The sequence below is a fragment of the Gemmiger sp. An50 genome (assembly GCF_002161595.1).
Taxonomy (GTDB): Bacteria; Bacillota; Clostridia; order Oscillospirales; family Ruminococcaceae; genus Allofournierella.
Window position 1 is genome coordinate 57,672 of sequence record NZ_NFID01000003.1, and the last position, 111,865, is coordinate 169,536.

Genomic DNA, 111,865 nt, shown 5'->3' on the forward strand with positions numbered 1-111,865 from the left:
CGATGAAGGTGTGACCCTGAACAGCATGTTCAACGAGATCCTGGATCTTTCCCAGGTGAAGTCGGTCACCCTGAACGGCGAAGCGCTGAACATGGAATACGTCACAGAATAAGCAGTTCCCCGCCGGAAATTCTTCCGGCGGGGAATTTTTATGCCGCAGTTGAAACAAAAAGAAAAGCCCCCGGAAAATTCCGGGGGCTTTCTTATGTGTTGCGGGAAATGACAGGGAAGCTTAGTCCCGGCCGATGGAGAGGATCTCGTCCGCCAGGTCGGACTGGGGAGTCAGCTCGCTCTCAATGTAGCTTTCCAGGAAGGTGCGCATGCTGTTGCGGCTGTAGCGGTTGCCGTGGATGATCTGGCCCAGGCGGCGCACGGTCTTTTCCACGGTGTCGTTGATCAGGATGTAGTCATACTGACCGGCGCACAGAACCTCTTCCTGCGCGGTTTCCAGCTCGGAGCGAATCTTCTCCTCGGTCTTGGTGGAATCCGAGCGCAGGCGGCGCTCCAACTCCTCCCAGGAGGGAGGCATGATGAAAATCAGGGTGGCGTCCGGGCAGAGGGTGCGGATCTTGGTGGCGCCCACCACATCCACGTCCAGAATCACGTTGCGGCCCGCCCGGCGCAGCTTCTCCACCGCGTTCTTGGGGGTGCCGTAGCCGTTCTGGCCCCGGTAGACATACTCCAGCAGCTGCTGGGAACGGATCAGCTGTTCGAACTCCTGATGGGACACAAAGTAGTGGTCCTCACCGTCCTCTTCATCCGGCCGGGGAGGCCGGGTGGTCACGGAAACACATTTGCAGGCATTGGGATGCTCGGCAATGTAGTTGGTGATGACGGTGCTCTTGCCTACGCCGCTGGGACCGGAAATGATGACCAGCTGACCATACTCCGCGATTTTATCAAAATAAGTTTTCTCAACGCTCATAACTGAAAGCAACCACCTTTCCAAATAATGTGCGGGGGACCTGTTACCTTCATTATGGTACGTTTTGTGTTAAAAGTCAATAAAAAATGAGAGGATATACGGAAAAGTTTTCGATATCTTATACAACAACCTGTTTTGATTAAAAAATACTCACAGCGGCAGCGTCCGGCCGTTCAGCATCGCTCCGGCAAGCTGTTCTCCCTTGTAGGTGAGCTTGAGCAAAAAGAAGGGTTCCTCCCGGGCCAGCAGCTCCAGAAAGACCCGGTCGCCCTCCCAGAGCCGGAGTGCGGGCACGTCCGCTTTTTTTACCCAGGCCAGCTCGCCCTCGTTGCAGTCGGTGAGCTGCCCTTCGAAGCCGTCCGCCGTGAACAGATGCATGTACTCGGTGGGCCACTCGTCGGACACAAAGGTCACGATGCCCCGGCAGCGCCAGCGGGTGAGGGTCAGGCCGGTTTCCTCCCGCACCTCTCGCACCAGGCATTCGTCCGGGCTTTCGCTGGGTTCGAACTTGCCGCCCACGCCAATCCACTTGCCGGCGTTGGGGTCCTGGTGTTTTTTCACCCGATGGAGCATCAGGTAGCAGCCATCCTGTTCAATATAGCAAAGAGTGGTGTTTTTCATGGGTTCTCCTTATTTTTCCTGAGCCTTTCGGCGCGAATGATGTGGTGCGGCCTTATTTGTCGTACCAGTATTTCCGGTCCAGGCTGCGGTATTGCAGCGCCTCGGCCACATGAGCCGCCCCGATGGTTTTGCTGCCGGAAAGGTCCGCAATGGTGCGGCTTACCTTCAAAATGCGGTCGTGGGCCCGGGCGGAAAGCCCCAGCCGGTCAAAGGCGGCCCGCAGGGTGGCGGCGGCCGCGTCGTCCAGGCGGCAGACCTGCCGCAGGGCCCGGCTGGGCAGATGGGCATTGCAGGTTACGCCGGTGGTCTCGAATCGGGCCAGCTGCACCGCCCGGGCGGCCAGCACCCGTTCCAGAATGGCGGCGCTGCATTCGCCCGGCTCCTCGGCGCTCAGCTCGTCGTAGGCTACGGGGCTCACATCCACGTGCAGGTCGATCCGGTCCAGCAGCGGGCCGGAGATGCGCTGGCGATACCGCTCCACCGCACTGGGCGGGCAGGTGCAGGGCCGGGTGGGGTGGCCGAAATACCCGCACTTGCAAGGGTTCATGGCGGCAACTAACATGAAGCGGCTGGGGTAAGTGGCGCTGCCGGAGGCCCGGCTCACGGTGACCACGCCGTCCTCCAGGGGCTGGCGCAGCACCTCCAGGGCATCCCGATGAAATTCCGGCAGCTCGTCCAGAAACAGTACCCCGTTGTGGGCCAGGCTCACCTCGCCGGGGCGGATTTGAGCGCCGCCGCCTGCCAGAGCAGGGGCGCTCACGCTGTGGTGCGGGCTGCGGAAGGGCCGCTGAGTCAACAGGCCGCTGTTTCCGGGCAGCAGCCCGGCCACCGAATAGATCTTGGTGCACTCCACCGCCTCGGGGCGGGTGAGGGGAGGCAGGATGCCCGGCAGACGGCGGGCCAGCATGGATTTGCCGGTGCCCGGCGGGCCGATGAGCAGCACATTATGTCCGCCCGCGGCGGCGATCTCCAGCGCGCGCCGAGCCATCAGCTGGCCACGCACATCAGAAAAATCCAGCTCGCCGGTGCGGTTCTGGCCCGAGAAGGGCGGGCAGACCGCGGCGGTCAGTTTGGCTTCGCCCCGCAGATGGTCCGCCACCTGACGGGCGGTGTCGGCCCCGTAAACGGTCAGACCCTCGGCCGTGGCCGCCTCGGCGGCGTTTTCGATGGGCACGAACAGCTCGGTCACGCCGTATTCCGCCGCCGCCAGCGCCATGGGCAGAATGCCTTGTACCGGACGCAGTGCGCCGTCCAGCGACAGCTCGCCGATAAAGGCCTGGTGTGCCCCGGGCGCAGGCAGCTGCCCGGCGGCGCACAGAAGGGCCAGAAATACCGGCAGGTCATAAAGGGGACCGGTCTTGCGCACGTCCGCCGGGGCCAGGTTCACGGTGATTCGGCTGGAGGGCCAGGAAAAGCCCAGGTTTTTTACCGCGCTGCGCACCCGGTCCGCCGCCTCTTTGACCGCACTGTCCGGCAGGCCCACAATGGCCAGCTGGGGCAGTCCGCCGCTGATATCCGCTTCCGCTGTGACGGCAAAGCCTGCCAGGCCCCGCACGCCAAAGCTGTTCACTTTTGCAAACATGCCATCCGCTCCGTTGTTCCAAAATTTTCATTGCTTTTTTAGTATACTTCGGAACGGGGGATTGCACAAGGCACATCTTCTGTGTAGATTGCAGCATTTTAAAGTACTGAACTTGTTCGCTTGCACAAAAAGAACGGGTTCGATTGACTTTTCGAACAGACTCTATTAGAATAAAGACAATAGATACTTTGTACAAAAAGTATCGAAATAAACAAAAAGCAGGTGTGTGCAATGTATAAAAATGAGTACGAGCGCTGGCTGGCGTTCGATCTGGACGACCCGGATCTGAAACCCGAGCTGGAAAGCGTAAAGGATGACGACGAGGCCATCAAGGACCGGTTCGCCGTGTCGCTGAAGTTCGGTACCGCTGGTCTGCGCGGCGTGATCGGCGCTGGCACCAACCGGATGAACGTGTATGTGGTCCGTCAGGCCACTCAGGGCCTGGCCAACTGGGTCAAGACCCAGGGCGGCACCCAGACCGTAGCCATCAGCTACGACAGCCGCATCAAGAGCGATGTATTCGCGAAGGCTGCCGCCGAAGTGCTGGCCGCCAACGGCGTGAAGGTACGCATCTACAAGGCATTGATGCCTGTTCCCGCACTCAGCTTTGCCACCCGTTATTACAACTGCAACGCGGGCATCATGGTCACCGCCAGCCACAACCCCGCCAAATACAACGGCTACAAGGCCTACGGCCCGGACGGCTGCCAGATGACCGACGAGGCCGCCGACGTGGTCTACGCCGAGATTCAGAAGACCGACGTGCTCAGCGGCGCCAAGACCATGTCCTTTGAAGAAGGCATGGCTGCCGGTCTGATCGAGTATGTGGGCGAGGATTGCTACGAGGCCCTGTACCAGGCCATCGAGAGCCGCAGCGTGCGCCCCGGCCTGTGCAAGACTGCCGGTCTGAAGCTGGTCTACAGCCCGCTGAACGGCAGCGGCCTGGTTCCCGTGACCCGCGTTCTGGGCGACATGGGCATCACCGATATCACCATCGTGCCCGAGCAGAAGGACCCGGACGGCAACTTCCCCACCTGCCCCTATCCCAACCCGGAGATCTTCGAGGCTCTGCGTCTGGGCCTGGAGCTGGCCGAGAAGTCCGGCGCGGACCTGATGCTGGCCACCGACCCGGACGCCGACCGCGTGGGCATCGCCGTGCGCTGCAAGGACGGCAGCTATGAGCTGCTGAGCGGCAACGAGGTGGGCGTGCTGCTGCTGGATTACATCTGCAAGGCCCGCATCGAAAATGGCACCATGCCCAAGGACCCCGTCATGGTCAAGAGCATCGTGTCCACCCCGCTGGCGGACGTGGTTGCCGCCCACTACGGCGTGGAATGCCGCAACGTGCTCACCGGCTTCAAGTGGATCGGCGATCAGATCGCCCGTCTGGAGGCCGCCGGTCAGGTGGAGCGGTTCATCTTCGGCTTCGAGGAGAGCTACGGTTACCTGGCAGGCAGCTACGTGCGGGATAAGGACGCCGTCATCGGCAGCATGCTGATCTGCGAGATGGCCGCCTACTACCGCAGCATCGGCTCCTCCATCAAGGAAGAACTGGACCGCATCTATGCGGAATATGGCCGCTACCTGAACAAGGTGGACAGCTACGAGTTCCCGGGCCTGTCCGGCATGGACAAGATGGCCGGCATCATGCAGAAGCTGCGCCAGGAGCCTCCCACGGAGTTCGCAGGCTACAAGGTGGTCACCGTTTCCGACTACCAGGCCCGCACCCGCACCGAGCTGGCCACCGGCAAGACCGAAGCCATCGACCTGCCCGCCGCCAACGTGCTGATCTACGCCCTGGAAGGCGGCGCCACCGTGGTGGTCCGTCCCTCCGGCACCGAGCCCAAGATCAAGACCTACTTCACCACTCTGGGCAAGAATGTGGAAGAGGCCCAGGCTCAGAAGGATGCCCTGGCCGCCGCCCTCAAGCCCATCCTGGCCTGAGAACACCGGCAGCCCTGAACGGCAATAAAAGAACATAGAAAAATCCCCGGGGATCGCTCCCCGGGGATTTTTTTGCATGTGATTGAAAGGGAAAAATCAGCGCAGCACAAAGAACTGCTCGTACCACAGAATGAAGCTGTAGAAGCTCCAGATCTGGGTCATGCCGCCGTTCTTGCCGCTCTTGTGCTCGTCCAGCAGGCGCAGCAGCTCGGGCACATTGAAGAACTTTTCGGCAACCTCGCCCTCGAACTTCTCACGCACCATCTGGTAATACTTGTCCTGCCGCAGCCAGTCGTTCAGCGGCACAGGGAAGCCCAGCTTCTTGCGCTTGGCCACGCTCTCCGGCAGCTGCTTGAGGGCCGCACGGCGCAGCGCAATCTTGGTCTCGGTCTTGCTGGACCGGTATTGGGCGGGGATGGAGAGCGCCAGCTCCAGCATCTCCTTGTCCAGGAAGGGCACCCGCAGCTCCAGGCTGTTGGCCATACTCATCCGGTCCGCCTTCAGCAGAATGTCGTAGAGCATCCAGGTGTGGATGTCCACCCACTGCAGCTGGGTGGGCTCGTCCAGACCGGCCGAGGCATCAAAGTAGGGCTTGAAGAACTCCTCGGGGGTCTTCTTGTGGTACTGCTTTTTCAGGTATTTGTCCCGCTCGGCGGGGGTGGCGAACACGTAATTGGCCCGCATGCACCGCTGCCAGGGCTCCTTGGCGCCCCGCATCAGGAAGTTTTTGCCCTTGAAGTCCGGCAGAACACCGGCCACCGCGCCCGCGGCCTTGCGCACGAAGCGGGGGGTCTTGTGCTCGTACTCCTCAAAGTGATGGGCCGCGCAGTACAGCGGATAGCCGCCGAACAGCTCGTCCGCGCCCTCGCCGGACAGCACCACCTTCACATAGCGGGCGGCGTTTTTGGTCAGGAAGTACAGCGGCACTTCGCTGGGGTTGGGCATCGGCTCATCCAGATACCACTGGATGGTCTTGTTGGCCTCAAAGAACTCGTCGGCACTCACTTTGTTAGCGATGCTGGGCACGCCGATCTCCTTGCTGAAGGCCTGGGCGTAGGGCAGTTCGGAGTATTTTTCCTCCTCGTAGCCCACGCTGAAGCTCTTCACCTTGGGGGTGCCCTTGGACACCTCGTTCACCACGAAGCTGGAATCCACGCCGGAGGACAAAAAGCAGCCCACCTCCACGTCGGCGATCTGGTGCACCTTCACGCTCTCGGCGAAGGTTTCGGTGATGGCCTTTTCCCAGTCCTCCAGGCTCTTCGTTTCGTCCACATGGTAGCGGATATCGTAGTACCGCTCCACCTTCAGCTCGCCCTTTTTCCAGGTGAACATGTGCGCGCCGGGCAGCTTGTACACGCCCTTGAACATGGTTTCCTCGTTGGGAATGTATTCGATGGACAGGTACTCGGGCAGCCGCTCCTCGTTCAGCTCCTTTTTGAAGCCGGGGTGGGGCAGAAAGCCCTTGATCTCGCTGCCGAAGATGAAGTGGCCACCCTCATTGTAGTAGTAATAGGGCTTGATGCCGAAGATATCCCGCGCGCCGAACAGGGTCTCGTTTGCCTTGTCCCACAGGATGAAGGCGAACATGCCCCGCAGTTTGGCGGGCAGGCCGCTGCCCCATTCCTCGTAGCCGTGGATCAGCACCTCGGTGTCGGAATGGGTAGAAAAGGTGTGCCCGGCGGCCTCCAGCTGGGCGCGCAGCTCCATGAAGTTATAGATCTCGCCGTTGAACACGATGACGATGCTGCCGTCCTCGTTGAACATGGGCTGGCTGCCGCCCTCCAGGTCGATGATGGACAGCCGCCGGTGGCCCAGCGCCACCTGTTCGTCCACGTAAAAGCCCTCGCCATCCGGCCCGCGGTGGGCGATCAGGTCCGCCATCTGCTTGATGGTCTTTTTCGCCTCTTCGGCGTTATGCTTTGCACTGGCAAAGCCCACAAATCCGCACATAGTGCCTCCCTTTCCGCCCGGTCAGTCCCGCAGGCTCTTGTTGCCGAAATAGCGCTTGTATTTGCGGTAGTTGTTCAGCTGGTTCTTGACGTACCAGATGGCCCGCTTGAGGGTGAAGTCCTCCTTGCAGAACAGCTGGTGGCTCACCTTGCCCTCCTTCATCAGCTTGCGTACCTCGGCCAGCAGCTCCTGGTCCTTCAGGTACTTCTTGATGATGCCGGCGGGGGCGATCATCCACAGGTGACGGGTGTCGGCGATGGTCAGGCCCTGGGGCTTGTTCTCCACCACATCCTCCACCAGCCACTTGGCCAGATTGTAGCCGCTGGCGGTCACAAAGAAGCTGGACCGGCCCTGGCGGGGGTTCATCTCGAACAGCTTGTACTGGCCGTCGCGGGAATCGTACTTCATGTCGAAGTTGGAGAAGCCCTCCCAGCCCACGTCCTCCAGGAAGGCCTTCATCCGGCTCATCAGCTCCTCGTCCTTGATAGACATAATGGCCGCGTAGTTGCCGATGCCCTCGGGGGTCTGTTCCTCCAGCAGGGGACGGCCCAGCGCCATCAGGTGGACCTTATGATCCCGGCCGGAATAGCAGTTCAGCACCCGCATGCAGTTGTCGTCGCCGGGGATGTATTCCTGCAGCACCAGGTTGTCCTGGTAGCTGGAGGAGTAGATGGCGGCGCAGATGGCCTCGTACTCCTCCCGGTTGTAGGCCACGAACACCTTTTTCTTGTGGGGGAAACGGCAGTTCCAGTAGGCCACGCTGTTGCTGGCCTTGATGATGCAGGGGAACTCGAAGGGAATCTCCACGGTCTTCCAGTTCTGGTTGGTGCAGCCGAAGGTCTTGGGGTAGGCAAGACCGTGGGCCTCGCAGGCATGGTAGAAAAACTCCTTGGTGTCCAGCTGTTCCACCAGCTCGGGGGTAGGGCAGGCGAACTTGTAAAGCCCCTCCAGAGCGGCGCGGTTGCGGGCCATCAGACCGGTGTAGTTGTCGCCGCAGCTCACCAGCACCAGGGTGCGGCCGGTGTGGGCGGCGGCGAAGGCCTGCAGGGTCTTCACGAAGACCGCGTCGTCCTCCAGATTGGGCTCCACCACAGCCATCTGCACCAGCTTGGAGTTGGCGGTGGCGGCCAGCGCGCCCTTGCCGATGGCAAGACTGGTCACACCGCATTCCATATAAAAGCTGCGGGCCATGCCGTAAACGTTGGCATCGCTGCCCAGCAGCACGGGAAGGATCTGTTCCATAGGTTTTTGTTTCACCTGAACTTTCCAAAATTTTTTCAATGCTTACAAGCTTTTCTATTGTACTGCTTTTCGGAATGAGTTGTCAAACAAAGCGTGGAAAATAGGGGAGAATCGACAAAAAAACGGCGCCGGAAAACCGGCGCCGGGAAAAAAGCAGGTCAATCCTGTCCGCCGCGCTGTCTGCGCAGAACAAGGGCCAGAATCACCAGCACGGCGATGGCAACAACGCCGATGCCCAGGAAGGGCAGGATGCTGCCGCCGTCCGTCTGCTGGGCGCTGCTGTCGGGCTGGCTTTCGGCCGGCTCGGAGGCAGGTTCGCTGGCGGATTCCGGGGCGGGCGTTTCGGTGGGAGCCTCGGTGGGTTTGGCGGTCGCCTCGGGCGAAGCAGTGGGGGCGGGGGTCCGGTTGGGCCGGATCACCGCGGTGCTGGGCACGATGGGCGTGGCCGTGGGTGCAGGTGCGGGCGCCGGGGTGGCGGTGGCACTGCTGCCGGAGCCGCTGCCCGAATCACTGCCGGAATCGGGCGGTACCGCGTCCTTGGTGTAAGAGCCGGTGACGGTGATGTCCTTTTCCGGCATTGTTTTGGGCAGGTCCTTCCAGCCGCTGAAGGTGTAGCCGCTGTGGGCCGGAGCCTTGGGAGCCTTGATGGTCTTACCCATGGTGTAATGCTGGCTGACGATCACCGTGTCGGTAAAGTGGTCGCCGGTGATCTTGTAGGTAACGGTGTAGATCACGTCGGCCCGCTTCACCAGGTTTTTCAGCGCGGCTTGCAGGTCCGCCGCGTACCGGTCCACCATCGACTGCTGGGAGACGTCCAGCCCGCGAACGATGGCCTCGCGGGCCTTGTTCAGCGCTTCCACCGAGCTGGCGGTGTAGAGGGTCAGATCGGTGGGGATCTTCTCCAGCGCCGCATCCACCTTGGAATAATCCGCAACCAGATACCACTGGAAGAGGAACTCGGCGGTGTTCCCGCTGCCGTCGGTCACGGTCACCTTGTTCTGACCGGGCTGATAGGGCATGTCCTTGCCGGGGAGGGTCAGCGACGGGGCGCTCTGAATGGTGACGGCGGCGCCGTTCACCTCCACCGAGGCAATGCCCTGGGCGTCCTTCAGCTCCAGATCCAGCTGGTAGTAGCCGGTCCCGTTGCCCGCGGAATCCTTGCCCACGGTGATGACGGGCGGAAGGCTTAGCTGGTATTCCTTTTGTTCCTTGTCCCAGTAAAGGCGCAGCATGTCTTCGGTCCCTGCCAGGGCGAACGCCGGGGTTTTGGTACTGGGGGTGGAGGGAACAACCGCCAGAACGTGGCCGTCCACCGGGGTGCTGGTGGAAAGGTACAGCGGAGTGACGAAGTTGTTGTTCATTTTTTGGGTCAGAGTGAGGGTGCTGTCAGCCGGGAGGAGAATCTGGAAGGTGGTGTCCTTCTTCAGGCTGAATTTCTGCACGGTGGTGTCGCCGGTGATGACAAAGCCGCCGCCGGAATCCGTGGTGGAGGTGCGAATGATGCCCAGGGCAGTCATGTCGCCGGAAGCGGCCAGCCAGGTGTGGTCCAGGTCAACGGCCGCCAGGTTTTCCACCTTTCCGCGCAGGTCCAGCGGGGCTTCCTTGCTGCCCCGGCCGGTGAGGAAGAGATCGGTCAGGCGGGTGCCGATGCTGCTGGTGGTGCCGGTGATCTTCTGGAAGGAAAGGTCCGGATTCTCCAGCTTGATGTCCAGCCAGCGGGACTGGGAATCGTCCAGGATTTCGCCAATCGCGCCGGAGGCACTGGCCGCGAACAGCAGGGTCCGTTCCCCGCCTTTCAGCGGGGCGTAACGGATGGTGGTCCCCTCCAGGTCCAGAACAATGTTCTGGAAGGTGGTGCTGTTGGGGAAGGTGATGGTCTGCACCGCTTCTTCGGCGGCGAAGCGGTGGCCCGCGCCGTCGATGGTCAGCGGAGCGTCGGGCAGAGTGGTATCCTGCGCAAGGGTTACATCCGCGTTCAGGGTGACGGTGTAGCTGGAGGAGGCCAGCTGCTCATCCGCCGCGATGGCTTCAAGCGCCTCCTCAAAGCTGGCAAAGCCGGTCTCTGTGGTCATGGAGCCGCCGAGCACGGTGGCCACAGCAGGGGCGGGCGGCTGTAAGGGCTCGCCGTCCTTGTTGGTCAGCGAAACCTGCGCGCCCTCCGGCAGAGTCAGAAGGGCCGGGTCCAGGGTGGTGCCGGAGAACTCCGGCAGCTGGAAGCTGCCCGACGCCTCTTCGGTCACGGCCAGGGCGCCGCTGCCTTCAAAGGACAAAACGCCGTTGCCCTGCAGCGAGGGGATCTGAGCGGGCTGATGCAGCTGCAGTCCGCCCTCGTTCAGGATAACGGACTGGGTGCCGCTCAGCTGTCCGGTGTACTGGCCGTAGTGGTCAGCCTTCAAAAAGCTGCGGTCCAGCACCAGTCGGTCAAAGCCCTGCATGGGCGGCAGGGCGTAGTAGCTTGTACCGCTGCCGATCTGGGAATAGGTCACGGCGGGCGATTCGCCGGTGCCGGTCAGCTGGACCGGAGCGCCCATGGAATCGCTGCCGGGTACGCCGCCGGTGAAGGTCAGGTCGCTGCCGCGAATCTCACGGAAGCCGAAGGAGCCGCCGTTGATCATCTGGAAGGCATGACTGCCCGCATCCAGCGTGCACAGGCCGTTATCCGTGTTGAAATTGGTCACGGACCGGATGGTGAGCGGGGCCTGCAGGGGAAGGGTGTCCGGCAGGTCCACGCTGTTGCCGGAAAAATCAATGAGGGTGGGCTTGTTGGGGGCAAGGTCCTGGGGCCAGACCACCAGCTCGCTGGTGTTCAGCACGGTGATGGTGAAGGGGCCTTCGCTCTGGGATGCATTGATCGCCTGAATGGCGCTGGCCAGGTCCTTCTGGTTCTGGGGCGCGCCGCTGCCGTCCTGCAGCAAGGCGCCCACCTTTTCCAGACCATCGTCCTCGCCGATGCGCTTCACGGTAACGTTCGGATTGTTTTGGAAGGTCTGGGTGTAGGATTCCTTCAGCTCGTCGGTGGGCAGATAGAGCGTCACGTTCTTGGTGCTGCCGAAGGCGGAAGCGTTGATGGAAGAGCTATACACCCCGCCTGTACAGGTGAGGGTGAACCCGTCGGGCAGGCCGGTGAAGGAATTGGCCTGCGCATTGCCGTAAAATGCCAGGACGGTGAGCTCCTTCAGCCCGGAAAGGGTGAACGCATTGCCGCCGAAGCTGCCCATGGGAATCTCCATACTGGTGAGGCTGGTGCAGTTTTTAAAGATGCCGAAGCTTGTCAGGTTCGCCACCGAGTTTTCCGGGAAGAGGAAATACTGCAGCGCGGTGCAATCGCAGAAGGCGTTCATGCCATATTTGCTGATGCTGGAGGCGGTGGCGTCCACGCCGGTGAGGGCGGTATTGCCGTAAAAGGCTTTGGCGGCGATCTCGGTCACGTCATACCGGCCGCCCTGATACTCCAGCCCGTTGGCAATGGTCAGTTCGCCCGAAACCTTCGTGCCGTCCTGCACGGTCAGGGTGCCGTTTTGCCCGTCGGCAGGCAGGCTGGTTACTTTGTAGGAAAGGTCGCCGATCTGCACGGTGCCGCCCACAGCGGGCGGTTCGGCATCGCCGGCAGCCTCGGGGGCTTCGGGTTCGTCGGGTGTTTCCGGCGCAGCGGCAGGCGTTTCGCCGGCCTGCGTTTGGGCCGGTTGGGCCGGGGCTTCGGCCTCGGGTGTTTCAGCCGGTTCGTCCCCGTCCGAAGGTTCCGCCGGTGCGGCGGCAGTCTCCTCGCTGTCGGGAGCCGGAACCGGTTCGTCGGGTTCTTCGCCGTCGGGGCGTTCGGCTTCCTCGGCGGAAACCTCTTCCGTTGATTGGGAAATGCGGGCGCGGGCTGAGTCCGCGGTGCTCGGGGCATCCGCGAAGGCGATTACCGGGCAGGCCTGGAGAAGGATCATGCAGGACAACGCCGCGCAAAGGCAGCGCCGGTAGAATACGGGCCAATGTTGTTTCATATCGTTTCACTTCCTTACGGTTTGGATTTGGATGGTGTATCCGGTCAAAATTGGCGCCCGATTCCCTATTGTGTCTATATTATATCAAAGTGGAAGGAAAAAGAGGCATCAAACTGGAAAAAGCCGAGAAAAAAGCAGCGGGGAATTTTGTGCATTCTGATATGCTTTGGGGGATGCGCTTTTAAAGGAAGGGCGGATGTAGTATAATAACCAGAAAATGAAGCGCTCCTGCGCTGTGGAAAAGCCCGGGCGGCAATACCATTTTTAGGTGCTTCATGTTATAATGTAACCTGTATATTGAGGGGACGTTCCCTGTAAGCGAAAGGATCATCACATCATGTGTGGAATTGTTGGCTTTACCGGCATGCGCGCCGGGCGTGAAGCGATTTTGAAAGCAATGACCGACGCCATCGCCCACCGCGGGCCGGACGGCGAGGGCAGTTATTTCGGCAGCGGGGTGGCGCTGGGCCACCGGCGGCTGTCCATCATCGACCTGGCGGGCGGCGCCCAGCCCATGTTCAATGAGGATCAAAACCTGGCGGTTGTCTTCAACGGCGAGATCTACAACTTCATGGAGCTGCGCGCTCAGCTGGTGGAGGCGGGCCACACCTTCTCCACCGACCATTCGGACACCGAGGTCCTGCTCCACGGCTACGAGGAGTGGGGCGAGGGCATGCTGGCAAAGCTGCGGGGCATGTTCTCCTTTGCCATCTGGAATGAGGCCGAGCAGACCCTGTTCTGCGCCCGGGACCATTTCGGCATCAAGCCCTTCTACTACTACCTCACCGACGAGGGCGAGCTGCTCTTCGGCAGCGAGATCAAGAGCTTTCTGGCCCATCCCGGCTTCAAAAAGGAGCTGAACCAGAGCCAGCTGGAGCTGTACCTGAGCTATCAGTATTCCCCGGGGGAGGACACCTTCTTTAAAGGCGTGAAAAAGCTGCTGCCCGCTCACAGCCTGCTGTGGAAGGCGGGCGAGGTGAACGTAAAGCGCTACTGGGAGCCCCGCTTTGAGCCCGAAGAGGGCAAGAGCCTCTCCGACTGGGAGAGCCGGGTGGAGGAGATCATGCGCCAGAGCGTGGCTGCTCACAAGATCAGCGACGTGGAGGTTGGCTCCTTTTTGTCCTCCGGTGTGGATTCCAGCTACATGGCCTACCTTGCCCATGTGGACAAGACCTTCACCGTGGGCTTTGCCAACAAGCAGTATGACGAGACCGACTACGCCGCCGAGTTCAGCAAGTTCATGGGCGTGAAGAACTACGCCTACCGCATCGAGCCGGAGGAGTATTGGGAGAACCTGCCCCGCATCCAGTACCATATGGACGAGCCTCTGGCGGACGCCGCCAGTGTGGCCCTCTACTTCGTGAACCGGGAGGCGGCCAAGCAGGTGAAGGTCTGCCTGTCCGGCGAGGGCGCGGACGAGTTCTTCGGCGGCTATAACATTTATAAGGAGCCCTTCACCGTCTCCTGGTACGATCACATCCCCCTGCCCATCCGGCGGGCCATTGGCGCGGTGGCAGAAAAGCTGCCCCCGGTGCACGGCGTGAACTTCCTGGTGCGGCGTTCCCGCCCGCTGGAGGAGCGCTACATCGGCAACACCAACCTGATGGGCGAACGGCGCAAAAAACAGCTGCTGAAAAACTATACTGGCGGCAAAAAACCGACCGATCTTTCCAAACTGTATTTTAAAAAGACCGCCGGGCAGGACCCGGTGACCCGGATGCAGTACACCGACCTGCACCTGTGGATGGTGGGCGACATCCTTTTGAAGGCGGACAAGATGAGCATGGCCAACAGTCTGGAGCTGCGGGTGCCCTTCCTGGACAAGGAGGTCTTCGAGGTGGCGCGGCACATCCCGGTGGAGTGCCGGGCGGACGCGGACCACACCAAGATGGCCCTGCGGGGCGCGGCGGCCCGGAGCATTCCGGAAAAGACCGCCGACAAGAAAAAGCTGGGTTTCCCGGTGCCGGTGCGCGCCTGGCTGCGAGAGGAAAAATACGCGGCCATCGTGCGGGAAAAGTTTGAGAGCGAATCCGCCGAAAAATTCTTCAATACCCGCGAGCTGACCAAAATGCTGGACCAGCACATGAGCGAAAAGCGGGACAACTGGCGCCAGATCTGGTGTGTGTTCATGTTCCTGACCTGGTACGAGGAATACTTTGTGAAGCGTTGAGCTTCCCACCGCCCCGGCAAAAAGCGGCAAGGCCGCGCTGCCGGGCGCATACATAAAAGCAGGGGCCTGCCCGAGGTGGGCGCGCCCACTGCACATTGATCCCAAATCAAGCAGAGGGGGCATTTGACCATGAAATTACAAGAACTGCTCAATGGGCTGGACTACACGCTGGTGCAGGGCAACCTGGACACCGAAGTGGTGGACATCGCCTACGATTCCCGCAAGGTACAGCCCGGCTGGGCCTTCGTGTGCATCGTGGGCACCAACCGGGACAGCCACGACTACGCCATGGATGTGGCGGAGCAGGGCGCTTCGGTGCTGGTGATCGAGCACAAGCTGGACGAGGTGCCCCAGGGCGTGACGGTGGTGCAGGTGGAAAGCAGCCGCCGGGCGCTGGCGCTTTTGTCCTGCAACTACTTCGGCCGGCCTGCTGAAAAGCTGATCACCATCGGCGTGACCGGCACCAAGGGCAAGACCACCACCGCCCACATGATCCATTCCGTGATGAACGCGGGCGGCCACAAGTGCGGCATCATCGGCACCAACGGCGTGGCCTACCCGGGAGTAAACCGGGCGCTGATCAATACCACCCCGGAAAGCTACGAGCTGCAGAAAATGTTCTGCGAGATGCTGGCCGCAGGGTGCGACAGCGTGGTGATGGAGGTCTCCAGCCAGGGCCTGATGATGGACCGGGTCACCGGCATCCATTTCAAGGTGGGCGTATTCACCAACCTGTACCCGGACCACATCGGCGGCCCGGGCGAGCATGCCAGCTTTGAGGAATACCGGGCTTGGAAGGGCCAGCTGTTCCGCCGGTGCGATGTGGGCGTGGTGAATGTGGACGACAAGAACTGCAGCACCCTGCTGGCGGGCCACACCTGCAAGCTGGTCACCTACGGCATGCATCGCGAGGCGGACTTCCGGGCCAGCGAGCTGCACCTGCTGCGGCAGGAAAACTTCCTGGGCATCCGGTTCCATGTGTCCGGCCGGGAGGATATGGACGTGAAGGTGAACATGCCCGGCGAGTTCAGCGTGTACAACAGCCTGGCCGCCATCGCGGTGGGCCGTGTGCTGGGCGTTGCCCACGACGCCATCCACGACGGGCTGATGAACATCTCGGTCAAGGGCCGGGTGGAGCTGGTACCGGTGAGCAAGGACTTCACCGTGCTCATCGACTTTGCCCACAACGAGGCCGGTGCCGAGAGCCTGCTCTCCACCCTGCGGGCTTATGAGCCCAAGCGGCTGGTGGTGCTGTTCGGCTGTGGCGGTGACCGCAGCCGCCTGCGCCGCTACGGCATGGGCGAGGTGGCTAGCCGCAAGGCGGATTTCCTGATCCTCACCGAGGACAACAACCGCTTTGAGTCGGTGGAGCAGATCATCAAGGACATCAAGATCGGCATCGCCCAGGGTAACCCGGACGTGCCCTATGTGGAGATCCCGGATCGTCTGGACGCGCTGCATTACGCGCTGGACCATGCCCAGAAGGGCGATTTGATCGCGGTGATCGGCAAAGGCCACGAGACCTACCGGGACCGGATGGGCAAAAAGACCCCCTTCCTGGAGCGGGAGCTGATTCTGGAATACGCGGCCCAGATCGGGCTGAAATGACCCCTGCCGCCCGGACGGGCGGCCACGCCGGGGCGGCTTTGCCAACAAGCAGCCCCGGCCATTCTATCGAAAGAAGGCAGGAAAACGACCTATGGCCATTCTTGGCATCGACCTTGGAACCACCAACAGTCTGGCCGCCGTCTGGAAGGACGGCCGCAGCCAGCTGATCCCCAACGCCTACGGCGAGACTCTGACCCCCAGCGCGGTGAGCATCGATGAGGACGGCACCGTGCTGGTGGGCGCGCCCGCCCGGGAGCGGCTGGTCAGCCACCCGGAGCGCAGCGCCACCGCGTTCAAGCGCAGCATGGGCACCGACCGGGTGTTCACCCTGGCCGGGCGGGAATACAGCCCGGAGGAGCTGTCCGCCCTGGTGCTGCGCCAGCTCAAGCAGGACGCCGAGGCCTTTCTGGGCGAGCCGGTCACCGAAGCGGTGGTCAGCGTGCCCGCCTACTTCAACCATGCCCAGCGGGCTGCCACCAAGCGGGCGGGCCAGCTGGCCGGCCTGACTGTGGACCGGCTCATCAACGAGCCCAGCGCCGCCGCGCTGGCCTGCTACGACCCGGAAAAGGGCGACGCGGCCTTTCTGGTCTACGACTTCGGCGGCGGTACGCTGGATGTCTCGGTGGTGGACTGCTTTGAGAACGTGGTGAACATTCTGGCTGTCAGCGGCGACAACGCCCTGGGCGGCAACGACTTCGACGCGGCCATCGCCCACATGTACTGCCAGAAAAACGGCATCGACTATCAGGCGCTGCAGCCCCGCCAGCGGGCGATCCTGCTGCGGCAGGCCGAGCAGTGCAAGCAGACTCTGACCCAGTCTCCCATGGCGCTGATGGTACTGGAGCTGGATGGCCTGAAGGGCTCCATGGCCCTCACCGGTCAGATGCTCATTCAGCAGGCCCAGACCCTGTTCAGCCGCATGCGCACTCCGCTGCTGCGGGCCTTGAAGGACAGCGGCCTTTCCCCCAGCGAGCTGCAGGCGGTGGTGCCGGTGGGCGGCAGCTGCAAGATGCCGGTGGTGCGCCAGTACTTAAACCACCTGCTGGGCCAGAAGCTGGCCAACCCTGGCAGCCCGGACACGGTGGTGGCCCTGGGCGCGGGTATGTATGCCGCCATGAAGGAGCGCCGCACCGAGGTGAAGGAGCTGGTCCTCACCGACATCTGCCCCTTTACCCTGGGTGTGGGCGTGTACAACCCGGCGGATGAGGACAACCTGCTCATGAGCCCCATCATCGAGCGCAACAGCGCCCTGCCCACCAGCAAGGTGGAGCGGTACTATACCACCAGCGACGGCCAGACCCGGCTGCGCATCCAGGTGTTCCAGGGCGAGGAGATGTATTGCCGCGAGAACCAGAAGCTGGGCGAGCTGGATCTGCCGGTGCCCGCCGCCCCCGCCGGAAAAGAGGGCGCGGACGTGCGCTTTACCTATGATATCAACGGCATTCTGGAGGTGGAGGCCACCAGTCTGACCACCGGCCGCACCATCAGCACCGTTCTGGTGGGTCAGGGCAGCGGCCTGACCGAGGAGCAGGCCCGCCGCCGCCTGAAGGAGCTGGAGGGACTGAAGATCCACCCCCGGGACCAGCAGGAAAACCGCCTGCTGCTGGCCAAGGGCGAACGCCTGTGGCAGGAGGCCCTGGGCGAGGAGCGCCAGATCATCGGCCAGGCGGTGCAGCTGTTCGGCGAGGCGCTGGCCAGCCAGGAGAACGGACGTATCCTGCGGGCCCGGGCACGCATCAAGGACCTGCTGGACCGGCTGGAGGCCGGTCTCTCGCTGGAAGGGCTGGATTTTTCCGGCTTTGACGATCCGGACGATGAACCGGATGAGGATGAGGACGAAACGCTATGAGCATCTGGGAGGTTTTGGGCATTGCGCCCACCACCGATAAGGCGGCCATCCGGCACGCCTATGCGCAGAAAACACGCACCTGCCACCCGGAAGAGGACCCGGAGGGCTTTGACGCGCTGCATAAAGCCTTCACCGCCGCCATGCGGGCTGCCCGCCAGGGCGTGAGCATGGCAGTGATGGAGCAGGAGAGCCCCGCCGCCCCTGCGGCGCCCGCCGTTTCTCCCCAGCAAAACAGCGCCGAGGCCCGCCGCGCCGCCGCAAAGGCCGCCCGGGCCGCCCGCCGTGCCGCGGAGCAGCAGGCGGTGGAGCAGTATGCCAGCCGGGCCCAGCGCCGGGCGGGCAAGATCATCCAGTTGGGCCAGGGCGAGCAGGAGGAGGGCCAGCAGTTCGACTTCGCGGCGGTGGATGCCGCCCCGGCCCAGGCTGCGCCGGAGCAGAAGGCCGAGCCGGACCGCCCGCTCACCCACGAGGAGCAGGCCTGGCGCAACGGCCCGGCCCCCGCGCCCGCGCCCGAGCCGCAGGAACAGTCAAAGCAGCCGGAGCGGCAGCCCGTCTACCGGCAGCCATTGCCCGAATACCAGCCGGTGGAGACCGTTTCCAGGCTCCGGTCCGGCAAGGGCTGGCGCGTGGCCTCGCTGGTTCTGGCAGCAGGGGTCCTGCTCCAGCTGGTTCGTGGCGGTTTTGTCAGCGCCACTTTGCTGCTCATCGCCCTTTGCTGGTGCAGCATGCAGGGCGCACGGGTGGACTGGACCCAGCCCCGGCCCCGCAGGCGGATCATGGGTCTGTGGGGCGTGGGCGTGGTACTGCTTCCCGTGCTCTGGTTCTTCGTCATGACCGTCACCTGGGGCCTGCATGGCGCACAGGACGCCGCGCTGGACTATGCGGTGGGCTCTATCTTTTTAAGCACTCTGGCGGCCCCCTTCGGCCTTTGCTCCACCCTGGTGGCAAGGCAGCGGGCCAACCGCCTGTAAAAACACATCACAGCCCCCCTTCGGCTCATATAAATGAGCGAAGGGGGGCGATTTTTTTGCAAAAACAAACACCGCAGGCCGCCCAGGACCGGGGAATGAAGCTGCGCACCCGGCTGGCGGCCGGTTTTTTTGTAGCCGTGTGCTTTTCCACCCTGGTGGGGCGGCTTTGGTATTTACAGATCCATGAATACGACTTTTACGCCCAGCGGGCTGCGGGCCAGCAATTGCGGGACAGTGTGGTCCCCGCACCGAGAGGAGATATTCTGGACGCAAACGGCACCCCGCTGGCGGTGTCCGCCAGCTGCTGGACCATCCGGGCAGTGCCCCGGGAGATGGCGGACGAGGATGTGGCCGAAGCCGCCGCCGCGCTGGCGCAGCTTCTGGAGCTGGACGAAGCGGATGTGCTGGAAAAGCTAAGCCAGCGCAAAAGCAACGACGCGCTGCTCAAGCGCCGGGTGAATCAGGAAACCGCCGACGCGGTGCGCGCCGCCTGTCTGGAGAACGACTGGCAGGGCATCCTCATCTTGCAGGACACCAAGCGCTGGTACCCGGAGGGGGATTTTGCCGCCAGCCTGCTGGGCTTCACCAACGTGGACAATCAGGGCGTGGCCGGGCTGGAACTGGAATACAACAGCCTGCTCACCGGGCAGGACGGCCGGGTGCTCAGCGCCAAGAACGCCTGGGGCTACGACATGCCCACCGACTACGACACCTATGTGGAGCCGGTGCAGGGCAACAGTCTGAAGCTCACGGTGGACGCGAACATCCAGCATTATCTGGAAAACTATCTTTCCGCCGCGGTGAAGGAGTACAGCGTTTCCGCCCGCGGGGTGGGCATCGTGATGGAGGTGGACACCGGACGCATCCTGGCCATCTCCACAAAGCCCGACTACGACCCCAACGAGCCCCGGGTGATCCAGGACGAAGCCCTGCGCGCCCAGGTGGATTCCCTCACCGGCGAGGAGAGGGCCCAGGCCCTCACCCTGGCCCAGCAGACCCAGTGGCGGAACAAGGCGGTGAGCGATCTGTACGAGCCCGGCTCGGTGTTCAAGCTCATCACCGCTGCCGCCGCGCTGGACGCGGGCGTGGTCACCACCGGCGACAGCTTTTTCTGTGGAGAGTCCTACGGGGTGTCGGGGGTGCACTTCCACTGCGCCAACCGGAACCAGCACGGACCCCAGAACCTGGCCCAGGCACTGCAGAACAGCTGCAACCAGAGCTTCATCCAGATCGGCCAGCGGCTGGGGAAAGATGCCTTCTGCGATTACTTTGCGGCCTTTGGGCTGCGGGAGGCCACCGGCATCGACCTGCCCGCCGAACCCGCCAAAAGCGAGTTTTACACCGCCGACCGGATGGGTCCGGCGAATGGTTTGACCAAAACGCCGCATGCCCGTTTTTTTCAGCGCATAGAATGGCTGCAAAGGCAAAGGACGAAAGGGGGAGCGGCGGTTTGAAGCAGCATCTGGAGGTGGAGCTGGTGTTTGAGGAGAACAGCCCGGCGATGGAGGAGCTGGTCTGGCAGTTTCTTTGCCGGAGCGCGGCGCTCTGGCAGGAGGAGTGGGAACAGGAGGTGGAAAAGAGATGAGCGAGCCCATTGCCCTCTACCTGCGCCTGAGTGCGGCGGACGGCGAGGGCGGCGAGAGCGGGTCCATCGCCAATCAGCGCGCCTATCTGCACCGGTGGGCCACCGAAAATGGGTATCGGGTGGTGGCGGAATTTCAGGACGATGGTTATACCGGCACCGACTTCGACCGGCCGGGCTTCCAGCGGCTGATGGCCCAGCTGCAAAGCGGCCGCATCCGCTGCTTTGCCACCACCGATCTTTCCCGGCTGGGGCGCAACTGCGGCCAGGCGCTCACCCTGGTGGAGGAGACCTTCCAGCGGCTGGGGGTGCGCTACATCGCGGTGAATGACGGCTACGACACCCAGACCGCCAGCCGGGAAAGCCTGGACCCCAGCGTGTTCAAATTCCTGCTCAACGAGCTGTATGCCAAGGATTGCAGCGCCAAGGTACTGCGGGCCAAGCGCACCTTGCAGCGAGAGGGAAAATTTCTGGGCGGGCAGGCCCCCTTCGGCTACCGCATCGACCCGGCGGACAAATACCACCTGCTGCCGGAGGAGGATACCGCCCCGGTGGTGAAACAGATCTACCGGCTGTTCCTGGCCGGGTGGACCCTGAGCCAGATTGCCCGGCGGCTGGAAGAGGGCGGCATCCCCTCTCCGGCGGCCCGGCGGGCAGGACGGGAAGGGGGCCGGTGGAGCACCGCCACCCTGCGGCGCATTCTGACCCTGCCCACCTACCGGGGCGCGCTGACCCAGCACGTGACCGAGATGACCAGCTACAAGGTGCACACCCGGCGGGCGGTGCCGCCGGCCCAGTGGGTGGTGTGCGAAAACGCCCATCTGTCGCTGGTGAGCGAGGAGGAGTTCCGGCAGGTCCAGTGCCTTCTGGGCAACCGGCGGTACGCGGGGCAAAAGGCGGAGCATCCGCTCAGCGGGCTTGTGTTCTGCGCCGGGTGCGGGGGCCGGATGTATCCCCACCGGGTGGGGCGCTACTGTTATTTCATCTGCGGTACATACGCCAAAGACCCGGCCCGCTGCACCGCCCACCGCCTGCGGGAGGATAAGCTGGAGCAGCTGGTGGTCCGGCAGCTGCGGCCCCTGTTGCAGGCTGTGGCGGACCCGGCTCTTCTGGCGGTTCGCTTGCAGGCGCAGCTCCGTCCGGACCGGCCGGACCCGGCCCGCCTGCAGGCCAGGCTGGACCGGCTGGCAACCCAGCGCCGCCAGGCCTATGCTGACCGGCTGGAGGGCTTGATCGGCGCGGGAGAATATGCAGCGGCCGCCGCCCGGCTGCAGAGCAGGGAGGAGGAGCTGCGCCGCCAATGGCAGGCTGCGGCCGAAACAGAGCCGGGGCCGGGCCCGGCCTGGCTGGAACAGCGGGTGGCCCGGCTGCTGGCGCTGGAGCAGCCGGACCGGCCCCTTTTGGGCCAGCTGATCCGGGGGATTTATGTGCAGGAGGGCGGGCAGGTGGAGCTTCGCCTGGCCTTCGCCCGGCCCGAACCGGAAAAAGAAAGCGTCTCTGGGCTTTGAACGGAAGGCAGAGACGAAAATTTTTAAAAACTGGAAGAATATGGACAGGGCCCTGTCCATCGCTGCCGTTATACTGGTACAGTGATCAAAACAAGGGGGGAGAAAGCCCATGTGTGACGTTTGGACCGGGCAGCGGAACCGGCCGCTGCGGCTGTTGGCCGTGGCAGCGGGGGAACAGGGGGAATGGATGGCCCGGGAGATCGGCGGCAAAGAGGAAAAAGCCCCGTTTTGCCTGATGCAGAGCGGCGCGGACCAGGCTGCCGGGGCAGAGCTGCTCTATCTCACCGTCGGGGCAGAGGCGTACCGGGAGGTGGCTGAGCTGGCCCGGTGGGCGCGGCAGCGGGGGGCACTGGTGCTGTGGAATCCGGGCGGGCTGAAAAATGCCCGGATACTGCCCGCCCGGGGCTGTGTGACGTTGCAAAGTGCACTGAGCCCGGAAGAGGAGCTGAGTGCGCTGCATGAGCTGTTCTGTACGCCCAGCCTGGCCACCACGCTGGACCGAAGGATGCTGATGCAGCGGCTTTGGGCAGCTTCTCGGGCGTCGCTGGCGCTGGCGCAGGCCAGCGGCGGCGAAAAAAATCAGAGCATCGCCGCCAGTCTGGCCGCCCAGGACTGGCAAATGCCGAAGAAAGGGGCTTTGGTGGTGAGCATCGGGGCCAGTGTGGATTGCAGGCTGGAAGAGGTGGTGGAACTGTGGCATGGAACGGTAAAGCAGACCCGAGAGCTGGAGGTGCTGTGGGGAAGTGCGTTCGACCTGGAGCAGCCGGACAGCCTTCGCCTGGTGCTCATGGCGGTGGAGCCGTGAACGGCGCGCCGCTGCCCCGGGCCTTTGCCGTCTGGCTGGACGGTACCGGCATGACCGGAGCGGAGAAGGCCGAATGCCTTCGTCTGGCCCGGAAGGGATTCGCCCAGGGGGCAGACCTGCTTTTGCTGGGGGAGCCGGGCGGCGAAGAACGTCTGCTGCTGCGGGCACTGGGCGCACAGCGGACCCGAAGCGGGGAGCCGCAGCCGTTGGGAAACTGGCAGCTGTGGCGCTGTCCGGCGGGGCGCGGCCAGCGGGAGTGCCTGACCCGGTTTCTGCAAACCGGCGGCGGGCCCGAACGCAAAAAGCTGGTGATTCTGTTTGCGGCCCCCGGCCGGGGCGGCAGGCTTCGGGCACAGCGGGTCTGGCGCAGGGCCTGCGGGGGCAAGGCAACGCCCCTGGAACGGTTCCCGGCGCTGGCGATACAGGCGGGACGGCCAAGCCAGCCGAAGCTGTGCCGCTTTGGCCGCCAGGAAAACAGCGAGTGGCTTTTGCAGCAGGCGGCCGCCGGTTGCCTGGGGCGGCAGGTGCAGGTGCTGACGGTGTCTGCCGGGCGGCGGGCTGGCTGCGGCAGGGAGCAGCTGTGGTATCAGCTGGCCAAAAGCATTGTCTGACAAACCAAAAAGCGCGGATGCGTGCCAATGGGCAGCATCCGCGCTTTTTTGCTTGTGTTCCGTCGCAATTCGCTTTCCATGGACAAATGTATGTCCATAGAAAGGCGTAGCATATAGAAAACGACGCGGCTCAGGAGTCCAGCAGCTCCAGGGCGTCATCCACCAGGCGGGCCACCGCCTTGGCCTGGCGGGGGCTGAGCCGGCGCATCCGGTCGGTCACGTGCTGGATGGCGGCGGCGCTGCCGTTTTCCTTGTCCGGCGCGGCCAGGAACAGCTCGGCCAGGCTGACGCCCAGCCCGCCACAGACCCGGGCCAGGGTGTATATGGTGGGGCAGCGCAGGCCGCGCTCCACATGGCCCAGAAAGGCCGGGTTCATGCCGCATTCCAGGGCCAGCTTTTCCAGGCTCATGCCCCGCTCCGTGCGCAGCTGACGGATGCGCGCGCCCACCTGCTGTGCGATCGCTTTGCTTTCTGCCATCTCTCTCTCCCTTGCTTGTATGTTTTGATTGTGTTTTCTTTACTTTAGTGTATTTGAAACCTGTGTTCAAATTAGTATTGATATTATGGACTATATTGAAAAGTATTATGTCAACGGGTATACTGAAAGAATAAATAATAACAATTTTTGTTTTATCATAGGAGGGGAATGGCGTGAATGATACCGGCGTGGCCCGCAAGCAGCACCGGCTTCTGAGCCTTCAACAGGAGCTTCTGGCGGGGAGGGTGATCAACAAAAAAGAATATGCCGTCCGCTTTGGGGTGACCGAAAAGAGCATCCAGCGGGACCTGGACGATTTGAAGGCCTTTTTCGCCGAGGGCCGCGACGGCCGGGAGGTGGTGTACGAGCCTCAGGCAAAGGGCTACCGTCTCACCCGGCAGGAACCCACCAGCCTGACCAACAGCGAGGTGCTGGCCGTTTGCAAGATCCTTTTGGAGAGCCGCTCCATGGTCAAGGAGGAGATGTTCCCCATCCTGGACAAGCTCATTCAGGGCTGCACTCCCGCCGCGCAGCTGCAGCAGGTGGTGGCACTGATTCAGAATGAGCGGTTCCACTATGTGGAGCCCCATCACGGCCGCCGGTTCATCGAGTCGCTCTGGCAGTTGGGCACCGCCGTGAAGGAGCAGCGGGTGCTGCGCATCCGCTACAGCAAGATGGACGGCACCCTCTGCGAGCGGGTGGTGGAGCCGGTGGGCATCCTGTTCAGCGAATACTATTTTTATCTTGCTGCGTTCATCCGGGGCATCGACCGGCAGGAGCATTTCGACAACCCGCAGGACAAAAGCCCCACCATCTACCGCATCGACCGTATCGCTGATCTGCAGGTGACCGATGAGCATTTCCGGGTCCCTTATAAAGACCGCTTCCAGGAGGGCGAGATGCGCAAGCGCATCCAGTTCATGTACGGCGGCAAGCTGGAAAAGGTGCGCTTTGTCTACACCGGGCCCAATCTGGAGGCGGTGCTGGACCGGCTGCCCACCAGCCGGGTGGTGGGGCACGACGATCGGGGCTACCCCATCGCGGAGGCCGAGGTGTTCAGCGGCAACGGACTGGATATGTGGCTGAAAAGCCAGGGCGACTGGGTGGAGCTGGAAAAAAGCGGGGAGGAGAATGCCGCCCCCGCTTGCCCTGACCCGGCGCATGGTGTACAATAACCCCAAACGGTCGCCCCGGTATCTGCCGGGCCAGGGCCAAGCGAAAAGGAGTTAATACCATGGAACATCTGCTGGAGATCTGCGTGGATTCGCTGGAATCCGCTCTGGCCGCCCAGGCGGGCGGCGCCGACCGCCTGGAGCTGTGCGGCAATCTGATCATCGGGGGCACCAGCCCCTCCATCGCGCTGGTGCGCCAGGTCATGGACCAGGTGCACATTCCGGTGAACGTGCTGCTGCGTCCCCGCTTCGGGGATTTCTGCTTCACCCCCGCCGAGCAGGAGGCCACCCTGTGGGAGATCGAACAGTGCCGCGCCCTGGGCGTGAACGGCGTAGTGCTGGGGGCTTTGCTTCCCAACGGTGCGCTGGATAAGGAATTCCTGGCCCGCTGTTCGGCGGCCGCGGGCGGGCTGCATCGCACCCTGCACCGGGCCTTCGACGTCTGCCGTGATCCCTTCGAGGCGCTGGAGGACGCGGTGGAGCTGGGCTTTGATACCATCCTCACCTCCGGCCAGCAGGCAAAGGCCGAGCAGGGCATCCCTCTGCTGACCCAGCTGGTGCAGCGGGCCGATGGCCGGGTGAACATCCTGGCAGGCAGCGGCGTGAATCCCGGCAACATGGAAAAGCTGGCCGCCGCCGGCGTGCGCCAGTTCCATTTCTCCGCCAAAAAAGCAGTGGAAAGCCCCATGACCTTCCGCCGTCAGGGCGTGCCCATGGGCCTGCCTGTGGCGGACGAATATCTGCGGGAATACACCGACCCTGCCCTGGTGCGCCAGGCAAAGGACCTGCTGGCAAGCCTGTAAGGCCACAAATCCAACCAAATTTCAAGGCATGAATTGCACAAATTAGCGAAAAAATGTTTGTGCAAACAATAGAAAAGAATTCGATTCTCTGGAAAAATATTGACAGTCTGTGAACGGGTTGGTAAGATTTAGCTGACAAGAACAGTGGGTTGTTACTGTACGGCAGGCAAGACCATATTCAAACACGTCTCTTCCGCAAACGCGGAGGAGAGTTTTGAATATGGTTTTTTTTATTGCCTTGACCGGGGCGAGAGGAACGTGCGAATGAAGGTATTGAAATCCATCAACAATAACGTTGTGTCCTGCCTGGACGAAAACGGCCAGGAAGTGATCGCCATGGGCCGCGGGCTTGGGTTTGCCCTTCGCAGCGGCGATGAGCTGGATGAGACCAAGGTGGAAAAGCTGTTCCGTATGCAGACGCCGGACGAGGCGCGCCGCCTGACCGATTTGTTCTCCACGCTGCCGAGCCAGCAGATCGAGCTGTGCAGCCGCATCGTGGACCGGGCCACACAGGATCTGGGCCGCAGGCTCTGCCCCAGCGTCTATCTGACCCTCACCGACCACATCTGTTTTGCCATCGAGCGCCTGCGCCAGGGCACCGTGTTCCAGAACACCCTGCTGGCGGAGGTACGCACCTTCTACCCGCGGGAGTACGCGCTGGGCAAATACGGCCTGGAGCTGCTCTGGCAGGAGCTGGGCATCCGCTTCCCGGACGACGAGGCCGCCAACATCGCGCTGCATCTGGTAAACGCGGAGTATGAGAACTCCATTCAGGATACCCTGCGCATCACCCAGACCCTGCACGACGTGCTCACCAGCCTGGCGGGCTGGCCCCGGCTGAATCTGGACCAGGAAAGCGGCTTTTACGACGAATTCACCGTGCACCTGAAATTCCTGGTGTTCCGGGCTTTTTCCGGCCAGAAGCAGACCCAGAAGGACCCCCGCTTCGTGGAGGCGGTGCGGCAGTGCTATCCGGAGGAATTCCACTGCGCCCAGCAGATCGTGGAAGGGCTGGGCAGCCGCAGCGGCACCAGGCTGCCCCCTGAGGAGGAGGCCTATCTGGCCGCCAGCCTGCACCGCACCTGCAGGAAAGTTTGAGCACTGCGCCGCGTAACAATAATTAACAGACCCCGAAACCATTTCGATTTTGTATAACACAGGACGATCAAGGAAAGGAAGGAACCATTATCATGGGCATTTTCGACAAACTGTTTGGCAAGAAATCCAGCGGCATCACGCTGGGCGCGCCGGTGGCCGGCGAGGCCGTTCCCCTGAACCAGGTGAGCGATCCCACCTTCGGTGAGGAGATCCTGGGCAAGGGCGTTGCGGTGAAGCCCACCGGCAACCGTGTGGTCGCCCCCTGCGACGCCACCGTGGACCTGATGTTCGACACCGGTCACGCGGTAAGCCTGAAGGCGGACTGCGGCGCTGAGGTGCTGATCCACGTGGGCCTGGAGACCGTCTCACTGAAGGGCGAGCACTTCACCACCCACGCCAAGACCGGCGACCATGTGAAGGCAGGCCAGCTGCTGATCGAGTTCGACCGGGAGGCTGTGGCCGCCGCCGGCTTCGACACCATCACCCCCATGGTGATCTGCAACACCGCGGATTACAAGGAAGTGAACGCCCACACCGGCGCTGCCGTGAGCGAGGGCGACACCATTCTGACTCTGGTCAAGGAATAAAAAGAGAGGAGAACAGGCGTAATGCGTGAGGGTACCGGTAGACCCGTATTTTCCGGCGTGGCCATCGGCCGTGCCTATGTGTACCGCCATCAGCAGGCGGAGCTGCCCGGCTCCTGCGGCGACGCCGCCGCCGAGCAGAAGAAATTCGACGAGGCCCGCGAGACGGCCCGCGCTCAGCTGACCGAGCTGTTTGAAAAGACCAAGCGGGAGATCGGCGAAGAGCAGGCCATGATCCTGGACGTTCAGATGATGATGCTGGACGACCTGGATTACCTGGAGGGCGTGCAGGACATGATCGCCGGCGGCGCAAGCGCTGCCCAGGCGGCCCATGAGACCGGCGACGCGTTCAGCGCAGCCTTTGCCGCCATGGACGATGCCTACATGCAGGCCCGCTCGGTGGACGTAAAGGATATGGCCACCCGCCTGGTGAACATCCTGTGCGGCGGCAAGACCGGCTTCTCCATGGAGGAGCCCGGCATCCTGGTGGCCGAGGACCTGACCCCCAGCGAGACCGTGCAGCTGCCCAAGGATAAGATCCTGGCCTTTGTGACCCGCCAGGGCTCTTCCAACAGCCACACCGCCATCCTGGCCCGCATCATGAACATTCCTTCTCTGGTGCAGGCTCAGATTACTTTGGACGACGAGCTGGACGGCAAGCTGATGATCGTGGACGGCTTCGAGGGCCGCTACTACATCGAGCCGGACGAGGCCACCCAGGCTGCCATGGAGAAAAAGCGGGATGAGGCCCAGGCCTACCGCCAGCAGCTGGAGGCCTACCGTGGCAAGCCCACCGTTTCCAAGACCGGCCGCAAGCTGAAGCTGTTTGCCAACATCGGCAACCCGGACGACGTGAAGTACGTGCTGGAGGGCGACGCCGAGGGCGTGGGCCTGCTGCGCAGCGAGTTCCTCTACCTGGGCCGCGACACCTTCCCCACCGAGGAGGAGCTGTTTGAGGCTTACCGCAAGGTGGTGGAAGGCCTGCAGGGCCGCCCGGTGGTCATCCGTACCCTGGACATCGGCGCCGACAAGCAGGTGGACTACTTCGGTCTGGACCACGAGGAAAACCCCGCCCTGGGCTACCGGGGCATCCGCATCTGCCTGACCCGGGAGGACATCTTCCGGCCGCAGCTGCGGGCCATCTACCGGGCCAGCGCCTTCGGCCCCGTGTGCATCATGTTCCCCATGATCATCTCGGTGGACGAGGTTCGCCGCATCAAGGCCTTCTGTGAGACCATCAAGGCCGAGCTGACCGCCGAGGGCATTGCCTTCGGTGAGGTGGAGCTGGGCATCATGATCGAGACTCCCGCCGCCGCGGTGCTCAGCCGCGAGCTGGCCAAGGAGGTCCAGTTCTTCAGCGTTGGCACCAACGATCTGACCCAGTACACTCTGGCCATCGACCGGCAGAATGCCAAGCTGGATGAGTTCTACGATCCCCATCACCCGGCGGTGCTGGCGCTGCTGCGCATGATCGCCGAGAATGCCCATGCTGAGGGCATCTGGTGCGGCATCTGCGGCGAGCTGGGCGCGGATCTCTCCCTGACGGAAACCTTCCTGGATATGGGCTACGACGAGTTGTCGGTATCGCCCGGCCGGGTTTTGGAATTGAGAAAGAAAGTTTGCGAAAGCGAGGTATAATTCAATGAAAGAAATCAAACATGTAATCGCCGATCCCCTGGGCCTGCACGCCCGTCCCGCCGGCCTGCTGGTAAAAGAGGCCGCCAAGAACGCCTGCAACGTGACCGTTGCTGTGAACGGCACCTCCGTGGATGCCAAGCGCATCATGGGCGTGATGAAGCTGGCTGCCAAGCAGGGTATGGAACTGACCCTGACCTTTGACGGCGCTGACGAGGAGGCTGCGGCTGCCTCCATGGCCGAGTTCCTGAAGGCCAACCTGTAAGTTTGGGCAAAGAGGGGCGGCTGTGGGCCGGCCGCCCCTGTGCTGATAATTCGACGCTCCGGCATTGCGGCCGGGCGCCGGAATCTGTGTTAGGAGGATATTACTTATGATGCGATTTTTGCAACGCTTGGGCAAGTCTTTGATGCTGCCCGTGGCCTGCCTGCCGATCGGCGGTATCCTGATGGGTATTGGTTACTGGATCGACCCCACCGGCTGGGGCGCCAACAGCCTGCTGGCTCTGCTGCTCATTAAGGCCGGCGGCATTCTGATCGACAACATGGCCATTCTGTTCGCTCTGGGCGTAGCCATCGGCATGTCCAAGGATCAGGAAGGTACCTCTGCACTGGCTGCCATCATTTCCTGGCTGACCGTGCAGACCATGCTCGGCACCGGTGTGGTGCAGCTGATCCTGGGCGCTGACGCCACCGTTCCCGCGGCGTTCGCCAAGATCAACAACCAGTTCATCGGTATCCTGTGCGGCCTGATCGCTGCCGGGTGCTACAACAAGTTCTACAAGACCAACATGCCCGACTTCCTGGGCTTCTTTGCGGGCCGTCGTTTCGTGCCCATCATGACCGTGCTCACCACTCTGGTGGTCTGCATCCCCCTGTACTTCGTATGGCCCGTTGTGTACGGCTTCCTGGTATGGGTCGGTGAGAGCGTGCTGGGTCTGGGCGCTGTGGGCGCCGGTATCTACGGCTTCCTGAACCGTCTGCTCATCCCCATCGGCATGCACCACGCTCTGAACAGCGTGTTCTGGTTCGACGTTGCCGGCATCAACGATATCGGCAAGTTCTGGGGCACCATGGAAGGCGGCGTTCTGGGTCAGACCGGTATGTACCAGGCTGGCTTCTTCCCCGTCATGATGTTCGGTCTGCCCGGTGCTGCTCTGGCCATGTACCACACCGCCAAGGACAAGAAGAAGAAGGTTACCGCCGGCATCCTGCTGTCCGTTGCCCTGTGCTCCTTCCTGACCGGTGTTACTGAGCCCATGGAGTTCTCCTTCATGTTCCTGGCTCCCGCTCTGTACGTTGTTCACGCTCTGCTGACCGGCCTGTCCGTTGGCATCGTGGCTGCCCTGCCCATCCGTGCGGGCTTCAACTTCAGCGCTGGCTTCGTTGACTGGTTCCTGAGCTTCAAGGCTCCCTTCGCCATGAACTCCTGGCTGCTGATCCCCATCGGCCTGGTATTCTTCGTTCTGTACTACGTGATCTTCCGTGTGCTGATCACCAAGCTGGATCTGAAGACCCCCGGCCGTGAGGACGACGACACTGCCGCCGAGATGAACATCGAGCTGAGCAGCAGCAACTATGCTGCCATGGCCGCTGCCATCCTGGAAGGCGTTGGCGGCGCTGAGAACGTGACCAGCGTTGACAACTGCATCACCCGCCTGCGTCTGGAGGTCAAGGACCGCCTGCTGGTGGATGAGAAGAAGATCAAGGCTTCTGGTGCTGCTGGCGTAGTTCGCCCGGGCAAGACCAGCGTTCAGGTCATCATCGGACCCAAGGTCCAGTTCGTGGCTGACGAGTTCAAGAAGCTGGTTAAGTAAGCATCTGTTCCCCAACTTGGGGCGCTGAGTTGCGGCTGCCTGGGCCCACAAGGCAGGCCGCATCCGCCCGCCCCAACCTCATAAGCGGTCAAGGCCGCATCCCTGCCTGGCAGTGGATGCGGCCTTGGCCGTTTTTTTGCGCCGGTCTTGACAAGGCCGGTGAATTTTATTATATTAGTATTTACTTAAATACTTAAACGAAAAGCGCGGCCCGGTTTGGTCATCCGTATCCGGGGCGCGCGGCAAGGGGGAACATATGCCGTCAAAACGTTACGCCCGGGTGGACCGGGACTACTGTGTGGCCTGCGGCTGCTGTGTGAAGGTCTGCCCGATGGAGACCATCGCCGTGTGGCACGGAGTGGAGGCACGGGTGGACGAAGCCCGCTGTGTGGGCTGCGGCCGCTGTGCCAAGGAATGCCCGGCAGGGGCCATTGAACTGAAGGAAAGGGGGATGCAGCCGTGAAGAAGCAGCAAAAGCACTGGTACGATTACCTGTGGATCGTCACGCCCATCTATCTGGCGTTGGGCTTTTTCAATATCCTGTTCGCCTGGCTGGGCATGATCTTCTTCTGCCTGCCGCTGATCATTGCCATCTTCGGCGGCAGCAAGCTCTACTGCAACCGCTATTGTGACCGGGGGCAGTTTCTCTCGCTGCTGGGCGGCAAGCTGAAACTCAGCGCCAACCGCCCCACCCCGAACTGGATGCGCTCCAAGTGGTTCCGGTACGGATTTCTCGTCTTTTTCTTCGCCATGTTCTTTCAGATGCTCTGGGTCACTTACCTGGTGGGCTCGGGGGCACAGAATCTGAGCGAGACCGTCAAGCTGTTCTGGACCTTCCGCCTGCCCTGGGACTGGGCCTATAACGGAGAGGCGGCGCCCTGGGTGGCCCAGTTCGCATTCGGGTTCTACAGCCTGATGCTCACCTCCAACCTGATCGGCTGGATCGTGATGGCGCTGTTCAAACCCCGCAGCTGGTGCGTGTTCTGCCCCATGGGCACCATGACCCAGCTGATCTGCAAGCTGCGCGCGCCCCGGGAGGGCAAGGAGCAGACTGCCTGCTCCGCCAAAGGCTGCGCGGGCTGCACCGGATGCGGCAAAAAGGAGGCGTGAGCCATGCGGGAACAGGCACGGCAAATTGCGGAGCTGATGGGCCAGCTGGCCAATGAGAACCGGCTGCTGATCCTGTGCGCATTGCTGGAAAAGCCCATGACGGTGGGTGAGCTGGCGGGAACGGTGCCGGGCATCAGTGGACCGGCTCTGTCGCAGCATCTGCAAAAGCTGCGGGCGGGCCAGCTGGTCCAGGCCGAAAAGCAGGGCCAGTTCGTGCGTTACTCCATCAAGGACGAACGGCTGTATGCGCTGATGGCGTTGCTGAAAAAGGAGTATTGCAGCGAAGCTGGTTGATCAATATCTTATGAGTCATAAAATAGGCGGGAAGCAGGACCAGAACTGTTTCCCGCCTGTTTTGTTTTAGTCCAATTGGAACACCGGACGGGTCCGGTGGAGCTGGCAAGCTGCGCTTTCGGCCAGTCCAGCAAGATCACGCCCATCCAGGTGATCACGGCGGTAAGTGCCATCGTGAACGGCGGCAAGCTGATGCAGCCCTATGTGGTGGAGCAGGTGGTGAGTCCGCAGGGGGATGTGGTACAGCAGACCGAGCCCACCGTGAAGCGGCAGGTCATCAGCGAGGAGGCCAGCGCCACCATGCGCCAGCTGATGCAGAGCGTGGTGCAGGAGGGCGGCGGCAAAAACGCCTATGTGGCGGGCTATGCGGTGGGCGGAAAATCCGGTACCAGCCAAAAGCTGGACTCGGAGGACGAAAAAGCCCGGGTGGCCAGCTTCATCGGAGTGGCCCCCATTGAGGACCCGCGCATTGCGGTGCTTATCGTGCTGGATGAGCCCCACACCTACACCAGCAGCGGCGGCACGCTGGCTGGTCCGGTGGTGGCCCGGGTGATCGAGGATACCCTGGAATATTACGACACCCCCCGCCGCTACACCCCGGCGGAGAAGGAGCGGATGGAGGCTTCCATACCGGACACCGCCGGAAAAAACACGGAACATGCGGTGGCCCAACTGCAGGAAAACGGCTTTGCGGCCAAGGTGCTGGGCGGCGGCGATTCGGTGGTGGAGCAGTACCCGGCCGCCGGGCAGACCATGCCCCGGGGCAGCACGGTGCTGCTGTATACCGAGGAGGGCATGGAGCTGCTTGCCACCCAGGTGCCCGCCACGGACGGCCAGAGCCTGACCCAGGTGCAGGCCAATCTGCAGGGCGCGGGTTTGAATCTGGTGGCTGTGGGCGCGGTGCAAAGTGAGGATGCAGTGGCGGTGAGCCAGAACCTGAAACCGGGGGAGAGCGCAGCCATGGGCACGGCGGTCACGGTGGAGTTCCGGGACCCCACCGCCCCGCCGGACGGCGACGACGTGAAACCGGAATAGCAGGTGGCGCGCCGGGCCATACTGCCACAAAACGAGCCGAAAAAAGGAGGAATGCTCCATGGAGCAGATCCGGCAACACCGGGGCGGGCAGCAGGCCGCCTCCGGGCCGAACAAACGTTTTTTTCGGGAGCTGCTGGGCCACCGGCTCCCGCCCATGGACCTGCCCTTTCTGGTGCTGGTCCTCACCCTGGTGACCTTCGGACTGGTGATGCTGTACAGCGCCAGCTATGCGGTGGCTCTCTACCGCCGCAACGACGCCTTCGCCTACATCCGGCCGCAGCTGCTGTTCGCGGCGGTGGGCCTGATCGCTCTGTATCTGGCCAGCCGGGTGGATTACCACATCTACCACAAGCTGGCCTGGCCCATGCTGGCTCTTTCGCTGGTGCTGCTGGTGGTGGTGCTCTTCATGCCGGAATACAACGGCTGCAAGCGCTGGATCGTGCTGCCCGGCCTGGGCACCCTGCAGCCCAGCGAGATCGCAAAATTTTCCGTGATTCTCACTTTCAGCCATATCATCTCGCTGAACCATCAGCGGATGAAGCGGTTTTCGGTGGGAGTGCTGCCCTTCGCGGCTATTCTGGGGGTGCTGGCGGTGCTTATGCTGCTGGAACCCCACCTTTCCGGCACGCTGCTGCTGTTCGGCATCGGGGCGGTGCTCATGTTCGTGGGCGGCACCGGTATGCGCTGGTTTGCCCTGGCGGGCGGCCTGGGGGCGGCGGCCATCGCCGGTGCGGTGATCCTGCTGCCGGATCTGGTGCCCTATGCGGCGGACCGGCTGTCCAGCTGGATCGACCCCTTTTCCGACCCGCTGGGCGACGGCCACCAGACCATCCAGAGCCTGTATGCCATCGGCAGCGGGGGAGCCACCGGCCTGGGGCTGGGCAACAGCCGCCAGAAATACCTGTATGTGCCCGAACCCCAGAACGATTTTATCTTTTCCATCCTCTGCGAGGAGCTGGGCTTCGTGGGAGCCTGTCTGGTGATTTTGCTGTTTGTGCTGCTCCTGCTGCGGGGGGCGGTGATCGCCCTGCGCGCGCCGGATAAATTCGGGGCCCTGCTCACGGTGGGCTTTGTGGTCCAGGTGGTGATGCAGGCGGTACTGAACATGGCGGTGGTCACCAACACCATTCCCAACACCGGCATCAGCCTGCCCTTTTTCTCCTCCGGCGGCACCAGCCTGATGATGCTGCTGGGCGAGATGGGCATCGTGCTCTCGGTGAGCAGGCAGGGCTTGCAGGAAAAATATTAAACGGCCACTTTTTCTCGACAGAAAAACTTTCTCCGCTTTTTTCACATCAAAACGCCCGGTCACATACATTGGGCTAAACGATTGAAAATCCAGCAAAAAAGGGGCGATTGATGTGGGGGAGTATCTGAAGATCACGGGCGGGCGGCCTCTGTTCGGGCAGGCGATTGTGCCCGCCGCAAAAAACAGCATTCTGCCGCTGATCGCGGCCAGCATGCTTTGCCGGGGCGAGACACTGCTGCGGCAGGCGCCGGCGCTGGCCGATGTGGAACAAAGCGTTGCCATTTATACCGCCTTGGGCGGTCAGGTGCAGCGCCAGGGGCAGGCAGTGCGCCTGCGAGCGGACGGCGCACAGGGGCGGGGTATCCTGCCGGACGGCCCGGCCCGGTCCATGCGCAGCTCGGTGTTTTATCTGGCCCCGGCGCTGCACCGCTTCGGCCGGGTGCAGATGCCCATGCCCGGCGGCTGCAAGCTGGGGCCCCGGCCCATCGACATCCATCTGGAGGGCCTGAACCGGATGGGAGCGCAAACCCAATGGGAGGACGGCCAGCTGGTGCTCACCGCCCCCCGTGGTCTGCACGGGGTGGACTACGCCCTGCGCCTGCCCAGCGTGGGAGCCACCGAGACCCTGCTCATGGCGGCGGTGCTGGCGAAAGGGGAAACGGTGCTGCGGGGCGCGGCCCGGGAGCCGGAGATCGTGGACCTGGCTTTGTACCTGTGCGCCTGCGGAGCCTCCATTCAGGGAGCAGGCAGTCCGGTGATCCGGGTGCATGGGCGGCCTGAGCTGCATGGAGTGGACTATACCCCTATTCCGGACCGGATCTATGCCGCCACCATGGCGGCGGCGGTGGCCAGCGCGGGCGGGCAGGTGCGCATCCAGGGCTGCCCGGCGGAGTTTCTGGAGCCGGTGCTGTCGGTGCTGGAGCTGGCGGGCTGCGGGGTGCAGCGGCTGGACCGGGCGTTTCTGGTGGAGCGCAGCCGGACCTTAAAAGGGGTGGGCCGGGTGTACACCGGGGTGTATCCCGCCTTTTGTACCGATGCCGCCCCGGTGGTGGCCGCGGCCCTGCTGTGTGCCGCGGGCCGCAGCGCCGTGGAGGACACAGTGTTTGAGAACCGCTTTGCCTGCGCCGCGGGCTTTGCAGCCATGGGGGCCCAGGCCTGCCGGGCGGGCCGCGCGGTGGAGATCACAGGGGTGCGGCGGCTCACCGGTGCGAAGGTGCAGGGAAGCGACCTGCGGGGCACGGCTGCCCTGGTGGTGGCTGCTCTGGCAGCATCCGGCGAAAGCCAGGTATTTGGCCTGGAACATCTGCGCCGGGGATACCTGGGCCTGCCCGCCACCCTGCAAAGTCTGGGGGCAAAGGTGCAGCTGGCGATGCAGGAGGACGAGGAGTGACAGCATCCCCCCGAGTATGAGGAAAAAACTGTGAAATGGCCGCATTCTTGCACTTGAATTTGTTCGCATTATCTGGTACTCTATTAATAGCTGTATTGATATTATAGTGGCCTATGTATGCCCGATGCTTTTCGCACTGGGGCACGGCCAGATCAAATAGACGGAATAATACTTTAGGGGGAAGTTTCAATGGCATTCGTTCTCGATGAAGAGATGCAGAATATCACAAATATCAAGGTAATCGGCGTGGGCGGCGGCGGCGGCAACGCCGTGAACCGCATGGTGGAGGCCGGCCTTCAGGGCGTGGAGTTCATCGCCATGAACACCGACCAGCAGGCTCTGCTCAAGAGCCACGCCACCCAGAAGGTGCAGCTGGGCGCAAAGCTGACCAAGGGCCGCGGCGCGGGCGCTGATCCGGAGATCGGCCAGCGTGCTGCCGAGGAGAGCAAGGACGAGATCGCCAGCGCGCTGAAGGGCGCTCAGATGGCCTTCATCACCGCCGGTATGGGCGGCGGCACCGGCACCGGCGCTGCTCCCGTGGTGGCCGAGGTTGCCCATGAGCTGGGCATCCTGACCGTTGGCATCGTGACCAAGCCCTTTGCCTTTGAGGGCCGCCGCAAGATGAGCCTGGCCGAGCAGGGCATCACCGCGCTGCTCATGCATGTGGACAGCCTGATCGTGATTCCCAACGAGCGCCTGAAGCTGATCAGCCAGGAGAAAATCACCCTGATGAACGCCTTCGAAGCGGCCGACAACGTGCTGCGTCAGGGCGTGGAGAGCATCTCCAGCCTGATCAACATTCCCGCCTTCATCAACCTGGACTTCGCCGACGTGCGCAGCATCATGAAGGACGCCGGCTACGCCCACATGGGCGTGGGCAGCGCCAAGGGTGCGGGCAAGGCGGAGAACGCGGCCAAAGCAGCCATTTCCAGCCCGCTGCTGGAGACCAGCATCTCCGGCGCCCGGGGCGTTATCATCAACATCACCTCTTCTCCGGACATCGGCCTGGAGGAGGTGGAGCAGGCTTCCAGCCTGATCACCCAGTCCGCTCATCCGGATGCAAACATCATCTGGGGTACCGCGTTCGACGAAAGCATGTCCGACGAGATGCGCGTGACCGTGGTAGCCACCGGCTTCGAGAACGTGGGCAGCAACGTGCCCATGCCCGAGCGTCCGGCGGCATCCAGCTCCACCGGTATGCCTTCGGCGGTGTTCAGCAGTGATTCCAGCGCCTCCAGCGTGAGCGGTTCCACCGTTTCCGGCGGCATGGGCACTTCCACCAGCACCGAGGACGACGATGACCGGGATTATTTCGATCAGATCATGGGCCTTTTGAACAAGCGCAAATAAACATTGAAGTTTCAGGCCCCGCGGCATTTTTGTGCCGCGGGGCCAGTATTTCTTGCGGAAATAACAGCGAGGAGGGGCTGCCCTATGGCAGAGCAGCAAAAGCCGGGCGAATTCAAAACAGCGGTGGTGGGAGGCTTCAAAAAGGCCGATGTGCTGGCCTACATCGAGCAGCTCACCGCCCAGAACCAGGCGGAAAAACAGGCGCTGCAGCAGACAGCGGACAAACTGCGCCAGGAAGTGGAGCAGCTGAAAAAGGACAAGCAGCTCCTGGTGGACAAGACCCGGGAGGTGTGCGATAAGCTGGCCGCTCAGGAAAAGCTCACCGCCCAGGAAACCGAGCGGGCCAGCGGTCTGGCAAGCCAGCTGCTCAGTGCCCGGGAAAACGCCGATACTTACCAGAAGCGTCTCTGCGCCAAGGAGCAGGAGGCGGTGGTGCTGCGGGCTGACCTGCAGAACCTGCAGCAGCTGCTTGCCAGCCGCCAGCAGGAGGTGGAGCAGGCCCGCCAGGCGGTGGAAGAACAAAAGCAGGCCTGTGCCCGCCAGTTGGACCAGCAGCAGGCAAGCTTCCGGGAAAAGAGCGAACAGCAGGCCGCCGAGCTGCTGAAAAACGTGGAGGAGCGGGGCCGCAGCCTGGACCGGCGCTTCCGGGAACTGGAAGAGAAGAAGCTGGCTCAGCGCCAGCAGATGGCCGCCGAGCGTCAGCGCCAGCTGGACTACGCCCGCGCCGAGCAGGCCCGTCTGGCTGAGAGCAGCCGCCGCGTGGCTGACAGCATCCGGGAATTGCGCCAGCAGCTGGCTCAGGTGGATGTCCAGATCAATCAGGCGGCCCAGCAGCTGCAGCAGGCCACCGGCAGCATTTACGACGCACTGGGTGAGACCCGGCAGAGTCTGGACCGGCTGGAAAGCCAGACGGCCCGGTATCCCCAGCCCGCCCCGGCAGGCAAGCCCCGGCATGCAGCGGCAGCGCCCAAGGCACCCAAAAGCCCTGAGCAGCCGCCCAAGCCCCCGAAAGCACCCTCCCGCAGCCAGAACCTTCTGGACCTGTTGGACAAGCTGCTGCAAAAGTAAAGGATAGAAAGAAAAAGCATGGAGCGGATTTTCCGTTCCATGCTTTTTGTGTTTTGAAGAGAAGCGGCGGCCGGTCAGTGACGGCCGGTGCCCTTTTCCATCAGATAGGTGGCGGTCAGGTCCGCCATGTGCAGCTTCACCGCCAGCGGGTAGGCGTCGTAGGCCTGACTGATGGCCCAGCTGCCGCCCCGGGCAGCGTCGTCAAAACCGCCCATGTGCCAGCGGATGGCTACTGCCTCGGCGGGCTTGAGCCGCACGAAGCGCTCGATCAGAAACACGCTCTTCTCGCCGTGACCGTAGGGGAACTGGTCCTCCACGTTGAAGGTGGGGACCTTTTCCCACTGGCCGGTGGCCTCGTTCTTCACGTTGCGGGTGCCCGCCTTGTAATAGTTGGCCTTGCACAGATCGTGGAGCAGGGTGCACAGGGTCACGCTCTCCAGATTGTCCACGCCTTCCTCATAAAAGCGGTCCATATAGGCCTGGTACACATTCAGGCTGTGCATCACCAGGCCCTGCTCACAGGCCCCGTGGAACCGGGTGGAGGCAGGCGCGCGGAAGAAGTCGGTGCCGGCCAGCCATTCCAGCAGCTTGTCCACGCCGTGGCGCTGCACCTGGCTGGAAAGCAGGCTGCAAAAATCCTCCTGGTAGCCCATTACAGCTCCAGCTCTTCCAGGATGCCCTTCAGGATGGCCATCTCGTCGTGGCTCAGGCTGATGCCCTTGCCCATCTTGGTGCCGTCCGGGGACCAGTCGCGGATGTCGTATTTGGGCTCGCGGTCGTTCCAGCTCACCATGTTCAGCTGGCGCTCCCATCCGTTGGCGCTCTGGGACAGCACAGCGATGCGTTCGGTGATCTCATATTTGAATTCTGCCATGGGAAAATATCCTTCCTTCATCCATGATTTGAAGGGGCACAAAGCCCCCCTTGGGTGTTATCAGACCTTATTGTAATGGATGGAAGGGAAGAATGCAAGCCCCAACTGGTAAAATCAGGGCAGAGGAACCGCCGGGGGAATCTTCAGCCCTGGGGAAACTGCTCCTTGCTCTTCTGCTTGCTGCGCACCGTGGCGCCGCTTTCCACCCAGCCCTCGGGGCCGGGCGTGGCCTGCTGGCCGGTGTAGGCAAGATCCGGCTGCAACGTACCCTCGGCCCGGGCCTGCTGCGCGTTGCGGGAAGGCCCGATGCAGCCGGAGGGACCGGTCTGGCGTCCGCTGTGTTTGGGGGATTGGTCGGATTGCTTGCGTGGCATTGCTGTCACCTCCTTGCCCTTAGCCTGCCCCGGTGCGCACTTTGTTATGCCATTGGCAAGCCGGGTGGGGCGTGCTATAATAACACCAGGAAAAACGGCATGCCGGCAAGGCGCGCCGGGCAGGGGGCAAAGGCCCTTTGCGGAGGGAGGAAGAGAGAGGATGACCCAGGTTCGATTTGAATTGAACGGCAGCCCGGTCACCGCCCAGGACGAGGGCCAGAGCCTGCTGCAGTACCTGCGGGGCACGGCCTGCCTGAACGGGGCCAAGAACGGCTGCGGCACCGGCCAGTGCGGAGCCTGCACCGTTCTGCTGGACGGGCGGCCGGTGCGCTCCTGCGTGACGCCGCTGGCCCGCGTGAAGGGCAAAGCGGTGCTCACCATCGAGGGATTGAAAGGCCCGGACAGCGGCCTGCATCCTATCCAGAAGGCTTTTCTGGATGTGGGCGCGGTGCAGTGCGGCTTCTGTACCCCGGGCATGGTGCTGGCCACCAAGGCCCTGCTGGACCGGGTGCCGGACCCCACCGAGGAGCAGATCTGCCAGGCGCTGGCGGCCAACTACTGCCGCTGCACCGGCTATGTGAAGATCATCGAAGCGGTACGCCTGGCGGCTGCCCGTCTGCGGGGCGAGGAGCCCGGCGCGGATTGGGCACGCACCAAGGAGCATACCACTCTGATCGGGGCCGAAGGGGAGCAGCAGCCCGCCCCCGGCCGGGTGCTGGGGCACGCCCTGTGGGACGTGGACGGCCCGGCGAAGGCGGACGGCTCCCTGCAATACTGCAACGATATGACACGCCCGGATATGCTGTTCGGCGTCTTTGTGTGGGCGCCCGCTCCGGCGGGACGGCTGCGGGCGCTGGAGCTGGAACAGGCCCGAAGCATGCCCGGTGTGTTCGACATCCTCACCGGCGAACGGGTCCCCGGCGACAATCATCTGGGCACCTTTGAGCGGGAGCAGCCGGTCTTCTGCACCGAGCGGTTTGCTTTCCTGGGCGACATGCTGGCTCTGGTGCTGGCGGATACCGAGGACCACGCCCGCGCCGCCGCAAAAGCGGTCCGGGTGGATTGGGACGAGGAGCCAGGGGTATATACCATCCGGCAGGGCCTGGAGGAGGGGGCTATCCTGGCCCAGAACGGCCGGACGGTGGGGGACCTGGACCAGGCCCGAACCCGCAGCGCCGCCTCAGTGGGCGCGAACTACCGGCTGGAGCGGGTGGAGCACGGCTGTCTGGAGCCGGAGTGCGCCCTGGCCTGCTACGAGCAGGACCTGCTCACCGTGTATGCCACCACCCAGTCGCCCTTTGAGATCCGCCGGATGCTGGCGGCCATCCTGGCCCTGCCCGAGGAGCAGGTGCGGGTGGTGGGCACCCAGCTGGGCGGAGCCTTTGGCAGCAAGTGCGATGCCCACGTGGAGGCAGCTGCCGCCGTGGCCTGCGCGGTCACCGGACGCCCGGTGAAGGTGGCACTGGACCGGCGGGAATCCCTGCTGCTGTCCACCAAGCGGCATGCCTTCGAAACTAGCTACCGGGTGGACGTGGATGGCGAGGGCCACATTCTGGGCCTGGATGCCCAGCTGTGCAGCGACGCAGGCCCCTACGACAACCTGAGCACCGGCGTACTGATGCAGGCCTGTATCTTTGCGGGCGGACCTTACCAAATTCCCAACCTGCGGGTGGAAGGTAAGGCGGTGCGCACCAACAACGTGCTGGGCGGAGCCTTCCGGGGCTTCGGCATCAACCAGGGTGCCATCTGCATCGAGACCATGCTGGACGAGGCAGCCCGTAAGCTGGGCATGGACCCCTTTGAGATCCGCCGCCGCAATGCACTGCGGCCCGGCGCGTCCACCGTGGGCGGCGAGGTGCTGCGCCACAGCGTGGGCCTGCTGGAAACCATCGACGCCTGCGAGCGGCTCACCAAACAGGCGCTGGAAGAATACCGGCCCCGTTACCCCCAGGGTAGCAAGGTGCTGGGCGTGGGCGTGGCCAGCGGCTTCAAAAACGTGGGCGTGGGCAAGGGCGTGCCGGACGACGGCGGCTGCATCCTGACCATCTGCGAGGATGGACGGCTGCGCATGCAGGTCTCCGGCATCGACATGGGCCAGGGCTTCCGTACCGCCATGCTGCAGCTGTGCGCCGAGGCCACCGGCTTTGACCCGGAGCAGATCGACGTGTTCTGCGGCGATACCTCCGCCACTCTGCCCCACGGCCAGGCAGTGAGCGAGCGCCAGACCCTGAACTCCGGCCGGGCAGTGGTGGAAGCGGCCGCCCGTCTGAAGGAGATCTGCGAGAAAGACCCCTGGCAGCCGGGCCAGCGGCGCAGTGCTCAGTACCGGTTCGTGGCCCCGCCCACCTATAAGCTGGAGGACGAGCGGGCCCGCCGGGAGGAGGGCGAAAACTACCGCAATTATCCGGCCTATGCCTACACCACTCAGGCAGCCCTTGTGGAGGTGGACAAGGCCACCGGCCAGGTGCGGGTGCTGAAGGTGATCGCCGCCCACGACGTGGGCCGGGCTATCAACCCCCACATCATCGAGGGCCAGATCCAGGGCAGCTGCTCCATGGGCATCGGTTATGCGATCCAGGAGCAGTTCCCCAGCGAGAAGGGCGTGCCCCTGACGCTGCGGTATGACCAGCTGGGCCTGCCGCGGGCGGGCGAGACCCCGGATTACGAGATCGCTTTGGTGGAGGACCCGGAGCCGCTGGGACCCTTCGGGGCCAAGGGCATCTCCGAGGTGGCCACTGTACCCATGACCCCGGCGGTGCTCAACGCCATTTATGACGCGGTGGGCGTGCGCATCCGCACTCTGCCCGCCACGCCGCAGCGCATTCTGGAAGCATTGGCTGAACAAGAAGAAACCGAGGAGGCAGTTTGCGATGAACGCTTATTTTAACGGAGTGGAAAAAACGGTAAACGAGCAGCTGGCCGCGGAGTTCCTGGACCCCGCCCACACCGCCGTCATCACCATTGATATGCACGACGGCCACCTTTCCCAGGACCCAGACTGCCCCTGCCCGTCTCCCCGGGGGCGGCAGATCGTCCAGCCGCTGAACGAGTTTCTGTCTCGCTGCCGGGCGCTGGGCCTGCCGGTGATCCATGTGCGCAGTACCCTCCGGGCGGACGGTGCCGACGAGCGGCTGTACCCCTCGGCCTGGCGGATGGTCTTTCCCATCACGGTGGGTGAGATCCCGAACATTGCCCAGCACGCGCTGGAGGGCACCCGCTGGAACAAGATGAGCATCGAAACCGAGCCCACCGATTACCGGGTGAACGGCAAAAAGCGGCTTTCCGCTTTTTATGCCACCGATCTGGAGCTGCTGCTGCGGAACCTGGGCATCCGGCGGATCGTGCTCACCGGCTGCATGACCGATTGCTGCGTGCTCAACACCGCCTTTGACGGGGCCAACCGGGACTTCCGGGTGGTGGTGCCCGGCGATCTGACCCGCGGCACCGAGGAGCTGGAGCAGCCCGCACTGCAGATGATCTCGCTGCATCTGGGTCTGGTGGTGGATTCCGGCGCGCTTTTGCAGCATTGGGAAAGCGAGCAGGCCCATGGCTGAAAACCCTGGACGCAAGCTCTCCCCTCGGGAACAAGCCCGCTGTGAAGCATTACAGCGTTTAAGTGACCGGATGAAGGAACAGGGCTACCGGCGGGTGGACCTGGTGGTGGATGTGGTGCAGGCCAACGGGATGGCAGTGGTGATCATGCTGCCCTTTCTGGTTGCGGCGGCAGTGATTTTTTTCGCCTTGAACCCGGTAAAGGAACTGTATATCTCCTTTTCCGGGCTGCTGCTCTGGCTGCTGGTATTTTTGGTGCTGATGGTGCTGCACGAGGCCATTCATGGCCTGACCTGGGGACTGATGGCGCCCCATGGCTTCAAGGCCATCGCCTTCGGGGTGATCTGGCAGATGCTCACCCCCTACTGCACCTGCACCGATGGATTGAAGCGCTGGCAGTACCTGCTGGGCGGACTAATGCCAACCTTGGTCCTGGGCTTCGGATTGGCAGCACTTGCCACCTCCCAGGGCAGCCTGTGGCTGTTTTCGCTGGCGGAGCTGATGATTTTGGGCGGCGGCGGAGATTTTCTGATCGTGCTCAAGATGCTGCGCCATCCCAAAAAATCCGGCGCGGTGTACTACGACCATCCCTATGAATGTGGGCTGGTGGTTTTTGAACCGGCGGGCAGCGATGCACCCGCCGCCTGAGGAAAGGGGATACGAACGGCATGGATCTAGAGCGTTACTGGCGCGCCGCGCTGGCGCAAAATGCACAAGAGATGCGGCCCTTCTTCCGAAAGAACGCGGTGGTTCGCTGGCCCAACACCGACGAGCAGTTCACGGTGGAGGAGTTTCTCCGGGCCAATTGTGAATACCCCGGCAGCTGGGACGGCCAGATCGAACGGCTTGAGCAGACCGACAGCTTGCTCATCACGGTGGTGCATGTGTACTCCCGGGACAAAACGGTCTCCTGTCATGTGACCTCCTTTTTTCAAATTGAGAAGGACCGGATCGCCGCGCTGGAGGAATACTGGGGCGACGACGGCCCGCCGCCCCGCTGGCGGCAGGAAATGGGCATCGGAAGACCCATCCGGCAAAGCGGCGAACAATGAGAAGATGCAAAAAGCTCCCTGGCACGCGGCCAGGGAGCTTTTTTGCTAGGGAACAGAAGGGTCAGGGCTTGGGGAGCATGCAGACCACCACATTGCCGGCGCGTTCCACATCGGCGGCGGTGCGGATGGCGGTTTCCAGCTGTTCCAGCGGGAACTCGTGGGTGCTGATGGATTCCAGCTTCCAGCGTCCGCAGGTCATGATGTGTAACATGCTTCCTGGGTTCTGTGCCCACACCTGACTCAGAAAGGAGCGGGGGAACTGCTTTTGGGACTTGGTTTGCCTTCAGGGGATTAGATCGGGCCGGGCCACGCACTGCTGCATGATGGCGCTGATCTTCTGGATGGAATCCGCACAGTCATTCTGTAGCCACTGGTCCACAATGGCCATCAGGCCGTGGATGTAAAAGGCCATCAGATACGCACGGTTTTCCTCCGGAACCTGAAATTGCTCCAGAATGGGGGAAAACACATGGCGGAACATCCGCTGGTATACCCGGTCCAGCCGCAGGACGGTGGATTGCTCCATGGCGGTGCGGAACAGCCGCTTGTTCTGTGCGATGTAGCTCAGATAGGGTTCCAGGTATTCCGGCGTGATAAAATAGGCCTGCCCGGCGGAAAGTGATCTATCGCTGGCCGCAAAGGGCTCGGTGCGCTGGCGCATGTGGTCCAGAAAGCGTTCGGTCATATACTGCACGCTCTCGGCCAGCAGGTCGCCGATGGTCTCATAATGCAGATAAAAGGTGGACCGGTTCACCCCGGCCTGCTGGCAGATTTCCTTCACGGTGATGTAGGGCAGATCCTTCTTTTCCAGCAAAGCCAGGAAGGCCTCGTCCATTCGTGCCGCGGTGCTGAAATATTTGCTTTCCGTCTTGTTCAAGGAACTGCATCTCCTTTTGTCTGCGGGCAAGGCCCGGCCGGTTTTTGTTTATGCTTCGCTGATTTCTTTTGCCAGCTCCATAATTTCAAAGGCGTATTTCTGCTTGCCCTTAGCCAGCAGGTGTTTGTAAAGCGGGTAGTTCAGGCCCATTCCGGCCAGCCCGGCGATGCCGATCAGCACGCCCAGCACGAACATGGCGGTGCTGCCACTGCCGATGATCCGCATGGAAAGACACATGCCCACCCCGGTGATCAAAGCGGTGCAGATGCCAAAAGAATAGGTGAAAACGGTTGCGGGCAGCTTTGCACGGGCGTCCAGCTTGCGCAGCGCGATCACCTTGGAATGGTTTTTCGGCGCGTATTCGTTTGCCAGTTGTTCCGCGTAAATTTTGTCGGTATTCATAGCACATTGGCCTCCTTTGTTGTGATGGCCTTATTGTACCAGCTTCCCCAAAAAGGCGGAACAACACAAAGCGGCCGCCGTGTCGGGCACGGTTTGGCAGAAAGCGCAAATCCAATCAAGCAAAATCCGGCGCTGGCAGGTATAATGAGGGTAGAAACGCAGGAGGGATAAAACATGATCGAACAATGGCAGAAAAAGATCCAGCATGTCGTGGACCGGATCGACGACTGTATCCGGAATAAACACGATGAATCACTGACCCTGAAGCTGCTGGCGCAGGAGTTTGGGTATTCGGAATCCCATTTTTCCAGAAGATTCCGGCAGGTCTCGAGGATGCAGTTCCGAGACTACCTTCGATACCGAAAGCTGGCGTTTGCACTCAGGCAGCTGCGCGACACCGATAACAGCGTGCTGCAGATCGCCCTGGACCACGGCTTTTCCTCCCACGAGGCCTTCACTCGCGCATTCCGGGAGGCCTATGGGCTCACTCCCAGCGAGTACCGCAAGCATCCGGTACCGGTGGCGCTGCGCACGATCCTTCGCCCCTTTGACTGTTATCTGATGGAGAATGGGCAAACTGGTATGACCAGCACACAAGGTCGGGTGAAAACCTATTTCGTCACCATCCCCGCCCACAAGTTTCTCCACATCAAAAATTATGAGAGTATTGGCTATTGGGATTTCTGGCAAAAGCAGAGCCTTATCCCCGGGCAGGACTGTGAAACGATCTGCGGCCTGCTGGACAGCATTCCCGATAAACTGGACGATCTGGGCGGCGACGAAGCGAACAGCGGCAGCGGACAAATTATGGGCTTTATCAACGATCCCGCGGGAAGGATCTGCAGCTGGGGGATTCCGTTGGCCGAGTGCTATGGCGTGCGCCTGCCGCTGGATTACAATGGACCAGTGCCGCCGCAGATGCTTTTGATGGAGGTGCCCGAAGGGGATTACATCGTGTTTGAACATGGGCCTTTCGATTTTGAAACCGAGAACAGCGCGGTGGAGGAGGCCATGGAGCAAGCGATGCGGGAATTTGACTATTCTGCTTCGGGTTATCATCTGGACCTCACGCCGGGCAGGGTGTTCTATTTTTACCACGACTGCAAACGGTTCTGGAAATACATCCGCCCGGTGCGGAAAGAACAGAAATTGAGTGAACTCTGAGCATAGAAAGCAAAAAGACCACTGACAAAAGTCAGCGGTCTTTTTTGTGGTCGGAGTGACGGGACTTGAACCCACGGCTTCCTGGTCCCGAACCAGGCGCGCTACCAACTGCGCTACACCCCGATGTAAAAAATAGCAGCAGCGTGTGGGCTGCTGCTATTTCTGGTTGGAGAAGAAGGATTCGAACCCTCACAAACAGAGTCAGAGTCTGTCGTGCTACCCTTACACAATTCTCCAATATCTTTGCTCTCTGGGGTCGTGCCCTGAGTGCTTTATTATTATACCGTCGGGGTTTGCAAATGTCAACCCCTTTTTTCAAAAAAATGCCGAAAAATAAATGCGGGGGCCACATGGTGATCTGCGGCCCCCGCTGGGTGTTCTGAAAGAAGAAAATCAGGCAGGATTCTTGTCCAGATAATCCGCTGCGCTCAGTCCGGCGATCAGACCTTCGCCCACCGCTTTGGCCACCTGCAGAGGCGCGCCGGTCACGTCGCCCGCTGCGAATACGCCGGGCAGATTGGTAGCCATGGTCCGGTCCACCGGTACCGAGCCGTTCTCGATGGCCAGGCCGGGCAGCAGTGTATCCGGTGCAATGGCACTGCGCAGGATGAACACGCCGTCGAAGGCCTCCTGCTTGGGGCCAATCTGGGCCCACTGCACCACGTCTTCGCCGCCCACCGCTTTCAGGTTGCCGGGGATGAAGCGCACGCTCTCCCGCAGCTCCGGCGGCTGCTTGGCGGCCACAAAGCTTACCTGACAGCCGATGGAATCCAGGAAGTTAGCCTCATGGGCAGCCTCCGGAGAAAGACCCCAGACCAGCAGTTTTTTGCCCCGGTAGAGCATGCCGTCACAGGTGGCGCAGTAGGAAACGCCCCGGCCCAGGAATTCCGCTTCGCCGGGCACCGGCTTGGCCCGGGCGATGCCACAGGCCAGGATCACGGTGCGGCTTTCCAGGATCTCACCGTTGAAGTTGATCATGAAGCCGCCCCCCATGGGCAGGATGTTTGCCACCCGGCCGGGCAGCGCTTGAATACCCAGCGCCGCCGCATGGGCGGAGAACTGGCGCAGCATTTCCTCGCCGGTCACGCCGGGCATGCCCAGATAGTTGTCCACCTGCTCGGCCTTGGCCAGAAAGCCGGGCGCGGCGCCCAAAACCTGAACGGTCTTGCCGCGCTGATGGAGATTGATGGCCGCCGAAAGCCCGGCGGGGCCGCCGCCGATCACGGCGCAGTCGAATCGATCCATGAAGATCCTCCCTTGTGTGTGGAAACCGCTTCACCCGGTGGAGTCCAAAAGGACCATACAACAGGCCATGCGGTGGTTTTTTCTTTATTATACCCGATTTCACACAAGGGGAAAAGGAATCTGGTCACAGACGGCGCTTAGGGTGGATGAGCATATTTTTTGCGGGTGGCGGCTCCGCCCCGCAGATGGCGTTCCGCCTTGTTCCGTTCCAGCACCGTCTGCGCCCGGCGGAACAGCTCCGGGTCCAGATGGCGCAAACGGGTCGTCACGTCCTTATGGACGGTACTTTTTGAGATGCCGAAGCGGTCGGCCGCGGCGCGCACCGTGGCGCCGGTGCAGGCAATGTATTCGCCCAGCAGTGCGGCCCGCTCCTCCGGGTTGCCTTTCATAACTGCGCATCCCCCCACACATGAGTTTTATTTCATGTGTATGCGGGCGCGAAACGCGCTATGCGGGCAAACAAAATCCCCTGGAAGAGGTTGTCTTCCAGGGGATAAAGTGGAATTATTCTGGCTTGACCGGCCGCAGCATGCGGGTGGCGTTCAGCACAGCCAGCACCATCACGCCCACGTCCGCGAACACCGCCCACCACATGTTGGCGATGCCCACCGCGCCCAGAAGCAGGCACAGGAACTTAACCGCCAGAGCGAACACGATGTTCTGGTACACGATACGGCGGCACTTGCGGGCAATGCGCAAGGCCAGCGGCAGCTTAGCGGGGTCGTCATCCATCAGCACCACGTCCGCCGCCTCGATGGCCGCGTCGGAACCCAGGCTGCCCATGGCGATGCCCACGTCTGCCCGGCGCAGCACCGGCGCGTCGTTGATGCCGTCGCCCACAAAGGCCAGGGTGGTGTTCGGGGCTTTGGCGTTCAGCAGCTGTTCCAGCTTTTCCACCTTGTCGCCGGGCAGCAGCTGAGCGTGGTAATCGTCCAGGCCGAGGCGCTGGGCCACCTGATGGGCGGCAGCCTTGGCGTCACCGGTGAGCATTACGGTACGGATGCCCTGCCGTTTCAGGCTCTGAATGGCCTGGGCAGAGGTGGGCTTTTCCACGTCGCTGATCTGCAAAAAGCCTGCGTAGGCGCCGTTGATGGCCAGATACACCACGGTGGCTCCCTCGGCGGGCTTGCTGCTCTGGGGAATCTGCACGCCCTGCTGCTCCATCAGGCGGGCGTTGCCGGCGGCAACCGGCACGCCGTCCACCTGGGCGGTCAGGCCGTGACCGGCTTCCTCATGTACCTGCCGGGTGCGGCCGGAATCCAGCGGTTTGCCCCAGGCGGCACGAAGGCTCTGGGCAATGGGATGGCTGGACCAGCTCTCGGCCAGGGCGGCGGTCTCCAGCAGGGTGTCCTCGGTGAAGCCCTCGGCGGGGAACACGCCGGTCACCTGGAACACGCCCTGGGTCAGGGTGCCGGTCTTGTCGAACACGATGGTCTTCACCTGGGCCAGGGCCTCCAAGTAGTTGCCGCCCTTGATCAGGATGCCGCTGCGGGAAGCGCCGCCGATGCCGCCGAAGAAGGTGAGAGGAATGCTGATGACCAGCGCGCAGGGGCAGCTGATGACCAGGAAGGTGAGCGCGCGGCTCACCCAGACGCCCCACTCACCGGTGAACAGGCTGGGCAGGATGGCCAGCGCCGCCGCGCCGATGCAGACGGCGGGGGTGTAGTAACGGGCGAACTTGGTGATAAAGTTTTCCGCCTTGGCCTTTTTCAAGCTGGAATTTTCCACCAGCTCCAGAATGCGGGCCACGGTGGACTGGCCGAAGGGCTTGGATACCTTTACCCGCAGCACTTCGTCCTGGTTCACGCAGCCGGAGATCACATCGTCGCCGGGGCTTACCCGGCGGGGACGGCTCTCGCCGGTAAGGGCGCTGGTGTTGATGGTGCCGCTGCCCTCCAGTACAACGCCGTCCAGAGGAATCTTCTCGCCGGGACGAATCAGGATCACATCACCCACGGCCACGGTGTCCGGGTCCACCTGCTGCACGCCTTCGCTGGTTTCCAGGTTGGCATAGTCGGGGCGGATGTCCATGAGGGCGGCGATGTTTTTCCGGCTTTTGCCCACCGCGTAGCTCTGGAACAGCTCGCCGATCTGGTAGAACAGCATAACGGCGGCGGCTTCCCGATACTCCTGTAGGGCCAGTGCACCCACGGTGGCGATGGCCATGAGGAAGTTTTCGTCAAAGATCTCGCCTTGTACCACGCCCAGGAAGGCCTTGCGCAGCACGTCGTAGCCGATGATCAGATAGGGGACGAGATACAGCGCCAGCTGTGCGTACCAGGGCAGGGGCACAAAGGCGCAGAGCACCCAAACCGCCACCAGCGCCGCAATGGAAATCAGGATGCGGCGCAGCATGCGGGTCTGTTTTCTTGTCATAGGTAACACCTCAAGCAGGGCCGAAGGCCCATTTTATCGGAGACTTGGCCCCGGGTCAGAAGTCGATGGCGAAATCCGGGTCGATGCGGCGGCCTGCCTTGGCCACTTCTTTCAGGATGCGGGCGAAGTCCGCCTCCTCCGCGTCGATGACCAGTTTCTGGGCCATAAAGCTGACGGCGGCGCTCTTCACGCCGGGAATCTGGGCCACGGCGGCTTCCACCTTGGCGGCGCAGTTGGCACAATCCACTTCGATGCTGAATTTCTTTTGCATGATTCAAAACTCCTTTGCAGTGTGTTGTTTCATTTTAATAGGAAAGAGGGGTCATTCCTCCACATGTTCGGCGCCCATGGAAAGCATGGACCGCACGTGATCGTCGTCCAGAGAATAATAGACGGCCTTGCCCTCCCGGCGGAACTTGACCAGCTTGGACTGCTTCAGAATCCGCAGCTGATGGCTCACCGCCGACTGGGAAAGCCCCAGCACCTGGGCGATATCGCCCACGCACAGCTCGCTTTCAAACAGGGCGAACAGTACCTTGATGCGGGTGGAGTCGCCGAAGACCTTGAACAGCTCGGCCAGATCGTAGAGGAACTCATCGTCCGGCAGGTTGGCGCGCACATTTTCCACCGCGTCCGGGTGAAGGGGCGCGGATTCCACGGCCAGATTGGCCTTGTGCTCCGCCGGATGCTCGTGGGGAGTCATACAAAATCACCTCACATATGAATAAGTGTTCATGTGTTGACTTTATTATAACGCGCGGGCAGCGGACTGTCAATATGGTATGTCAGAAAATCTACAGCGAAAAAACAACAAAACAGGCCGCTCTGATTAGAGCGGCCTGTTTGAATACCGATGTTATTTCAGAAAAAAGGTGTATACCGTATCCATCGCCATCAGAGCGGCCAGGCTGCCGCTTACCGCGAAAAGCAGGCGGTCCGGCATTTTGGCGCTCAGGCGGCGGAACAGGGGCTGGAGCAGATACAAAAAGAGCATGCCGCCAAGCCCGAACCGGATGCTGGGATTCAGGGCAACACGGCCCTGGAAGTTGAAGGCGTAGCTGGTGTAATCCCACAGCCAGCCGCCGGTGATGGCCTGCATGATGTAGCTGGCGATCAGCTCCAGCACAGTGGTCAGCACCACCACGCCGATAAACACCAGAACCGGGGTCATGTTCACCCGGCCAAGACGCACCGGACGTCGCTGCAGCGGTCCCAGGCAGAAAATCAGCAGCAAAGCGCCGGTGCCGTACACCACGCACCAGGGTCCGAACAGAACGCCCCGGTTGGAAAAGCCCCACCGGTAGACCACGACTTCCAGAAAGACCTCGTACAGCCAGCCCAGCACAGAATACAGCACAAAATACAGGTAATATTCCGCCAGCCAGTGTTTTTTGTTTGCCATGGGACACACCCTCCTTGCAAAAATCATACAAAGGAACTGGAAAAATCATACCATACAAGGAAAGAAAAAGGAAGTTGCTCGGGCAAAATAAAACTGCCCGGCACAAACCGGGCAGTGAGCGATTAAAAAAGGCCGGGAACAGAGCGGTTCTGGATTCGGCTGCACAGGTCCAGTACCTTTTGCTCGATGGCTCGGATGGTGGCTTCAAAGACCTCGTCCGGCTGGCCGGTGGGGTCTTCCAGGCCCCAGTCCTCCCGATGGCGGCAGGGCAGGGTAGGGCAGCTTACGTTGCAGCCCATGGTCACCACAATGTCCACAGGGGGAAGCTCGGCCAGCAGTTTGCTGTGCTGCGTCGCTTCCATATCAATGCCGTGCAGCTGCTTCATCAGGCGCACGGCGTCCTGATTGATGCGAGGCTTGGTCTCGGTGCCCGCGGAATAGCTCTCGAAGGCGTCGGGGGTGAGCTTTTTGCCCAGAGTCTCGGCGATCTGGCTGCGGCAGGAGTTGTGCACGCAGACGAAGGCCACGCGAATCATCTGATCCATGGCTTATTCCATCCCTTTCTGGATCAGGTCCTTGACCTCATCCTTGCCGGGCACACGGCCGTAGCACACCACTTTGCCGTTGACCACCAGGGCGGGGGTGGTCATTACGCCGTAGGCGGCGATTTGAGAAAAATCGGTGATGTGGTCCACCTCGGGGGTGAGACCCAGCTCGGTCATGGCAGCCTTGGCGGCTTCCTCCAGCTGGTTGCATTTGGCGCAGCCGCCGCCCAGCACCTTGACCATGCGGCCGGTGTCACCGCTTTCCACCGGAGCAGCGCAGCCGGTGCCGCAGCCGCAGGAAGCCTGCGGTGCATCGTTTTTCTTTTTAAAGAACAATCCCATTGTCATATCCTCCTTTGATCAAACAAAAAGAAATTGAACCGCGTTGAAAAAGTAGCCCACCAGGATGATACCGGCGGTGCAGATGACCACGAACAGAGCCAGCAGGCGGGGCTTGATGGCCTTACGCAGCATAATCATGGAGGGCAGCGACAGGGTGGTGACTGCCATCATGAAGCTGAGGATGGTACCCAGCTGCGCGCCCTTGGAGAGCAGGGCTTCGGCCACCGGAATGGTGCCGAAGATGTCCGCGTACATGGGAACGCCCACCAGAACAGCCAGAATCACGCCGAAGGGGTTGCTGCTGCCCAGAACCGTCTCCACCCAGGCTTCGGGAATCCAGTTGTGGATGATGGCTCCAATGCCAACGCCTACCAGAATGTAGGGGAAAACCTTTTGGAAGGTGTCCACCATCTGCTCCTTGGCATAGGTCAGGCGGTCTCTGCGGGTCAGGGTAGGGGCCTGGATGTCTACGCTGCCCGCTTTGAGGATGAAGTCCTCCACATGGCGCTCCATGTGCAGGGCTTCGATCAGGCTGCCGCCCGCCACCGCAATGACCAGACCGACTACCACGTAGGTCACGGCCACCTTTGCGCCGAAGATGCTGGCAAGCAAAATCAGACTGCCCAGGTCCACCATGGGGGAGGAGATGAGGAAGGAGAAGGTGACGCCCAAAGGCAGGCCTGCACTGGTGAAGCCCATGAACAGAGGGATGGAGGAGCAGGAGCAGAAGGGGGTAACGGTGCCCAGGAGAGCGGCGATGCAGTTGGCCCCCAGGCCGTGGAACCGGCCGATGATCTTTTTGCTGCGCTCGGGCGGGAAGTAGCTTTGAATGTAAGAGATGAGGAAGATCAGAGTGCACAGCAGGATGGTGATCTTGATCACATCATACAAAAAGAATTGCAGGCTGCCGCCCAGACGGGAAGTGATGTCCAGACCGAGAGCGCCGAGCAAAGAGCCGATGGCGCTGTTCAGCCATTTCATGCCCAGGACCTGGTCCTGGAGAAAATTCCATATCATTGGCAGCACTCCTCCTTGCATTCACAGCACTGGCCCAGACCGGCCAGGAAGGCCTGCAGGGCCTCCAGGGTTTCCCGGTTGAGGGAGTAGTGGGACCACTTGCCCTCTTTGCGGGCATTGACCAGACCGCACTCGCACAGAATCTTCATGTGATGGGAAAGGGTGGGCTGGGTGAACTGGAACTGCTCCAGCAGCTTGCAGCCGCACTTTTCGCCATCGGAAAGCATCTGAACGATCTGCAGCCGGTTGGTATCGCCAAGAGCCTTGCAGAGCAGAGCAACGTCGGCAGCGACCATGTAAATCACCTCACATAGAACTTTGTCTATGTGAGAGTATACTGCATAGATAGATGAATGTCAATATGAGAAGCGCAAAAAGGGGAAAAAAGCCCGGCGGCAGGAGAAAGGCCTGCCGCCGGGGAGAGTTGAGTGAATAGTGAAGAAGTAAGGTGTGCCGCAAAGCAGCACGGATTTTAATGGACCGGGCGTACCGCACCCCGGCTGCCGGTCGAGTTCGCCAAAGGCAGCCGGTGGTGTTTGCTGAGGAAAATCCGGTACGCACCGGATTGCGTATTGCATCCCGGTCAACGGTCGAGTCCGCTAAAAAGGCAGCTGGAGGTTTTCGCTGAGGAAAGCCCGGTGCGTACCGAGTTGCGTATCGAACCCGGCCAATGGTCGAGTCCGATAAATCAATCTTCGTCGAGTTTGAGGACGGCGGTGAAGGCTTCGCTGGGCAGTTCTACGCTGCCGAGCTGACGCATCTTCTTTTTGCCTTCCTTCTGCTTTTCCAGCAGCTTTTTCTTACGGGTGATGTCGCCGCCGTAGCACTTGGCCAGCACGTCTTTGCGCATGGCCTTCACGGTCTCGCGGGCAATGACCTTGCCGCCGATGGCCGCCTGAATGGGAATTTCGAACATCTGACGGGGAATGTTCTCCTTCAGACGCTCGGCCAGACGGCGGCCCTTGGCGTAGGCCTTGTCCGCATGTACGATCATGGACAGGGCGTCCACCATGTCGCCGTTCAGCAGCATGTCCAGCTTCACAAGCTTGGATTCTTTAAAGCCCTTCATCTCATAATCGTAGCTGGCGTAACCGCGGCTGCGGCTCTTGATGGCGTCGAAGAAATCGTATACGATCTCGCCCAAAGGCAGCTCGTAGTGCAGGTCCACACGGGTCGCGTCCAGATACTTCATGTCGATCATGGTACCGCGCCGGTCCTGGCACAGATCCATCAGGCTGCCCACATACTCGCTGGGAGTGTAGATGTGGGCGTCCACAACGGGCTCCTCCTGCTTGGCGATCCGGCCCGGATCGGGATAGTCGGAGGGGTTTTCGATCACCTTCACCTCACCGTCGGTCATGGTGATGCGGTATTCTACGCTGGGGGCCGTGGTGATCAGGTCCAGATCAAACTCGCGCTCCAAACGCTGGGTGATGATGTCCAGATGCAGAAGACCCAGGAACCCGCACCGGAAGCCAAAGCCCAGCGCCACACTGGTCTCCGGCTCAAAGCTCAGGGACGCGTCGTTCAGCTGCAGCTTCTCCAGCGCGTCCTTCAGGTCCGGGTACTGGGAACCGTCTACGGGATAGATGCCGCAGAATACCATGGGGGTCACCTTGCGGTAGCCGGGCAGCGGTTCCGGGGTGGGATTGGATACCAGGGTCACGGTATCGCCCACGCGGGTGTCCTGTACGGTCTTGATGCTGGCGGTCAGATAACCTACCTCGCCCGCCTGCAGCTTGTCGCAGGGGGTCAGGCTGGTGGCGCCCATCCGGCCAACCTCAACCAGGGTGAACTCCGCGCCGGTGGCCATCATGCGCACGGTGTCGCCCGCCTTCACGGTGCCGTCAAATACGCGGATGTATACGATAACGCCCTTGTAGCTGTCGTAAACGCTGTCGAAGATCAGGGCCTTCAGCGGGGCATTCTCGTCGCCGGTGGGGGCGGGAATGTCCTGGATTACCTGCTCCAGAGTATCCTCGATGCCAATGCCCATCTTGGCCGATACCCGGGGCGCGTCCAGGCAGGGCAGACCGATCACGTCCTCCACTTCCTGGGCAACCCGGTCCGGCTCGGCGCTGGGCAGGTCGATCTTGTTCAGAATCGGCACCAGCTCCAGATCATGTTCGATGGCCATATAGGTGTTGGCCAGAGTCTGAGCCTCCACGCCCTGGCTGGAGTCCACCACCAGGATCGCACCCTCGCAGGCAGCCAGGCTGCGGCTTACCTCGTAGCCGAAGTCCACGTGGCCCGGGGTGTCGATCAGGTTGAATTCATAGTCTTTGCCGTCGCGGGATTTGTAATTCAGAGTCACCGCGCGGGCCTTGATGGTAATGCCGCGCTCCCGCTCCAGGTCCATGTTATCCAGCAGCTGGTCCTCCATCTGGCGCTCGTCCACACTGTGGGTCTTTTCCAGAATGCGGTCGGCCAGGGTGCTCTTGCCGTGGTCGATGTGGGCGATGATGCAGAAATTGCGGATGTTATCTCTTGCCAAAAACGTCTCCTCCTATATTTTTAACTTTATTTAAGATGTGCCTCGGTCTTCGCCGCGGGGTGCGGCCAGCAGGGCGGCCCCGAACAGCAGCAGGCAGCAGGAATAACAAAACGGATACCGGGCGTTGGCTTCCCACAGGGTAAGGAACGCCAGGTTCCCAAGCAGACAGATTGCGCAGAAGAACAGCCCGTGGTCTCCGGTGCGGCGGTTCAAAATCCCGCGTGCCGCAACTGCAAAGCCGGCGGCCCAGAGCAGCCAGTAGACTGCCTGGCCGAAATCCGCGGTCAGATCTGCGTGTGTGCCGTCCACACTGAACCATTCGTGCAGCCAGGTTCGATGCACCGGTGCAAGATTCACCATCTGGGGTGCGGTGTACAGACCGTCCGACCAGTCGGTCTCCGCCTTGGTGAAAAACAGCCAGGCAAGGCTCTGCGGGCTGGAAAACAAGTGCTCCAGATTGGTTCGGATGCGGGCCCGGATTGCAGCCTTCTTCTCCTCAATGGTGGGATAGCGGCCGGTATAGGTGAAGCTCTCGCTGTTGAATGCGCCGTCATTTTCCAGGCCCATCATGATCCAGTGGGTGGTGGGGGTATGCATGGAATCGTACAGGGAAAAATCCAGCAGCCCGCAGTTCCACTTGTAGGCGTTGAAGCTGAAGATCACCGCCGCACTGCCCAGATAAAACAGCAGCAGCGTAGCCACCGCACTGCGCCAGATGCGGCGCAGACCGGCCCAGAATCCCGGCCGAAGCGCAAGGTACACAGCAAAGGCAGGGTAGAGCAGCAGGGCGTTGCCCTTCATCAGAAACGCGGCCCCAACCAGAATGCCCAGACCGGCGCAGCCCAGCAGCCGGGCCTTTTGGGAAAGGCGGCTCCAGCGGGCTTCCAGCGCCAGAAAGGCCCACAGGCTGCCCGCCACCAGCGGTGCGGCCATGGTGTCGGTGTAAACAAAAGCGGTAAAGATGTAGTAGGGCAGGAACACAAGGCAAAGCACAAGCGCCGCCGCCTTGCCCCGGCGGCCCCACAAAAGGCCTGCCGCACCGCATACGCACACCGCCGCAAGGAACAGGCACAGAACGTTCAGCCCCATGGCCCAGGCAGGGCCGGTGGCTCCGGTGAGCAGATACACCGGCCGGTACATCCAGTACAGCACGAACATGCACAGCACATTGCTGTCCACACTGGAAAAATAGTCGTTGTAGGAAGCCGGAACAATGCCTTGCGCCAGCTCGGTGGCAGTACGCAGCACCGCTTCGGTGTCGAAGGGGGAGGTGGTCAGGTCCTGCAAAAGCAGAAAGCCGCTGCCCAGCTGCAGCGCCAGCAAAAGCACCAGACCGCCGCCGAACACCGCCCGCCAACGGCCGGGGCTGAGCCGGTTCACCAAAGGTAGAAAGCGGCGCAGCCCGAACGCGCCCGCCGCCAGCAGGGCACAGAAGGCCAGCCTGCGGACGCTCAGATTCAGATGCCCGCGCAGCCCGATCACCAGAAAAATGCAGGCAAAGGCGGCCAGAAACAGCAGCCAAACCGTCCGGCGCAGCCCGGCCTGAACATTCGGCCCGGTCAACGGCTGCCCTCCGCAATGTGGTAGCCCATGCCTTTCAAAAGGCGCAGGGCGTTTTCGTGGTCTGCGGGGTCGCCGGCGGCGCACAGGTCCGAGCGCACCGTGATGTCCGCATTCAAAAAGGCCGAGTGCAGCATAATGGCGTTGCTCACTACGCAGATGTTAGTGACCACGCCGCAGACCTCGATCTCTTCCGGCTCGCCGCCGCACAGCGCCCGCACCGCGGCGGGCAGGCCCTCGGCCCCGAAGGTGGGCTTGTCCAGAAAAGCCACACCCGGCAGCACGGCCTGCTCGTATTCCGCCAGCTGGCCGTACAGATGCCAGCCCTCGCTGCCCTTCAGGCAGTGGGGCAGGGGCAGAAAACGTCCCTCCCGACTGGTCAGATACTCCGCGCCGTGAGTGTCACGGGTGAACAGTACCTGCCACCCATCGGCCAGGGCCTGCTTTACCCGGTCTGCCAGGGGAGTTTCCAGGGCGCGGGCAGCTTCAAAGCCCAGCGCGCCGGAAACAAAATCCACCTGATAGTCCACAACACACAAAAGCTTGCTCATAGCGGGCACATCCTTTCGTTTTTACATCTGTTTCAGGTAATCCGCAACGGCCACGCAGCGACCCTCCCGCAGGTATACCCGGGGAACGCGCAGCGCCAGGCCGCACATGATCTCGTAGGGAATGCTGCCGACCTTATTTGCCACGTCGTTCAGGCTGTCGGCGCCGGGGCCGCCGAACACAACGGCCTCATCGCCCTCCTTCACATCGTCCAGACCGGTCACATCCACCATCATCTGGTCCATGCAGACCCGGCCCAGCACCGGCGCGGCGTGTCCGCCGATGGAACAGACGCCCTTGCCGGAAAGCAGACGGGGATAGCCGTCCGCATAGCCCACGCAAAGGGTCGCCACCTTGCGGGGCGCGTCGGCGGTGAATTGCAGTCCGTAGCTGAGCGCCTGACCGGGCAGCAGCTCCTTCACCTGGCTCACCACGGTTTTCAAGGTAAGCACCGGGCGCAGGCCGTCCAGATGAACCTCATCGCTGGGGTCGCAGCCGTAGAGCACGATGCCCGGCCGCACCAGATCCATGCCCCATTCCGGGTGCTCCACCAGAGCGGCGGAGTTGCAGCAGTGCACGGTGCGCAGCTTGTGACCCCGGGCTTCCAGGCCCTCTTTCACCTGCACGAACAGGTCGTGCTGACGGTTTGTGTATTCCACATCCGCTGCCGCATGGCTGTCCGCCACTGCAAAATGCTGGAACATGCCGGTGATCTCCAGTCCTTCCAGACCGAAACAGGCCTCCAGCCGGTCCAGACAGGCGGGAACGTTCTCCTCACAGCGGGCAATGAAGCCCAGCCGGCCCATACCGGTGTCCACCTTCAGATGACAGCGCACCCGGGCGCCAGCCTCCAGCGCCGCGCTGCTCAGGGCCTGGGCGTATTCCGGGCTGAATACTGCCTGGGTCAGCCGGTGGCAGGCCAGGGTGGCCGCACAGGCCGGGTCAGTGTGACCCAGAATTAAAATCTCGCCGGTCACGCCGCCGCTGCGCAGGTGCAATGCCTCGGCCAGGCAGCTCACCGCAAACCACTTGGCACCCGCGTCCGCCAGCGTGCGGCAGACGATGCCGTCGCCGTGGCCGTAAGCTCCGGCCTTGACCACCGCGCACACGGCAGCGGACCCGGCATGCTGCTGCAGCAGCCGGAAGTTATGGGCCAGTGCGTCCAGATCCACCTCGGCCCAGCAATGCTTTTCGAAATTCAAACCAAAACACCTCGATGTTATCGTGTTGAAAGGGGCTGAATGCCGTCAGCCCTTTGCCACAGGGGCCCAGCCGTCCAGGTCCGCGCCCTGCATGGCCCCCAGCATCTTCTGGCGGAAGGCCTTGTCCTTGCGGCACATGGCGGCCACGTATTCCTTCATCTCCTGGCGGCGGGTGGCGCCATCCGCCGGGCAGGCGCTTTTTACAATTGGAAGCTCCTCGTGCTTCACTGCACGGCGCACGTCGCTCTCGGTGGCAAGGATCATGGGCCGGATCATGGTCAGGTCCTTGCGGGAGAGATAGGTCACCGGAGAGAAGCAGCCCAGCCGTCCCTCGCCCCAAAGATTCATGTAAAAGGTCTCGATGGCGTCGTCCAGATGATGGCCCAGCGCCACCTTGTTGCAGCCCAGCTCCTTGGCGGTGTCGTGCAAAAGGCCACGGCGCATCTTGGCGCAGAGGGCACAGGGGTTGGGTTCCTTGCGCACATCAAACACGATGGCCCCGATGTTGGACCGCCGGATCTCGAAGGGCACCTCCAGCTTGGCGAAGAGCTCCTCCAGAGGAGCATAGTCGGTGGACTTGCCGCCGAACTGGGGGTCCAGGCTCACCGCCACCACCTCGAAGGGGATTCGCAGGTAGCGGCGCAGGTGGGCCAGGCCCACGGTGAGGGCCACACTGTCCTTGCCGCCGGAAACGCCCACGCAGATCCGATCGCCGGGCTCGATCATTTTGTATTCTTGAATGGCTTTGCGCATCAGGCCTTCCAGCCGCTGCATGGCAGTACCACCTTTCGCTTTGTATATTAAATATAGTATTATAAAAGAAAGGCTATGCCGCCGGCAAAAAGCCTAACCTATATTATAGCATGCCTTGCCGGGTTGCGAACAAAAAAATCCTTCTTTTTGTCGGGCAAAAAAGCGGAAATCCACGGGCGGACTCAGGCATTCTGCGACCGGCTGCGGCCATTATACCACGCGGCGGGCAGCTTGCACAAACTTTTGCAAAACTTTTTGAAAAAATCGAATTTGAGAAAACGGGAGAAAACAAGAGCAAGAAAGAGAATAAAAGAGTTTGACCAGATTAAATTAAAAATATCGAAAAAAGTGCTTGACGCGGCGGACAAAGTAGGATATAATCACTCTTGCGTCAAAGTGCGCTTTCAATGGAATGTTTCCCGCGCCCACCGGCGCGACTGTTCAAAACAAATTCAGGAGGAAAATCGACATGAGCACTACTCTCGCTAAACCCGCCCAGATCGAGCGCAAGTGGTATGTGATCGACGCCGCGGGCAAGCCCCTCGGCCGCGTTGCTGCCCAGGCTGCTGTTCTGCTGCGTGGCAAGAACAAGGTTACCTTTACCCCCAACGTGGACTGCGGCGATCACGTGATCGTGATCAACTGCGACCAGGCTGTTCTGACCGGCAAGAAGCTGGAGAAGAAGTACTACCGTACTCACTCCGGCTGGATCGGCGGCCTGAAGGAGATCCAGTACAAGACCCTGATGGCGGAGAATTCCGACAAGGCTATGTACGTTGCCATTAAGGGCATGATCCCCTCCAACACCCTGGGTGCCAAGGCCATGACCCGTCTGCGCTGCTACAAGGGCGCTCAGCACGAGCAGGCTGCCCAGAAGCCCGAAGTTTACGAGTTTTAATAGGAGGCAATAGAGTATGTACGAGACTAAACCTTACTTCTACGGCACCGGTCGTCGTAAGAATTCCGTTGCCCGTGTTCGCGTTTACAACGGTACCGGCAAGATCACCATCAACGGCCGCGATATCGATGATTACTTCGGCCTGGAGACCCTGAAGCTGATCGTTCGTCAGCCTTTGGCTGTGGCCGAGGTTGAGGGCAAGTTCGACCTGGTCGTTCGCGTTGGCGGCGGCGGTGTTTCCGGTCAGGCTGGCGCTATCCGTCACGGCCTGGCTCGCGCCCTGCTGCAGTACGACGAGAACCTGCGCCCCGCTCTGAAGAAGGCTGGCTTCCTGACCCGCGATCCTCGTATGAAGGAACGTAAGAAATACGGCCTCAAGGCTGCCCGTCGCGCTCCCCAGTTCAGCAAGCGCTAATCAGCACTTCAAACTGGTTCAAAGATGCTCAAAAACCCCGAAAAACTGCGGTTTTTCGGGGTTTTTCTGTTTCACATCTTCTGTTGCAGCTTGTCTGATTCTGGCAGGATTTGAACTGTTCTAACCCTGTTTTTCTTGATTAAAAATGGGGCAACCGGCCTTTTTTGACCCCATTATGATTAAAAAATGGGGCAACCGGGAGCCAAAATCGAGCCGTTTTTGAGGTGCTTTTACCCTGTCCCTTGCCCCTTCGTTTACGAGCTTTTCGTTATGGTTTTTCTTTTGAAAGGGCTGGCCTGATTTGTCAGTATTTGACCAAACCGAATCCGGTTTATCTTTTCTTCCCTCATGGTGTCCAATACCCTTAAGGCTGGCGAATACTCGCACATTTGCGCTGCACGTCTTTGAACAGCTACAATGAAGGCGAAAAGGAGGACTGCACTATGAGGAAACAGAAATTCAAGGTATACCTCACCCCTGCCGAAAACAGCATTGTAATCCAGAGCCTCAATCATCTGCGTAACACCCTGCTGCGGGAAAATCGAGACACCGGCTGCGTGGATGATCTTTTGCTCAAAGTCATGTGCGCCCCTGTCAAAAGAATTTGAAAACTACATATTGTGCCGACTAAATCAAGCCGTTTATTCTTTTCATAGAATAGGCGGCTTTTTTTCATGCCCATTTTGCAGCATACATAGCTGTCCGTCTTGCCAACGGGCAGCTAAATCTATTAAAAAGGAGGACATGAAAATGCCGGAACAGAGAAGCCGCCCGAAGGAAGGCCGTGTTATCGCATTGGCCAACCAGAAAGGCGGAACAGGCAAAACCACCACAACGGTGAATCTGGGCATTGGTCTGGCCCGCCTGGGACAAAAAGTTCTGCTCATTGATGCAGACCCCCAGGGCGACCTCACCACTTGCCTGGGCTGGCAGGATCAGGACAGCTTGCAGACTACTATCGCCACCATCATGGAGAAGGTGATCCGCGATGAGCCGTTTTCTGTGGATGAGGGCATCCTGCACCACAAAGAAGGTGTTGACCTCATGCCAGCCAACATTGAGCTGTCTGCTATGGAAATGAGCTTGGTAAACGCCATGAGCCGGGAGTTCACGCTGCGAACCTATGTCAACGAAGTCAAGAAGAACTATGACACGGTTCTGATTGACTGTATGCCGTCCCTTGGTATGATTACGATCAATGCGTTGGCGGCGGCTGACAGCGTGATTATCCCGGTACAGGCCCACTATCTCCCGGCCAAAGGCATGACCCAGCTCATGCGAACCATCGGCAAGGTTAGGCGGCAGATCAACCCGTCCCTCAAAGTGGACGGCGTACTGCTGACCCTTGTGGACGGGCGCACCAATCTGGCCAAGCAGACGGCAGAAACCTTGCGGCAGAGCTACGGGAGTGTTTTGAAAATCTATCGTTCCGAGATTCCCGTTGCAATCAAAGCCGCAGAAATCAGCGCCGCTGGCAAGAGCATCTACGCCTATGATAATGGAAGCAAGGTAGCTCAGGCTTATCCTGCACCACCCGGAAGGCGTTGACCTGATGCCTGCTGACATTCAGCTCTCCGGCATGGAGGTCTCCCTGGTGAACGCCATGAGCCGTGAGACCATCCTGCGGCAGTATCTGGACACGCTCAAGGGACAGTATTCCCATATCCTGATTGACTGTCAACCATCCCTGGGTATGCTCACGGTCAACGCCCTGGCCGCCGCCAACAGGGTCATAATCCCCGTTCAGGCGGAGTACCTGCCCGCCAAGGGCCTGGAACAGCTGCTCCAGACCGTAAACAAGGTGAAGCGGCAGATCAACCCCAAGCTCCAAATCGATGGTATCCTGCTGACGATGGTGGACAACCGCACCAACTTTGCCAAGGAGATCGCCGCCCTGCTGCGGGAGACCTACGGCAGCAAAATCAAGGTGTTCGGCACCGAGATTCCCCATTCCGTCCGGGCAAAGGAAATCAGCGCCGAGGGCAAAAGCATTTTTGCCCATGACCCTAATGGCAAGGTGGCCGAGGGCTACAAGAATCTGACCAAGGAGGTGATAAAACTTGAAAAGCAGCGCGAAAAAAGTAGAACTGGCTCCATACGATGACTTGTTTTCTACCGAAGAAAGCCGCCAGGATGCCAAGCTGGAAAAAGTACGGGAAATCCCGCTGTCTGAGCTGCATCCTTTCAAGAACCATCCCTTCAAAGTCAAGGATGACGAGGCCATGATGGAGACCGCCGACAGTGTGCGGCAGTACGGTATTCTGGTTCCGGCGATTGCCCGCCCGGACCCGGAGGGCGGCTATGAGCTGGTTGCCGGTCACAGACGGCACCGGGCCAGTGAGCTGGCCGAGAAAGAAACCATGCCGGTCATTGTCCGCGACCTGGACGATGATGCCGCCACCATCATCATGGTGGACAGCAACTTGCAACGGGAGAGCCTGCTCCCCAGCGAGAGGGCCTTTGCTTACAAGATGAAGCTGGAGGCCATGAAACGGCAGGCCGGTAGGCCCACCAAAGAAAATCGTTCCCAACTTGGGAGCGATTTTGGAAAGAGGTCCAGTGAACTGTTGGCTGAGCAGGTTGGCCAGAGTAAAAATCAGATTTTCCGCTATATCCGCCTGACGGAGCTGATTCCCGAACTGCTGGATATGGTCGATGAAAAGAAAATCGCCCTCAATCCGGCTTATGAGCTGTCCTTTCTCAAAAAAGAAGAACAGCGGGATTTGCTGGACGCGATGGACAGCGAACAGGCTACCCCCTCTCTCTCCCAGGCCCAGCGACTCAAGAAATACAGCCAGGAAGGACATCTGACCCTCGATATGATGCGCGTCATCATGGGCGAGGAAAAGAAACGCGATCTGGACCGGGTAACTTTCACTTCCGATACCCTTCGGAAGTATTTTCCCAAGAGCTACACGCCCCAGCGGATGCAGGAAACCATTATCAAACTGCTGGAGGCGTGGCAGAAGAAGCGCCAGAGAGACCAGGAACGATGAAAGGAGCCGCCTATGAGGGATATTTCAGCCCGTGAGCTGAAAGGACACAATATTTTAGCCGTAGAGCGTTTTCAGGATAACACCCGCTGGATGATCGAGTTTTCCGTTCAGCGTCCCTGTTCCTACGGCAGCCCCGGCGATGAAATGCGGCTGTTTCTCACGGAGGACGGGTATCAGGCCGCCCTCGTAAGCCAGAAGCGTCGGGAAATCAAAATCAAGCGGTATGCCCGTGTGATCGAGGGCCATGTGCTCGACTTCAAACCGGACAAGCGCCGCCGCCACCCGTAAACTCATCATCACTACGAAAGGAAAGGAATGGATATGTGGCCTATCGGCAGGCTGGTTACTCCAAGAAATTCCGTGAGGAACATGAGGAAGAAATCCTGCTCCATCAGGCAGCCAAAAATGCCTTTGATGATATGGGCGTCAAGAAGCTGCCCAAAGTCAAGGAGCTACAAACCGAGTACGCCCGACTCCTGGAGAAAAAAGAAAAAGACCTATGCCGAGTACCGGCACTCCCGTGAAGAAATGAGGGAGCTGCTGGCAGCAAAGGCTAATGTGGATCGACTTATGGATACAAACGTTGAGCCGTCAAACTCCAAAGAACATACTCTATTCGACAGAAGCTGATTTAATAAAAACACAGGCTGAAACCGATGCAGTTTCAGCCTGTGTTTTTTATATCCTATTATTGTCGCCCCACTCACACATTCCATCAAGAATCGGAATCAAAGACTTTCCTCTCTCGGTAAGGCTGTACTCTACTTTCGGCGGAATTTGAGGGTATTCCTCTCGATGAATTAACTGGTCCGCTTCTAACTCCTTCAAGGTTGAACTCAGAGTTTTATAGGAAATATCGCCTATATACTTTTTCATTTCATTAAACCGGACAACCCCAAACTCCATCAAAGTATAGAGAATTGTCATCTTGTATTTTCCGTTAATCAGCGAAAGCGTGTAGCTGAATCCGGTTGTTCCAAGACATTCATTTGCAATGCAGCGATCACTCATTTTATGCTCTCCTTTAGGTAAGTATTAAACCTTCATGTTAGTATCGCACTTGAATGTGCGTACTTGTTTTCTGATCCATTCTTGCTATGATTATAATATCGTTAGAAAACAAAGTCAATCCCACAAGCAAAAGGAGGAACGCCTATGCAGCGTTATCAATCATTGGGTATGCCATTCCAAATCGGAAACCTGACAATTAAAAACCGTTTCTGCATGGCCCCCATCGGCGGTGGACAGCACCATTTGCCGGGTGGCGGTCTGAAAGATGAAACTATCCAGTATTTGGTGGAGCGGGCCAAAGGCGGCTTTGGTCTGATTTTTACCGGTGCCTTAGCTGCCGACTGCACGGTTGACCCGTACACTGGGATTGGTCCTGCCATTCTGCAAAATCCAGATGCCTTCAAAATGACGGCAACTGAACTGAACGAGCGAACCAACGGCTACGGCACCAAAGTGTTCGCCCAGATTACTATGGGCCTGGGGCGCAACTACCCCGACTTGCCCGCTCCGTCCTCGGTTCATGTTTTCCGCCATCCGGGCACGTTCTCTCCAGAACTCACTCATGACCAGATCAAATCAAAAATTGAATCGGTCATCAAAGCGGCTAAAATTGCTCAGGATTCTGGTTTTGCAGGAGTAGAAGTCCACTCGATTCACTGGGGCTATCTGCTGGATCAGTTTGCACTGTCCATGATGAATCACCGGACAGATGAATACGGCGGTAGCCTGGAAAACCGGTTGCGAGCCGCCAAAGAAATTCTGGAGGGCATTAAGCAGGTTTGCGGCAGCAAGTATCCTGTGAGTATGCGGCTGGGCCTGAAAACCTATGTGAAAGATTTTGAGAAGGCAACGCTCACCGGGGAGGAAGAAGCCGGACGCACGCTGGAAGAAGGCATTCGGATTGCCCAGCTGCTGGAATCCTACGGTTATGACTGTCTGAGCGTGGACACCGGCACCTATGACTCCTTCTACTACGCCTGTCCGCCTATGTATATGCCCAAGGGCTTTGTGGTTGAACTTGCCGCCAAAGCGAAAGAGGCGGTCAAAATCCCGATCCTCGCCGGGGGGCGCATGAATGACCCGGATATTGCAGAGGCTGCAATCCGGGACGGGAAAATCGACGCTGTGGTCATGGGACGTGCAGCTCTGGCCGATCCGGAGTATCCCAACAAGGTTCTTACTGGACATACTGAGCGTATTCGTCCTTGTATTGCCTGCAACCAAGGGTGCATCACTCGGCTTCAGCAGGGCAAGCAACCATCCTGCGCCGTGAATCCGGCAGCTATGCGAGAAATGCGCTATGCCCTCAAACCCAGTGTTCAGCAGAAAAAGGTCGCTGTGATCGGCGGCGGTGTTGCCGGAATGGAGGCCGCGCGGGTGGCGGCGATTCGAGGCCACAAAGTTTCCTTGTATGAGAAGAATCAGGAACTGGGTGGTAATTTAATCCCTGGTGGTTCCCATCGCTTTAAGAAAGAAGTGCGGGAACTGAACGCTTGGTATCGAAATGAATTGAGCCTCCTTCCGGTGGAAGTTCATACCGGGGAGGCAGTTACGGCAGAGCAGGTCAAAAATATGGGTGCGGATGTGGTCATTCTGGCGACTGGCTCTACCCCCATTATGCCGAGGGTGCCGGGTATCAACGACCCAAAGGTGGTTGGTTGTATGGACGCCTTTGCTCACCCGGAAAAGGTGGGACAAAGAGTAGTTGTGATTGGTGGCGGCTTGGTTGGCTGCGAGATGGCGCTGGACTATGCGCAGGAAGGCAAAGAGGTAACTGTGGTAGAGGCCCTGCCCAAGATTCTCTCTTCCGGTATTCCTTCTCCTATCCCCAATGGCCAGATGATCCCCGATTTGTTTGAGTATCATCATGTGAATGTACTGGAAGGACACAAACTTTCTGCCGTAGTGGACGGAAAAGCCATTCTCGACTGTGATGGACAGAAAAAAGAACTGGAAGCTGACACCTTTGTAATTGCTGTTGGATTCCGTCCTGCTCCCTCCATGGCGCAGGAGCTCAGTGATTGCGGCGCTGCGGTCTATGAGATCGGTGATGAGCAGCAGGTCAGCACGATTCTTCATGCTGTATGGGATGGTTACGAAGTAGGTAACAACATTTGATATAAGGCGATACGCTTTATATAAACGCAAATTCTATTTTAAGGAGGCATTTCTTATGAGAGCACCATTGAAAGAATATCAGGCCGTAGAAGCAGCCGCCATGAAGTTTGTCAAGAGTGTGGCTGAGGGCAACAGCAAGTATGCCAAGGAACTCTTTATCGACGAGGCGGTGCTGTTCGGCTATCTGGACGGCAATCTGGAGCACGGCTCTATCGAGCAGTTCTATCACAATGTGGACACGGTACCTGGCGGTGACAACTTCCAGGCCCGCGTGGATGTCCTTCTGGTGGAGGAGTCCCTGGCGGTCGTCCGCGTCCTCGAAGAAGGCTGGGGAAACCGCATCGACTTTACCGATGTGCTGTTGCTTCTGAAGATGAACGGCGAATGGAAATGTGTTGCCAAGGCGTATAACCAGAACTCCAACACGATCCAGAAGTAAGCCAATTCCCAGAAAAGCGCAAAGCGGGCAGGTTTATTTTTGTATCGCCTGCCCGCTTCTATTTTGAAATTCGGGAAATACAAAGGAGGAATCTGATTATGAGCAAGAAAATCGTTGTCATTACCGGCAGCCCTCGCAAGAACGGTAACAGCTTTGCTATGACGGATGCTTTTATTAAGGCGGCAGAGGCCAAGGGGCACACCGTTACCCGGTTTGATGCCGCCATGATGAATGTTGGCGGTTGCCATGCCTGCGAGACCTGTTTCAAGACCGGGAAGGCCTGCTCCTTTGATGATGATTTCAACATGATCGCTCCGGCTATCCTGGAGGCTGACACCCTGGTGTTCACCATGCCGGTGTACTGGTACTCCATCCCTGCCCAGATCAAGGGGGTCATCGACAAAATCTTTTCTCTGGTAGTGGGCGGCAAGGACATTGCTGGAAAAGAATGTGCGCTGATTGCCTGCTGCGAGGAGGAAGATCGCTCTGTGCTGGATGGTGTCCGCATTCCCATGGAGCGTACTGCCGCCCTGAACAAGTGGAAGATGGTGGGCGAAGTCCTGATACCCGGCGTTCTGAATGTGGGCGACATTAACAAGACGGATGGCTGTGCGCAGGCGGCAGCACTGGCCGACAAAATCTGATTGGTACGGAGGTTTTTTTATGAGCAAAAAAATAGTGATATTAAATGGAAGTCCCCGTAAAAGCGGTAACACCTCTGCTCTGGTAACAGCGTTCAGAGAAGGGGCAGAAGGTGCAGGCCATACCGTAACGGAGTTCTTTTTGGATAAAATGAATATTCACGGATGCAAAGGATGCTTTGGCGGACACAGTGACCGAGAGTGCCCCTGTGTCCAACAGGATGATATGAACCAAATTTACCCGGCAGTTCGGGATTGCGATGTGGTTGTTCTTGCAAGCCCACTGTATTACTGGACCATGAGTGGGCAGCTGCGTACCGCCTTTGATCGTCTGTTTGCCCTGGAAGAAGGCGGTAAAAACTTGCTCCGTGGAAACGGGAAATCTTCCGCTCTTTTGATGGCGGCTGAAGGTCACGGCTTTGATGATGCCGTCCTCTATTACGACCACCTGATGGAGCACCTGCATTGGAAAAACCTTGGTCATGTTTTGGCCGGAGGCAATATGGATGTGGGTGACATCAAAGGCAAACCGGAACTCCAACAGGCCTATGGTCTTGGCAAATCCATTTAGAAGGAATTGGCTATTATGAAAGAAATTACTCTGCCGAAGGCTTCCAAACTGACCTCCCCAAACCCGGTGACAGTGGTATGCACCCAGAAACCGGACGGTTCCACCAATCTTGCCACGGTGTCCTGGTGGACCTACCTTTCCTATAACCCTAACATGATCGCTTATGCCATGGCCAAGACTTCGTATAGCGGAGAGATGGTACGTCTTAACAAGAAAGTGGTCCTCACTATTCCCGGAGCAGCGATTTCAGATGCTGTACTGGGATGTGGGATGACTACCGGCTGTGATACTGATAAAGCTGCCAAGTTTGGTATCGAACTGACATTGGTAGAGGGGAGTTCCATCCAGATTCCTATCCATAGCCGGGTCGCTATCGTGTGCAATCTGAAGGAATACCTTGAAGTAGGCGATCATTACCTGTATATCTGTGATGTGCAGAAAGTCTATGGGGACGAAGCGGAGGAAGGGGTGTTTGCCTGGAACGGCTATGGGAAAATCGCTCCCGCCAAACAAGGTGAATAACCGGAGGTAATTCAACAGAAATAACGAAACAGACGACCATGAGGGAAATCTGTAGGTCATAACTATCGCTATGATGGCAATCGTTAAAAGCGTTCACAGAACGCGCAGCCGCAGAATGAAATTCTGCGTTCATGGGGGCTTGGGGGATACCCTCAACAAGCAGCGCCGGAAGCCGAATGGCTATCCAAGGGCATTGCTTGCCAGCGTTAGTTGCGCTTACATCTTATTCGATTTTTCGCATTCTTTTCGGTACTGGGTGGGTAGCACCTGTACTACATCTTTGAACGCCTTAGAAAACTTTCCTTGGGTTTCATACCCTACCTGTGCGGCAATATCAGCGATGGTCGTATCCGTATCCCGCAGCAGTTTCATAGCCTGCCGTATCCGATATTCTTTCATGTAGCTGGCGATTGGCAGACCATATACAGCCTTGAACACCTCTTTCAACGTGGAGGTATTGATCAAGTACCGCTTGGAAAGCTCATCAATCGTAAAACGCTGATCCAGATGCTCCGTCAGCAACTGATGGATTTCTTTAATCAGTTCTGTCTGCTGGGAGAAATATTGTGTCAGACATTTTCGAGTGGACTGAAAATCGTTCAGATAGATTAACAGCTCTTGAACTTTCAGTTTGAGATAGGGGTAAAGTATCTCGGAACGGACAGAATACAAGGAAGCAAAAATCCGATCCAACTCTGGACAAGCAGAAATGGCAACTGGTTTCCCGTCACAAAACATACTCTGCAATCTCGTAGGATCTACACCAGCTTCCTGTACTATGTCTGGACAATCTGTCGCTAAGTATTGCAAATCGACAGAAATTGAAATCCCTTGTGCATACCCCAATGGGAACATCATGTCGGAATCGGCGCAGCAAGCGGTGCTGTGCGCCGTCATGTCGCCTGCGCCCAGATAGATGGCCGTACCGCCACGCATATTCCAGCCGACCCGTCCGCTGCGGCAGTGGAACAATTCCAGCATGGAAGCGGAAGCGTCATGATGGAATGCTATTTGAGGGGCCAGAAAAATATTATAAGACGCTTCTATTCCAGGGAAAAGTACATATGTTTCCACCTTGCCTTTCCCAGAAGTCTTGGCCGAAAACTGATCGGTCAAGAGGGTTGGACCTTGCTCCGAAGCAAAATGGCGCACTATGGATAACTCGCCGGAAGGAACATCTCTCAACATTTGCTCAATATGAAATCGTTCTTCAGGCTTCATGCAAGACCTCCTCTCGTGAGCCTTCTGTGGGGCAGATGATCTTTACCAATTTTTCAATCGTATGATGGAGCAGTTGGGCTGGTTCTGTATCGGCCGCCTTGTAGTAGACTTCCTTTCCTTCACGGCGGCTCACGATCAAACCGCTTGCCTTCAACTGTTTCAAATGATGAGACACAGCAGGACTGCTCATTTGTACCATCGCCGAAAGATTGATGACACATTCCTCACAATGACACAGTAACCAGAAGATACGAATGCGGCTTCCATCACTGAGCAGCTTGAAAACATCGGCAACGGTTTGAAAGTCATCTGCGCGGGGCATATGATCGAATGCTCTCTCTAATGCCTGACCATGATTATGAGGCAGATGCGCTTGCGGCATATCGGGTCCCTCCCTTCTTCAAAATCATACCACATCGTGAAGGAATAAGGAACCCATTTGCGTTTACTCTGCCTTCGGAACGTCGTGCGTGTAATCCAAAATCCGAATATTTTCCCCTGCCTCTTTCTGGACCAAATCCTTCATTCGTTTGGCAAACGGACAGGGATACCCGATAGGCGTGCCCTTCTGGATACAGGAGGCGAACGCAATGGTATCAGCACCCAGTTCAATCAATTTGCGGGCGCGCAAAACCGACTTTTTGCCTGGGCAGCCGCCGCAGTTGATAAAACCGACGATCTCGCTGTTGTCCTCTCCCTGGAAGGAGCCGGTATGCTCCCGGATCGCCTTAAAATCCGCGATGCCAGGGCAGTAATCCTCCGTCTGCATACAGCGAATAATTCCAACTTTCATCATGATACATCCTCTCTTTTTGTTTTTATATAGAATAGGCAGATACCACTGAAACGCAAATACACGCACTTTCCAGGGGATTCAAGTATGTGCCGATTCCGCAACCAAGCATCGTGCAAAATCCGCCAGGTTATGGGCTGGCGCGGTCCGAAGCATGGCCTCATCCAAGGCGTTTTCTCCCAAGCGATAGCGGTCCAGGGCATCGGCATCCTTAAAAATCCGATAGAGCAGGACGCCGTGTTCAAAGCCAGCGAGCGCAGCTTCTCCAAGGCCGTCCTCCTGGTCGTGATACGCCATGATCTGATAAACGCGCTCATCATAAACAAGAGGGTTGGTCCGGCAGAACTCTTTATAGTAGTCGGCCGCCCGCTGCCCATGTCCCACATCCAGCCAGTCATCTTGACGGCGGGAATCGTGAAAAACTGCCGCAGCCCCGAGTGCGTCCCGCAGTTCTGGGGACAAATCCATTTTTTCCGCAATCAAAAGTGCATACAGCAATACGCGGGCGCAGTGGGCTTTGGTGTGCTTCTCGCTGTCTTTCAGGGAAAAGTCCACCTGTTGCTCCAAGAAGAGGTCCCAACGGTCATAGTCACGTTTTACAGCTTCTGGAATTTTCATGCGCCGCACGCCTCCCGGAGCGCGGACAAAATATTGCTCAAAGGACCGTCCAATCCAAAGGAACGGGATTTGATGTCATCGGTGATGTAGATTTCCCCCAGATTGATGGTCACATAGGCGGCGTGGGGCTCCTGCGCCACCAGGCGCATGAGCGGAGCCTTGATAAGCTGATTGCGCCAACCGATGCCCAGCTCCAGCACCACCAGCTTCTTGTCGTGGTACTGGTGTAAAAATGCCTGCATCCGCTGCTGGGCCGCAGTGTCGGGGATGAAGTAGGAACCGCCCTCCATATGGACCTCCATCGGCCCGCCACACTTGGGGCAGTGGGGGACGAGTTCCAACGGGATCTTCCCGCCCTGCTCGGCGGCGGCCATCTTCTCGGCCAGTTCCAGCGTGGGGTACAGCGTGTCGTGGCAGGGGCGGGCGCACTGCATGGCCAGCCAGTTCCCCTCGACCTCATAGATTTTCTCCGGGGCAAAGCCGCTCATCTCAAAGTGACACTCACCATTGGAGGTAACGATAAAATAGTCCTTATCTCCCACGATGGCCCGCAGGTCCTGCATGACCGGCGTGGGTTTGTATTCGCCGCAGTAGTGGTGGATCAGGCGGGACCAGAACCCCCACTTTTCTTCCTCGGACGGCCAGCGGGCTCCCATGCCTTGCAGTATGCACCGCAGGCCATATTCTCGCTTGAGGTCACCAAACAATTCCTCGAAGGCTTGGTTATCAGCAAAGAGATGCAGCCCTTCTGTGATGGACAGTCCGTTGCTGGCCCCGATCAAAATAGCATCGGCGGCCTGGATGGCTTCCGCCACAGGTTTCAAATTTTCCATACAAACGCTCCTTTCCCTTATCCCGACACACTGCCAGTTTTGCATAATTTTTGCCTCAGCCGGGACAGTGTCTCTGCCAGGTCCCCCTGCAAATAGAGGCTTTTCCCTTTGAGGTGCTCCGGCGCATGAGAATCTTTTTGATTCAGACAGGCGTAAAATACATTCTCGTTTTGGGCGGTCAACTGCCAGAAGGGCAGCTTGATAATGCTGGGCGTCATCTCGCCCACGCCCAGCTCCAGCAGCAGGAGTTTCTTCCCGGTCTGTTCCATCAGCCAATGGCGGAGGAATGTGCGGTAACGGGCAACACCTTCCTGCCAGGCGGTTCCTTCTAAAAAGGTATCGTCCCGCACCCAGGGGATCAGGACACGCCCGCAGTCCGGGCAGCGGGGCACCATCTCCTCCGGCAGATTTACGCCGTCCAGAGCCTGTGTCAGCCGTTGGACCAGGCTGTGGTTTTCCCAAATCTGGTCTTGGCAGGGCTGACAACATTGACAGAATCCAAAGTCCCCTTGGAAGGTACAAACTTGGTCTTTGGAAAACGACCGAGAAACCTGCATATCCACATTGGTGGTCAGGATAAAGGCAGGCTTACTGCCAACGATTTCCTTCAAATCCAAGTACGGCTGTCCGATAGGGGTTTCCCACATGAAACGAATATATTGACTGTAATAGGCCCATTGCGCGCCGTAGGAAGAAAAACAGTGATAGAACCCGGCAAAAGGTGAGGAAAATCTGTAATATTCTTGAAATGGTGCCAATGCCTTCGACAAGGCCGGAGACCAGTGGTAATGGTCGTAGCCCGCCGCGCTGGACAGCCCGGACCCGGCGCCGATCAGGACTGCATCTGCAATCTCGATTTTTTCGGCCAGTTGGTCCAGTATCGGCTCTGTCATTGTACTGGCTCCTGGCTGCCTGCCGACCGGGCATCCCGCAGCACCTTGGCAATGTCCTCTACAATAACCATGCCCTTGTCCTCCAGCTGCTTGGGCAGGAAGTTATGCTGGTTGTTCACGGCGATATACCGGGCGTGGGGGAAACTGAGAGTCAGGTTCCAGAACGGCTCCTGGATGAACATGGGAGTCAGGCGGCCCACGCCCAGCTCCAGGAACAGGATCTTGCTGTCCTTGTGCGCCAGCACATAGCGGGAAATTTTCTCGTATTGCTCCTCGTATTTTCTGCCCTGCAGAAAGTTGCCGTACCCCCGCACCCAGGGGAAGGCCTCCCCGCCGCAGTGGGGGCACCGGGGAATCAGTTCGGTGGGGATGGCGGTATGTTCGCCCATTGCCTGTACCATCTCAGTCACCGGGCCCACCGCGTCCCAGGTGTCGTCGGTGCAGCAGGCGGCACACTGGAAGAACCGGTGATCGCCCTGAATCTCCGCCACTTTTTCCTCCGGGTAGAGTTTGACAAACTGGGTGTCCTGGTTGGTAGTCAGCACAAAGAAGTCCTTGCCCTTCAGCAGCGCGTCCAGATCCAGGTAGGGCGGGCGGATGGGCGCGGTCTGGGTGGTGTGCAGGAAGGTGGCCAGATAGCCCCAAAACTCCTCCCGGCTGGACCAGTGGTGCATCATGCCCGCAAAGGCCCCCTTGAAGTGGTACTTCTCCGCATACTTGCCAAAGTACTTTCGGTAAGAGGCATTGTCCTCATAATAAAAGTCCCCGCCGCCTGCCGCCGACAGGCCAGAAGCACCGCCAACGACAACACAGTCGGCTTCCCGAATCGCCTGAACCAGCCGGGCGATCTGCTGGTCGTAGGGAAGGGCGGGCTTGTCCGTCAGTTCATAGGGGGTGCGCCCGGCGGCGTAGATTGAATAATAGCGGGAATAGTTCATCTGTGTCTGGGTGACCAAATCTTCGTAAAAGCTCATGGGGTTCAACCTCTCTGCTTGGGTGTTATTTTTACTTTAACAGCATATTCATCATAGCACCCGCTTGCATCTCTGTCAATATGCTGTTATAATATTTTTAATATCAACAAGAGAGGACAGCTGCATGAAATATCCAACCAAATTGAGCGACGCGGTCCATATTTTGGCCTTCCTGGCCCTGCATCCGGGGGCTAATCTGACCAGCGAAAAAATCGCAGAGAGCGTCCAGACCAACCCCGCCTATATCCGCCAGCTGATGTCGGCGTTGCGCAAGGGCGGGCTGCTCATCAGTGTCAAGGGGCATCCCCGGCCTGCGCTGGCCCGAGAGCCGGAGGCTATCACCCTGTTGGACGCTTACCGGGCTGTGGAGGGCGACAAGCCCATTCTCCACCAGGACACCCACACCAACCCGGCCTGTGGCGTGGGGGTCAATATCCAGCTGGTTCTGGCGGACTGCTACCGGGAAGTACAGCAGAGCGCCGAAGAGAAGATGCGACAAATCACCCTGGCGGAGATCCTGGCTCGGTATTACCAAAAGCTGGACCACCAAACACCCCATGCAGACCAGGAAGGAGATGCTATTTACGAACGGACATAAAAAATTCGGACTTGTCGTGGAGGGCGGCGGCATGAAGTGCGCCTACAACGCCGCTATTTTGGACCTGTTTCTGGATGAGGGAATTGCCTTCGACTACTGCATCGGCGTCTCGGCGGGCTCCGGGAATCTGGTGTCCTATCTGGCCGGGCAGCGGGGGCGCAACCTGCGCTTCTTTACCGAGCACATCCATGACCCGGAATACTTCGGACTGAGGAGCCTGCTGAAAACCGGCGACCTCTTCGGTATTCAGCATATCTATGGAGACCTGACACGGGCGGATGGGAAAGACCCGCTGGACTTTCCGGCGTTTTGGAACAATCCAACGGAATACGAGGCAGTGGTTACAAACGCGCTGACGGGCAAGCCGGAATACCTTGGCAAAGACGCTATGAAGCAGGACGATTACCGCCTGATTATGGCATCCAGCGCCATCCCGGTGGCCTGCCATCCGGTGGAACTGAATGGGGTGCCCTACTTTGATGGCGGTTTGACAGACGCCATTCCCGTCCGCCGGGCGCTGGAGCGGGGATGTGACAAGCTGGTGGTGATCCTCTCCAAGAACCGGGATTATGTGAAGAAGCCCCAGGGGATGCGCGCCCTCTACCGTCGGGCCTGCCGGGAGTATCCAAACATCGTGGCCGCCCTGGACCGGCGGCACACCGTCTATAATGCCAATTTTCAGGATGTGTTCGCCCTGGAGCGGGCGGGAAAGGCCTTTGTCCTGGCTCCCAGCGAGCCCCTCCATGTGGGCACCTACTCCATGAAAGAGAAAGCGGATCAGGAGTTATACGATCTGGGCCTGCGGGATTTTGCCGCACAGAAAGAAAAGCTGCAAGGCTTCTTATCCACTTGAGGGGCAAATGAAGCAAGCAAGAAAGAAGATATCCTTATGCGCAAAAATGTAAAAATTACAGTACTTCGCACAGAATACTATCAAGACCTGGCAGAGCAGTATGCGATTCCGAATCTTGGAATGTGTCCCTTCCACCAGAAAGGACAGGTGCTCTACAGCGATGGCATCAACCCGCCAGAGGGGATGTGCGGCGTGGCCTGGCAGGACCTGGAACCGTGGGTGCGCCAGTTATCCGAGGGCGGACTGCTCCAGCCATCGGGCACCTGGTTGAAGGATGATTCCATCGGCGTGTTTGCCTGCCCGGATGGTGTGCGTCCGGTCATCTTTCTGCTGGAGGCTGTGGATTGACAATGGAGTGGGCTGGTGGGAAAACAAGGTGTCACTGGGTCAGTCCTGACGATCCGCGCTACATCAAGTATCACGACGAGGAATGGGGCGTGCCTGTCCATGAGGATCGCAAGCTGTTTGAAATGCTGATTCTCGAAGGGTTTCAGGCGGGACTCTCTTGGGTATGTATCCTCAAAAAGCGGGAGGCTTTTTCCCGTGCGTTTGATGGGTTTGATGTTCAGAAAATCAGCGCCTACGATGCCGATAAACTGGCTGCTCTGCAAGACGATCCCGGCATCGTCCGCAACCGGCTGAAGATCCAGGCGGCGGTGACCAATGCCAGAGTGTTTCGACAGATACAGCAGGAATGGGGCAGCTTTGACCGCTATCTTTGGCACTGGACCGACGGCCAAACCGTCTGCGAGGTAGGCCATGTCAGTTCTCCTTTGTCGGACTCCATTTCAAAAGATTTGAAGAAACGCGGTATGAAGTTTGTGGGCACTGTGATTATATACTCATATCTGCAGGCAGTTGGTGTTATCAATTCCCATGAACCAGACTGCTTTCTACGTACTCATCCATGCTAAATCAAGTTGAAACCAGGAGAGCCGGAACGGTTTAGGCACTGCCCAAACTGTTCCGGCTCTCTTATTGCATTTTTGGAATGAGGATTTCATGCAAAACAGGGCGTTTCCCTTACGGAATATATTTTAATCCCCACTGGGAAATCGTATAAAAGACAGGCATTAGATCCCGCCCCTTCTCCGTTAAGGAGTATTCTACCCGCAGCGGCATTTCGTTGTACTGAATACGCTGGATCAGCTCGCTGGTCTCCAGCTCCTTCAGGGCATTGGTCAGGGCGGCGTTGGTAATGGGTTTCATCATCTTCTTCAGCTCCCCAAAGCGCATCGGGGATTTGATGCACAATTCGTAGAGAATTTGCAGTTTCCATTTCCCCTGCAGCATCTGGATCACCGGCGTGACCGGGCAGTTTCCACTTTCCGTCAGAATCACGCTGCTCACTTTCTCAGTAAATTCTTCATAGGTCATGATGATAGTTTACTCCATTCTACAAGTGGTATCTTTTTCTATACCAGATATAAATGTTTTGCGTACTTGATTGAATTGTTTTATCAGGTATAATAAATATACCGTAAGTTGGCCGTGCCGTCAACGACTAAAAATTTTAAGAAAGGTCTGAATACCATGAAAGAACTGAACATTATGGAGGCCACTGTCCTCACCTCCCCCAATCCTCTGACACTGATCTGCTCCAAAAAGGAGGATGGCACCACGAACCTGGCCCCCATCTGCTTTGTCTCCTACCTCTCCTTCAATCCGCCGATGGTGGGTTTCGCCACCGGCAAGCAGTCCCACACCGGCAAGCAGGTACGGGAGACTGGCAAGGTGATCGTCACCGTTCCCGGCGAGAGCCTGGCGCAGACTGTCATGGCCTGTGGAGCGTCCACTGGTGCCAAGACTGACAAGGTGGCAGCCAACAACATCGAGATGATGGCTGTGGAGGGCAGCGATATTCAGATTCCGACGGACACCAAGCTGGCGATGGTGGCTACCCTGCAGCAGTCAGTGGAAGTGGGCGACCATATTCTGCATATCTGCCAGGTGGACAAGTTCCTGGGCGATGAGAGCAAGAAGGGCCTGTATGCCTGGAACGGCTTCGGCAAAGTTGCGCCCGCCGTGGAGGGCTGATTCTTTCGCAATACCAGAGAGGAGGCGGCCAATGTCGGTCTGCATTAAGGATTTGATTCAGAATATGAACCTGGTCATCGGCTGTCCCATCGGGTGCAGCTACTGCTATGCAAGGAACAATGTCCGGCGGTTCCATATGATCGATGATTTCGAGAAACCGGAATTTTTTCCGAATAAGCTGCGGCTGATGGACAATCAGCGCCCCCACAATTTTCTTCTGACTGGGATGAGCGATTTTGCCTTCTGGGAACCAGAATGGCGGGACGAAGTATTTGATAAAATGGCCCAGAACCCGCAGCACCAGTACATTTTTCTGACCAAGCGCCCGGAAACCATTTCGTTCTCCACCTCACTGGACAATGCTTGGTTTGGAGTGACTGTCACGTCCAGGAAAGAGAAAGGCCGCATCCAGGCGATGAAAGAGCATATCCACGGGGGACACTATCAGGTATCCTTTGAGCCCATGTTTGATGAGATTGGTGAAGTGGACTTCTCCGGCATCGAGTGGATCGTCATCGGCACCGAGACGGGGCGGCGGAAGGGTAAATCCGTGTCCAAGCCGGAGTGGGTGTGGAACCTGACGGACCAGGCCCATGCTTTGGGTATCCCTGTCTTTATGAAGGAGGACCTGCTCCCCATCATGGGCGAGGCGCAGATGGTGCAGGAGCTGCCACTGGCCTTTCGGCGGGTATTGGAGGAACAGGCTACATGGCAGAAATAAAGGAAAATGGAATCCTGATTCGAAATATTGAAACCAAAAATATTATGACAAAATCCGCCCTGCCGGTGGGCGGCTATTCCGTCAACCCTTATGTGGGCTGTACCCATGGTTGCAAATACTGTTACGCCTCTTTTATGAAGCGATTTACCGGGCATACCGAACCTTGGGGCACATTTCTGGATGTGAAGCACTGGCCGGTAATCAAAAATTCGCAAAAGTATCAGGGGCTGCGTGTAGTCATCGGCTCTGTGACCGATGGCTACCTACCACAAGAGGAGCAGTTTTGCAACACCAGACGGCTCTTGGAGCAGTTAAAAGACAGCGGCGCGGAGATTTTGATCTGTACAAAATCTGATTTGGTTCTGCGGGACATTGACTTGCTGAAGGGGATGGAAAAGGTCACGGTTTCCTGGTCAATCAACACGCTAGACGAGGATTTCAAAAGCGATATGGACAACGCCGTCAGTATCAAGCGGCGGTTGGATGCCATGAAGCAGATTTATGATGCGGGCATCCGCACAGTCTGTTTTATCGCTCCTGTCTTTCCAGGTATCACAGACTTCGAGGCCATCTTTCATCGGACAAAAAATCAATGTGACCTGGTGTGGTTGGAGAATCTGAACTTGCGGGGTGCTTTCAAAAAAGAAATTTTAGATTATATTCAAAAGAAATACACTAATCTTTATCCGCTGTATGACACAATCTATAACAAGGGCAACCGTAGCTATTTTCATGCACTGGAGGAAAAGGCAGAAGAGCTGGCAAAAAAATACAACTGCCTCTTTGTAGACAACGAACTGCCATACGGACGGGCAGAGCCTGGGCATCCGGTCATCGTGGATTACTTTTACCATGAGGAAGTGCGCGGCTCGGAGAACACCGGACGGCGCAACAGAGAAGAATAATTCGGATAATAGAAAAGGTTCTGACATTGAGCTGCGTTTCAATGTCAGAACCTTTTTGCATAGATATAAGTATTTACCCGTTCAGAAGTTTTCTTTGCCCGCTCAGAAGAATTTGTACCCCACCCATTGATTTTCAAATTCTTCCGACCTACAATGTGGATACAACGATTAAATGATTGTTTTATTGATAACGAGAGGTGAGAGAAATGCTTTTGAAGGATGCGCTGATCGGGCGAACCTACACCGTAGAATCCATCCATTTGCCTTTTCAGTTGGAGCGGCGTCTGGAGGCTCTGGGGATGACCCGGCAGACCGCCGTTTCGGTGCTGAACCGAAAAGGGAAGGGAATTTTAATTATCAAGCTGCGGGGCACCCGCTTTGCCCTAGGCTATAACATCACGAAAAATATCACAGTGGAAGAAGGCGGCACATATGAGTGAGCATGAAATGACCATTGGGTTTATCGGCAACCCCAACTGCGGCAAGACCACCCTGTTCAATGCCTATACCGGAGCCAATCTGAAGGTAGCCAACTGGCCTGGCGTGACCGTGGAGAAGGTGGAAGGCGTGATGAAGGACCACGACCTCACCATTCACCTTGTAGATCTGCCCGGCACCTACAGCCTGACCTCCTACACTATGGAGGAGACAGTGTCCCGACAGTTCATTCTCAGCGACGAGGTAGATGTCATCATCAATGTGGTGGATGCCTCCGCACTGGAGCGCAGTCTCTATTTGACTTTGCAACTGTTGGAACTGGGGAAGCCGGTGGTGCTGGCCTTGAACATGATGGACATTGTGGAAAAGAGGGGCATGGAGATCGACCTGCACCGTCTGCCGGAGATGCTGGGCATCCCGGTGGTTCCAGTCTCCGCCCGGAAACGCCGTGGGTTGGACATCTTGCTCCATGCCGCCGCCCACCACAAAGATTGTACCGACCCGGACTGCTTGATCCACCACCACAAGGTTTGCTCCAAACACCAGCACGATCACCACTCGGAATATGCCATGGTCTATTCCGACGAAATTGAGGACAAAATCGACCAAATCATGCCGGAGCTGAAGCGCCGCTACCCTGGCTTGACTAACTACCGTTGGCACGCGCTGAAGCTGCTGGAAGGAGACAAGGAGATCACGGAGAAGTACCCGGTGGATCTCCCCAAGGTGTTGGATCGCAGTTATGAGTCGGACATCATCAACCAGAAGTACGACTTCATCGGGGAGATTATAGGAGAAGTTCTGCTCCACAAAGAACGCCAGGACAAACTTACCGAACGGGCAGACAAGCTTCTCACCAGCAAGGTGTGGAGTATCCCCATTTTTCTGGGGATTATGGCCATCACCTTCTTTTTGACCTTCACCATCGGCGACTGGCTCAAGGGCTATTTCGAGCTGGGCATTGACTGGCTCTCCAGCGTGGCGCAACGTGGTTTAACGGCGGTTCACGCCGGGACAATCCTCACTTCACTGGTTGTAGATGGTATCATCGGCGGTGTGGGTACCATCGTCACCTTCCTGCCCAACATCCTGATCCTGTTTTTGTGCCTGGCACTGCTGGAGGACAGTGGTTATATGGCTCGTGTGGCCTATGTGATGGAGGGCGTTATGAGTAAGCTGGGGCTCTCCGGTAAAGCTTTCATCCCTATGTTGTTGGGCTTTGGCTGTACCGTGCCCGCTATTATGGCATCCCGTGCGCTAGAAAACAAGAGGGATCGCTTCAAGGTCATGTTGGTGACACCCTTCATGAGCTGCAATGCTCGACTGACCATTTACATCCTGTTCTCTGAGATGTTTTTCGGGGATAACGCCATGGTGGTGGCCTACTCCATGTACTTGATCGGCATCGTCGTTGCCATTGTGGTATCCGCCGTCATCCACCTGCTGGACCGGAAAAAGAGCGTCAATTACCTGATGATTGAGCTCCCAGAGTATAAGCTGCCCGATTCACGGACGGTGGCCATCTATGTGTGGGAGAAAGTCAAGGATTACCTGGAAAAGGCAGGTACTACGATTTTTATTGCCACATTGGCCATCTGGCTCCTGTTGAACTTTGGCCCCCAGGGCTATTCCCCGGATATGGCACAGAGTTTCGGGGCCATGCTTGGTAAGTGGCTGGTTCCCTTCTTTGCCCCCATTGGCTTGGGCTTCTGGCAGATTGCCGTGGCTCTGATTGCCGGTGTCTCCGCCAAGGAAGTGGTGGTGTCCAGCTGTGCTGTGTTGTTCGGCATTGTCAACGCCAGCTCGCCAGAGGGGATGAGTGCTTTTGCATCTGCATTGAACGGTATCGGCTTCGGGCCTCTCAATGCCTTCTGCCTGATGGTGTTCTGCTTGCTCTATATCCCCTGTGCGGCGGCTCTGGCTACTATCCGCAAGGAGTCAGGCAGTTGGGCATGGATGGGCTTCACTGCTCTCTTCCAACTGGTGGTGGCATGGATCGTTACCTTTGTAGTGTATCAGATTGGATCGCTTGTATTGTTTTAAGTAAGCTGATTTTACGAAGCACACCAGATTGAGATAGGAGGTTTGTATGGCATCTTTGATTTTGCTTGCCATATTGGCAGCGTATAGTATCTGGTCTCTGCGGCGCATGGTGAAACGGCGCAAAGAAAACCGCGATAGATGTGCCGGTTGCCCTTATCAAGGCACTGAAATGTGTCGATAGAAGTTGCATTTTACCCAAGTGGCAGAACCTTTTACCCAAACGGAAGGATTGCTTTCAAAGGCATTGACGATAAGGCATTGTCCGTGTATGATGAAGATACAGTTAAACGATGATTTAATTGTTCTGATAACAGAATCAAATTAAGAGAGGAGTTTTCAAAATGAAAAAAACTTATAAGATCGAAGTAGACTGCGCCAACTGCGCCAACCTGATGGAAGATGCCGCCCGCAAGACCAGCGGTGTGCAGAACGCTACGGTGAACTTCATGACCCAGAAGATGATCGTGGAGTTTGCTGAAGGTCAGGAGCCTGCCAGCGTGATGGCTGCGGTGCAGAAAGCCTGCAAAAAGGTGGAGCCCGACTGCGAGATCTTCCTGTAAGAGCCATCCCCCACAGGTGCCCCGGACGCTACGGGCGGAAGGGGCACTTTTGTTAATGAACAAGTAAACGATTAAGCAATTATGGAAAGGAAAGAGCGATATGCAAGAAATGATTGAGAGCGGCTTGCTGATCGTGGTCGCGGTATTATCCGTGATCCTTCTCTTGATTGGCCAGCGGCCCAGCAGCGGCATGACAAAGAGACAGAAAATCATGTTGGGAAGAATCCTGACTGCAACGGTATTGCTGCTGGCATTGCAAACTTTGGGCTCCAGCGTCTTTGACCAGCTGGGCGCTGCCGGGCGCTGGGTACGATTGGCGCTCTATTTGGTCGATTACCTCATCATTGGCTATGATATTCTGCGAAAGGCATTCAAAGGTATCCGCAACGGCCAAGTATTTGATGAGAACTTCCTGATGGCGGTAGCCACCATCGGTGCTTTGGCTCTGGCCGTCTATGAGAATGGTGATTATCTGGAGTCCATTGCAGTTATGTTGTTCTACCAGGTGGGCGAATGGTTCCAGAGCTACGCCGTGGGCAGAAGCCGCCGGAACATCAGCGACCTGATGGACATCCGCCCCGATTACGCGAACATCGAGCGGGACGGCAAGCTGGAGCAGGTGGACCCGGACGAGGTGGAGATTGGCTCCATCATCGTGGTGCAGCCTGGCGAGAAAGTTCCCATCGACGGCGTGGTGACCGAGGGTGTGTCCACCCTGAACACGGCGGCCCTGACCGGCGAATCTCTGCCCCGAGACGCCAAAGCAGGCGACGAAATTATCAGCGGCTGCGTCAACATGACCGGCGTGCTGAAGATCAAGACCACAAAAGAATTCGGAGAATCTACTGTCTCCAAAATCCTTGACCTGGTGGAAAATGCCTCCTCCCGCAAGTCCAAGTCGGAAGATTTCATCTCCCGCTTTGCCAAAATTTATACCCCGGCTGTCTGTTACGCCGCACTGGCTCTGGCCGTTCTGCCGCCGCTGGTTCGGATGTTTGCCCTCGGCCTGGATGCCGGATGGGAAACCTGGATCTATCGCGCACTGACCTTCCTGGTGGCAAGCTGTCCCTGCGCGCTGGTCATCAGTATCCCGCTGTCCTTCTTCGCCGGTATCGGCGGAGCCAGCAAGGCAGGCGTACTGGTCAAAGGGTCTAACTATCTGGAAACCCTGTCCCAGACCAAGGTTGTCGTGTTCGATAAAACCGGAACCCTGACCCAGGGTGTATTTGAAGTCAACGGCATCCACCACAGCGAGATGGAGAACGCCAAACTGGTGGAATACGCTGCCCTGGCGGAGTCCGCCTCCAGCCATCCCATCAGCAAGAGTCTTCAGAAAGCCTACGGCAAGGAGATCGACCGCAGCCGTGTCAGCGACATCCAGGAGATCAGCGGCAACGGCGTGATTGCCAAGGTTGACGGGCACACCGTGGCTGCCGGCAATGACAAACTGATGGCGCGTATCGGTGTGGACTACATCAACTGCCACAGCGTGGGCACCATCATCCACATGGCGATTGACGGCAAATATGCCGGGCATATCGTGATCTCCGATGTGGTGAAACCCACCTCCAAGCAAGCGATCCAGGCCTTGAAGGCGGCTGGCGTGCAAAAGACCGTCATGCTCACCGGCGATGCCAAGCGAGTGGCCGACCAGGTGGCCCAGGACCTGGGAGTCGATCAGGTGTACAGTCAGCTTCTTCCCGCCGACAAGGTGGAAAAAGTGGAAGCCCTGCTGAAAGACAAGCCGGAGAAGGCGAAGCTGGCCTTCGTGGGCGATGGCATCAACGACGCGCCGGTGCTGGGCCGTGCGGACATCGGTATCGCCATGGGCGCGATGGGGTCCGATGCAGCCATTGAGGCTGCCGACGTGGTGCTGATGGACGACGATCCCATGAAGATCTCCACGGCCATCAAGATTTCCCGCAAGTGCCTGCGCATTGTTTACCAAAATATCGTGGTGGCAATCGGCGTGAAACTGATCTGCCTGGTGTTGGTGGCTCTTGGCTTCGCCAATATGTGGCTGGCCGTCTTTGCGGATGTGGGCGTGATGATCCTTGCCGTTCTGAATGCCATCCGCGCCCTGTTCGTAAAGAACCTTTAAGGCTTTTGAAAAACTATACGATGGGAGGGTCCCTAATGAGTCAAATCTGGCCCAATGAACCACACGGGCAGGAGTTGGAAAACCTGACACAATTATTTAAGGCTCTTGGGGACCCTTCCCGGATGAAGATTTTATTCCAGATATGCGCTACCGAAGCCTGTGTCAGTGATGTGGCGGGTAGACTCGATATGTCGGAATCTGCCGTCTCTCATCACCTCCATGTTTTACGTATGAATGGGCTGGTACGCAGACGCAGAAGTGGAAAAACAATCCTTTACATTTTGGCAGATGACCATGTGCGCTCCATCATCGTACAAGGATGCCAGCACGTCAAGGAGTTGCCACACCATTAAACTATTTGTGTGTTTTAATGAATTATGTAGCCCTCAACCAGTTCACAATATCACTCAAAAATAGTTATATTCCTGTTTATTAGTTTACCTGTCTGCCGGATGGCGGCAAAGAAAAAAAGCCGTCGTTCAGCAGGTGGTAGTTAACCCGCGCAGGAGCGAGTGCAGGACGCCGCGAAGATGGAACAGCCAGGAGGTGATGGACAAACTGTTTCGGAGCGATCAACGTCCCTGTGCCCCGGATGGTGGCAGATTCGGCGCGATGATGGCGCGGGGGCTTAAAGATACTTCCTCACGGCCCGCCAAAGACTTGGGGGGAACCCTGCGGCGCACGTTATGAACGACGCTGCGGAGTTATGACAGCCGCGCCAGCGGAGACCTGTTCTGTCCCCGGCGTCAGGGATGCGTGGCAAATGTGGCGTACTTACAGATTGATTTCACTGTGATTCCTGTCCCGGCGTTTAGCCGTTGGCAGGCAGAACAGTTCAAAATCAGATACCATGCGCTGGCAGTTTCGGCTGCCAGCGTATTCATGTGATTTTGAAAGCCACAACCACATCCTTGACAAAGAAGGGAGAGATTATATGGAAAAGCTATTTACAAGGAAAGAAGCAGCCAAAATCCTGGGAATCAGTATTGCAACGCTGGACACAGCCCGCAATAACGGTCTGATTTCCTATGTTCAGTATGTACAGAACGGCTGTGTCTATTTTACAGATGCAAGCCTCCAGGAGTACATCGCAAAATTCACGCATCGGGCAAAGCCGGTGGAAAAGTGTGTAACATATCGCAAAGCACGGAGCAGTGGAGCGTGAGCCGATCCGTATCCTTGCCGGGATGAAAAGTGTCTGGTAAAACAAAGATACAGCGCTGAATATGATTCTTGAGAGGTAACGGTTTTGGCAAAAAGAAAACGATTGATTCCAGATTATAGCACGGTTACGCTGAATGGCGTAGAGTATTACAGAACCCGAATTGAAGATGCCGATGGCAAGCGGGTCGCCCTTTATGCAAGAACCCCCGAAGAACTGTATGGCAAAGAAACAGAGGCGTTGGAGCAGGTTGGCCACGCACGGTTCCATCGGAAATCGCCAACAGTGGCAGAATACTGTGAAAAATGGTTGCTGATGCAATCAGTCCATGTGCGGCAGACTACCTTGACGGATTACACCTCCAAGGTGAGGCGGCATATCATTAAGGAACTGGGAGAGATGCGGATGGCAGATGTAACACTGGATGACATCCAGCTCGCCCTCGTCCCAGTTTCCAAAAAATCGGCGTCGGTCTATAAATCCGTGGTAATCCTTTATAAATCCATTTTTCGGGCGGCAAAGGAAAGTCATGTGATCGAGGTGAATCCGACGCTCCATTTGAACGCAAAAGGCGGCGGTGTTCCGCAGGAGGACCGTCAGGCGTTGACGGATGAACAGGTCGAGCAACTTTTAGATGCGATCCGGGACTTGCCTCCTTATGTGTTTGTGATGATTGGATTATATGCCGGTCTGCGGCGGGAAGAAATACTCGCGCTCCAGTGGGATTCGGTGTATTTGGACACGGATACACCTTATCTGACAGTCCGGCGGGCGTGGCACACGGAGCATAATCGGCCAGTCATTCTCACCGAACTAAAGACCAAGGCGGCAGAGCGGAATATCCCACTCCCGACCTGCTTGGCAGAATGCTTGAGGGAGGTGAAGGAAACGTCTGACTCTGATTATGTGGTGGCGAATCGGGATGGCGGCCCGCTGTCCTACACACAGTTTAAGCGGCTGTGGCAATACATAGTGACACGGACCGCCAGACCGAGAGTGGCAAAAAAGCTGGTAGATGGGAAATATGTGAAGTATATCCTTTACCCACAGCGGGGAGAGAAGGCCCGGAACAACGGTCACTGTGTTTACAGCCTGGATTTCGAGGTCACTCCCCACCAACTCAGGCACACATACATAACCAACCTGATTCATTCCTCGGTTGACCCCAAAACGGTGCAGTACCTGGCAGGTCATGAGAGCAGTAAAATCACGATGGATATTTACGCCAAAGTCAAATACAACCAGCCGGATCAGGTCGTCAAAGCGATGGACGGCGCATTTGCCCAATGGGATACCATGTGGGCATAGAACAGGAAATACAGTAAGAGCGAGGCAAGAACGCCTCGCTCTTTGTTTTACCCAATCCGTATCTTTGATTTAATCCGAGCTTTCTGATAAAAAAGGAGTGAAGGAACCAATTTGATTTGCGCATAAGAAAGGAAATTATCTATGGCTAAGAAAAAAACAATCGCTTTACAAAGGACATTGTTGAATTAAGTTATCGATACATTGATGGAAACTGGGTAAAGATTGCAGAGACGGAAAAAACATCTGAACCAGACGAAGATGCCGGTGGAAGCGAAGGAACTGTGGAAACTACTGCAAAAATCCTTTGGCGAAATGCAACGGATTACGATGCCGGTCAGTGGCAGGTTGCCGAAGTCCCCAGCAATTGCCCCACTATCAACGACATCGAGTTCATCGGCGGCAAGTTCTATGCTGTAGGTGACGGAGACTGGATTATGGTTTCTGAAAATGGCAAGAAATGGACGCAGATGAACGTGATCAATGATCTGGGCAAGAACCTCTACGGCATTGCCGGTTGGGGCGATGATTGGGGGACGGATTGATTATGAACCTGAAACGTAATGTGAAATCCGTCCTCAAAGACCAGCGTGGTGTCACATTGGTCGAGCTGGTCATCGCATCCACCCTGCTGCTGATCCTGCTGGGGCTTGCTTACATGGTGTTTGCTCACCTGATGGGCGTGTACGACCGCACCGAACGCAAATGGCTGGTGGAACGGAATGTGCAGCAGACCATGAGCCAGGTGGAGCAGGCCATCGAAATGTCTTATCAGGCCGAGCTTTATGCTACGAATGCTTCGGTACCAACTGATAATAAGCTCTGTGTGATCTATCTGGATACCACTACGGAACCTGGAAAACCCAGGCTCATGTTCAAGGATGCGGTCACAACCGAAAACCCGAATCCTGAACCGGTTCCGCTGAATGAGCTGCCGGTGAACTTCCAGCTGAGCAACAAAAAGCTGGATGGTTCCACCAGTCAGACCAAGGGCGATCTGCTTTATCTGGAGATCACTGCCCAGGATGACCAAATCGACTACAAGCTTTCCACGGCGGTGCATCTGCCCAACATTGTGCAGAGCGTGAAGGTCGCCGAAGGTGCGGGCAATGGCCCCTATACGGCCGTAACCTTCCAGCCTGCCGGTGACGGCCCGCTGGATTTGGGTACCGGCGATATTACCACCGCGGGCTGCTTCATTGCCACCGCTGCTTATGGCGATTACGACCAGTCCGGCGTGATGCTGCTGCGGCGTTTCCGTGACCAGTGCCTGCTCACCAATGAGCCGGGCCAGTGGATGGTGGAAACCTATTACCGGCTGTCGCCGCCCATTGCGGACCAGATCGCCCAAAGCCCGCTGCTGCGGGCGGTGGTGCGCATCCTGCTGCTGCCGCTGGTGGGCTTTGCCACCGCGCTGCTGCACCCGCTGTTCTCGGTGGGCGTTGGCGCTGCCGGCGTGGCCGCGGTGCGGGCCGCAAAACCCCTTGCCCGCAGGCTGCGGCAAAGGTGGGGCGCAAGGCGCCGCCACTAAGGCTGTGCCGCTCGTTTGCCGCAGGGCGAACGGGGCGGCAGGGGCCGAACCCAACTTTTTTTCGATCTTTGGGCGCCGAAAAGTCAGAGGCGGCGCTTTGAAGATACATAAAAATTTCCAACAACGATGGAGGAGAACAATCATGCAGAATTTGAAGAAGATCCTGAAGAACAAAAAGGGCTTTACTCTGGTAGAGCTGATGGTAGTTGTGGCCATCCTGGGCATCCTGGTTGCCGTGGCTGTGCCTGTGTACAACAATGTGACCGACGAGGCCAAGAGAAACACTTGTGATTCGAATGTCCGCACCATTGAGTCTGCTATTATGACTTATGAAATTAGCCATGACCCGATTGCTGCCTCGACGACAAATACCGGATTGAAAGGCTATCTGGTTCCCAATTATCTCGAAGAGATGCCCCAGTGCCCGTATGATGATGACAAGGAAACTGATGGCGGCGATTATTCTATCGATGCAAGTGGCAAGGTTGTTTGCAATGGATGCGGCGCTACTGAAGAGGATGGCGAATAACCCCACCCACCCCGGCCTTCTCTGACTGACTGGGCCGCACGCCCCCGCAGAGCTTCTCTGCGGGGGCAGGCGGCAGAGCGCCCTTTTCCCTTTGCGGCAAAAGGGCCTTCTGCCCCCTGCCTCCGCGCTGATCGTATGCCCCGCGCGCCGTTTCGCGGCGCGCTTCATTTTTGTCATCCCAAAACAAGGAGTGTGCAACATGACCATATACAGCATCATCGAAAAAGCCCTGGAACGGGACCCCTCCGATATCCACATCTCGGCCGGTATGGTGCCCTACTGCCGGTGCGCCGGCCGCCTGGTGGAGCTGGACCTGCCCGCCACCACCGAGGAGGAGACCCTGGCCGCCGCCCATCAGCTGCTCACCCAGGCCCAGTTCGCCCAGCTGGAAGCAGAGGGCGAGGTGGATGTGTCCCTCTCGGTGCCGGATGCGGTGGTCACCGCCCTGGAGCAGGACAAGCCCGAGGAGGACCAGCAGCCCGGCACCCGTCTGCGCCTGAACGTGTTCCGCCAGCGGGGCAGCTATGCCATGGCCTTCCGCGTGCTGAACAAGCACATCCCCAGCTTTGAGGAGCTGGGCCTGCCCCAGAGCCAGATGGAGCATTTCTGCACCCTCACCAGCGGCCTTGTGCTGGTCACCGGCTCCACCGGTACCGGTAAAACCACCACCATCTCCGCCATGGTGGACTGGATGAACCGCAACCGTGCCTGCCACATCATCACCATCGAGGACCCCATCGAGTATTTCCACGAGCACCAGAAGGCCATCGTCCACCAGCGTGAGATCGGCCGCGATACCACCAGCTTCGGCAGCGCGCTGCGCAGCGCCCTCCGCCAGGACCCGGACGTGATCTTCATCGGTGAGATGCGCGATCTGGAGAGCATCTCCATCGCCCTCACTGCCGCCGAGACCGGCCATCTGGTGCTGAGCACCCTGCACACCATCGGCTCCGCCAAGACCATCGACCGTATCATCGACGTCTTCCCGGACAGCCAGCAGCAGCAGGTGCGCACCCAGCTTTCCATGGTGCTGCAGGGCATTCTGTCCCAGCAGCTGCTGCCCTCCATCGACGGCCGCCGCCGCGAGCTGGCCACCGAGCTGCTCATGATGACCCCCGCCGTGCGCAACCTCATCCGCGAGAACCGCATCCCCCAGATCCCCAACGCCATCCTCACCGGCGCGGCCCAGGGCATGCGCAGCATGGACGCAAATCTGCTGCAGCTGGTGCAGCAGGGCCGCGTTCACGCCGAGGAAGCCCGGCTGTATGCCTCCGCTCCGGACCGCTTCGACGAGCTGGTCCGCCGCGGCTGATGGAGGAACCCCAATGGCATTGCTTTGGATCTATGTGTTTTTGTTCGGCCTGGTGATCGGCAGCTTTTTGAACGTGCTGGTCTACCGCCTTCCCCGTGAAATGCCCATTGCTCACGGGTTTTCCCAGTGCACCGGCTGCGGCCACCGGCTCTACCCCAAGGACCTGGTGCCCCTGTTCAGCTACCTGTTTCTGCGGGGTCGCTGCCGCTACTGCGGGGCGCACATCTCCTTCCAGTACCCGGCCGTGGAGCTGGCAAACGCTCTGCTCTGGCTGCTGTGCGCCGGGGTGTTCGGCTTTACCCCCCGGGCGCTGGCCGCCGCGCTGCTGTGCAGCTGCCTGCTCACCGTGCTGCTCATCGACTGGTTCCACCAGATCATCCCGGATGTGATGTGCCTGGCCATTCTGGTCTGTGGCCTGGGCCTGTGGGCCGCGGGCGGCGGGCCGGACCTGACCGCCCGGCTGATCGGTTTTGTGGTCATCAGCGTGCCGCTGCTGCTGCTGGCGCTGCTCTCCGGCGGGCGGGCTATGGGCGGCGGCGACATCAAGCTTATGGCCGCGCTGGGCTTCTGCCTGGGCTGGCAGTGCACCATCCTCACCACCATGCTGGGCGCGCTGCTGGGCACGCTGGCGGTGGTGGTCCTTCGCCCCACACGTTTTGCCCTGGGGCGTGAGGTGTCCTTTGGCAGCTTTCTGGCGCTGGGCGGCATGATCGCCCTGTTCTGTGGCGACGGCATCATCGGCTGGTATCTTTCGCTGGTGATCGGCGCCTGAGTCTTTTGTGTTTTCATCCCCTGTTCGGTCTTGGCCGGGCAGGGGATTTTTGCGTTCCGGAGCCGAGCGGCAGGGGAGAAAAAACGGCTGCCTGGAAAAATTTGACAAAAAAATAACCGAAATCCTCTTGAATTTTGTGCGCATTTGGGGTAGGATGATTATAAAATAACACCTGTTATTTTACTGTGAAATGGGAAGGGAGGGAGCAGCGATGCCGCCGCAAAAACGCATTTTCCAACAGGATATTCTGCAGGCCGCCGCCGAGCTGGTGGCCCAGCAGGGGCCGCAGGCGCTTTCGGTGCGCAGCCTGGCCCGGGCCATGGGCTGCTCCACCCAGCCCATCTACTCCGCCTTCGAGAGCATGGACGCCCTGCACACGGCCCTCATCGACTATGTACGGGAGCATTATCTGCGGGCGCAGGCCAGCAGCTACAAGCAGGTGGCGCTGTCCTTTTTGAACTTCGCCCGCAGCCAGAAGAACCTGTTCCGGCTGGTCTATCTGCGCCAGCGTCCGGCGGGGGAGACCCTGTTCGAGGACCCCAACGCGGAGGAGACCATCCGCCAGCTGCAGGCCAGCCTGGAGCTGAGCGGGGAAAAGGCCACCGAGCTGCACCGGCGCATGGTCTATTACTGCTATTCCATGGCGGTGATGATGGCCACCGGTTATCTGGAGTTTTCGGAGGAGGAGATCGACCGGGAGCTCACCGAGTATTACCGCATCGTATTAAGCTACTATAAGCAGGTGAAAAGCGAAGAGGAGCTGCAGCACTGGCTGTACCGGTCGCGGAACCTGTTGGGATAAACCAAAGGAGGAACACTATGGCAACAAATGCAAACAAGGCCTATGACGTGGTGGTCATCGGCGCAGGCAACGGCGGCCTGGTGGCAGCCATTCGGGTGCTGCAGGCGGGCTATTCCTGCCTGCTGCTGGAAAAGCACAACCTGCCCGGCGGCTTCGCCACCAGCTTCAAGCGGGGCCGCTTCGAGTTCGAGGCCAGCCTGCACGAGCTGAACGATTTCGGCTCCGCCGAGGACCCCGGCGACATCCGCACCCTCTTCCGCAGCCTGGGCGTGGAGGACAAGATCGACTGGGTGCGCATCCCCGAGGCCTACCACCTGATCACCACCGACAAAAAATACAACTGCGTGATGCCCTTCGGCATCCAGGCCTTCATCGATAAGATGGAGGAATACTGTCCCGGCAGCCGCAAGTCCATGACCGAGTTCTTCGAGCTGTGCAACGAGGTGCGGGACGCTCAGACCTACTCCAACTCGGTGAACGGCAACACCGACTCCGAGTATATGAAGAAGAACTTCCCCAACTTCATCAAGGCGGGCAGCTACTCGGTGAATCAGGTGCTGGACGCGCTGAAAATGCCCGAAAAGGCCAAGGACATCCTGAACGCCTACTGGTGCTACCTGGGTGTGGACTGCGACCGCATGAGCTTTTTGCACTACGGCTCCATGGTCATCCGCTACATCACCCGGGATGCCTGGATGCCCAAGATGCGCTCCCACGAGATCAGCCTTGCGCTGGATACCCGCATCCGGGAGCTGGGCGGCGACATCTGGTACCAGTCCGAGGCCGAGACCATTCTGGCGGACGACGCGGGCCACATCCGCGGTGTGAAACTGACCGACGGTAAGGTGATCGAGACCCGCCACGTGATCGCCAACTGCTCGCCGCACCTGGTCTTCGGCAAGATGCTGGAGAAGAAGGCGGTCACCGAGCAGATGGTGCGCGCCACCAACAGCCGCACCTTCGCGGGCCGCGGCTTCAGCCTGTTCCTGGGCCTGAACCGCTCGGCCGAGGAGCTGGGCATCACCAGCCACAACTACTTTATCTACGACACCGCCGACACCGTGAAGCAGTACGACCTGATGCGCAAGGTGAGCACCAACCACGTGCAGGCTACCGTGTGCCTGAACAACGCCTACCCGGAATGCTCCCCTGAGGGCACCTGCATGATGTACTTCACCACCATGTTCATGTCCGACGACTGGGGCAACGTGACCGAGGAGGACTACTTCAAGGCCAAGGACCGGGTGGCTGACGATATGATCCGGGTATTCGAGCGGGAGACCGGCTGCAAGATACGGGATGCCATCGAGGAGATCTGCGTGGCATCGCCCACCACCTACGCCCGCTACTGCGGCCATCCCGAGGGCGTGATCTACGGCTATGAGACCGCCGAGTGGGACAGCCTGATGCCCCGCATGATGATGATGAAGGAGGATGCGCTGATGAGCCCCGGCCTGCGTTTCGCGGGCGGCTACGCCATGCGCTCCAGCGGCTACTCCAGCGCGTATGTGTCGGGTGATCTGTCCGGCCGTCAAACGGTGGGCGATTTGAAGAAGGAGGCGAAGGCGTAATGAATTTCAAGAAACAGCCTTTTGGTTTTATGGATATGCTGCGGTTTAAAAAGCTGGTGCCCAACCGCCGCAAGATGCTGGCGGAAGGCCCCAACACCCCGCTGCCGCAGGAATACCGCACCAACACCCTGGCGAAGAAGCTGCACCCCGGCTACATGCGGGTGGAGCTGACCGCCGCCCGCCCCCTGACCGGCACCATCCGGGAGCTGACCTTCCGCCGGGTGGACGGCGAGGCCTTCTCCTTCTTCCGGGCCGGCCAGTACGCCTCCATCCAGGTGAAGATCGGCGACAGCCTGGTCAGCCGCCCCTATTCCATCGTGTCCAGTCCCCGGCAGGCCCTGGCGGGCGAGCTGGTGCTGGCGGTGGAGAACGCGGGCTTTGTGTCCGGCTATCTGACCCAGAAGGCCCAGGTGGGCGAACGCTTTGTGATGACCGAGCCCTCCGGAGAGTTCCACTACGAGACCCTGCGGGACAGCCGCAGCATCGTGTGCATCGCGGGCGGCAGCGGCATCACCCCCTTCATGTCCATGGCCTCCAGCCTGGCCGACGGGGATGAGGACTACCAGATGACCCTGTTCTACGGCGCGCGCACCGCGGACCAGCTGGCCTACCGGACCGAGCTGGACCAGCTGACCGCCCGCTGCAAGAGCCTGAAGGTGGTCTACGTGCTCAGCGACGAGGAGTGCCCCGGCTGCGAAAAGGGCTTTGTGACCGCCAAGCTGATGGAACAGTATGCGGATGTTGCCGCCAGCACCTTCTTTTTGTGCGGCCCGCAGGCCATGTACGACTTTGTGGAAAAGGAGCTGGCCCCCTACGGCCTGCCGAAAAAGGCGGTCCACCGGGACGCGGGCTGCTGCGGCGACCTGTCGGTGGAGAATCCCGCCAAGTTCACCCTGACCGTACACATGCGGGACGAGGTGTACACCATTCCCGCCATGCAGAACGAGACCCTGCTCACCGCAATGGAGCGGGCGGGCCTGAACGCCCCCAACAAGTGCCGGGCGGGCGGCTGCGGCTTCTGCCACAGCAAGTGGCTGGCCGGTGAATACCATGTGGCCGAAGGCCGGGACGGCCGCCGGGAAGCGGACCGGAAGTTCGGCTTCATCCACCCTTGTGTGACCTACCCGCTGAGCGATATGGAGATCGACGTGCCGGTGGCCTACTGAGCAACAAAAGAGGAGGAATCATCCCAATGGATCAGCGTTATGAACCCTTGTTCACCCCCTGGAAAATCGGCAATGTGGAGATGAAAAACCGCATCGTGATGTGCCCCATGGGCGGCACCTCGCTGTTCGGCTGGATGGAACCCAACCACTTCGACAAGGTGGCGGCGGAGTTCTTTCTGAACATCGCCCACAACAACGTGGGCCTGATCATCCCCGGCATCGCCCCTCTGCGGGACCCCATCGGCGGCCGGTGGCTGTATCAGAACCCGGGCATGTTCAAGGAGCTGAAGGCCTACATGGAGCAGATCCATGCCACCGGCGCCAAGCTGTTCGTGCAGCTCACCGCCGGCTTCGGCCGCAGCTTTGCCATCACTGACCATCTGAGCATCCTGCTGCGCAACAAGGCGCTGGGCACCCTGGCCAAGCCCATCGTGGACGCCTCGTTCCTGTGCGCGTCTCCCAGTGAGCTGCCTTCCCGCTGGGCCGAGGACGTGATGTGCCGGCCCATCACCAAGGAGGAGATCCACCAGCTGGTGGAGGCCTTCGCCAAGACCGCCAAGCTGTGCAAGGCGGCGGGCGTGGACGGCGTGGAGGTGCATGCGGTGCATGAGGGCTACCTGATGGACCAGTTCACCCTGCCTTACACCAACCAGCGCACCGACGAATACGGCGGCAGCTTTGAAAACCGCTACCGGTTCGCGGTGGAGACGGTGCATGCCATCAAAAAGGCCTGCGGCAAGGACTACCCGGTTTCGCTGCGGTACTCGGTGCTGAGCAAGACCAAGGGCCTGTGCAAGGGCGCGGTGCCCGGCGAGGAGTACACCGAGGTGGGCCGCGACATGGCCGAGAGCGAGCGGGCAGCCCGGTACCTGCAGGAGGCCGGCTACGACATGCTCAACGCGGACAACGGCACCTACGATGCCTGGTACTGGGCCCATCCGCCCCAGTACATGCCCCAGAACTGCAACCTGGATGACGTGGCCCACATCCGCAAATTTGTGGACATCCCGGTGGTCTGCGCCGGACGCATGACCCCGGAGGCAGGTGCGCAGGCCATCGCCGCGGGCCAGATCGACGGTATGGGTGTGGCCCGGCAGTTCCTGGTGGACGGCGCCTGGGTCACCAAGCTGAAGGAGGGCAGGGAAGAGGACATTCAGCCCTGCATCTGCTGCCACAACGGCTGCTTCGCCCTGGCTCACTACAAGGGCGTGGCCAACGACGAGGACTTTAACGACGTGCTGCACATGGCCCGCTGTGCGCTGAATCCCACCACCATGCAGGGCCATAAATACGACATCCTGCCCGCAAAGAAGCCCAAGACCATCGCGGTGGTCGGCGGCGGCATCGGCGGTATGGAGGCCGCCCGCATCGCCACTCTGCGGGGCCATAAGGTGACCATCTACGAGAAGACCGACCGTCTGGGCGGTGTGTTCATCGCCGCCGCCGCACCGGACTTCAAGGAGAAGGACAAGGAGCTGATTCAGTGGTACCGCCGCCAGATCGAGCAGCTGAAGATTCCGGTGAAGTTCAACACCAACGTGACCGATCTTGCCCAGCTCAAGGCGGACGAGGTCATCGTGGCCACCGGCGCGGCTGCCCGCAAGCTGCCCATCCCCGGCGCGGACCGGGCCATGGACGCGGTGGACTATCTGGAGGGCAAGCCGGTGGGCCAGCGTGTGGTCATCATCGGCGGCGGCCTGAGCGGCTGCGAGATCGCCTATGATCTGTACCGCAAGGGCAAGACCCCCGTCATCGTGGAGGCCAAGAACGACCTGATGGCGGTGCGCGGCCTGTGCCTGGCCAACTCCTCCTACCTGCGGGACTTCTTCGAGGCCAACCGGGTAGAAGTCCACCTGGAAAGCAGCGTGGAGAAGATCGACGCCAATGGTGTGACCGTGAAGGGCAAGAACGGCGCAAGCCAGACCCTGGCAGCGGACGATGTGATTCTGGCCGTGGGCTACACCCCGGCCCCGGCTTTTGCCAAGGGCCGTCATGTACATGTGATCGGCGATGCCTGCAAGGTGGGCAACCTGCGCACCGTGATCTGGCAGGCCTGGAAGGTGGCCGAGCGGCTGTAATCAAACCGCGCTGCATTAAAATGTAAAAACGATCCCTTCGGGAATCCGGCAGACCGCCGGCCCCGGGGGGATCGTTTTCTTGTTTCTTTTTATTTCAGAAGCGAGCGCAGCGGGCAGTCCGGCGCAAGCAAGGGAAATTCGGTGCGCAGAGCTTCCAGGCAATGGGCGTCGCTGCCGGTGAGAAAGGGCAGCGACGGGGGAACCAGCCCGGCGGCGGTCAGCGCCGCAGCCCGGTCCGGGTCGGCCAGCTCCGCCAGCGAAAACTCCGGCTCTTCGGGCCAGAGACCCAGCACGCTCAGCAGGGAATAGCTGTCCCGGTCGATGTGAGCAGGTACCGGAACGCCGCCCAGCTCCCGGCAGAGACGGGCGGTCTCTTCCAGTGTCAGCCCGGCGGCTGCGGTGAGCAGCTTTTTGGGCTGGTCGATGATCTCGTCGTCCTCGTTCATCACCCATTGGGGGCCCCAGATGTCCGGGTTCCAGTCAAATTCCGGCAGGCTCTCGTACAGGGTGTCGCCCATGGCCAGCGCCGCCGCCACCGTGGGAAAATAGCACAGCAGATGGATCTCCTCGGCGGTGTTGGCCTCCAGCGCGGGCAGCAGCTTCACCCCATAAGCCTTGCAGCAGATTTCCGCAGCGGGCAGGTTCCGGGCGCTGTTGTGGTCCGCGATGGCAATTACATCGGCCTCGTTCAGGGCGCACAGCCCCGCAATGGTGGCGGGGGTCATCTCCCGGTCCGCACAGGGGGAAAGGCAGGAGTGGATGTGCAGGTCATACCGCATGCCCGGTCACCTCCCTTTGGTTTTGATGAATGCTTACAGCTGCCCCAGCTTGCGGGCCAGAACAAGAGCAGCCTCGTAGGCGGGCAGGTCGGTGGTGAACAGGGCCACCCCCTGCTGGGCAGCCCGCTCCAGCGCGTCCGGCATCCAGGCGGCCTCCTGGCACAGCACCACCGCCGCCGCGTCGGCCAGGCTGGCCACCGCTACGGTGTTGATGTTGCCCATCACGGTGAACCAGACCTTGCCCTCGGTGCAGCGGCTCATGGCCCAGCTGAGCAGGTCGCAGCAGAAGCCGCCGGTCACCTCATGCTCGGCCACCGGCCCGGCGGGCGCAAAGCCCAGATTTTCCAGTTCAAGATTGGTCATCGCTCCGGCTCCTTTCCTGTAAAAGCTCTTCCAGACGGCGGCGCATCAGCACGGTGCAGTCCTCCGGCTTTGCCCGGCCGCGCACCACGTCCTCGGCTAGAGCCTCGCAGGTGGGTGCGCCGCAGCCGCCGCAGTCCAGCCCCGGCAGCTGGGACAGAATCGCCCGCAGCCGGCTGTATTTCTCCATCTGCTCGGCCCGGGTACCTTCCAGCTCCATCACCGGAGCATAGACGGGAGGCGCGTCCCACCTCATGAAGTCCGGCACCTGGCGGCTGCTCAGGCGGGACCGGGCCTCCGGCAGGCCGCGGCGCAGCTGTTTCATTTTGGCCTTGGCGATAAAGGGGTTCTCCACCTGCAGCACGCCGCCCACGCAGCCGCCCGCGCAGGCGTTCAGCTCCACAAAGCGCAGGCCGGGCAGCTTTTCATCCTCAAGATCTTCCAGCACCCGAATTACGTTTTCAATGCCGTCCGCCGCCAGGTAGTCGTCCACCACCCGCAGGCTGATGCTTTCGCCGGTGCTTTCGCCCCAGCGCACGCCCGCGCGGCCGATCTGGCTTTTGCCCTCGCTGGGGGTCTGCTTCATGGCCCACAGCATACGGGGGTAGATCTCCTTGATGCTCACCGCCGCGTCCAGGGCGCTGTGCTCCACCCCCAAGGGGCTGCGCACATAGCTGATCTTGGCCGGACAGGGGGAGAGAAACACGCAGCCGATGCGCTCCGGCGCAAGGCTGGTGCGGCGGGCGGCGTCCCGCTTGGCAATGCGGGCGGCCACCTCCACCGGCGGGGCCAGCGGCAGTAAATGGGGCAGCAGGTCCGGATAGCGCACCCGAATCAGCCGCACCACCGCCGGGCAGGCGCTGCTGATCAGGGGCAGCGGCTGGCCCCCGGCGGTGATCAGGCGGCGGGTGGCGTCACTCACCAGCTCGGCGGCGCGTCCCACCTCAAACACCTCGTCAAAGCCCAGAGCAAGCAGCCCGTCCACCACCAGATCCGGCCCGGGCAGCCGGTTGAACTGGCCCGGAAAGCTGGGCGGCGGCAGGGCAATGGTATAGTCGAACCGCTCCGTCACCGAGAGTGGGTCCGCGGCGGCGGTCTTGGCGTGATGGGGGCAGATGCGGATGCACTCGGCGCAGTCGATGCAGCGGGCCGGGTCGATGATGGCCTTGCCGCCCCGCACCCGGATGGCCTGGGTGGGACAGCGCTTGATGCAGTTGATGCACCCCTTGCATAAGGCCCGGTTCAGGGTCACGGAATGGATGAATTCCTGTTTCATGACGGCCACCTTTCCTCACAGAAGCACGTTCATTCGGATGGTGGTGCCCTGACCGGGTTGGGATTCGATGAAAAACTCGTCGCTGTAGCGCTTCATGTTGGGCAGGCCCATACCCGCCCCGAAGCCCAGGCTGCGCACCTGCTCCGAGGCGGTGCTGTAGCCCTCCTGCATGGCGAGGGCGATGTCCGGGATGCCGGGGCCCTCATCCTCCAGCCGCATCTGAATGGCCTCGGGGGTGAGCTCCACAAAGATCTGCCCGCCGCCCGCATGGATGACCAGGTTGATCTCGCCCTCATACAGCGCGATGGATGCCTTGCGGATGGCCTCAGGCGGGAAGCCCATTCGCTTTAAGGTGTGCTTCAGGTCCGCCGAGGCCTCCCCGGCGCGGGTGAAATCGTCGCCGGGCACGGTGTATTCCAGCCGGATGGGCTCAGTCATGGCCGCCACCTCCCCGCAGGCCTGCCTGATACAAAATGCCGCAGGCGGAGAACATGGTGCGCTGGGTGGCCAGCACGGCGATGCCCCGCTGCTCGGCCAGCTCCAGCACCTCCGGCGAGGGGCGCTTGCCCCGCACGAACACGATGCACACCATGTCCATCATGTCGGCGGTGCGCACCACCTGGGGGTTGTTCAACCCGGTGAGCAGCACGGCCTGGTTCTTCACGAAGGCCAGCACGTCGCTCATCATGTCGCTGCCGCAGGCGTTGTGGACCTGGGTGTCCAGCCGGGCGTTCGGTGTGAGCAGCTCTGCGGGAAGCAGGTGCAGAATGTCCTGAATGGTCATGGCGGTCTCGCCCCTTTCCATGGGTTTTCTTCTTTCAGTATACGGCAAAAAGGGCGGGGCGGGCAATGCTTTGCGGCAAATCTTGCCCTGTCAGGTTGAATAAAAATTGCACAGTTATTTTTCTGTTATTATTTATGAAACTATGCAAAACTTATAGGAAAACAGCCGTTTCTATGTTACAATGGTACCACTGAGAAAACATCGAGCGCGGGTGCTCCCACAGAATCAGTGGGCCCCGCAACCCCAAAAAACAGAAAACGGAGGGATACCCAACATGAGGCGTTTTTCCACCCTGCCCTTCGCAGGGACCCCCGAACAGGAGCGGCAGCTTACCGAATGGCTGGACCAGCACAAGGACATGCCCGGCGTGACCATGCCCGCTCTGCAGAAGGCACAGGAGATCTACGGCTACCTGCCCATTGAGGTGCAGCGTATGGTGGCAGATGCCTTGGGCATCCCGCTGGCCGAAGTCTACGGTGTGGCTACCTTCTACTCCCAGTTCCGCCTGACGCCCCAGGGCCGCTACCGGGTGAGTGTTTGCCTGGGTACCGCCTGCTACGTAAAGGGCAGCGGCAAGCTGTATGAAAAATTGCAGGAGAAGCTGGGCATCGGCGATGGTGAATGCACGCCGGACGGTAAGTTCAGCCTGGACAGCTGCCGCTGCGTGGGCGCCTGTGGTCTGGCCCCGGTGATGATGGTAAACGACGACGTATACGGCCGCCTCACCGGTGAGGACGCCGAGCTGGACGCCATCCTGGCCAAGTACGAGTAAGCGGCTATGCAGGAGCTGAGCATGCATGTGATGGACATTGCCCAGAACGCGGTGGCTGCCGGGGCGGAAAACACCCGTATCCTTCTAAGGATGGACACCGCCGCCGACCGGCTGGAGCTGACCGTGGAGGACGACGGCCGGGGCATGACCGAAGAACAGGCTCGGGCGGCACTGGACCCCTTTTACACCAGCCGTACCACCCGGAAGGTGGGCCTTGGCCTGCCGCTGCTGCGGCTGACCGCCCAGCTCACCGGAGGCGACGTGGCCATCGAGAGCGAGCCGGGAAAGGGAACACGGGTCACCGCCTGGTTCGGCCTTTCCCACATTGACCGCCCCCCGCTGGGCGATATGGCGGGCACCATCTCCGCCCTGATGCAGGCAAACCCCGAGCGGGATTTTTGCTACGAGCTGCATGTGAACGACCAAAGCTTCGCGGTGAGCAGCCGCGAGATCAAACAGATCCTGGGCGATGTGTCTCTGGCACAGCCCGAAGTGGCGCTGTTCCTCCGGGAATACATCGAGGAAAACAGCGCCCCCCTGCTGGAAAAGGAGTGAAACGAACCCATGAAAAGTCTGAAAGAGCTGGAGGCCATCCGGGACCGGATGCGCCAGACCGTGAATACCCGCGAGAGCGATAATAATACCATTCGTGTGGTGGTGGGCATGGCCACCTGCGGCATCTCCGCCGGTGCAAGACCGGTGCTGAACGCCATCGTGGAGGAGCTGGCCCGGGAGAACGTGGCCGGTGTGCAGGTCACCCAGACCGGCTGCATCGGCATCTGCCAGTACGAGCCGGTGGTGGAGGTGTATGAGCCGGGCAAGGAGAAGGTGACTTATGTGAAGATGACCCCGGAAAAGGCCATCCGCATGGTACATCACCATCTGATGAACGGCGAGCCGGTGCAGGATTACATCATCGGTTCGCTGACCAAGTGAAAGGGGGCGCGGCACAGTGTACAGAAATCATGTGATGATCTGCGGCGGCACCGGATGCACCTCGTCCGGCAGCGACCGCATTGCCGCGGCCTTTGAACGGGAGCTGGAGCGCCACGGGCTGGACAGCGAGGTCAAGGTGGTACGTACCGGCTGCTTCGGCCTGTGCGCCCTGGGCCCCATCGTGGTGATCTACCCGGAAGGCAGCTTCTACAGCCGGGTAAAGGAAGAGCATGTGGATTGGATCGTGACCGAGCACCTGCTCAAGGGCCGTCCGGTGCGCAGCCTGCTGTTCGACGAAACGGTGGACGGCGAGCGGATCAAGAGCCTGGACCAGACCGGCTTCTACAAAAAACAAAAGCGGGTGGCGCTGCGCAACTGCGGCGTGATCAACCCGGAAAACATTGACGAATACATCGCCTTCGACGGCTATGCGGCTTTGGGCAAGGTGCTCACCGAGATGACGCCGGACGATGTGATCCAGACGGTTCTGGATTCCGGCCTGCGGGGCCGGGGCGGCGGCGGCTTCCCCACCGGGCGCAAGTGGCAGCTGGCCTGCGCCGACCGGGGCAAGGTGAAAAAATTCGTCTGCTGCAACGCGGACGAGGGCGACCCGGGCGCGTTCATGGACCGCAGCGTGCTGGAGGGCGACCCCCATGCGGTGATCGAGGCCATGGCCATCGCAGGCTATGCCATCGGGGCCGACAAGGGCTATGTATATGTGCGGGCGGAGTATCCCATCGCGGTGAAGCGGCTGCAGATCGCCATCAACCAGGCCCGGGACTACGGCCTGCTGGGTGAGGACATCTTCGGCAGCGGCTTTAACTTTGACATCGAGATCAAGCTGGGCGCGGGCGCCTTCGTCTGCGGCGAGGAGACCGCCCTGATGACCAGCATCGAGGGCAACCGGGGCGAGCCCAGGCCCCGTCCGCCCTTCCCGGCAAAGAAGGGCCTGTTCGGCCGGCCCACCATCCTGAACAACGTGGAGACCTACGCCAACATTCCCCAGATCATTTTGAATGGGGCGGATTGGTTCCGCAGCATGGGCACCGAAAACAGCCCCGGCACCAAGGTGTTCGCCCTGGGCGGCAAGATCCACAACACCGGCCTTGTGGAGGTTCCCATGGGCACCACTCTGCGGGAGATCGTGGAGGAGATCGGCGGCGGCATCCCGGACGGCAAGAAGTTCAAGGCGGCCCAGACCGGCGGCCCCTCCGGCGGCTGCATCCCCGCCGAGCTGATCGACACTCCCATCGACTACGATTCCCTGAGCAGGATCGGCAGCATGATGGGTTCCGGCGGTCTGATCGTTATGGACGAGGACACCTGCATGGTGGACATCGCCAAGTTCTTTTTGGAATTCACCGTGGACGAAAGCTGCGGCAAGTGTACCCCCTGCCGGGTGGGCACCAAGCGGCTGCTGGAGCTGCTGGAGAAGATCACCAGCGGCAACGGCACCATGCGGGACCTGGAGCGTATTGAGGAGCTGGCCGAGTTCGTGAAGAACAACAGCCTGTGCGGCCTGGGCCAGACCGCGCCCAACCCGGTGCTGTCCACCCTGAAGTATTTCCGGGAGGAATACCTGGCTCATATCCAGGACAAACGCTGCCCGGCGGGCGTCTGCAAGGCGCTGCTGGTGTACAAGATCGACCCGGACAAGTGCCGCGGCTGCACTCTGTGCGCCCGCAACTGCCCGGCGGACGCGATCATGGGCAGTGTGCGCAACCCCCACAGCATCGACACCAACAAGTGCGTGAAGTGCGGCGCCTGCATGGATATCTGCCGCTTTGGCGCCATCAGCAAAGGCTAAGGAGGGCACACGGCAATGAATATGGTAAACTTAAAGATCAATAATGTGCCCTGCCAGGCGCCGGAGGGCTCCACCATTCTGGAAGCAGCCCACGAAGTGGGCATCACCATCCCCACCCTTTGTTACTTAAAGGAGATCAAACGGGTGAACGGCGCCTGCCGGGTCTGCGTGGTGGAGGTAAAGGGCGCAAAAAACCTGCTGCCCGCCTGCGTCTACCCGGTGAGCGAGGGCATGGAGGTATTCACCAACACCAAGCGGGTGCAGAACGCCCGCAAGATGAATCTGGAACTGATCCTCTCCATCCATAACCAGGACTGCATGAGCTGCGTGCGCAATGGCGACTGTGAACTGCTGCGGCTGTGCAAGCAGTACGGCGTGGACAAATCCAATGCCTTTGAGGGCGTTCTGCCCGAACGGCAGGACGACGATAGCGCCCTGCATCTGGTGAAGGACAGCTCCAAGTGCATCATCTGCCGCCGCTGCATCTCCACCTGCGCCGAGAACCAGGGCGTAGGCGTGATCAATGTGGTGGAACGCGGCTTCAATACCCACATTGCATGTGCCTTCGAGGGCAAGCTGGCGGACTCCACCTGCATCGGCTGCGGCCAGTGTATCACGGTTTGCCCCACCGCCGCCCTGTTGGAACGGGACGACACCGAAAAGGTATGGGCTGCGTTGGACGATCCCACCCGCCATGTGGTGGTGCAGACCGCACCCAGCGTGCGCGCCGCCCTGGGCGAGGAGTTCGGCCTGCCCATCGGTACCAATGTGCAGGGCAAGATGGTGGCGGCGCTGCGCCGCCTGGGCTTCGACGGCGTGTTCGACACCGACTTTGCCGCCGACATGACCATCATGGAAGAGGCCCACGAGTTCCTGGAGCGGGTGAAGAATGGCGGCAAGCTGCCGCTGATCACCAGCTGCAGCCCCGGCTGGGTCAAATACTGCGAGACCTTCCACCCGGATTTCATCCCGAATCTGTCCAGCTGCAAGAGCCCGCAGCAGATGTTCGGCGCGCTGAGCAAAACCTACTACGCCGAAAAGATGGGTCTGGACCCCAGAAACATTTTCTGCGTGTCGGTGATGCCCTGCACCGCCAAGAAGTTCGAGATCGGCCGCCCGGACCAGAGTGCCGCGGGCGACGGTATCCCGGATGTGGATGTGGCCATCACCACCCGTGAGCTGGCCCGGATGATCCACCGCAGCGGCCTGCGTTTCCTGGACCTGCCGGATGAGGACTTCGACCCGGCCATGGGCCAGGCCACCGGTGCGGGCCACATCTTCGGAGCCACCGGCGGCGTGATGGAGGCAGCTCTGCGCACCGCGGTGGAGACCCTCACCGGCGAAAAGGTGGAGACGGTGGAATTCACGCAGGTGCGCGGCACCGATGCCATCAAGGAGGCGGAATACCAGGTGGCCGGGCTCACCCTGCGGGTCTGCGTGGTCAGCGGTACCGCCAACGCGGGCAAGGTGCTGGACATGGTGCGCAGCGGGGAAAAGCAGTACGACATGATCGAGGTCATGGCCTGCCCCGGCGGCTGCGTGAACGGCGGCGGCCAGCCTATCCAACCCGCCCCGGTGCGCAACTTTACCGACATCCGCGCCCTGCGGGCCAAAGCCCTGTATGACCAGGACGAGGCCAGTGTGCTGCGCCGCAGCCACGAGAACCCGCTGGTCCAGCAGGTCTACGCGGAATTTCTGGGCGAGCCGGGCAGCGAAAAGGCGCACCGCATTCTGCATACCAGCTACGCTCCGCGCCCCCGTTTGTTCTAAAAGATTTGAATGGCCCCTGCAGCTCTGCTGCGGGGGCTTTTTGTATCGGAGGGCGCCCTGAAAAAAATAAATGAGAAAAATTCCTATTTAGGGGTTGACAGTATAAATAGGAAGTGTTATCATTAAGCCACGGAAACGAAGCCCACCAACGAAATATTGAAAGAATCAAGCGGCAGCACCGCATGAGCCGTCAGGCGATGCTTGCCAAAATCATTTAAGAAATATGGAGGAAATGACAATGGAAAAATGGCGCTGCACTGTATGTGGTTATATTCATGAAGGCCCCCTGCCCGAGGACTTTACCTGCCCCCGCTGTCGTAAGCCCGCTTCGGTGTTTGAGAAGATTGAGGAGCCTAAGAGCGGCAGCCGCTATGCCGGCACCAAGACCGAGCAGAACCTGCGCGAAGCTTTTGCTGGTGAGAGCCAGGCCCGCGGCAAGTACACCTACTTTGCTCAGGTAGCCCAGCGTGAGGGCTACGAGCAGCTGGCCGAGGTCTTCCGCAAGACTGCCCGCAACGAGCAGGAGCATGCCCGCCTGTGGTTCGAGGCCCTGGGCGGCCTGGGCACCACCGCCGACAACCTGCTGGCTGCCGCCGAGGGTGAGAACTACGAGTGGACCGATATGTACGACCGCTTCGCCAAGGACGCCGAAGAGGAAGGTTTCCCCGAGCTGGCCGAGAAGTTCCGCAAGGTGGCTGCCATCGAGAAGAGCCACGAGGAGCGTTACCGCCGTCTGCTGAAGAACGTGGAGATGCAGCAGGTGTTCGAGAAGGGCGAGCTGACCATGTGGGAGTGCTGTGTGTGCGGCCATCTGGTCATGGGCAAGAAGGCTCCCGAGGTGTGCCCGGTCTGCGGTTACGCCCAGAGCTTCTTCGAGATGCGCTGCGAGAATTACTAAATAAATCCCAAAAGGCCGGGGCCGTGCTGCCCCGGCCTTTTCAGCGCGCTCCACCACTCGGAATTATGCGGGATTGCCTTGACTTTTGCCGCCGCATATGATATAAGTGTAACTGATAGCAAAGACACAGAGAACAGCTGTGATGGAGACAGTAAGCCCGGTGTGAACGACCAAGCGAGCGGGGGAGGGTGTGAGCCCCGCGCCAGTAGCACCTCGCCGAAGATCACTCCGGAGCTGCGGGCTGAACTCACAGTAGGCGCCGCCGGCATCCCTCCGTTATGGGGAGCGTGTATGATGGTACACAGCAATAGGTGGTACAACGAAAGCGCAAAGCCTTCGCCCTGTTTGCAGGGGCGAAGGCTTTTTCTGTTGTTTTTGTATGGGCTTTCTGAAAAGTCGAAATTTTCATCTTTTTCTACAGGCAGTGGGGGCTGCTGCGTTAAAAATGCTCGGAATCCACAAAGGATTCCTGCGCTTTTTGCCTTGCAGCCTCGCACTTCCTGCGAAAAATATGGGCATTTCTTTGTTTTCAGAAATGCCTCACGTTCCGTTCAAAAGACGGAAAAACAAGGAGGACGAGATTTAAGATGTACGAGAAAGTAAACCCGAATCTCAATTTCGTTGACCGCGAGAAGGACGTGCTCAAGTTCTGGAAGGAACGCCACATCTTTGAGAAGAGCATCGATTCCCGCAAGCAGGGGCCGACCTACATGTTCTACGACGGCCCCCCCACGGCCAACGGCAAGCCCCACATCGGCCATGTGGAGACCCGCGTTATTAAGGATATGATCCCCCGTTACCGTGCCATGAAGGGCTATCAGGTGCCCCGCAAAGCTGGCTGGGATACCCACGGCCTGCCCGTTGAGCTGGAAGTGGAGAAGCTGCTGGGTCTGGACGGCAAGGAGCAGATCGAGCAGTACGGTCTGGAGCCCTTCATCGAGAAGTGCAAGGAGAGCGTCTGGAAATACAAGGGCATGTGGGAGGATTTCTCCGGCACCGTCGGCTTCTGGGCCGATATGGACGACCCCTACGTGACCTACGACAACACCTTCATCGAGTCCGAGTGGTGGGCTCTGAAGCAGATCTGGGAAAAGGGCCTGCTGTATAAGGGCTTCAAGATCGTGCCCTACTGCCCCCGTTGCGGAACCCCCCTGTCCAGCCATGAGGTTGCCCAGGGCTATAAGGATGTGAAGGAGCGCAGCGCCATTGCCAAGTTCAAGGCCAAGGGCGAAGACGCCTACATCCTGGCCTGGACCACCACCCCCTGGACCCTGCCCTCCAACGTGGCTCTGTGTGTGAACCCGGTTGAGACCTATGTGAAGGTCAAGATGAACGAGAACGGCACCGTGTACTACATCGCCCAGGCTCTGGCCGACACCGTGCTGGGTGAGGGCAGCTACACCGTGCTGGAGAGCTACCAGGGCAAGGACCTGGAGTACAAGGAGTACGAGCCCCTGTTCGACTTCGTTTCTCCCAAGGAGAAGTGCTGGTATGTGACCTGCGACAGCTACGTCACCCTGACCGACGGTACCGGCATCGTTCACATCGCTCCCGCCTTCGGTGAGGACGACTCCAACGTGGGCCGCAAGTACGGCCTGCCCTTCGTGCAGCTGGTGGACGCCAAGGGCTGCATGACCAAGGAGACCAAGTGGGCCGGCATGTTCTGCAAGACCGCCGACAAGGAAGTGCTGATCGACCTGGAGACCCGTGGCCTGCTGTTCAGCGCCCCCGTCTTCGAGCACAGCTATCCCCATTGCTGGCGTTGCGATACCCCGCTGATCTACTACGCAAGAGACTCCTGGTTCATCAAGATGACCGCGGTGAAGGACGATCTGATCCGCAACAACAACACCGTAAACTGGGTACCCGCCTCTCTGGGCAAGGGCCGCTTCGGCGACTGGCTGGAGAACGTGCAGGATTGGGGCATCAGCCGCAACCGCTACTGGGGCACCCCGCTGAACATCTGGGAATGTGAGTGCGGCTGCCGTCACTCCATCGGCAGCATCGAGGAGTTGAAAAAGATGTCTCCCAACTGCCCGGAGAACATCGAGCTGCACCGCCCCTACATCGACGCGGTCACCATCACCTGCCCGGATTGCGGCAAGCAGATGAAGCGCGTGCCGGAAGTGATCGACTGCTGGTTCGACTCCGGTTCCATGCCCTTCGCGCAGTACCATTATCCGTTTGAGAACAAGGAAGTGTTCGAGAGCCGCTTCCCGGCCGACTTCATTTCCGAGGCCGTGGACCAGACCCGCGGCTGGTTCTACTCCCTGATGGCCATTTCCACCCTGCTGTTCAACAAGGCTCCCTTCAAGAACGTTGTGGTTATGGGCCACGTGCAGGATGAGAACGGCCAGAAGATGTCCAAGTCCAAGGGCAATGCGGTCGATCCCTTCGACGCTCTGGCCACCTATGGCGCCGACGCCATCCGCTGGTACTTCTACACCGCGGGCGCACCCTGGCTGCCCAAGCGCTTCTCCGGCAAGGCCGTGCAGGAGGGCCAGCGCAAGTTCATGGGCACCCTGTGGAACACCTACGCCTTCTTTATCCTGTATGCCAACATCGACAACTTCGATCCCAGCCAGTACACCCTGGAGAAGGACAAGCTGTCCGTCATGGACCGCTGGATTCTGTCCAAGATGAACACCATGGTCAAGACCGTGGATGCCGAGTTGGCTCAGTACGCCATCCCCGAGGCAGCCCGCGCCCTGCAGGAGTTCGTGGACGATCTGTCCAACTGGTACGTGCGCCGCAGCCGTGAGCGCTTCTGGGCCAAGGGCATGGAGCAGGATAAGATCAACGCCTACATGACCCTGTACACCGCTCTGGAGACCGTTTGCAAGGCGGCAGCTCCCATGATCCCCTTCATGGCCGAGAGCATCTACCAGAACCTGGTGCGCAGCGTGAACGAGTCCGCTCCCGAAAGCGTGCATCTGTGCGACTTCCCCGTGGTGGACGAGAGCTTTGTGGACGCCGATCTGGAGCGCGACATGGAGCTGGTGCTGGATATCGTTGTGCTGGGCCGCTCCGCCCGTAACGGTGCAAACCGCAAGAACCGCCAGCCCCTGGCCGAGATGTTCGTGAAGGCCGACGAAAAGCTGGGCGAGTTCTACGTGGAGATCATCGAGGACGAGCTGAACGTGAAGAAGGTCACCTTCACCGACGATATGTCCATGTTCACCAACTACACCTTCAAGCCCCAGCTCAAGACCCTGGGACCCAAGTACGGCAAGCAGCTGGGCGAGATCCGCAACCTGCTGGCAGGCCTGAACGGCCCCGCCGCCAAGAAGGAGCTGGACGAGACCGGCACTCTGACCCTGACCCTCTCCACCGGCGAGATCAAGCTGGGCGAAGAGGACCTGCTCATCGAGATGACCCGCAGCGAGCGGTACTTCTCGGTGGAGGATGCCAAGGTCACCGTTGCGCTGGACACCGAGCTCACCCCCGAGTTGGTGGAGGAAGGCTTCGTGCGCGAGCTGGTCAGCAAGCTGCAGACCATGCGTAAGGAAGCGGGCTTCAATGTGGAGGACCACATCACCGCTTACGCCATGGGCAACGACAAGATCACCGCTCTGATGGAAGCCAACAAGGAATCCATCGCCTCCGACGTTCTGGCGGACGCTGTGGTTACCGGCAGCACCGACGGCTACGTGAAGGAGTGGGATGTGAACGGCGAGACCGTCACCCTGGGCGTGAAGAAGGTTTAAGCTTTCTGCCCGCATCTCCTATATAAATAAGGAAAAGCCCGCCGCTTTGGAAGATTCCGAAGCGGCGGGCTTTTTTGCCCGGCAGCTTGCGCGGGATTTTGCCGGTGGAGTATAATAGAAAGCAATGAATGGAAAGCGAGGAACCGCCCATGCCCCCGATCACTGTAATGCTGAAGCCTGCCTCCGGTTTGTGCAATATGCGCTGCCGCTACTGCTTTTACGCAGATGAGATGGCGCACCGAACCACCGAAAGCTACGGCATCATGCAGCAGGATACGCTGGAAGCCATCATAAAACGAGTGCTGGCGTTTGCTGAGGGCAGCTGTAATTTTATGTATCAGGGCGGCGAACCTACGCTGGCAGGCCTTTCGTTTTTTGAACAGGCGCTGGAATTTCAGAAAAAGTGGAACGTGAACCGGGTGGTCATTGAAAACGGCCTGCAAACCAACGGCTACGCCATCGACGAGGCCTGGGCGGAATTTTTTGCCCGCAATCATTTTCTGGTGGGCATCTCACTGGACGGCCCCAAGGACATCCACGACGCCAACCGGGTGGACGCGCAGGGGAAGGGGACCTACAACCGGGTGATGCACGCCATCCAGCTGCTGCAAAAGCACAAGGTGGAGTTCAACATCCTGACGGTGGTCACCCGCCAGGCGGCCCGCAGCACCGGCAAGATCTACGGCTTCTTCCAGCGCAACGGGTTTGCCTACCAGCAGTACATCCCTTGTTTGGACCCCTGGGAGGAGGGAGCGCAGACGCCCTACTCCCTCACGGCAAAGGACTTTGAGCAGCATTTGAAGCTGCTGTTCGACCAGTGGTACCAGCAGGCGGTGCGGGGCGATCTGCAATACAACCGCTACTTCTTCAATCTGCTGGCGATTCTGAACGGGCAGATGCCCGAAGCCTGTGAGATGCGCGGAGTATGCGGACGGCAGTTCGTGGTGGAGGCGGACGGCAGCGTCTATCCCTGCGACTTTTATATGCTGGACGAATACCGGCTGGGCAATCTTGTGACCGATGATTTCGAGACCATCGAGCGCCGCCGTCAGGAGCTGGCCTTTGTGGAGACCTCCGCCCGCATCAAGGAAAGCTGCAAGGGCTGCAAATGGTTTGCCCTGTGTCGGGGCGGCTG

General features: G+C 59.6%; 117 protein-coding genes, 2 tRNA genes and 2 pseudogenes (2 of these 121 only partly in view). 77 read left to right on the plus strand and 44 right to left on the minus strand.

Annotated features, from left to right (window positions below; translation table 11 throughout):
* Positions 1-112, plus strand: the final stretch of a protein-coding gene (locus tag B5G03_RS03920) for a hypothetical protein (protein WP_087180466.1). 1,337 nt of this gene lie to the left of the window's left edge; the window shows 112 of its 1,449 coding nt (coding positions 1,338-1,449); the start codon falls outside the window, past its left edge; it ends in the stop codon at positions 110-112.
* 120 nt (positions 113-232) lie between these two features.
* Here B5G03_RS03920 and gmk read toward each other — a convergent pair whose 3' ends face one another.
* The 3 genes from gmk to B5G03_RS03935 all read right to left on the minus strand — a co-directional run bounded on the left by gmk (position 233) and on the right by B5G03_RS03935 (position 3,128).
* The gene (gene gmk / locus B5G03_RS03925) at positions 233-925 is read right to left on the minus strand and encodes a guanylate kinase (protein ID WP_087180467.1); all 693 of its coding nucleotides are present in this window, start codon (positions 923-925) and stop codon (positions 233-235) included.
* 150 nt (positions 926-1,075) lie between these two features.
* Positions 1,076-1,546 (minus strand): NUDIX hydrolase, encoded by a 471-nt coding sequence (locus tag B5G03_RS03930; RefSeq protein ID WP_087180468.1) that lies wholly within the window; start codon positions 1,544-1,546, stop codon positions 1,076-1,078.
* A gap of 52 nt (positions 1,547-1,598) precedes the next feature.
* The gene (locus tag B5G03_RS03935) at positions 1,599-3,128 is read right to left on the minus strand and encodes a YifB family Mg chelatase-like AAA ATPase (protein WP_087180469.1); all 1,530 of its coding nucleotides are present in this window, start codon (positions 3,126-3,128) and stop codon (positions 1,599-1,601) included.
* 231 nt (positions 3,129-3,359) lie between these two features.
* Between B5G03_RS03935 and B5G03_RS03940 the strand changes: the two genes are divergently transcribed.
* Positions 3,360-5,072, plus strand: a complete 1,713-nt coding sequence (locus B5G03_RS03940; protein ID WP_087180470.1) for a phospho-sugar mutase — start codon at positions 3,360-3,362, stop codon at positions 5,070-5,072.
* Positions 5,073-5,168: 96 nt separating this feature from the next.
* Here the strand turns inward: B5G03_RS03940 and asnB (B5G03_RS03945) are convergent, their stop codons facing one another.
* From asnB (B5G03_RS03945) to B5G03_RS03955, 3 genes are all read right to left on the minus strand, one after another.
* Positions 5,169-7,022, minus strand: a complete 1,854-nt coding sequence (gene asnB, locus B5G03_RS03945; RefSeq protein WP_087180471.1) for an asparagine synthase (glutamine-hydrolyzing) — start codon at positions 7,020-7,022, stop codon at positions 5,169-5,171.
* A 21-nt stretch (positions 7,023-7,043) separates the two neighbouring features.
* Positions 7,044-8,264 (minus strand): carboxylate--amine ligase, encoded by a 1,221-nt coding sequence (locus B5G03_RS03950; RefSeq protein WP_087180472.1) that lies wholly within the window; start codon positions 8,262-8,264, stop codon positions 7,044-7,046.
* Positions 8,265-8,422: 158 nt separating this feature from the next.
* Positions 8,423-12,250 (minus strand): leucine-rich repeat protein, encoded by a 3,828-nt coding sequence (locus B5G03_RS03955; RefSeq protein WP_087180473.1) that lies wholly within the window; start codon positions 12,248-12,250, stop codon positions 8,423-8,425.
* 337 nt (positions 12,251-12,587) lie between these two features.
* On the opposite strand from B5G03_RS03955, the gene asnB (B5G03_RS03960) reads away from it, so the two are divergent.
* The 9 genes from asnB (B5G03_RS03960) (at position 12,588) to B5G03_RS03995 (ending at position 23,354) form a co-directional block, all read left to right on the plus strand.
* Complete coding sequence (asnB, locus tag B5G03_RS03960) at positions 12,588-14,420, plus strand: asparagine synthase (glutamine-hydrolyzing) (RefSeq protein WP_087180474.1); 1,833 nt, start codon at positions 12,588-12,590, stop codon at positions 14,418-14,420.
* 129 nt (positions 14,421-14,549) lie between these two features.
* Positions 14,550-16,028: a UDP-N-acetylmuramoyl-L-alanyl-D-glutamate--2,6-diaminopimelate ligase gene (locus B5G03_RS03965; protein ID WP_087180475.1), complete on the plus strand. Its 1,479-nt coding sequence runs from the start codon at positions 14,550-14,552 to the stop codon at positions 16,026-16,028.
* Positions 16,029-16,119: 91 nt separating this feature from the next.
* The gene (locus tag B5G03_RS03970; protein WP_087180476.1) at positions 16,120-17,877 is read left to right on the plus strand and encodes an Hsp70 family protein; all 1,758 of its coding nucleotides are present in this window, start codon (positions 16,120-16,122) and stop codon (positions 17,875-17,877) included.
* Positions 17,874-18,848 (plus strand): J domain-containing protein, encoded by a 975-nt coding sequence (locus B5G03_RS03975; RefSeq protein ID WP_087180477.1) that lies wholly within the window; start codon positions 17,874-17,876, stop codon positions 18,846-18,848. Before B5G03_RS03970 ends, B5G03_RS03975 begins: the two co-directional genes overlap by 4 nt.
* Before the next feature lie 56 nt (positions 18,849-18,904).
* Positions 18,905-20,302, plus strand: coding sequence for a peptidoglycan D,D-transpeptidase FtsI family protein (locus tag B5G03_RS03980; protein ID WP_242962283.1), 1,398 nt, complete (start codon positions 18,905-18,907; stop codon positions 20,300-20,302).
* Positions 20,299-20,433, plus strand: coding sequence for a hypothetical protein (locus tag B5G03_RS17980; protein ID WP_275539296.1), 135 nt, complete (start codon positions 20,299-20,301; stop codon positions 20,431-20,433). Before B5G03_RS03980 ends, B5G03_RS17980 begins: the two co-directional genes overlap by 4 nt.
* Positions 20,430-21,938 carry a recombinase family protein gene (locus B5G03_RS03985; RefSeq protein WP_087180478.1) on the plus strand — a complete coding sequence of 503 codons (1,509 nt, stop codon included), beginning with the start codon at positions 20,430-20,432 and terminating at the stop codon, positions 21,936-21,938. The genes B5G03_RS17980 and B5G03_RS03985 overlap by 4 nt, the downstream gene beginning before the upstream one ends.
* Before the next feature lie 109 nt (positions 21,939-22,047).
* Positions 22,048-22,743: a hypothetical protein gene (locus B5G03_RS03990; protein WP_087180479.1), complete on the plus strand. Its 696-nt coding sequence runs from the start codon at positions 22,048-22,050 to the stop codon at positions 22,741-22,743.
* Positions 22,740-23,354 carry a hypothetical protein gene (locus B5G03_RS03995; RefSeq protein ID WP_087180480.1) on the plus strand — a complete coding sequence of 205 codons (615 nt, stop codon included), beginning with the start codon at positions 22,740-22,742 and terminating at the stop codon, positions 23,352-23,354. Before B5G03_RS03990 ends, B5G03_RS03995 begins: the two co-directional genes overlap by 4 nt.
* 130 nt (positions 23,355-23,484) lie before the next feature.
* Here B5G03_RS03995 and B5G03_RS04000 read toward each other — a convergent pair whose 3' ends face one another.
* Positions 23,485-23,832 carry a helix-turn-helix domain-containing protein gene (locus tag B5G03_RS04000; RefSeq protein WP_087180481.1) on the minus strand — a complete coding sequence of 116 codons (348 nt, stop codon included), beginning with the start codon at positions 23,830-23,832 and terminating at the stop codon, positions 23,485-23,487.
* 173 nt (positions 23,833-24,005) lie between these two features.
* Here B5G03_RS04000 and B5G03_RS04005 point away from each other — a divergent pair, with 173 nt between their 5' ends.
* The 15 genes from B5G03_RS04005 to B5G03_RS04075 all read left to right on the plus strand — a co-directional run bounded on the left by B5G03_RS04005 (position 24,006) and on the right by B5G03_RS04075 (position 38,434).
* Positions 24,006-25,007: a helix-turn-helix transcriptional regulator gene (locus B5G03_RS04005; protein WP_242962284.1), complete on the plus strand. Its 1,002-nt coding sequence runs from the start codon at positions 24,006-24,008 to the stop codon at positions 25,005-25,007.
* Between the two features lie 59 nt (positions 25,008-25,066).
* Positions 25,067-25,807, plus strand: coding sequence for a copper homeostasis protein CutC (locus B5G03_RS04010; protein ID WP_087180482.1), 741 nt, complete (start codon positions 25,067-25,069; stop codon positions 25,805-25,807).
* A gap of 264 nt (positions 25,808-26,071) precedes the next feature.
* The gene (locus tag B5G03_RS04015) at positions 26,072-26,905 is read left to right on the plus strand and encodes a PRD domain-containing protein (RefSeq protein WP_087180483.1); all 834 of its coding nucleotides are present in this window, start codon (positions 26,072-26,074) and stop codon (positions 26,903-26,905) included.
* A 92-nt stretch (positions 26,906-26,997) separates the two neighbouring features.
* The gene (locus B5G03_RS04020; protein ID WP_087180484.1) at positions 26,998-27,492 is read left to right on the plus strand and encodes a PTS sugar transporter subunit IIA; all 495 of its coding nucleotides are present in this window, start codon (positions 26,998-27,000) and stop codon (positions 27,490-27,492) included.
* Between the two features lie 21 nt (positions 27,493-27,513).
* The gene (ptsP, locus tag B5G03_RS04025; protein ID WP_087180485.1) at positions 27,514-29,127 is read left to right on the plus strand and encodes a phosphoenolpyruvate--protein phosphotransferase; all 1,614 of its coding nucleotides are present in this window, start codon (positions 27,514-27,516) and stop codon (positions 29,125-29,127) included.
* 4 nt (positions 29,128-29,131) lie between these two features.
* Positions 29,132-29,389 carry an HPr family phosphocarrier protein gene (locus tag B5G03_RS04030; RefSeq protein ID WP_058967114.1) on the plus strand — a complete coding sequence of 86 codons (258 nt, stop codon included), beginning with the start codon at positions 29,132-29,134 and terminating at the stop codon, positions 29,387-29,389.
* Positions 29,390-29,495: 106 nt separating this feature from the next.
* On the plus strand, positions 29,496-30,938 hold the full coding sequence (gene nagE, locus B5G03_RS04035; RefSeq protein WP_242962285.1) for an N-acetylglucosamine-specific PTS transporter subunit IIBC: 1,443 nt from the start codon (positions 29,496-29,498) through the stop codon (positions 30,936-30,938).
* Positions 30,939-31,194: 256 nt separating this feature from the next.
* Positions 31,195-31,401 (plus strand): 4Fe-4S binding protein, encoded by a 207-nt coding sequence (locus tag B5G03_RS04040; RefSeq protein ID WP_087180486.1) that lies wholly within the window; start codon positions 31,195-31,197, stop codon positions 31,399-31,401.
* Positions 31,398-32,048 (plus strand): 4Fe-4S binding protein, encoded by a 651-nt coding sequence (locus B5G03_RS04045; RefSeq protein ID WP_087180487.1) that lies wholly within the window; start codon positions 31,398-31,400, stop codon positions 32,046-32,048. The genes B5G03_RS04040 and B5G03_RS04045 overlap by 4 nt, the downstream gene beginning before the upstream one ends.
* A gap of 3 nt (positions 32,049-32,051) precedes the next feature.
* Positions 32,052-32,342, plus strand: a complete 291-nt coding sequence (locus B5G03_RS04050; RefSeq protein WP_087180488.1) for an ArsR/SmtB family transcription factor — start codon at positions 32,052-32,054, stop codon at positions 32,340-32,342.
* A 96-nt stretch (positions 32,343-32,438) separates the two neighbouring features.
* Entirely contained in the window at positions 32,439-33,377 is a 939-nt protein-coding gene (locus B5G03_RS17790; RefSeq protein WP_140401634.1) for a penicillin-binding transpeptidase domain-containing protein, read from the plus strand.
* A gap of 154 nt (positions 33,378-33,531) precedes the next feature.
* Positions 33,532-34,626, plus strand: coding sequence for an FtsW/RodA/SpoVE family cell cycle protein (locus tag B5G03_RS04060; RefSeq protein WP_087180687.1), 1,095 nt, complete (start codon positions 33,532-33,534; stop codon positions 34,624-34,626).
* Positions 34,627-34,738: 112 nt separating this feature from the next.
* Positions 34,739-36,016 carry a UDP-N-acetylglucosamine 1-carboxyvinyltransferase gene (locus tag B5G03_RS04065; protein ID WP_087180490.1) on the plus strand — a complete coding sequence of 426 codons (1,278 nt, stop codon included), beginning with the start codon at positions 34,739-34,741 and terminating at the stop codon, positions 36,014-36,016.
* A gap of 189 nt (positions 36,017-36,205) precedes the next feature.
* The gene (gene ftsZ, locus B5G03_RS04070) at positions 36,206-37,366 is read left to right on the plus strand and encodes a cell division protein FtsZ (RefSeq protein ID WP_087180491.1); all 1,161 of its coding nucleotides are present in this window, start codon (positions 36,206-36,208) and stop codon (positions 37,364-37,366) included.
* An 84-nt stretch (positions 37,367-37,450) separates the two neighbouring features.
* Positions 37,451-38,434, plus strand: coding sequence for a coiled-coil domain-containing protein (locus tag B5G03_RS04075; protein WP_087180492.1), 984 nt, complete (start codon positions 37,451-37,453; stop codon positions 38,432-38,434).
* Between the two features lie 74 nt (positions 38,435-38,508).
* On the opposite strand, the gene B5G03_RS04080 is transcribed toward B5G03_RS04075, so the two are convergent.
* The 3 genes from B5G03_RS04080 to B5G03_RS04090 all read right to left on the minus strand — a co-directional run bounded on the left by B5G03_RS04080 (position 38,509) and on the right by B5G03_RS04090 (position 39,682).
* Positions 38,509-39,087 (minus strand): hydrolase, encoded by a 579-nt coding sequence (locus tag B5G03_RS04080; RefSeq protein ID WP_087180493.1) that lies wholly within the window; start codon positions 39,085-39,087, stop codon positions 38,509-38,511.
* On the minus strand, positions 39,087-39,308 hold the full coding sequence (locus tag B5G03_RS04085; RefSeq protein WP_058967105.1) for a YdbC family protein: 222 nt from the start codon (positions 39,306-39,308) through the stop codon (positions 39,087-39,089). Before B5G03_RS04085 ends, B5G03_RS04080 begins: the two co-directional genes overlap by 1 nt.
* Positions 39,309-39,451: 143 nt before the next feature.
* Entirely contained in the window at positions 39,452-39,682 is a 231-nt protein-coding gene (locus tag B5G03_RS04090) for a hypothetical protein (protein WP_087180494.1), read from the minus strand.
* 160 nt (positions 39,683-39,842) lie between these two features.
* Here B5G03_RS04090 and B5G03_RS04095 point away from each other — a divergent pair, with 160 nt between their 5' ends.
* Genes B5G03_RS04095 through B5G03_RS04110 form a run of 4 tightly spaced genes read left to right on the plus strand, consistent with a single transcriptional unit; the run spans position 39,843 to position 44,286 of the window.
* Entirely contained in the window at positions 39,843-42,569 is a 2,727-nt protein-coding gene (locus tag B5G03_RS04095) for a molybdopterin cofactor-binding domain-containing protein (protein WP_162613322.1), read from the plus strand.
* Positions 42,553-43,236, plus strand: coding sequence for a cysteine hydrolase family protein (locus B5G03_RS04100; RefSeq protein WP_087180496.1), 684 nt, complete (start codon positions 42,553-42,555; stop codon positions 43,234-43,236). Before B5G03_RS04095 ends, B5G03_RS04100 begins: the two co-directional genes overlap by 17 nt.
* A complete protein-coding gene (locus B5G03_RS04105; protein WP_087180497.1) occupies positions 43,229-43,882 on the plus strand; it encodes a DUF3267 domain-containing protein in 654 nt (217 codons plus the stop codon). The genes B5G03_RS04100 and B5G03_RS04105 overlap by 8 nt, the downstream gene beginning before the upstream one ends.
* Before the next feature lie 20 nt (positions 43,883-43,902).
* Positions 43,903-44,286, plus strand: a complete 384-nt coding sequence (locus tag B5G03_RS04110; protein WP_087180498.1) for a hypothetical protein — start codon at positions 43,903-43,905, stop codon at positions 44,284-44,286.
* Positions 44,287-44,347: 61 nt separating this feature from the next.
* On the opposite strand, the gene B5G03_RS17325 is transcribed toward B5G03_RS04110, so the two are convergent.
* The 3 genes from B5G03_RS17325 to B5G03_RS04120 form a co-directional block, all read right to left on the minus strand.
* Complete coding sequence (locus B5G03_RS17325; protein WP_162613323.1) at positions 44,348-44,497, minus strand: hypothetical protein; 150 nt, start codon at positions 44,495-44,497, stop codon at positions 44,348-44,350.
* 72 nt (positions 44,498-44,569) lie between these two features.
* Positions 44,570-45,163 (minus strand): TetR/AcrR family transcriptional regulator, encoded by a 594-nt coding sequence (locus B5G03_RS04115; RefSeq protein WP_087180499.1) that lies wholly within the window; start codon positions 45,161-45,163, stop codon positions 44,570-44,572.
* Between the two features lie 48 nt (positions 45,164-45,211).
* Entirely contained in the window at positions 45,212-45,565 is a 354-nt protein-coding gene (locus tag B5G03_RS04120; RefSeq protein WP_087180500.1) for a dihydropteridine reductase, read from the minus strand.
* Positions 45,566-45,742: 177 nt separating this feature from the next.
* Between B5G03_RS04120 and B5G03_RS04125 the strand changes: the two genes are divergently transcribed.
* Entirely contained in the window at positions 45,743-46,729 is a 987-nt protein-coding gene (locus B5G03_RS04125; RefSeq protein ID WP_087180688.1) for a helix-turn-helix domain-containing protein, read from the plus strand.
* Positions 46,730-46,776: 47 nt separating this feature from the next.
* Here the strand turns inward: B5G03_RS04125 and B5G03_RS04130 are convergent.
* From B5G03_RS04130 to B5G03_RS04210, 17 genes are all read right to left on the minus strand, one after another.
* A tRNA-Pro gene (locus B5G03_RS04130) sits at positions 46,777-46,852 on the minus strand.
* Between the two features lie 40 nt (positions 46,853-46,892).
* A tRNA-Gln gene (locus B5G03_RS04135) sits at positions 46,893-46,966 on the minus strand.
* Positions 46,967-47,122: 156 nt separating this feature from the next.
* A complete protein-coding gene (locus B5G03_RS04140; protein WP_087180501.1) occupies positions 47,123-47,974 on the minus strand; it encodes an NAD(P)/FAD-dependent oxidoreductase in 852 nt (283 codons plus the stop codon).
* 137 nt (positions 47,975-48,111) lie between these two features.
* The gene (locus B5G03_RS04145) at positions 48,112-48,363 is read right to left on the minus strand and encodes a sporulation transcriptional regulator SpoIIID (protein ID WP_087180502.1); all 252 of its coding nucleotides are present in this window, start codon (positions 48,361-48,363) and stop codon (positions 48,112-48,114) included.
* 115 nt (positions 48,364-48,478) lie between these two features.
* A complete protein-coding gene (locus B5G03_RS04150; protein ID WP_087180503.1) occupies positions 48,479-50,350 on the minus strand; it encodes a heavy metal translocating P-type ATPase in 1,872 nt (623 codons plus the stop codon).
* A 55-nt stretch (positions 50,351-50,405) separates the two neighbouring features.
* Positions 50,406-50,621, minus strand: coding sequence for a cation transporter (locus B5G03_RS04155; RefSeq protein WP_087180504.1), 216 nt, complete (start codon positions 50,619-50,621; stop codon positions 50,406-50,408).
* A gap of 51 nt (positions 50,622-50,672) precedes the next feature.
* Positions 50,673-51,053, minus strand: coding sequence for an ArsR/SmtB family transcription factor (locus tag B5G03_RS04160; protein ID WP_087180505.1), 381 nt, complete (start codon positions 51,051-51,053; stop codon positions 50,673-50,675).
* 153 nt (positions 51,054-51,206) lie between these two features.
* A complete protein-coding gene (locus B5G03_RS04165; RefSeq protein WP_162613324.1) occupies positions 51,207-51,752 on the minus strand; it encodes a putative ABC transporter permease in 546 nt (181 codons plus the stop codon).
* Positions 51,753-51,874: 122 nt separating this feature from the next.
* A complete protein-coding gene (locus tag B5G03_RS04170; protein ID WP_087180507.1) occupies positions 51,875-52,297 on the minus strand; it encodes an arsenate reductase ArsC in 423 nt (140 codons plus the stop codon).
* A gap of 3 nt (positions 52,298-52,300) precedes the next feature.
* A complete protein-coding gene (locus B5G03_RS04175) occupies positions 52,301-52,639 on the minus strand; it encodes a thioredoxin family protein (protein ID WP_087180508.1) in 339 nt (112 codons plus the stop codon).
* Positions 52,640-52,657: 18 nt separating this feature from the next.
* The gene (locus tag B5G03_RS04180; RefSeq protein ID WP_481808404.1) at positions 52,658-53,656 is read right to left on the minus strand and encodes a permease; all 999 of its coding nucleotides are present in this window, start codon (positions 53,654-53,656) and stop codon (positions 52,658-52,660) included.
* Positions 53,653-53,952: an ArsR/SmtB family transcription factor gene (locus B5G03_RS04185; RefSeq protein WP_087180510.1), complete on the minus strand. Its 300-nt coding sequence runs from the start codon at positions 53,950-53,952 to the stop codon at positions 53,653-53,655. The genes B5G03_RS04180 and B5G03_RS04185 overlap by 4 nt, the downstream gene beginning before the upstream one ends.
* 392 nt (positions 53,953-54,344) lie before the next feature.
* On the minus strand, positions 54,345-56,150 hold the full coding sequence (gene lepA / locus B5G03_RS04190; protein ID WP_087180511.1) for a translation elongation factor 4: 1,806 nt from the start codon (positions 56,148-56,150) through the stop codon (positions 54,345-54,347).
* A 30-nt stretch (positions 56,151-56,180) separates the two neighbouring features.
* Complete coding sequence (locus tag B5G03_RS04195) at positions 56,181-57,713, minus strand: glycosyltransferase family protein (RefSeq protein WP_087180512.1); 1,533 nt, start codon at positions 57,711-57,713, stop codon at positions 56,181-56,183.
* Positions 57,710-58,261 (minus strand): cysteine hydrolase family protein, encoded by a 552-nt coding sequence (locus B5G03_RS04200; RefSeq protein ID WP_087180513.1) that lies wholly within the window; start codon positions 58,259-58,261, stop codon positions 57,710-57,712. The genes B5G03_RS04195 and B5G03_RS04200 overlap by 4 nt, the downstream gene beginning before the upstream one ends.
* Positions 58,262-58,282: 21 nt before the next feature.
* A complete protein-coding gene (alr, locus tag B5G03_RS04205) occupies positions 58,283-59,461 on the minus strand; it encodes an alanine racemase (RefSeq protein ID WP_087180514.1) in 1,179 nt (392 codons plus the stop codon).
* Between the two features lie 45 nt (positions 59,462-59,506).
* Entirely contained in the window at positions 59,507-60,235 is a 729-nt protein-coding gene (locus tag B5G03_RS04210) for a tRNA 2-thiocytidine biosynthesis TtcA family protein (RefSeq protein WP_087180515.1), read from the minus strand.
* 54 nt (positions 60,236-60,289) lie between these two features.
* On the opposite strand from B5G03_RS04210, the gene B5G03_RS16980 reads away from it, so the two are divergent.
* The 9 genes and pseudogenes from B5G03_RS16980 to B5G03_RS04245 all read left to right on the plus strand — a co-directional run.
* Positions 60,290-60,703 carry a hypothetical protein gene (locus B5G03_RS16980; protein WP_140401635.1) on the plus strand — a complete coding sequence of 138 codons (414 nt, stop codon included), beginning with the start codon at positions 60,290-60,292 and terminating at the stop codon, positions 60,701-60,703.
* The gene (gene rplM / locus B5G03_RS04215) at positions 60,684-61,112 is read left to right on the plus strand and encodes a 50S ribosomal protein L13 (RefSeq protein ID WP_058967082.1); all 429 of its coding nucleotides are present in this window, start codon (positions 60,684-60,686) and stop codon (positions 61,110-61,112) included. Before B5G03_RS16980 ends, rplM begins: the two co-directional genes overlap by 20 nt.
* A 16-nt stretch (positions 61,113-61,128) precedes the next feature.
* Positions 61,129-61,527, plus strand: a complete 399-nt coding sequence (gene rpsI, locus B5G03_RS04220) for a 30S ribosomal protein S9 (protein WP_058967081.1) — start codon at positions 61,129-61,131, stop codon at positions 61,525-61,527.
* 443 nt (positions 61,528-61,970) lie between these two features.
* Complete coding sequence (locus B5G03_RS17570; RefSeq protein ID WP_009258166.1) at positions 61,971-62,135, plus strand: hypothetical protein; 165 nt, start codon at positions 61,971-61,973, stop codon at positions 62,133-62,135.
* 142 nt (positions 62,136-62,277) lie between these two features.
* Positions 62,278-63,075, plus strand: coding sequence for a ParA family protein (locus B5G03_RS04225; RefSeq protein ID WP_087180516.1), 798 nt, complete (start codon positions 62,278-62,280; stop codon positions 63,073-63,075).
* A pseudogene (locus B5G03_RS04230) lies at positions 63,050-63,631 on the plus strand (ParA family protein); the annotation flags it as partial. The gene B5G03_RS04225 and the pseudogene B5G03_RS04230, both read left to right, overlap by 26 nt.
* The gene (locus B5G03_RS04235) at positions 63,588-64,523 is read left to right on the plus strand and encodes a ParB/RepB/Spo0J family partition protein (protein WP_087180518.1); all 936 of its coding nucleotides are present in this window, start codon (positions 63,588-63,590) and stop codon (positions 64,521-64,523) included. The pseudogene B5G03_RS04230 and the gene B5G03_RS04235, both read left to right, overlap by 44 nt.
* 12 nt (positions 64,524-64,535) lie before the next feature.
* Positions 64,536-64,811, plus strand: a complete 276-nt coding sequence (locus tag B5G03_RS04240; RefSeq protein WP_087180519.1) for a DUF5720 family protein — start codon at positions 64,536-64,538, stop codon at positions 64,809-64,811.
* 17 nt (positions 64,812-64,828) lie between these two features.
* Positions 64,829-65,153 (plus strand): annotated as a pseudogene (locus B5G03_RS04245) (relaxase/mobilization nuclease domain-containing protein); the annotation flags it as partial.
* 48 nt (positions 65,154-65,201) lie between these two features.
* On the opposite strand, the gene B5G03_RS04250 reads toward B5G03_RS04245, so the two are convergent.
* Entirely contained in the window at positions 65,202-65,534 is a 333-nt protein-coding gene (locus B5G03_RS04250; protein WP_087180520.1) for a winged helix-turn-helix transcriptional regulator, read from the minus strand.
* A 144-nt stretch (positions 65,535-65,678) separates the two neighbouring features.
* Between B5G03_RS04250 and B5G03_RS04255 the strand changes: the two genes are divergently transcribed.
* The 5 genes from B5G03_RS04255 to B5G03_RS04275 all read left to right on the plus strand — a co-directional run bounded on the left by B5G03_RS04255 (position 65,679) and on the right by B5G03_RS04275 (position 69,825).
* The gene (locus tag B5G03_RS04255; RefSeq protein WP_087180521.1) at positions 65,679-67,652 is read left to right on the plus strand and encodes an oxidoreductase; all 1,974 of its coding nucleotides are present in this window, start codon (positions 65,679-65,681) and stop codon (positions 67,650-67,652) included.
* 55 nt (positions 67,653-67,707) lie between these two features.
* Positions 67,708-68,091 carry a nuclear transport factor 2 family protein gene (locus B5G03_RS04260; protein WP_087180522.1) on the plus strand — a complete coding sequence of 128 codons (384 nt, stop codon included), beginning with the start codon at positions 67,708-67,710 and terminating at the stop codon, positions 68,089-68,091.
* 98 nt (positions 68,092-68,189) lie between these two features.
* Positions 68,190-68,735 (plus strand): flavodoxin family protein, encoded by a 546-nt coding sequence (locus tag B5G03_RS04265; protein WP_087180523.1) that lies wholly within the window; start codon positions 68,190-68,192, stop codon positions 68,733-68,735.
* A 19-nt stretch (positions 68,736-68,754) separates the two neighbouring features.
* Positions 68,755-69,303: a flavodoxin family protein gene (locus tag B5G03_RS04270; protein ID WP_087180524.1), complete on the plus strand. Its 549-nt coding sequence runs from the start codon at positions 68,755-68,757 to the stop codon at positions 69,301-69,303.
* Positions 69,304-69,318: 15 nt separating this feature from the next.
* Positions 69,319-69,825: a flavin reductase family protein gene (locus B5G03_RS04275; RefSeq protein WP_087180525.1), complete on the plus strand. Its 507-nt coding sequence runs from the start codon at positions 69,319-69,321 to the stop codon at positions 69,823-69,825.
* A 216-nt stretch (positions 69,826-70,041) separates the two neighbouring features.
* Here the strand turns inward: B5G03_RS04275 and B5G03_RS04280 are convergent, their stop codons facing one another.
* From B5G03_RS04280 to B5G03_RS04310, 7 genes are all read right to left on the minus strand, one after another.
* Complete coding sequence (locus B5G03_RS04280; RefSeq protein WP_087180526.1) at positions 70,042-71,046, minus strand: helix-turn-helix domain-containing protein; 1,005 nt, start codon at positions 71,044-71,046, stop codon at positions 70,042-70,044.
* Positions 71,036-71,428, minus strand: coding sequence for an ArsR/SmtB family transcription factor (locus B5G03_RS04285; protein WP_087180527.1), 393 nt, complete (start codon positions 71,426-71,428; stop codon positions 71,036-71,038). Before B5G03_RS04285 ends, B5G03_RS04280 begins: the two co-directional genes overlap by 11 nt.
* 63 nt (positions 71,429-71,491) lie before the next feature.
* On the minus strand, positions 71,492-71,839 hold the full coding sequence (locus tag B5G03_RS04290; protein ID WP_087180689.1) for a CGGC domain-containing protein: 348 nt from the start codon (positions 71,837-71,839) through the stop codon (positions 71,492-71,494).
* An 81-nt stretch (positions 71,840-71,920) separates the two neighbouring features.
* Positions 71,921-72,457 carry an HD domain-containing protein gene (locus B5G03_RS04295; RefSeq protein ID WP_087180528.1) on the minus strand — a complete coding sequence of 179 codons (537 nt, stop codon included), beginning with the start codon at positions 72,455-72,457 and terminating at the stop codon, positions 71,921-71,923.
* Positions 72,454-73,290 (minus strand): SIR2 family NAD-dependent protein deacylase, encoded by an 837-nt coding sequence (locus B5G03_RS04300; RefSeq protein WP_087180529.1) that lies wholly within the window; start codon positions 73,288-73,290, stop codon positions 72,454-72,456. Before B5G03_RS04300 ends, B5G03_RS04295 begins: the two co-directional genes overlap by 4 nt.
* Before the next feature lie 17 nt (positions 73,291-73,307).
* Positions 73,308-74,183 carry an SIR2 family NAD-dependent protein deacylase gene (locus B5G03_RS04305; protein ID WP_087180530.1) on the minus strand — a complete coding sequence of 292 codons (876 nt, stop codon included), beginning with the start codon at positions 74,181-74,183 and terminating at the stop codon, positions 73,308-73,310.
* A complete protein-coding gene (locus B5G03_RS04310) occupies positions 74,180-75,157 on the minus strand; it encodes an SIR2 family NAD-dependent protein deacylase (RefSeq protein WP_206423599.1) in 978 nt (325 codons plus the stop codon). Before B5G03_RS04310 ends, B5G03_RS04305 begins: the two co-directional genes overlap by 4 nt.
* A gap of 124 nt (positions 75,158-75,281) precedes the next feature.
* Here B5G03_RS04310 and B5G03_RS04315 point away from each other — a divergent pair, with 124 nt between their 5' ends.
* Genes B5G03_RS04315 through B5G03_RS04330 form a run of 4 tightly spaced genes read left to right on the plus strand, consistent with a single transcriptional unit; the run spans position 75,282 to position 77,522 of the window.
* The gene (locus tag B5G03_RS04315; RefSeq protein WP_087180532.1) at positions 75,282-75,755 is read left to right on the plus strand and encodes an Rrf2 family transcriptional regulator; all 474 of its coding nucleotides are present in this window, start codon (positions 75,282-75,284) and stop codon (positions 75,753-75,755) included.
* Positions 75,733-76,608 (plus strand): patatin-like phospholipase family protein, encoded by an 876-nt coding sequence (locus B5G03_RS04320; protein ID WP_087180533.1) that lies wholly within the window; start codon positions 75,733-75,735, stop codon positions 76,606-76,608. Before B5G03_RS04315 ends, B5G03_RS04320 begins: the two co-directional genes overlap by 23 nt.
* 36 nt (positions 76,609-76,644) lie before the next feature.
* On the plus strand, positions 76,645-76,956 hold the full coding sequence (locus B5G03_RS04325; RefSeq protein WP_087180534.1) for a TIGR04076 family protein: 312 nt from the start codon (positions 76,645-76,647) through the stop codon (positions 76,954-76,956).
* Positions 76,957-76,958: 2 nt separating this feature from the next.
* Complete coding sequence (locus B5G03_RS04330; protein ID WP_087180535.1) at positions 76,959-77,522, plus strand: DNA-3-methyladenine glycosylase I; 564 nt, start codon at positions 76,959-76,961, stop codon at positions 77,520-77,522.
* Positions 77,523-77,631: 109 nt separating this feature from the next.
* Here the strand turns inward: B5G03_RS04330 and B5G03_RS04335 are convergent, their stop codons facing one another.
* Positions 77,632-77,985 carry a winged helix-turn-helix transcriptional regulator gene (locus B5G03_RS04335; RefSeq protein ID WP_087180536.1) on the minus strand — a complete coding sequence of 118 codons (354 nt, stop codon included), beginning with the start codon at positions 77,983-77,985 and terminating at the stop codon, positions 77,632-77,634.
* 156 nt (positions 77,986-78,141) lie between these two features.
* On the opposite strand from B5G03_RS04335, the gene B5G03_RS04340 reads away from it, so the two are divergent.
* The 20 genes from B5G03_RS04340 (at position 78,142) to B5G03_RS04440 (ending at position 97,641) form a co-directional block, all read left to right on the plus strand.
* Positions 78,142-78,645: a flavin reductase family protein gene (locus tag B5G03_RS04340; protein ID WP_087180537.1), complete on the plus strand. Its 504-nt coding sequence runs from the start codon at positions 78,142-78,144 to the stop codon at positions 78,643-78,645.
* A 31-nt stretch (positions 78,646-78,676) separates the two neighbouring features.
* A complete protein-coding gene (locus B5G03_RS04345; protein WP_087180538.1) occupies positions 78,677-79,366 on the plus strand; it encodes a radical SAM mobile pair protein A in 690 nt (229 codons plus the stop codon).
* Positions 79,354-80,271, plus strand: a complete 918-nt coding sequence (locus tag B5G03_RS04350; RefSeq protein WP_087180539.1) for a radical SAM mobile pair protein B — start codon at positions 79,354-79,356, stop codon at positions 80,269-80,271. The genes B5G03_RS04345 and B5G03_RS04350 overlap by 13 nt, the downstream gene beginning before the upstream one ends.
* Positions 80,272-80,477: 206 nt before the next feature.
* On the plus strand, positions 80,478-80,711 hold the full coding sequence (locus tag B5G03_RS04355) for a FeoA family protein (protein WP_087180540.1): 234 nt from the start codon (positions 80,478-80,480) through the stop codon (positions 80,709-80,711).
* Positions 80,704-82,752 (plus strand): ferrous iron transport protein B, encoded by a 2,049-nt coding sequence (feoB, locus tag B5G03_RS04360; protein WP_242962286.1) that lies wholly within the window; start codon positions 80,704-80,706, stop codon positions 82,750-82,752. The genes B5G03_RS04355 and feoB overlap by 8 nt, the downstream gene beginning before the upstream one ends.
* A 46-nt stretch (positions 82,753-82,798) precedes the next feature.
* Positions 82,799-82,933 (plus strand): FeoB-associated Cys-rich membrane protein, encoded by a 135-nt coding sequence (locus tag B5G03_RS18135; protein ID WP_087180541.1) that lies wholly within the window; start codon positions 82,799-82,801, stop codon positions 82,931-82,933.
* 160 nt (positions 82,934-83,093) lie between these two features.
* Positions 83,094-83,312, plus strand: a complete 219-nt coding sequence (locus B5G03_RS04370) for a cation transporter (RefSeq protein WP_058966170.1) — start codon at positions 83,094-83,096, stop codon at positions 83,310-83,312.
* Positions 83,313-83,412: 100 nt separating this feature from the next.
* A complete protein-coding gene (locus B5G03_RS04375; protein WP_087180542.1) occupies positions 83,413-85,413 on the plus strand; it encodes a heavy metal translocating P-type ATPase in 2,001 nt (666 codons plus the stop codon).
* Positions 85,414-85,448: 35 nt separating this feature from the next.
* Positions 85,449-85,766 (plus strand): ArsR/SmtB family transcription factor, encoded by a 318-nt coding sequence (locus B5G03_RS04380; RefSeq protein ID WP_162609519.1) that lies wholly within the window; start codon positions 85,449-85,451, stop codon positions 85,764-85,766.
* 581 nt (positions 85,767-86,347) lie between these two features.
* Positions 86,348-86,578: a helix-turn-helix domain-containing protein gene (locus B5G03_RS04390; protein ID WP_087180544.1), complete on the plus strand. Its 231-nt coding sequence runs from the start codon at positions 86,348-86,350 to the stop codon at positions 86,576-86,578.
* An 84-nt stretch (positions 86,579-86,662) separates the two neighbouring features.
* Positions 86,663-87,883 carry a tyrosine-type recombinase/integrase gene (locus B5G03_RS04395; protein WP_087180545.1) on the plus strand — a complete coding sequence of 407 codons (1,221 nt, stop codon included), beginning with the start codon at positions 86,663-86,665 and terminating at the stop codon, positions 87,881-87,883.
* A gap of 281 nt (positions 87,884-88,164) precedes the next feature.
* Positions 88,165-88,425 carry a hypothetical protein gene (locus tag B5G03_RS04400; protein WP_087180546.1) on the plus strand — a complete coding sequence of 87 codons (261 nt, stop codon included), beginning with the start codon at positions 88,165-88,167 and terminating at the stop codon, positions 88,423-88,425.
* A gap of 2 nt (positions 88,426-88,427) precedes the next feature.
* Positions 88,428-89,411: a PulJ/GspJ family protein gene (locus B5G03_RS04405; protein WP_087180547.1), complete on the plus strand. Its 984-nt coding sequence runs from the start codon at positions 88,428-88,430 to the stop codon at positions 89,409-89,411.
* Between the two features lie 142 nt (positions 89,412-89,553).
* The gene (locus tag B5G03_RS17985) at positions 89,554-89,940 is read left to right on the plus strand and encodes a competence type IV pilus major pilin ComGC (RefSeq protein WP_162613325.1); all 387 of its coding nucleotides are present in this window, start codon (positions 89,554-89,556) and stop codon (positions 89,938-89,940) included.
* 199 nt (positions 89,941-90,139) lie between these two features.
* Positions 90,140-91,252 (plus strand): type IV pilus twitching motility protein PilT, encoded by a 1,113-nt coding sequence (locus B5G03_RS04415; RefSeq protein ID WP_087180549.1) that lies wholly within the window; start codon positions 90,140-90,142, stop codon positions 91,250-91,252.
* 13 nt (positions 91,253-91,265) lie between these two features.
* The gene (locus tag B5G03_RS04420) at positions 91,266-92,024 is read left to right on the plus strand and encodes a prepilin peptidase (RefSeq protein ID WP_162613326.1); all 759 of its coding nucleotides are present in this window, start codon (positions 91,266-91,268) and stop codon (positions 92,022-92,024) included.
* Positions 92,025-92,235: 211 nt separating this feature from the next.
* Positions 92,236-92,826 carry a TetR/AcrR family transcriptional regulator gene (locus B5G03_RS04425; RefSeq protein ID WP_162613327.1) on the plus strand — a complete coding sequence of 197 codons (591 nt, stop codon included), beginning with the start codon at positions 92,236-92,238 and terminating at the stop codon, positions 92,824-92,826.
* 17 nt (positions 92,827-92,843) lie between these two features.
* Complete coding sequence (locus B5G03_RS04430) at positions 92,844-94,397, plus strand: phytoene desaturase family protein (RefSeq protein ID WP_087180552.1); 1,554 nt, start codon at positions 92,844-92,846, stop codon at positions 94,395-94,397.
* Positions 94,397-95,563 (plus strand): iron-sulfur cluster-binding domain-containing protein, encoded by a 1,167-nt coding sequence (locus tag B5G03_RS04435; RefSeq protein WP_087180553.1) that lies wholly within the window; start codon positions 94,397-94,399, stop codon positions 95,561-95,563. Before B5G03_RS04430 ends, B5G03_RS04435 begins: the two co-directional genes overlap by 1 nt.
* Positions 95,564-95,589: 26 nt before the next feature.
* Positions 95,590-97,641: an oxidoreductase gene (locus tag B5G03_RS04440; protein ID WP_087180554.1), complete on the plus strand. Its 2,052-nt coding sequence runs from the start codon at positions 95,590-95,592 to the stop codon at positions 97,639-97,641.
* Positions 97,642-97,730: 89 nt separating this feature from the next.
* Here B5G03_RS04440 and B5G03_RS04445 read toward each other — a convergent pair whose 3' ends face one another.
* From B5G03_RS04445 to B5G03_RS04465, 5 genes are read right to left on the minus strand one after another with little or no spacing between them, the layout of a single operon-like run.
* Positions 97,731-98,420: a PHP domain-containing protein gene (locus B5G03_RS04445; protein ID WP_087180555.1), complete on the minus strand. Its 690-nt coding sequence runs from the start codon at positions 98,418-98,420 to the stop codon at positions 97,731-97,733.
* 33 nt (positions 98,421-98,453) lie between these two features.
* Positions 98,454-98,783, minus strand: coding sequence for a hypothetical protein (locus tag B5G03_RS04450; RefSeq protein ID WP_087180556.1), 330 nt, complete (start codon positions 98,781-98,783; stop codon positions 98,454-98,456).
* The gene (locus tag B5G03_RS04455) at positions 98,770-100,056 is read right to left on the minus strand and encodes a [Fe-Fe] hydrogenase large subunit C-terminal domain-containing protein (protein WP_087180557.1); all 1,287 of its coding nucleotides are present in this window, start codon (positions 100,054-100,056) and stop codon (positions 98,770-98,772) included. The genes B5G03_RS04450 and B5G03_RS04455 overlap by 14 nt, the downstream gene beginning before the upstream one ends.
* 15 nt (positions 100,057-100,071) lie before the next feature.
* Positions 100,072-100,494: an ATP-binding protein gene (locus B5G03_RS04460; protein ID WP_087180558.1), complete on the minus strand. Its 423-nt coding sequence runs from the start codon at positions 100,492-100,494 to the stop codon at positions 100,072-100,074.
* Positions 100,487-100,840 (minus strand): DRTGG domain-containing protein, encoded by a 354-nt coding sequence (locus tag B5G03_RS04465; RefSeq protein WP_087180691.1) that lies wholly within the window; start codon positions 100,838-100,840, stop codon positions 100,487-100,489. The genes B5G03_RS04460 and B5G03_RS04465 overlap by 8 nt, the downstream gene beginning before the upstream one ends.
* Before the next feature lie 274 nt (positions 100,841-101,114).
* On the opposite strand from B5G03_RS04465, the gene B5G03_RS04470 reads away from it, so the two are divergent.
* The 8 genes from B5G03_RS04470 to B5G03_RS04510 form a co-directional block, all read left to right on the plus strand.
* Positions 101,115-101,612, plus strand: a complete 498-nt coding sequence (locus tag B5G03_RS04470) for an NADH-quinone oxidoreductase subunit NuoE family protein (protein WP_087180559.1) — start codon at positions 101,115-101,117, stop codon at positions 101,610-101,612.
* Positions 101,613-101,618: 6 nt separating this feature from the next.
* Positions 101,619-102,167, plus strand: coding sequence for an ATP-binding protein (locus B5G03_RS04475; RefSeq protein WP_087180560.1), 549 nt, complete (start codon positions 101,619-101,621; stop codon positions 102,165-102,167).
* 9 nt (positions 102,168-102,176) lie between these two features.
* Positions 102,177-102,548, plus strand: a complete 372-nt coding sequence (locus tag B5G03_RS04480; RefSeq protein WP_087180561.1) for a (2Fe-2S) ferredoxin domain-containing protein — start codon at positions 102,177-102,179, stop codon at positions 102,546-102,548.
* Positions 102,549-102,564: 16 nt separating this feature from the next.
* On the plus strand, positions 102,565-104,355 hold the full coding sequence (locus B5G03_RS04485) for an NADH-quinone oxidoreductase subunit NuoF (protein WP_087180562.1): 1,791 nt from the start codon (positions 102,565-102,567) through the stop codon (positions 104,353-104,355).
* A gap of 15 nt (positions 104,356-104,370) precedes the next feature.
* Complete coding sequence (locus B5G03_RS04490; protein WP_087180563.1) at positions 104,371-106,125, plus strand: NADH-dependent [FeFe] hydrogenase, group A6; 1,755 nt, start codon at positions 104,371-104,373, stop codon at positions 106,123-106,125.
* Positions 106,126-106,363: 238 nt separating this feature from the next.
* Positions 106,364-107,023, plus strand: a complete 660-nt coding sequence (gene rbr / locus B5G03_RS04495; protein WP_087180564.1) for a rubrerythrin — start codon at positions 106,364-106,366, stop codon at positions 107,021-107,023.
* Between the two features lie 587 nt (positions 107,024-107,610).
* Complete coding sequence (gene ileS, locus B5G03_RS04505; RefSeq protein ID WP_087180566.1) at positions 107,611-110,730, plus strand: isoleucine--tRNA ligase; 3,120 nt, start codon at positions 107,611-107,613, stop codon at positions 110,728-110,730.
* Positions 110,731-110,858: 128 nt separating this feature from the next.
* A protein-coding gene (locus B5G03_RS04510) for an anaerobic sulfatase maturase (protein WP_242962287.1) crosses the window boundary here: on the plus strand, positions 110,859-111,865 show its 5' portion. The gene runs 133 nt beyond the window's last position; only the first 1,007 of its 1,140 coding nucleotides appear in the window; its start codon is at positions 110,859-110,861; its stop codon lies off the right edge, out of view.

Coding starts and splice junctions, on each gene's coding strand:
- rpsI (WP_058967081.1), top strand. CDS start 61,129: ATGTACGAGACTAAACCTTACTTCTACGGCACCGGTCGTCGTAAGAAT.
- B5G03_RS04350 (WP_087180539.1), top strand. CDS start 79,354: ATGGCAGAAATAAAGGAAAATGGAATCCTGATTCGAAATATTGAAACC.
- B5G03_RS04060 (WP_087180687.1), top strand. CDS start 33,532: ATGGACCTGCCCTTTCTGGTGCTGGTCCTCACCCTGGTGACCTTCGGA.
- B5G03_RS04040 (WP_087180486.1), top strand. CDS start 31,195: ATGCCGTCAAAACGTTACGCCCGGGTGGACCGGGACTACTGTGTGGCC.
- B5G03_RS03955 (WP_087180473.1), bottom strand. CDS start 12,250: ATGAAACAACATTGGCCCGTATTCTACCGGCGCTGCCTTTGCGCGGCG.
- B5G03_RS03970 (WP_087180476.1), top strand. CDS start 16,120: ATGGCCATTCTTGGCATCGACCTTGGAACCACCAACAGTCTGGCCGCC.
- B5G03_RS17570 (WP_009258166.1), top strand. CDS start 61,971: ATGAGGAAACAGAAATTCAAGGTATACCTCACCCCTGCCGAAAACAGC.
- B5G03_RS04295 (WP_087180528.1), bottom strand. CDS start 72,457: ATGAAAATTCCAGAAGCTGTAAAACGTGACTATGACCGTTGGGACCTC.
- B5G03_RS04490 (WP_087180563.1), top strand. CDS start 104,371: ATGAATATGGTAAACTTAAAGATCAATAATGTGCCCTGCCAGGCGCCG.
- B5G03_RS04465 (WP_087180691.1), bottom strand. CDS start 100,840: ATGACCATTCAGGACATTCTGCACCTGCTTCCCGCAGAGCTGCTCACA.
- B5G03_RS04420 (WP_162613326.1), top strand. CDS start 91,266: ATGGCATTGCTTTGGATCTATGTGTTTTTGTTCGGCCTGGTGATCGGC.
- B5G03_RS04290 (WP_087180689.1), bottom strand. CDS start 71,839: ATGAAAGTTGGAATTATTCGCTGTATGCAGACGGAGGATTACTGCCCT.
- B5G03_RS03930 (WP_087180468.1), bottom strand. CDS start 1,546: ATGAAAAACACCACTCTTTGCTATATTGAACAGGATGGCTGCTACCTG.
- B5G03_RS04405 (WP_087180547.1), top strand. CDS start 88,428: ATGAACCTGAAACGTAATGTGAAATCCGTCCTCAAAGACCAGCGTGGT.
- B5G03_RS04320 (WP_087180533.1), top strand. CDS start 75,733: ATGCTATTTACGAACGGACATAAAAAATTCGGACTTGTCGTGGAGGGC.
- ileS (WP_087180566.1), top strand. CDS start 107,611: ATGTACGAGAAAGTAAACCCGAATCTCAATTTCGTTGACCGCGAGAAG.
- B5G03_RS04140 (WP_087180501.1), bottom strand. CDS start 47,974: ATGGATCGATTCGACTGCGCCGTGATCGGCGGCGGCCCCGCCGGGCTT.
- B5G03_RS04440 (WP_087180554.1), top strand. CDS start 95,590: ATGGATCAGCGTTATGAACCCTTGTTCACCCCCTGGAAAATCGGCAAT.
- B5G03_RS04185 (WP_087180510.1), bottom strand. CDS start 53,952: ATGGTCGCTGCCGACGTTGCTCTGCTCTGCAAGGCTCTTGGCGATACC.
- B5G03_RS03975 (WP_087180477.1), top strand. CDS start 17,874: ATGAGCATCTGGGAGGTTTTGGGCATTGCGCCCACCACCGATAAGGCG.
- B5G03_RS04020 (WP_087180484.1), top strand. CDS start 26,998: ATGGGCATTTTCGACAAACTGTTTGGCAAGAAATCCAGCGGCATCACG.
- B5G03_RS04380 (WP_162609519.1), top strand. CDS start 85,449: ATGAGTCAAATCTGGCCCAATGAACCACACGGGCAGGAGTTGGAAAAC.
- B5G03_RS04265 (WP_087180523.1), top strand. CDS start 68,190: ATGAGCAAGAAAATCGTTGTCATTACCGGCAGCCCTCGCAAGAACGGT.
- B5G03_RS04145 (WP_087180502.1), bottom strand. CDS start 48,363: ATGAAAGGCAACCCGGAGGAGCGGGCCGCACTGCTGGGCGAATACATT.
- B5G03_RS18135 (WP_087180541.1), top strand. CDS start 82,799: ATGGCATCTTTGATTTTGCTTGCCATATTGGCAGCGTATAGTATCTGG.
- gmk (WP_087180467.1), bottom strand. CDS start 925: ATGAGCGTTGAGAAAACTTATTTTGATAAAATCGCGGAGTATGGTCAG.
- B5G03_RS04210 (WP_087180515.1), bottom strand. CDS start 60,235: ATGCAGCGGCTGGAAGGCCTGATGCGCAAAGCCATTCAAGAATACAAA.
- feoB (WP_242962286.1), top strand. CDS start 80,704: ATGAGTGAGCATGAAATGACCATTGGGTTTATCGGCAACCCCAACTGC.
- B5G03_RS03950 (WP_087180472.1), bottom strand. CDS start 8,264: ATGGAACAGATCCTTCCCGTGCTGCTGGGCAGCGATGCCAACGTTTAC.
- B5G03_RS04480 (WP_087180561.1), top strand. CDS start 102,177: ATGAAAAGTCTGAAAGAGCTGGAGGCCATCCGGGACCGGATGCGCCAG.
- B5G03_RS04345 (WP_087180538.1), top strand. CDS start 78,677: ATGTCGGTCTGCATTAAGGATTTGATTCAGAATATGAACCTGGTCATC.
- B5G03_RS04050 (WP_087180488.1), top strand. CDS start 32,052: ATGCGGGAACAGGCACGGCAAATTGCGGAGCTGATGGGCCAGCTGGCC.
- B5G03_RS04435 (WP_087180553.1), top strand. CDS start 94,397: ATGAATTTCAAGAAACAGCCTTTTGGTTTTATGGATATGCTGCGGTTT.
- B5G03_RS04075 (WP_087180492.1), top strand. CDS start 37,451: ATGGCAGAGCAGCAAAAGCCGGGCGAATTCAAAACAGCGGTGGTGGGA.
- B5G03_RS04335 (WP_087180536.1), bottom strand. CDS start 77,985: ATGACCTATGAAGAATTTACTGAGAAAGTGAGCAGCGTGATTCTGACG.
- B5G03_RS03990 (WP_087180479.1), top strand. CDS start 22,048: ATGTGTGACGTTTGGACCGGGCAGCGGAACCGGCCGCTGCGGCTGTTG.
- ptsP (WP_087180485.1), top strand. CDS start 27,514: ATGCGTGAGGGTACCGGTAGACCCGTATTTTCCGGCGTGGCCATCGGC.
- B5G03_RS04450 (WP_087180556.1), bottom strand. CDS start 98,783: ATGACCAATCTTGAACTGGAAAATCTGGGCTTTGCGCCCGCCGGGCCG.
- B5G03_RS04090 (WP_087180494.1), bottom strand. CDS start 39,682: ATGCCACGCAAGCAATCCGACCAATCCCCCAAACACAGCGGACGCCAG.
- B5G03_RS04460 (WP_087180558.1), bottom strand. CDS start 100,494: ATGACTGAGCCCATCCGGCTGGAATACACCGTGCCCGGCGACGATTTC.
- B5G03_RS17325 (WP_162613323.1), bottom strand. CDS start 44,497: ATGTTACACATCATGACCTGCGGACGCTGGAAGCTGGAATCCATCAGC.
- B5G03_RS17985 (WP_162613325.1), top strand. CDS start 89,554: ATGCAGAATTTGAAGAAGATCCTGAAGAACAAAAAGGGCTTTACTCTG.
- B5G03_RS04475 (WP_087180560.1), top strand. CDS start 101,619: ATGCAGGAGCTGAGCATGCATGTGATGGACATTGCCCAGAACGCGGTG.
- asnB (WP_087180471.1), bottom strand. CDS start 7,022: ATGTGCGGATTTGTGGGCTTTGCCAGTGCAAAGCATAACGCCGAAGAG.
- B5G03_RS04470 (WP_087180559.1), top strand. CDS start 101,115: ATGAGGCGTTTTTCCACCCTGCCCTTCGCAGGGACCCCCGAACAGGAG.
- B5G03_RS04105 (WP_087180497.1), top strand. CDS start 43,229: ATGGCTGAAAACCCTGGACGCAAGCTCTCCCCTCGGGAACAAGCCCGC.
- B5G03_RS04180 (WP_481808404.1), bottom strand. CDS start 53,656: ATGATATGGAATTTTCTCCAGGACCAGGTCCTGGGCATGAAATGGCTG.
- B5G03_RS04280 (WP_087180526.1), bottom strand. CDS start 71,046: ATGAAGCCTGAAGAACGATTTCATATTGAGCAAATGTTGAGAGATGTT.
- B5G03_RS04225 (WP_087180516.1), top strand. CDS start 62,278: ATGCCGGAACAGAGAAGCCGCCCGAAGGAAGGCCGTGTTATCGCATTG.
- B5G03_RS04150 (WP_087180503.1), bottom strand. CDS start 50,350: ATGACAAGAAAACAGACCCGCATGCTGCGCCGCATCCTGATTTCCATT.
- rbr (WP_087180564.1), top strand. CDS start 106,364: ATGGAAAAATGGCGCTGCACTGTATGTGGTTATATTCATGAAGGCCCC.
- B5G03_RS04260 (WP_087180522.1), top strand. CDS start 67,708: ATGAGAGCACCATTGAAAGAATATCAGGCCGTAGAAGCAGCCGCCATG.
- B5G03_RS04370 (WP_058966170.1), top strand. CDS start 83,094: ATGAAAAAAACTTATAAGATCGAAGTAGACTGCGCCAACTGCGCCAAC.
- B5G03_RS03965 (WP_087180475.1), top strand. CDS start 14,550: ATGAAATTACAAGAACTGCTCAATGGGCTGGACTACACGCTGGTGCAG.
- B5G03_RS04425 (WP_162613327.1), top strand. CDS start 92,236: ATGCCGCCGCAAAAACGCATTTTCCAACAGGATATTCTGCAGGCCGCC.
- B5G03_RS04015 (WP_087180483.1), top strand. CDS start 26,072: ATGAAGGTATTGAAATCCATCAACAATAACGTTGTGTCCTGCCTGGAC.
- B5G03_RS04175 (WP_087180508.1), bottom strand. CDS start 52,639: ATGGGATTGTTCTTTAAAAAGAAAAACGATGCACCGCAGGCTTCCTGC.
- B5G03_RS04340 (WP_087180537.1), top strand. CDS start 78,142: ATGAAAGAACTGAACATTATGGAGGCCACTGTCCTCACCTCCCCCAAT.
- B5G03_RS04300 (WP_087180529.1), bottom strand. CDS start 73,290: ATGGAAAATTTGAAACCTGTGGCGGAAGCCATCCAGGCCGCCGATGCT.
- B5G03_RS04155 (WP_087180504.1), bottom strand. CDS start 50,621: ATGCAAAAGAAATTCAGCATCGAAGTGGATTGTGCCAACTGCGCCGCC.
- B5G03_RS04330 (WP_087180535.1), top strand. CDS start 76,959: ATGGAGTGGGCTGGTGGGAAAACAAGGTGTCACTGGGTCAGTCCTGAC.
- B5G03_RS04250 (WP_087180520.1), bottom strand. CDS start 65,534: ATGAGTGATCGCTGCATTGCAAATGAATGTCTTGGAACAACCGGATTC.
- B5G03_RS16980 (WP_140401635.1), top strand. CDS start 60,290: ATGCCGCCGGCAAAAAGCCTAACCTATATTATAGCATGCCTTGCCGGG.
- ftsZ (WP_087180491.1), top strand. CDS start 36,206: ATGGCATTCGTTCTCGATGAAGAGATGCAGAATATCACAAATATCAAG.
- B5G03_RS04120 (WP_087180500.1), bottom strand. CDS start 45,565: ATGAATACCGACAAAATTTACGCGGAACAACTGGCAAACGAATACGCG.
- rplM (WP_058967082.1), top strand. CDS start 60,684: ATGAGCACTACTCTCGCTAAACCCGCCCAGATCGAGCGCAAGTGGTAT.
- asnB (WP_087180474.1), top strand. CDS start 12,588: ATGTGTGGAATTGTTGGCTTTACCGGCATGCGCGCCGGGCGTGAAGCG.
- nagE (WP_242962285.1), top strand. CDS start 29,496: ATGATGCGATTTTTGCAACGCTTGGGCAAGTCTTTGATGCTGCCCGTG.
- B5G03_RS04085 (WP_058967105.1), bottom strand. CDS start 39,308: ATGGCAGAATTCAAATATGAGATCACCGAACGCATCGCTGTGCTGTCC.
- B5G03_RS04010 (WP_087180482.1), top strand. CDS start 25,067: ATGGAACATCTGCTGGAGATCTGCGTGGATTCGCTGGAATCCGCTCTG.
- B5G03_RS04275 (WP_087180525.1), top strand. CDS start 69,319: ATGAAAGAAATTACTCTGCCGAAGGCTTCCAAACTGACCTCCCCAAAC.
- B5G03_RS03985 (WP_087180478.1), top strand. CDS start 20,430: ATGAGCGAGCCCATTGCCCTCTACCTGCGCCTGAGTGCGGCGGACGGC.
- B5G03_RS04100 (WP_087180496.1), top strand. CDS start 42,553: ATGAACGCTTATTTTAACGGAGTGGAAAAAACGGTAAACGAGCAGCTG.
- B5G03_RS04315 (WP_087180532.1), top strand. CDS start 75,282: ATGAAATATCCAACCAAATTGAGCGACGCGGTCCATATTTTGGCCTTC.
- B5G03_RS03935 (WP_087180469.1), bottom strand. CDS start 3,128: ATGTTTGCAAAAGTGAACAGCTTTGGCGTGCGGGGCCTGGCAGGCTTT.
- B5G03_RS04355 (WP_087180540.1), top strand. CDS start 80,478: ATGCTTTTGAAGGATGCGCTGATCGGGCGAACCTACACCGTAGAATCC.
- B5G03_RS04110 (WP_087180498.1), top strand. CDS start 43,903: ATGGATCTAGAGCGTTACTGGCGCGCCGCGCTGGCGCAAAATGCACAA.
- B5G03_RS04095 (WP_162613322.1), top strand. CDS start 39,843: ATGACCCAGGTTCGATTTGAATTGAACGGCAGCCCGGTCACCGCCCAG.
- B5G03_RS04165 (WP_162613324.1), bottom strand. CDS start 51,752: ATGGCAAACAAAAAACACTGGCTGGCGGAATATTACCTGTATTTTGTG.
- B5G03_RS04415 (WP_087180549.1), top strand. CDS start 90,140: ATGACCATATACAGCATCATCGAAAAAGCCCTGGAACGGGACCCCTCC.
- B5G03_RS04200 (WP_087180513.1), bottom strand. CDS start 58,261: ATGAGCAAGCTTTTGTGTGTTGTGGACTATCAGGTGGATTTTGTTTCC.
- B5G03_RS03940 (WP_087180470.1), top strand. CDS start 3,360: ATGTATAAAAATGAGTACGAGCGCTGGCTGGCGTTCGATCTGGACGAC.
- B5G03_RS04390 (WP_087180544.1), top strand. CDS start 86,348: ATGGAAAAGCTATTTACAAGGAAAGAAGCAGCCAAAATCCTGGGAATC.
- B5G03_RS04325 (WP_087180534.1), top strand. CDS start 76,645: ATGCGCAAAAATGTAAAAATTACAGTACTTCGCACAGAATACTATCAA.
- B5G03_RS04170 (WP_087180507.1), bottom strand. CDS start 52,297: ATGGATCAGATGATTCGCGTGGCCTTCGTCTGCGTGCACAACTCCTGC.
- B5G03_RS04240 (WP_087180519.1), top strand. CDS start 64,536: ATGAGGGATATTTCAGCCCGTGAGCTGAAAGGACACAATATTTTAGCC.
- B5G03_RS04375 (WP_087180542.1), top strand. CDS start 83,413: ATGCAAGAAATGATTGAGAGCGGCTTGCTGATCGTGGTCGCGGTATTA.
- B5G03_RS04445 (WP_087180555.1), bottom strand. CDS start 98,420: ATGCGGTATGACCTGCACATCCACTCCTGCCTTTCCCCCTGTGCGGAC.
- B5G03_RS04030 (WP_058967114.1), top strand. CDS start 29,132: ATGAAAGAAATCAAACATGTAATCGCCGATCCCCTGGGCCTGCACGCC.
- B5G03_RS04000 (WP_087180481.1), bottom strand. CDS start 23,832: ATGGCAGAAAGCAAAGCGATCGCACAGCAGGTGGGCGCGCGCATCCGT.
- B5G03_RS04160 (WP_087180505.1), bottom strand. CDS start 51,053: ATGACTCCCCACGAGCATCCGGCGGAGCACAAGGCCAATCTGGCCGTG.
- B5G03_RS04430 (WP_087180552.1), top strand. CDS start 92,844: ATGGCAACAAATGCAAACAAGGCCTATGACGTGGTGGTCATCGGCGCA.
- B5G03_RS04285 (WP_087180527.1), bottom strand. CDS start 71,428: ATGCCGCAAGCGCATCTGCCTCATAATCATGGTCAGGCATTAGAGAGA.
- B5G03_RS04305 (WP_087180530.1), bottom strand. CDS start 74,183: ATGACAGAGCCGATACTGGACCAACTGGCCGAAAAAATCGAGATTGCA.
- B5G03_RS04455 (WP_087180557.1), bottom strand. CDS start 100,056: ATGAAACAGGAATTCATCCATTCCGTGACCCTGAACCGGGCCTTATGC.
- B5G03_RS04255 (WP_087180521.1), top strand. CDS start 65,679: ATGCAGCGTTATCAATCATTGGGTATGCCATTCCAAATCGGAAACCTG.
- B5G03_RS04080 (WP_087180493.1), bottom strand. CDS start 39,087: ATGGGCTACCAGGAGGATTTTTGCAGCCTGCTTTCCAGCCAGGTGCAG.
- B5G03_RS04270 (WP_087180524.1), top strand. CDS start 68,755: ATGAGCAAAAAAATAGTGATATTAAATGGAAGTCCCCGTAAAAGCGGT.
- B5G03_RS04310 (WP_206423599.1), bottom strand. CDS start 75,157: ATGAGCTTTTACGAAGATTTGGTCACCCAGACACAGATGAACTATTCC.